This window comes from Paraburkholderia solisilvae, from assembly GCF_902859875.1.
Taxonomy (GTDB): Bacteria; Pseudomonadota; Gammaproteobacteria; order Burkholderiales; family Burkholderiaceae; genus Paraburkholderia; species Paraburkholderia solisilvae.
Window position 1 is genome coordinate 1 of sequence record NZ_CADIKF010000018.1, and the last position, 115,343, is coordinate 115,343.

A 115,343-nucleotide genomic window follows, 5' to 3' on the forward strand; every position below is an offset into this window, starting at 1 on the left:
GGGACCGCGGCGGCGCGGCAACGCGCGACGCACGCCATCGGCGACCAGCGGCGCCAGCCCGCGCGGCATCGCGACGATCACCACGACAAATGCGATGCCGATCAGCAGCATCCAGATATACGGCAGGTCTCCGCTCAGATAGGCGCTGCCCGTGTCGATCAGCAGTGCGCCGACAATCGGCCCGATCAGCGAGCCGCGCCCGCCGAGCGCGACCCAGATCACGAGTTCGGTGCCGAAAACAAAGCCCGCGTACTCGGGGGCGACGACCATCTGCACACAGGCGAAGAGAAAACCGGCGAACGCGGCAACCAGCGCACACGTATCCATCAAGCGCGCCTTGTAGCGCGACACGTCGATGCCGAGATACTCGCAGCGTGACTCATTCTCGCGGATCGCCACCAGCAGCCGGCCCGCGTCGCTATGCACGAACATCCAGGCAACCACCGCCAGCACCGTCAGGAACGCGCCGGCGATAATGAACCACGCTTCGAGCGGCAAATCGATACTGTCGAAGCCGGACAGTCCGCTGCTCGAGCCGGTAAACTCGCCGCCCGAATAGATCACCTGCACGAGCACGATCGGCAACACCAGCGTGACGACCGATGCGTAAAGCGGCGATGCGCCGTGATAGAACGCCAGCCAGCCGATCGCGCGCGACACGAGCCACGCGCCAAGCAGCCCTGCGGCAAGCGCGCCGGCCGCATGGAGTGGCGTGTAACCCGCGTGCACGAACACCAGCCCGGCCGCGTATGCGCCGATGCCGAAGAATGCCGATTGCCCGAACGTCAGGATGCCTGTGTAACCCCATAGCAGATCGACGGTCAGTGCAAGCGCCGCATAGAGAAACGAACGGACCAGATTGTTGACGAGAAAGGTAGGCAGCACCGCGCTGCCCACCGCAATCACCGCCAGCGCGGCAACGCCCGCCAGCAGCGGCATGCGCCACGGCGACGACGCCGATACGCGCAATGGCAAGGTCGAGACAGGATCAGCCACGTGCAAAGCCCTCCGGCCGGATACGCAATAGCAAGGCGGCGAGCACCGCGATGGTCAGTCCGCCGAGCACCGGATTGACGAACGTGCTGACGAGCACCTGCGCGCCGCCCAGCACCGCGCTCGCAATCGCGAGATTGACCAGCGATGCGCCCGCCACCAGCACCAGCATGAACGCGCCGACCACCCATGCCACCCCCATGTTCGGGTCGACGCTCGCAAGCGGCGTGATCAGGCAGCCGGCGAGCGAAGCGAGCGCCGCGCCCGTGCAGAATGTGATGAAGCGCACGCGCGTGCTGCTGATGCCGAGGCCGCGCGCCAGCGCTTCGTTCATGATCACCGCGCGCGTTTGCAAACCGAGACGCGTGCCGTTCAGCAGCCACCCGAGCGTGAGCGCGATCAGCAGCGCAACACCGACGAGGATCAGCCGGTACGCCGAATAGTGCGCACCCGGCAATGCAATCGCACCGGTGAGCGGGCTCTCGACCATCTGTACGCCGCGTCCGAAAAGCAGCGTGATCAACTGACCGACGATGATGCCGAGTCCCCACGTCGCGAGAATCGCATCGAGCGGACGCGCATAGAGCGGACGCACGATGAAGCGCTCGACAGCCATGCCAAGCACAAAGCCGATCGCCAGTGAAAACGGGATGCTCCACCACCAGCCGAGCCCCGCCTGCGTGACGATCACGCTCGCATATCCGCCCGTCGTCAGAAAGGCGCCGTGCGAGAAGTTGATGATCTTCATCACGCCGAACACGAGCAGCAATCCTGTCGACACGATAAACAGGATCGCCGCCGTCGTGACGATGTCGAGGCCCAGATTCAGCATCGCGTCTGCCTCGCTGCGCTTACTTGAGCGACGGGCACTGCGCGCCCGGATCGACATTCTTGAATGACTCGATCACCTTCACCGAGCCGTCCGCCTGCACCTGGCCGAGATACATCGTGAGCGGCGTGTGGCGCTGCTTGTCCATGCGGATCGTGCCGCGCGGACCGTCGAACGATACTTGCGCGAGCGCCGGAATGACCTTTGCGGTATCGACGCTGCCGGCCTTTTCGACTGCGGCCTTGTACAGGTAGATCGCCTCGTATTCCGGCACCGACAGGTCGTTCGGCGTCTTCAGGTCCGCGCCGAAGCGCTTTTGCATGGCCGCGAGGAATTGATGATTGGCAGGCGTGTCGATATTCGTCACGTACGAGCCGGAAATATAGATCCCTTCCGCATCCGTACCCATGCTTTTCGCGGTGCCTTCGTCGACCGCGAGATTGCCGTACGGCAGCTTCACGCCCGCGGCGCGCAGCTGCTTGGTCAGCGTGACGTTCGGCGCGCCGCCGGCCGTCGACGTGATGATCGCGTCGGGTTTCGCCGCCTGCAGCTTGCTGATGATCGGCGTCCAGTCGGAGCCGTCCATCGGCAGGTATTCGTTGCCGAGCACCTTGCCGCCCTTCTTCTCGATGTAGCTCTTCGTGAAGTCGAGCATGCCGCGGCCGAATGCATAGTCGCTGCCGATCAGGAAGAACGTCTTCGCGTGCTTCTGCGTCATGAAGTAATCGACGATCGGCGCGACCTGCTGGTCGGGCACCCACGCATCGACGTACATGTAGCGGTTGCACGACCGGCCTTCATAGAACGACGTGTAGATGAACGGCACCTTGCCGCGCGACACGATAGGCAGCCCCGCATTGCGCGCGGCGCTGGTTTCCATCGAAATCAGCGCATTGTCTTTCTTGTCGAAGATCAGCGAGTCGAACGCCTTTTGTGCGCCTGCGGCGCCGCTGCCGTCGTCGGCTACATCCAGACTCACCTGGCGCCCGAGAATGCCGCCTTTCGCGTTGATCTCGTCGACTGCGAGTTGCGCGGATTGCACGACCGACGGGGCGACGACGCTATTCGCGCCGCTCAGACCCACCGGCACGCCGATCCTGATCGGGTCGGCGGCGTACGCCGCTGTCTGTCCGATTGCGATCGATGCGAGCCACGCGGCTGCGACCGCGACGGTAGAGATGCGTTTCATTGTTGTATTGCTCCTTGGATTGACTTGTTTCGATCAAAACGATCCGCCGCGAAACCCGCCGCGGCGATTCGGAACCGCACGCCGCGCGTCAGCACGCCGTCGCCCACGAGGCAGGTCCCGCTCCCGCTCGCCAAACTCGCTGCCGGGCTCGCGACAATCTTCACGTTGACGTGAAAGAGAAAGCCGCAAACGCAAAAAGCCCGAAACCGGACGAACCGGTTTCGGGCTTTTGAGCCGGTGCCGCACGAAACGCCTTTGTCCCGAACGATGTAAATCAGGTTCGCCGATTCGCTACGCATTGAATCGACGAAAACCCAAGAGCAATTGGTATGCCAACGATCGGCATCAGCACCCATTGTCGAGTGCCGCATCGCGCGCTGACGCATGCCGCATATTGCTCACCGGCGCCATGCCCCGCGCAGCAGCAGCATCCATACACACGTCGCGCGCCGCATGCGCCTCCCCCGCGCCGCACGGGGACTGTGCACACGTGCACCATCGGTGCGCGACGCGCACGCGCGGCGCATTTCCGTTGACACTGGCGACAAACGACGAGCCGGGTCACGCCGCCTTCCATCAGGATCGACGTGCTGGATTCGCGCTCGGGCGTTGCGGCCGCGGTGGAGATTGCGCGCCGGCGCGACGCCAATCGTGAGCTGAGCAGCCGACCCTTCAGCGCTGTGGGAAGAAAATGTCCGACCTGTCTGGTTGTGTGCCGCCGCGCGTCACGAAGCGAACGTCAGGCTCGGCCAGACCATCTCGAGTTCGATGGCGATCGATTTCGCGAGACCGTCGAGATCGGGAAACAGCGACGCGTTCGTAATGTTCATTCGATATAGCCAGCGCATCGCATCGCTGCGCAGGCCGGGCGGCAGGATGATCTTGCGCAATAGTTCGGCTTCGCTTTCGTAGTCGTCGAGAATCTCGTGCAGCGGCCGGTCGATCACGCCCGGTACGACAAACGTGCCCGACTGCGCGATCAGGCGCCCATCCATTTCGGAGGGTTCGCCGAACCAGATCACCTCGTTTTCGTTGCTGAGAAAGTACTTCTCCAGATTGCCCTTCACGCGCGGGTCGAGCTCATCGCGTGTGAGCGTCGGCGACGTTTTCGGGCGCGCGCTGTTGCGCCATAGCGCCGGCGTATTCAACGCGAAAATCGCGGCATCGGTGGTGGTTCGCTCGAGCGCGAAAAAGGCCGCGACGAACGGCGATTTCGTGAAATCGAGCAGACGCGTCGGCGCGCCGTGGTGCTGCATCAGGCTCAGACAACGCAAGTCGTCATTGAGCAGTTCGGGATTTGCAAGGTAGTTGTGAGCCTTGCGCCGAAAGATGCGAATCGCGCGCGCTTCGCGCGCCTGCCATTCCGCGCGGTCCGCAACATGCGCAAGCAGATAGCGCGACAGCGAGCTTTGCAGATGCCAGCGTGCGTCCTGCTGTCCGCGAAATGCCCAGCCGTCGAGTGCCGAACATAGGTCTACGAATGCGCCCCAGCTCGAAATGACCGTCGTTTCCATCGCGCCGTGTGCCTCCCTGAAAATCGATAAACGATTGCAGGCCGACCTATTTAGCCCGCTTCGGCGCGAGTATAGAAGCCATTTATTTCTTTCGTGCGTAACGTGTCGACACGTGCATGATGGGTTAGCCAGGCTTCGCGCGCAAAAAAAAGCGGGTGGACGCGCGGCTATCGCGCATCTCACCCGCTTTTTCGTCTGCCCGCCCGAATGTGCAAACCCGATGAATGCCAAACGGGCTTAGAACAGCAGCACCGAACGCAGTTCGATACTGCGCCTCGGCGCGGCATCCGCAGGCGATGTCGGATCGTCGAATGCGGAATGCGCGGTCACTCGCGCGACATCGTCGCCGGCCGAGTCGTAAATTTTCAGCAGCAGCACTTCGTCGGGTGTCATCTGCGGAAAATAGTACCAGCGGTGCTGTGGATTAAATGCGAACGTATAGACTTCGCCGCCGCCGTCCTCGCGAACCAGGTCCGTCGGCACGAGGTCGTTCGGCGCAATGCTGCGCGCATCGCACATCCCTAGCGGCGATGATTCGACCGGCGCACCGATCGGGCGCCACAGGTTCACGATGGCCGTGCGCCCGTTGACCCACTCGTCCAGTTCGTCAGCCGGCGCATGCTGGCGAACGCGGCGCGGCCCCGACACCAGCGTCTGGTCGTTGTGAATCACCTTTACCGGCGCATGGACGCCGCTTGCGCGCGCGTCATCGCCATCGCGCAACGTGTGATCGAAAATAACCACACGCCGCGCGCCGGTCAGGCGCTTGAGCAACTGCTCCGACTCGCGGTAGTAGACGGATTCGATCGCGATCGGGTCCGAGAAATCGTCGAGCGCACTCTTATGCGCGTGCAACTCGAAGCCGTTGCGGTCGAGAGACAGCCCGCCCGGCGGCGCCGCGACCCGTGCGTTGACGATCGGCACGCGGTGCATGTTGAAGGTGCCGGTTTGAGCCGGAACGCCGGGCGGCGGTTCGTACGAATAACGCAGCGGCCTTTCACCGGTCGGGACCAGGTAGTTCAGTTCGGCCTCGACCATCACGGGTTGATCGATGACGATATCGCTCATGGTTGGACTCCGTACGTCATGAAACAGGTGCCGTATGCGATGCGGCGCTGCGCGCTGCCTTTCGTGACGCCGAACCGGCACGCGCGCACTCGCCAGCGGTCATTCCGGCGGGAACTGGGCGACGAGATGAAACATCTCGTAGGTGTATCCGAGATTGAAGTAGCCGGCGCGAGCATACGCGGCGATCCGTTCCTGGCGTTCAGGGTCGGTACGGCGGTTCCAATCGTCGAGCGCCGCGCGTTCGGCTCGAGTATCCGCGGCCTGGGATGCGGCAGTGGGTGGTGCGCTATCGCCGCTTGCGCGATGCTCGAGCGGGTCAAGAGCGGCGCGGCTGCGAAAGACCAAACGGAGAAACGATGCAAGACCCGGCATGACAACCCTCCGTCTTCTGGGCACCCTGGTTCAATCTAGCGAGCACGGTATGCGAGTGCAAAGAAGCATTTCTGCAATGCTTCGCACACGCGACTGGTGCGTGCCCTTATCCGCATCTTCGATATGTTTATGCGGATACGCTAGTTAAACTTCGACGCGCAGGCGGGAGAGGTCATTCCATTCTTGCCGAAATACGCAAGCTGCTGCATGGCTGGCGAATGCTCTTCGTTAGGCATCCGTTTGACCGCAGGCTAATAGAATTTAACCAGGATGTCGGAAGCTATGCGCGCTCTTATGTTGTGCGCGCAAGCCCCTTTAATTACTGTTGAGATTTGGTGTACATCGTGCATGCGGAGAACGTCGGACTTCGCATGGTTTGGCGGGAAAAGTGAAGGGTATTCGCAAGCGCAAAACCGGCGTTTGTATGGCGCTTGCGTTCCGCGAGCTATGCCACAGCCTGAAGCAAGCCGTCCCGCACCAGACCGGCAAGCGACTTGCGATCGACCTTCCCGACCGCCGTTTCAGGCAATGCCTCCACGAAATAGACTTCGTGCGGCACATAAATGCGGGACAGTCTGCGGCGTACCGAATCGAGTATGTCCTGCGCCTGAAGCGTCGAATCAGCTCCGGCCACGACCACTGCGACCGGCACCTCGCCGAGATCGTGATCCGGCTTGCCGACCACGCAACACGCCCGAACATGCGTTTCGCTGACAATCACGTTCTCGATCAGCAACGGCGACAGATTCTCGCCGCCGCGAATGATCACATCCTTGATGCGGCCGGTGACCGACAGATAGCCGCCTTCGTCGAAGCGGCCGAGATCGCCGGTGCGAAGCCAGCCGTCGCTCACCGTGCGCGCGGTGGCGTCCGCCGCGCCCAGGTAGCCCGTCATCACGCTGCGCCCGGCGATGCAGATCTCCCCTTCAATACCGGGCTCGTCTGTCATCGTGCCGTCGACCTGCCGCAACTGGACCGACTGGCCGCGCAGCACCGTGCCGACCGACCCGATCCGGCGCGCGTGAGGCGGATTCATCGTGCTGGTGCAGGTCGCTTCCGATAGTCCGTACGACACCACCAGCGGACATCCGAGTTTCGCCTCGATTTCGCGGTGCAGCGCTTCGGTGATCGGCGCGGACCCGCAGCGCGCCATGCGTAGCGATGCCAGCGCTGCAGGGTTGAACGACTGCGACAGCATCCGCGAATACATCGTCGGTACGCCGGTGACGATGGTCGGCCGATGCCGCTCGATCAGCGCCGGCATGTCCTCGGCGCGAAAACGCTCCGCAAAGATGATGGTTGCGCCTGCAAGCAATGGCGCAAACAACTGGTTGTTCACACCGTTCGTATGGTAGATCGGCATCACATGCAGCAGGCGGTCCTGCTGTGAAAGCCCCGTGTGTTCAATGACGCCGAGCGCATTGTTCAGCAAAGCGCGCTGCGTCAGTTCGACCGCTTTGGGGCGGCCGGTGCTCCCCGATGTAAAGAGCAGCAACGCGGGCGTTTGCGCGTCCACCTTGTGCGCTTGCGGCGCAGCGTCGGCGGCGACGCGCGAATTCAACTGCGTGGAATCGATCGCGCGTATGTTGTTGCCATTCTCGAGTCTGAGCGCCCGCACCAGTTCGTGATGAGCGTGATCGAACACCAGGCCCTTCGCGCCAACCAGCGACAGACGTTCGTCAATCTCTTCGGCCGGCAGTTTGGGTTCGAGCACGCAAGGACACAATCCGCACCGGATCGCGGCAAGCAACACGATGACCGTATCGAGCGAGCGTCCCATTGCAATCGCAAGCACGTCGCTTTGCCCTAAGCCTTGCGCAAGAAGATTCGCGGCCACCTTCGCCGTTTCATCCGCCAATTGCCGATACGTCAGCGACCGGCTGCCGTCGTGCAGCGCGGTCTGTGCTTCGACGTGCGGTTCGTACCAGTGCGTGGTCAACGCCTGCGCGAGGCTTGCGACGCCATCTGACAGATCGGAATGCATCGGCATGGTGATTTACCTCAAGCGAATCGCGGCATCATGTTCGAACTGCCCGTGCGGATCGAGCGCGCGCAACGCTTCACGTTCGCGCTGGGTCGGCGGCTGCGTCGGCTCGGCGCCGCTCGCGTCGAATTCGAAACCGGTTCGCTCGCGTACTTCGTCGAGACTCGACTCCGGGTGCCAGGACCGCAGCGCGAGACGGTTGTCCCGTTTCACGAAAACCGCAATCGGCGTGGCTACGCCGTGCATGCCACCCCAGGACGTGACGAAATCCAGCTTCTGCACCAGCGTGCGGCGCGAATGCTCAGTGCGCCACGTGCACGCGCGTCGCGCAGTCGGCAGCATGACGGCGCCGCCGCCGCCACCGGGCAAGCGCACTTTCGGATGATCCCATTCCCCAATGCATGAATTGTTCGCGCAACCGCTGCCATCGAGTTGTGCCGCGCCGAGAAAGGTCAGATCCATCCGGCCGCGGGCGCACAGGTCGTAAAAATCTTCGTTCGCGAAGATCGATGCGGAACCTTCGGCAAGCAGCGGATCCGAGCTCGACAGGGGAATCGACGACGGCGTCGGATTCACGCCGCCGGCGACATTGATATAGACGAAGTCCCAGTCGTATGCGCGCTTGGCCATCAGGCATGCGAGCATCGGCAAGGTCGAATTCACCCCGCTGAAGGTGATCTCGTTCGGCCGGATAAAGCGCGCGAGGTTGGTGACGATATACGAAAAGCCGGACCACTGTTCATGCATGTTGCGCGCTCCTTTCTTCCGGCGCGTTGGCGAGATGCGCTTCGAGCACGCCTGCGTCGGGCGAGAGATAGGCCTCCACCGCCGCATAATCGACTGCATAGTTCGGCCAGCACGACCCCGGCCACGCCCCTTTCGGAACGACCGCGTACGCCTCGACCATGAAGTATGGAATCACGGTCAACTCAGGTTGAATCGCGAAATCGTCGTCGGAGATTTCTTCTGCGACGACCAGCACGCTTTTCGAAGCACGACTGATAATGCGGTCCCAGTGATACGTTCCCGCGATACGCACATTGCCCTGTCGGTCGACGCTGCTCGCATGGATTACCGCGAAGTCCGGCGCGATCGCCGGAATGACCCACGTCGCCACGCCGCTGCCATACGGGTCTTCAATGCATTTCCAGTTGTTGACGCGCGTGAGGTCGCTGCCATGCAGTCCGGCGCATGGCTGGAACGGCACGCCAAACGCCGCCGCGCGCAGCCCGGCCGTCAAGCTCGCGCACGCGTGCTCTTCCAGTTTTAGCGCGCCGCTTTCAACCGCCTTCCGGTAGTACGGCGCGAGGCCGAAATTGCCCTCCATCGCCACGATGCCGCAACGCGCGCGCGACGCGACGCCGGCGCGGCACAAAAGGTCGATGTCGTATCCGGGTGACTGCTTGATGACTTCAATACCGCGCTTCTTCTGCCGGATCAGTTCCCGCACAAATGCGAATGGGCCGCGATGCAGGAAGCTGCCGCCGAGGCCGAGCGACGCCCCATCCGGCACGCGCGCGACGAGGTCTGAAAGGGACACGCGTTTGTCGATGTCCGGGAAGCCGGATTTCATGACGTCTCCTTTTGCGGATGCTGACTCCGCGTGCTGGCCGCAGGGTTGCGATACGCATCGATGCGGTGCTTCAGGCCCGGTTCGGCCGCTGAGCGAACCAGTGCCGCGAGGTCCGCGTCCGCATGGTGTTCACGCAATGCGTCGCTCAGTAGCGCGCGGCTTGCGGCCGGCAATGACGTGGCGCGCGCAACGGCATCTGCAATCACGTGGTCGCGCTGCTCGAGCGGCGCCACGCGTTCGATAAAGCAGTTTCCGAATGCGCGATGCACATCGAAGGTTTCGGACGTTTCGAGAATGCGCTTTGCTTCGTGCTGCCCGACAATGCGCGCAAAACGGCCGGTACCCAGCACCAGACCGAATTGCAGGCCCGGCATTCTGAAAGTCGTGCCGGGCGCGGCCACACGCAGGTTGCACGCGGCAATCAGATCCACGCCCGCACCGAAATTCTTGCCGTGCGCGAATGCGACTGTCAACGCGGGCGACGCGGCGACGCGTTGCAACAGCGTCTCGACGCGTACGAACCGCAACAGCAGGTCTCCTTCGCTGAAGCGCTCGACGTCGCTCATATCGAATCCCGCGCTAAAGCAGCGCCCCTCGCCTTGCAGGATCACGACCGGCACGTTTGCCGCCGCAATTTCGTCGAAGACGGTGATCAGTTGCTCGACGAGTTCGGCGGACAACGCGTTGAGCTTTTCCGGCCGGTTCAGCGTAACGGACCAGTATTCACGGTGCTTTTCTATCGCGAGAAGACTCATGCCTCCACCTCGCTTGCCGCGCCGGCCAGCAACTGCTGGTTGTGCTCGCCCAGCGCGGGCGGACGCATGCGGATCGGCGGCGTTTGACCGCAAAAGCGCACGGGCGAACCGAACGTTCGCGTTTGCACGCCGTTCGGCAGTTCGAGCGGTTGCACCCATGTCATATGCGCAACCTGCTCATCGGCCAATACCTGCGAGTAGGTATTGATCGGTGCACACGGCACGCCTGCCGCACGGAAGCGCGCAATCCATGTTTCAGCATCCGCGGATGCGAAGATCGCTTCCAGGATGTCGCGCAATTCAACCTGGTGCTTCGCCCGCAGTGTCGGTGTGACGAACTTGTCGTCGGTCTCGAGGTCCGCGCGTTCGACCACCCTGCAGACCGAACGCCACAATGCGTTATTGCCCGCCGCCATGCCGAACCACGTGTCGCGCGCCTTGAACGCCTGATAGGGCGCGTTGCGCGGATGCGCGGAACCGAGCTTGACCGGGTCACGGCCCGTTCCGAAGTATTCCGAAGTTTGCAGCGCGGCAATCGCGAGCGTCGCGCCCAGCATCGGCACGTCGATGTGGGTGCCGACGCCGGTGCTCGCGACACCGCGAAGCGCCGACGCCACCGAAAACGCCGCATACAGTCCGGCCGAAAAATCCGCGAGCGGCACGCCGCATTTCACGGGTGCGCCATCCGGTTCGCCGGTGATGCTCATGATGCCGCTCATGGCCTGCACGGTGAGATCGAAGCCGCCTTCCTGCGCGCGCGGTCCGGTCTGGCCGTACGCGGAAATCGAGCAATAGATGATGCGCGGAACCAGCTCGCGAATCGCGTCATAACCGAGTCCCAGCCGGTCCATCACGCCGGGCCGGTTGTTTTCGATCAGTACGTCGGCGGTGCGGATCAGCGCTCTTGCTTGCTCGATGTCCGCCGCATCTTTCAGGTTCAATGTGACGGAGCGTTTGTTGCGATTCAATGACGCGAAATTTTCGCTGTAGCCCTCGGACATCGGCGGCCACGTGCGCAGCGTGTCCCCGCCCTCCGGATGCTCGATCTTGATGACGTCCGCGCCCATATCGGCAAGCAGCATGCCGCAATACGGCCCTGCCGCGACGTTGCAGAACTCGATAACCCGGATTCCGTGAAGTGGCAATTCCATTTCAATCCTCGCTGATTCGCTCATTCTTCGTGCCGCTCGTTCGGCACCCCTGTTCGTGCAATCACTCGTGGCTCTCGCGGTATGACGCGCCGTTCGCCGCGCCAGGGAATTCCCCTGGATGCCGTGTCGCTGCTTGACCTCATTGTGCAGTGGTGCGAGCATCAAGTAAACCAAAATTTGAGAATGACTTCCTGAATTTTAGGAATTATTAGATGACCTTCGGAGACAGGAATGGCAATGCAACCGGCAACTGATGCACGAGCAGGGACCGTATTTCGCGTGGTAAGCGGAAATTTTCTCGAGATGTACGACTTCATGGTCTACGGCTTTTATGCATCGTCCATCGCGAAGGCCATGTTTCCGGGGGACAACGAATTCATCTCGCTGCTGCTGTCGCTGGCGACGTTCGGTGTGGGATTTCTCATGCGTCCGCTCGGCGCGATCGTGCTGGGCTCGTATATGGACAAGCATGGGCGGCGAGCGGGTTTGATCGTTACGCTCACGTTGATGTCGATCGGCGTGCTGCTGATCGCCGTGACGCCCGGTTATGCGTCGATCGGCGTACTGGCTCCGGTGCTGGTGATAGCCGGGCGGCTGCTGCAAGGATTCTCGGCGGGCGCCGAATCAGGTGGCGTTTCCGTGTATCTGTCGGAGATTGCGCCGCCTGGACGACGCGGGTTCTATGTGTCGTGGCAATCGGCGAGTCAGCAGATCTCCGTGCTGATCGCGGCCATTCTGGGTGTCGTGCTGCGCTTCACGCTCAGCGGCGAGCAGATGGATGCCTGGGGATGGCGCATTCCGTTTCTATTCGGCTGCTCGATCATTCCGGTGTTGTTCTGGATTCGCCGTTCGGTTGAAGAATCACATGTGTTCAAGGCTCAAAAGCCTCAATCGGTCGGCGACATCTTCCGCTCGCTTGCGAGCAACTGGAAGGTCATTGCGTGGTCGACGATGCTTGTCACGCTGACCAGCATCATGTTTTATCTGATCACCGCTTATACGCCGACGTATGGACGCGCGGTGCTAGGGCTCAAGCCGATCGATACGTTCTGGGTGACGATTGGCGTCGCGACGACGACATTCATCATGATTCCGCTGATGGCCGCGCTGTCCGATAAGGTGGGCCGCAAACCGATGCTGGCGGGCGCGTCGCTGATCATTGCGATCGTGTCGTATCCGGCGATGAGCTGGCTCGTGAGCGCACCTTCGTTCGGCGCGCTGCTCGCGGTCGAAGTGGGATTCGCGGTGCTGTATGCGACGTACCAGGCGTCGCTCGTGGTGACGCTGACCGAGATCATTCCATCGAATGTGCGCGGCACCGGCTTTTCACTCGCGTATAGCCTGTCGCAAGCCATTTTCGGTGGTTTCACGCCGGCCATCTGCACGCTGCTGATCCACACTACCGGCAACAAGGCGGTGCCCGGCGCGTGGCTTTCCGTGGGAGCGGTGCTCGCGCTCGTGGCGACGCTGGCCGTCGTACGTGAAGACAAAAGCGGCGTGAGAAAGATGTCGACGGTGACGTCATGAAGCGGATTTCGCCGCTGCGTCGCTTGCATTGCCCGTTCAAAAGCACATGATAGACTTCCTATTATTTAGGAAGTAAAGATGGACAAAACACTACTGAAAGGTCTTGTGGTTCTCGAGGCGGTGACCGACCTCGAGCACCAGCCCAAGACCATCGAAGAGCTCGCCAGACGCGTCGGATTGACGCGCAGTAACGCGCACCGCACCCTGCAAACGCTGATTCACGCCGGCTACGTGGAAAAAGATGAAGACGCCGGCGGCTATCGCGGCACGATCCGGCTGTTTGAATTAGGCGCGCGTCAGTTGGCCCAGCTGGACGTCCGCAAGGTTGCGTTGCCGCTGATGCGCGTGCTGGCTGAGCGGACCGAAGAGACAGTGCATCTGTCGGTGCTCGACGGGCTCGACGTCGTGTATGTCGAGAAGATCGATAGCGCGCAGCCGATTCGCGCCTACTCGATGGTGGGAGGGCGCGGGCCCGCGTATGCGGTCGCGACCGGAAAAGCGCTGCTTGCGTATCAGCATGAAGGCTATCTGGATGGCTACGCGAAGCAGTTGACGAAGCATACCGCCGCAACCGTGACCTCTTTGCCGGCGCTCAAGGACGAACTGCAAAAGGTGGTGCGAACCGGATATGCGATCAATAGCGGGGAATGGCGCGAAGGCGTCGGCGGCGTAGCTGCGACGGTGTTCAACGGGCTCGATCAGCCCATTGCGGCGGTGGGAATTTCGGGGCCGCTGGAGCGGCTTACCGCACGCAAGATGAAGGAGTTTGCGCCGGATGTGCAGGCGTGCGCGCTTAAGGTGTCGCGCGCGATGGGATATCGCGGGCAGGGGAAAGACCCGGTGAGTTGAGCGCGCACCGGGCTGGTCCGCAATGGGCGAACGTGCGGACGCATTGCCCGCGCCTGCACGTTCGGTTCAGCTCCTGTTCGTTGCGAAGCCCGCGGTTCTTATCAGCGAAGGTTGCGCGTGCATCGTTTGCCCCTTCGCAACCTGCGAGCTATACGCTCACTCACGCTCAATCACTCACCAATCGGTACCGACTTTCGGGGAACGCGGCCCGTAGAGCAGTCCGTCAGGCGGCCCTGCCTTCAGCAGACGATTCGCAGCAAGCGCTGCCACGTCGTGACTTTCATCGGTCAGGTTGTGTGCGACCTGCTTCACCGCCGCCGACACGAGCGCGACGACAATGCTGCCGCCCGCGTTGAAATTCGCGCCGATCTCCTTGCCGTTGGCGCTTGCCGACCCGACCCAGAGCACATTGCCCGTTCTCAGATCGACCATCTTCGCCGATGCGGAAACGACCGTTGTGCTGTCCACGACCTGATAAACGGAACCGTATTTGGTGATTCTCGGATAGATCGCGGCATCCACACCGAAATACTCGCGAAGCTTGTCCATCGACACCTGCTGAATATCATTGGGTGTCGTCAGGCCGTTTTGCCTGAAGGTTTCTTCCATCACGGCAACAGGCACGACGTAGTAGCCGGCTTCTGCAACGGGTAGCGTCATCTCCGAAAGCAGCCCATAGCTTGCGTTGACATCGTTCGTGTCGTTCACGGGCGGCAAGATCAGGATGCTTTTGGGCTGACTGTTCCTGAACGCGGTGTAATCGACATGTCGCGCCGGAGCGGCACAACCTGCGAGGAACACGGCGGCAAGCAAACCGCAGACGAGCGGAAAGAAAAAGTGACGGCGCATGATTGTGTCCTCGGGTTACTTATTTTTTGCCAGGAAATCCATATAGGCGGATGACTCAGGAAACGCGGCTTTTTCCGCGGCGAATTCCTGCATTGCCTTGTCGTCATGCCCCACCAGCGCGTACAGCATCCCGAGGTGCGCGTAAAAGCCGGGCGGAGGATGATTACCCTTTGCAGCGATTAGCTGAAGGGACTTCTCCATCGCGTCAATCTGATCCTGAGGCGATTTGACGGCCTTGAAGTAGTCGTAGACTTCCGGCTGATAACCGGTCCATTGGTACAACGGCGGAGTGGCCGTCTGGTTTGCACACCCGGCAAGCGCAACGATGCTGCCGAATGCAAGCAGCAGCGGACCCCGTAGCTTTGTCTTTTTCATTTTCGTATTAGATTAGTTATACAAAATTAAATCTGATTGCCTAAGCTCACCCCGACAATCGGCAGGCTAGCGCTTTAGAACTTTACAGTACCGGCGTCGACCTGTTCGAGCAGGTGCCGTACGGCCTCTCGCATCGCGAGTTCAAGCACTTTGCCATTGAGCGTGGAGTCGTAGCTGGCGGTTCCGCCAAAGCCAATGATCTCGCGATTCGACAGGCTGAACTCACCCGCACCCTGGCTCGACGCAACGACTTCGGACGTCGTGGTGTTCACCACGTTCAGGCTCACTTTCGCGTACGCAACCTGATTCTTGCCCCGCCCCAGGATACCGAACAGTTCCTGATCGCCGACTTCCTTGCGCCCGAACTCGGTCACGTCCCCCGTGATAACGAAGTCCGCGCCCTTGATCGCTTGCGTTTTGTTGGCGAACCCGGCTTCCTGATGGATTTCCGCGAGATTGTCGCGATCCAGAACATTGAAGCGCCCGGTTTGCTGAAGGGAGGTAACCAGAACCGTTTTCGCCTGGCTGCCCAACCGGTCGACACCATCGGAGAAGATGCCTCGCATATACGTCGAACGATTGTCGAACTTGCCAACCGAGACTTTGATGAGGCTTTGGGCGGAAGACGCTTGAACCGGAACAGGTGTGGGTACCGACAGCGCTTGCGATGATTCCGTTGCACAACCCGCGAGAGTAAATATGGCGACAACGGATGATGCGACTAACTTCGATCCAGTTTTCATTATCTGTTCTTTGCGTTTTTTAACAATTGTTGTCTTGACTGATCTACGACTTTTCCCGCGATGCGAGCGCTGTATGTTCGCGCTTTGCACCTGCACGAAAACCCCTTTTTCGATACGTCGTCATGATAAGTGAAAGATTGCGCGCCGCGCAAACGGTTGCGAGGATTTTGCAACAACGCGCATCGATTGAATGATTGGTTCTGGAAAGCTTGATTGTGTCGATATATGCCGCTTGCATTGCGCTCGGCCCATTTCTACGCAAGCCGATGGCGAAGACATGTCGATATACGCATCACCTTCGAAACATTTGGATAACTAATCGATTGAGCAGGATGTCTTCGTGGTTCGGATATATTTCACGCTGAATGGCGAAGGTCGCTCGAGCAACGGCCGGCTATTCCGCCAACGACTGTCGCAACCGATCGCACTCCGGACACGCAAGGCGAGTGCGTGTACTGGACCGGTTCCTGAGTGATGTGAAGAGCAAGCCAAGCGTATGGTTTGCGCGCGAGGACGAAAATCGCCGACTGGGCGCTTGCGATGCGGGGTCACGCGCAGGCGTGTGGCTTTGCTCGCCGATGTCATGAAACGGTGACTACTGTGTCGTGTTCGTCACTGTTACGGCATGAGCAGAAATGAAAATGAAGGCGTGGGAAAACTAGCCATGTCGCGTCAGGATGGGGAACTTACACGTGCCGTCACCAATCCCTCCAAGGGAGCTTGATGGTGACGCGCACACTATGGCAACGCGCGGCTGTTCCTCAAGGTGCGCGTGCTTCTCTACCACCTCGATAGTCTCCCATCCTCCCTGGATCCTTCAGCACCATCAACGTGCCACGCTTAACGTGCCAGTTCGCCTACGTATGGCGCCGGTGGTCGTAAATGAAAGACTTCCATTCCGGCCGGCCGGCGCTCCCGAAGTCCCGCGTATCGACCTGCGCCCACGCCCATCGTCACGCGTATCTACACGACCCAAGCAATCATGGTTGCGTCGTCGGTCACATGCCAGATCGGTCATGCACGCCAACCGGCGGCGGCCGAAAATGGCAGGCCCGGCACGAAAAGGTCACGGCCCGGCCGGGGAGGCAGACGCACGCTGCATCCTGGCGCTTTTGTCCGAACAACTCCCATTGACAGTCGCAACGTCGTCATGCAATCATACAAACATAATGGTCCATTCGCGAGATCTCACAGGAAACGGAATGTCATCATCGCCTCACGCTGGCCGTCACCAATCCACCGTTAGCACTGCCGCAGGAAGCGAGGCGCACAGTACGGACGCCAAGTTCGATGTCCTCCCGGGGGGCCGCGTTCCCGCCAAGGACTCAGTCCTGATGGGGCTGCAGAACATCTTCGTGATGACCGGCATCTTTGTGTTTCCAGGGATCATGGGCCAATCCTTCGACCTTCCGGTCGGAACGGTAGCCGACCTCTACAGCGGCACGTTCATCGGCTGCGGCCTGACAACAATCCTGATGGCCGGTTTCTTCGGCCGTGCGCCGCTCGTGGCCGGCCCTTATGCCGGTGTCTTCGCGGCGTTGCTGTCGTTCGGTCATATGCCTGGCAGCAGTCTCGGCGCCGCCTTCGGATCCCTCTGCGTCGCCTCGCTGATCTGGTGTGCGCTATCGGTGCCCATCCGCGGCAAGAGCGCGATCTCACTGCTCGCCCGCATCGTGCGCAGCCCCGAGGTCTCCGGCGTAATCGTGATGCTCGTGATGATGCAGATCGCCGATCTCGCGTTCCCGCACTGGCTTGGCAAAACCAAGGACCCGACCTTCCCGCTCATCAACATTGGCGCCGGGCTGGTGACCGCGCTTGTGCTGATGGTGCTGACAATTTCGAAAATTCGCATCCTGCGCCGCCTTGCGCTTCTGATCGCGCTGATTGCGGGGGCGGTGACCTTCGAATGCTTTCACGCGATCGATTTCGCGACGGTCGCCAACGCGCCCTGGCTGGTGTTGCCGCACCCGTTCGCCTTTGGCTTTTCGGTCAACGCCGAATATGTGCTGGTGTTTTTCCTCGTCATCGTCGCGATCAACATTCAGACGATGACGCTGATGAGTGTCGTTGGCGAATGGACCGGCGAAGCCATGCCGACCGCCCGCCTTTCCTGGGGTGTGTTCGGGACGATGCTGGGCTCGGCGCTCGGGAGTTGCATCGGCGCGGTCAGCAACTTGCCCTACCCGGCCAATGTGGCGCTGCTGCGATCGACGCGCGTCGCGTCACGGCAGGTGACGATGGCGACCGGCATCATCCTGGTCATCATGGGCTTTTTCACCAAGCTCGACTACCTCTTCGTCGTGCTGCCGGTGCCGATCCTGGCGGCCGCTGCGACCGTGCTGTTCGGCATGGTGTTCGTCCACGGCGTCGAGATGCTGGCCGAGGTCGAGTGGACCGAGCGGCAACTTGCGATCACAGGCTTCTCGCTGATGCTCGGCTTCGGCAGTCTGTTCGTCAGCCCCGAAGTGTTCAAGGCCTTCCCGCTCGTCGTGAGCCTGTTGCTCAAGCAACCGGTCATTGTCGGCGTCACCTCGCTCATTATCCTGTCCGCGCTGCTGCCTGGACGCAGCCGCGTGGTCGAAGCGCCGCCGCTCCCGGTTCCGCGCCAGAACTGAGCGCCCCCGGCGTGTGGTCCCGCCGGACATTGCGAAGGCGGAGTAGTACCGTTTTCGGCGCCTCGGCGCCGATCCTGTTTTAAATCCAAACTATGGGCCGCCATTCCGGCCAAGGAGAGTGTGATGGACAAACTTTCGCGCGCCGCAACTGCTGCCGGCGATCCGCAGGGCGCCCCGCGCGACTTGCAGGAGCATATCGCCCGACTGGAGGCCAAGGGTCTGCTCACTCGCATCGAGCGGCCGATCAACAAGGATACGGAACTGCACCCGCTCGCGCGCTGGCAGTTCCAGGGCGGGCTGGACGAAGATCAGCGCCGCGCTTTCCTGTTCACCAACGTGGTCGACGGCGAAGGCCATACCTATGACATTCCGGTGCTGATCGGCGGCCTCGCCGCATCGCCGGAGATCTACGCTACCGGCCTCGGTTTGCCGGTCGATCAGATCGGCAAGATCTGGATGGAAGCGATCGCCGAGCCGATCCCGCCGGTGATGGCGGAGCAGGCGCCCTGCCAGGAAGTGGTGATCACCGGCGACGCGCTGAAGCTCAAGGGCCTGTCGCGTCTGCCGGTGCCGGTCTCCACGCCAGGCTTCGATGCGGCGCCCTATCTCACCGCGACGCTCTGCGTGACCAAAGACCCGGAGAGCGGCGTCCAGAACATGGGCACCTACCGCGCCGCGCTGAAGGCCGAAGACCGGTTGGGCGTGCGCATGGCGAGCCGCCTGTCGGGCGCCGGCGGCTATCTCCATTGGGAGAAATATCGCGCCAAGGGCCAGCAGATGCCGTGCGCCATCGTGCTGGGCTGCGCGCCGGCCGTGCTGTTCACCGGGCCGCAGAAGCTGCAGATCGACCAGGACGAGATGGCCGTCGCCGGCGGCCTGATGCGCGCGCCGGTCGGGGTGGTGCGCTGCAAGACCATCGATCTCGTCGTCCCGGCCGACGCCGAGATCGTGATCGAAGGTCTGATCGACACGGACGCACTGGAGCCCGAAGGTCCGTTCGGCGAGAGCCACGGCCATATCGCGCTCGAAGACTACAACATGTCGATGCACGTCACCGCGATCACGATGAAGAAGAAGCCGGTCTTCGTCTCGATCATCAGCCAGGTGACGCCGAGCGAAAGCTCGGTGCTGAAGAAGGTGGCCTATGAGCCGCTGTTCCTCGAGCATCTGCAGAAGACGATGGGGGTGCGTGGCGTGAAGCGGGTCGTGATGCATGAACCGCTGACCAACCTGCGCAAGGTGATCTTCGTCCAGTTTGCGCGCGGCACGCCGCAGGCCGAGATCTGGCGCGGCATGCAGGGCGCCGCGACGCTCCAGGCGCAGTGCGGCAAGCTGGTTATCGCCGTCTCCGAGGATATCAACCCGGAAAATGCGGATGCGGTCTTCTGGTCGCTCGCCTACCGCTCCGACTTCACGCATGACGTGCACGTGACGCCTTATCGCACCAGCGGGCATGGTCCCAAGTCCGGCCGCGCGCCGCTCGAAAGCACGCTGCTGATCGACGCGACGCTGAAGCACGACATGCCGCCGCTGGCTCTGCCGGCGGAGCAGTACATGACCGCTGCGCGCAAGATCTGGGAAGAGCTGCAACTGCCCCACCTCACGCCGCAGCCGCCATGGCACGGCTACCATCTGGGCGACTGGGACGCGCGCTGGGACGAGTATGCAAAAGCGGCGACCTCCGGCGGCTGGCGCGAGACCGGCGAGCGCACTTTCGCCAACCGGCGCGGCGGCGTGAAGCCGGAAACGCCGGTACGCGAGGCGTCGGGCGGTCACGAGTGAGTGACCGTCTCCGGCGGCTAGCTCGGTGAAGCGAAACGTCCCAAGGCGGGTCGACAGACGCTCGCTTCATCAATGCGCAGGGCTTGCCCGGCGCGCATTGAAATTGTGGGTCGCTGCCGCGAACGCCTTGGGCGCCTGATCGAGCGACTGCGCGCGGCAGCGTGAATTCCGCTTCCTCAAAGCGCGATGGCCGGATAACCGGCCGTCGCGCTCGCTAATCAAACGTCGAGTCGGTGAGCGTCGATTCGCAGTCGCGCACACGACGCCCGATTCGGGCTTGGCTCTCTGTACCCTCCCTACTCTCCCGCCCTCGGCAACAGCTTGATGCTATCCGCCGCCGGCGGCTTCGGCAGCGACTCCAGATACGCATGGATGTCGCTTAGATCCGCGTCGCTCAGGATCTTTTCCGAGAACGGCGGCATGGCTCCGGAGGGCGCCCGCACATAGTAGGCAAATGCCTGATATGGCAGCAGATCGACGGCAATAGCCGGTCCCACTCCGCCCTGCCCGACCGTGCCGTGGCACAGGTAGCAGCCGTCTTTCAGAAAATGCTCGTGGCCGCGCTGAATGGCGCCGGACGTTTGCGCATGCGCCGGCGTCAGCAGCGCGCACGACGCGGTCACGGCGAGCGCCAGCGAAACAGTCCGCCTGAAAACGTTCATCGCGGTTCCCCTAACGCGGTTGCGTGACGACATCGAGCAGCGCCGGATGGCCGCTCTTGACGACAGCCAGTGCGCGATCAATTGCCGGACCCAGCGCGGCGGGATCGGTGACCGGTCCTTCCGCCCACACGCCCATGCCTTTCGCGACGGTAGCGAAATCGACGTAAGGCTTCTCGATCAGTGTGCCCATCCGCCAGGTCTCCGGGTTGCGATCGCGCCGTGTCGCCATCCGCTGGATATGCATGGTTTCCTGATGCCACGCGCGGTTGTTATGCATGATCGTCAGTAGCGGAATCTGGTGATGCGCGAGGGTCCATAACACCGAGGGCACCATCAGCAGATCGCCGTCCGGCTGAATGTTGACCGCAATACGGCCCGTGCCCTTGCACGCGAGCGCCGCACCGGCCGCAGCCGGAAAGCCATAACCAATGCCGTACCCGCCCGAGCCGCCCATGAACTGCTCGTACTCGGTGAAATCCCAGAGCCGTTGAGGCCAATAGCTTTCGAATTGCGGCTGTGAAACCAGCGACCATTTCTCGTGGCGGATGCGCGCCCAGATTTCCTGGCATAACCGCGCGGTGCTGATTGGAACGGCATCCCATCCGACCGCGGCAGCGTTTCGCGCCGTCTCGCGCATCTTCAGGTGCGCCGTCTGCATGGCCTCTTTGCGCGCGTCGAAACCGCCCGGTCGTCCTACGCGGCGAATCGCTTCGATCAGTGGGGGTACGGTCGCCTGCGCGTCCCCGCCGATCGGCAGGTCAGCCGCGAGATAGCGCTGTATGTCGCCATAGCTCGACTTTGAATACAGATAGGCGTCACTGATGCTGATCACCTTGGCGTCCGGCTTGATCAGCCGCTTCGCCGGGCGCCCGGGCGTATCGGAGACCGTATTCGTCAGGCCCCACAGGTCGCCCACTTCGAGCGCCAGGATGACGTCGGCCTCGTCGATCAGAGACCTGTGCCGCGCCGTGTGATTCAGGTAATGCGCGGTCGGAAAATTCATCCGGCCGTACAGATCGATGACCGGTGCGTTCAACGACTCGGCGAGCTGCGTCAGTTGCACCACACCGTCCTGTGAATGCACGGCGCGGTCGACCACGATGACAGGATTCTGCGCGGCGACCAGCCATTGGGCCGCCTGTGCCAGCGCGGCCGCATCGCCCACAGGAGGTGCCACGTCGACCCGTTTGGGGATGCGCAGTTGCTGCGCGGTGTCGATCGGGTTCTCCTGCAGTTCGCCATCGGTGACGATCAGCACCGGCTCGCGCGGCGCAGTCGTCGCCACCATTCGCGCGCGCATGAAGCTTTCCGCGTAGTGTTGCAGCGACGCCGGCGCGTCGTCCCATTTGACGAAGTCGCGCACGATCGAACCTTCATCGACGGCGGTGTGGATCCAGTCGACCCCGGGCAAACGCTTCGCGGCATCCGCCGTATTGCCCGCCAGCACGATCACCGGCACACGGTCGCACCACGCGTTGTAAATCGCCATCGACGCATGCTGCAGACCGACCACGCCGTGGACCATGCTCGCCATCGGTTTGCCCGCCATCTTGGCGTAGCCGTGCGCCATCCCTACCGCCCCTTCCTCGTGGCAGCAGACGATGATTTCCGGCGCCTTGTTGCCGCCATAATTGATGATCGATTCCTGCAGGCCGCGCAGTGCCGAGGAGGTCATCATCGACACATATTCGATGCCGGCGCTGCGCATCACATCGACCATGAAGTCCGAGCCCGGATTGCGCACGTGCCCTTTCGGCACATCGTCGGCAAGCGTACTCATGGTTTCAGCGGCGATCGTTCTCGACGACGGCTCGATCGGCGCCGCAGCCGCCGGTTGCTTGCCCTCGCCCGCTGCGCCGGCGATCGTAGCGGCGTGCGTCGTCCCCGCTACGCCGGCCGCGCCGGCGGCCAATGCGCCTTTGAGAAAACCTCGCCGACTGGGACCGCCCGCTCGTGTGTTTTTTCTATCCACCGTTTTCACCTTTTGTGTCGAAACGATTCGGATCACGCGCGCGCCGCGCACATGCGGCGCGGGTCCCGAGGTTTAGAAGAGGTGATTCATGCCGAACGATATGCCGGTCTGACTGGCATGGGTGGATGGGTTCAGAGTGATGTTGGTGATCTCACCGCCCCTGTACTTCGTATAGTCGAAGTCCGCGTACAGAAGGGTTTTCTTCGAGAGGGCGTAAGTGACACCCACGATAGAAACGTCCTTTCTGCCGTGGACCCCGGCTGTAATATTTTTGTTGTCGTAATAGGCGCCGATGACCTGGATGAACGGCGTGATCTGATAACGCAGGCCGCCCCACAGGTATTGGTTTTTGGTCGAGCCGGTGACGGCGGTCGCCGTGTTCTGCAAGTTGAGCGACCAACCGCCGAGCGCGGTCACCGGCCCTAGCGTATAAGCGCCGCCCGCGGTGTATTCGTTGTCGCCCAAGAACGGACCCGTACCCGCAACAATCTGTTTTGACTTGTGCGTGTAACCGAAACCGAATTTCACCGTATGCGTCCGATAGTTGAATCCGACTGCACGGGTCGAACCGTCGTCGACACTGCCGGCAACGCCGCCTAAAGCATATTCGGCGCGAAATACCGTCGGGCCGAAGGCGCCCGTATAGTTGATCGCGTTCGGATCGCGGCCGGAGGAATTGCCGTTGGTCACCCCCGACGCTTCGGTAATGCTCAAAAATTTGAAGTCGAACGGTTCGAAATCCTTAATCAGATAATGCTGCATCGCGAACATACGGCCAAGGTCGACCCGGCCGAATGGGCCTTCCAGACCGACCGTCGACCGTCGCTGGAACAGGGTGTTGTTGGTGTTGTCGAGCGTGCCCTGAGAAAGTACGAAACCCGCTTCCAGGTTGAACACCGCCTTCAGACCGCCGCCCAGGTCTTCAACGCCTCTGAAGCCCCATCGGTTCTGGTCGTAAACGCCGTTCGACGCCATCGTCAGCGCCGCGCCGCCGGCCGGGGTGCCATTCACCACATTGCGCAAGCCGCCGTCCAGCGAGCCGTACATCGTCACGCTGCTTTGCGCATGCGCCGCACCGGTACACAGGCCCAGTAGCGCCAGCACGGACACCTTGCTCATCGAGACCTTGCGGACCGTTGCCGGAAAATCTCCATTTACCTTATTCTTCAACCTCTCCTCCGTATCGCTTCGTTTTTCTCCAACTTGAATCGCTTTTCATATGGATTACTAAACGAAAGCCTGTTAAGCCCTCTGATTGAGTGTTACTTATCGTCGTTGTAGAACCCGTTCCAATCCTTGATCCACTTCCGGACCTGCGCGCTGCTCGCGCTGTTTCTGGTCCGTGATGTACTACTTGCTTTCGACCGCACGTTGCGGCATTGCCTCGTTACGCTCGTCCCTGTCGCGCCCGTCGCAACACCGACCCGCGGCCATGCTGGCCGCGGCGGCGGCAGGCCGCGTTCCTCCCAGGCCTTCGCGCTCTGGTCGCTACCGACCTCGAACACGCACGCGGTTTCCGCTGGCCGGCTCGGGTTGAATCACGGGGCGGCCGCACTTTCGTACTCAAAGCGGTTCCTAAGACCAGGATGGATGCCAGTCTTTCGGCGCGCACTCGCACGAGTTGGCGGACCGTCATGAATAGCACGAGCGGCGCCACGAGCAAGCGAGGTGAGAGGATGGAATACGGCATGCGCCGGTGGAGGGCTTCGAGCGTCCAGATCAGCGTGAGATAGCCGAGCGGCGCGCCGATCATCATCAGGATGAAGGCGTATCTAACCGTGGTATCCGTGCCGTGATGTGCTGCCGCCGCTGACGACAGTTGATGGATACGGTTGGGCAGGAAGGTAAGCCCACTGCGGCAAGCGAGCATCGCCGCCGACGCGACAACTACGCCGACAATCGTCTTGCGGCGCAGGCTCGGCTCGAAGATGCTTGCGAAGAAGGTATGCGATGCGGGCTTCGCGGCGACGCCATCGCGCACTTTGAGCCAGCGCCGCGGTGCGGAAATAATGCGGCGCGCGAGTATCGTCGCCAGTTCCGGTACGGTGCCGAGGTCCGAGGAAGCGAACATCCAGCGGAGGAACGCAGAAATGAGCGCGAGCCATTGGCAGCGCGACAGGCGGAAAGCTGGCGCGCCCGCCGTTGTCGTTGCCACTGCGCTCATGTCCTGCGATTTGCCCATGCTGCCGTCTCCTTGTCCCTTTCTTTTCCTTTCGATCAGACGCTTTCCATCGACTCGCGTGTTGGCACGCTAACATCCGTCGGCGCGAGTATATGGCGTAATACAATGATATTGCAATACGTATGATGCGCATCATATCGCCAAATGGCCGACAAGTGTTACATGCCGGATGCATATGATGCGGACAGGAAAGCAGAGCGGCTCCCGATAGTCGGGACGGGATGCCGGCCGTCTCGAGCGCCAAGCGGCCTCTGGAAGCGTTTTGGGTGGGTAGCCTGGTTGAGGGCGCCGGCAGGGCTGGAGCAGTCGAAGCTACAGGGGTGTATTGGCCCCGAACGTGCGCCGCTCATCGACGCAGCGGCGCCTGCCGGAAGGCGCCGTCCGGCAGATCAGCGGGATCCGGCGTCAGTGAATATCCGCGAGCACATCGACCGCGAGTTTCTCTGCCTGCTCGACATGGCGTTTGCACGCGTTCGCGGCTTCGGTCGCGTCATTGCGCATGACCGCGTCGACGATCGCCGAAATTTCGGCATAGCTCTGTTCGAGCCGCCCGGTGTGGGACAGCGTCGTCGCACGCAGCATCATCACTCGCGTGTGGATGAGCCGCAGCATCTCCGTCAGCACCGGATTACCCGCCCCGCTCAGGATCACATCGTAGAACTGCGCCTTCTGCCGCAGGAACCGCAGGGTCACCTCCTCCACCTTCATGTTCCTGATGGCCGCCAGTTCCTTCAGCGCCTGGACGAGCGCCACACGCTGATCCGGTGTCGCGCGTTCGGTGAATTGCCGCCCTGCCAGCGCTTCGAGCACCGCGCGCACTTCATACAGCCCCTTCGCTTCGTCCCTGGTGATGACCGCAACAATGGGCCCCTTGTGCGGAATGATCTGCACGAGGCCTTCGGCGACCAACTGACTCAATGCCTCGCGGACCAATGTCCGGCTCACACCCAGCATTTCGCACAATTCGCGTTCGATCAGCCGGTCGCCCGGCTTGAACGTCAGATCAGTGATGGACAGACGCAGCCCCTCGATTACCTGCTGACGCAATGTCGCAGCCGGCCGGACAACTTGTCGGTTCGTATTCATTCCTTCCTTGTTCACTATCTGGATGGCCCTCGTCGGCGAATTATTATCATACAATCATATGAAGAGCGCGTAGACTGTTATGAATATTGTAATAAACCATACAATCCTACAACCCTCTCCGTCACATGGCATCCGAGGAGGATTTCCATGCAAGACGTCACATAATCTGAGCGCAGGGCATCGGGGCAAGATCCGCAAGCAAGGACGTACTAGTGCGTCAGATACTCAGAGCGATGAAACCCCGCATGTCTTCGACTCTCCGTAACGACGAACCAGCGGGAGGCTCTTCTCGACACGATGACCGTTGCATTCCAACGGTCGATTAGGATAACAAAACGTGTGCCGGCCGACCACTGAGATGGCGTTTGTGTGTCGCAAGATTCGAGGTGTCGAGGGCGTACGCATGCAGAGGTCAGCGTGACTGGGCTTCGACGTCCTCGCCAACCCGACCTTCGCGTGGCCGATCGTCTCACCTCGATGCCGATGCTCGCGACAGGGTTACCGCAACAACCGACCTACGAAGCGTCGTCACTGCGGCCGCTGCCATACATGACCATCTGCCCGTCTGCGCCGAGCATGTAGCAATGCCGCAAAGCAGGTGCAGGCCGCTCGCTTCGACAACAAAGAATAAGCTGTCGCAACGAATCGAAATAACGCATAACTCGCCGGGAGATACAGGCTATCGAACGCCCGTTTAAGGAAGTTGGGCGCACGCGCTGCCGAGAAGGGCCTTCAGATGGGTGCAAGCATAAGGCGTCGTTCACGACGTTTTATGCTTAACGGCACAGGGGATATGGATAGCGCTAAAGGCGCTTGGTGGGCCGGGTCGGATTCGAACCGACGACGGGATTTCTCCGGCGGATTATGAGTCCGCTGCCTGCAACCAGCACGGCGTCCGGCCCAAGAAGAAAAAGACCCGGTCGCAAGGCCGGGCCTGATCGCTGATTGGCCGACATACTACACGAAATCGGGGCTTCCGGGACTGCTTCGCGTACCGCACGAAACAACCCTGAAGCCCCGCATGAAGGCATCGGCCGACCGCCTGTTCCGCGATCGATCTACGCGATACGTCAGTTCCCTTCCAGGAACGACTTCAGCTTGTCGGAACGGCTCGGGTGACGCAGCTTGCGCAACGCCTTCGCCTCGATCTGGCGAATCCGCTCGCGCGTGACGTCGAACTGCTTGCCCACTTCCTCGAGCGTATGGTCCGTGCTCATCTCGATACCAAAACGCATGCGCAGCACCTTGGCCTCGCGCGGCGTCAGCGAATCGAGCACGTCCTTCACGACGTCGCGCATGCTTGCGTGCAGCGCGGCGTCGGCCGGTGCGACCGTGTTCGTGTCTTCGATGAAGTCGCCCAGATGCGAATCGTCGTCGTCGCCGATCGGCGTTTCCATCGAGATCGGTTCCTTCGCGATCTTCATGATCTTGCGAATCTTGTCTTCCGGCATTTCCATCTTCTCGGCCAGCGTTGCCGGATCCGGCTCGAGACCGGTTTCCTGCAAAATCTGACGCGAGATACGGTTCATCTTGTTGATCGTTTCGATCATGTGAACCGGAATGCGGATCGTGCGCGCCTGGTCCGCGATCGAACGAGTAATTGCCTGGCGAATCCACCACGTGGCGTACGTCGAGAACTTGTAGCCGCGGCGATATTCGAACTTGTCCACCGCCTTCATCAGGCCGATGTTGCCTTCCTGAATCAGATCGAGGAACTGCAGACCGCGGTTCGTGTACTTCTTCGCAATCGAGATCACGAGACGCAGGTTCGCTTCGGTCATCTCGCGCTTGGCCTGACGCGCCTTCAGTTCGCCGGCCGCCATCTGGCGGTTGGTTTCCTTCAGGTCCTTCAGCGGCAGCACGACGCGCGCCTGCAGATCCAGCAGACGCTGTTGCTGTTCGCGAATCGCCGGGATGTTACGCGTGAGGATCGCGCTGTACGAGTGGCCTTCAGCGACAATCTTGTCCGCCCATTCGAGGTCCGTTTCATTGCTCGGGAAACGCGCGATGAACTCGGCGCGCGGCATGCCACACTTGTCGACCACCGTGTGCAGAATCTGACGCTCGACCTGACGCACTTCATCCACTTGCGCACGCAACGTGTCGCACAGACGCTCGACCGTGCGCGCGGTGAAGCGGATGGTCATCAGCTCGTTCTGGATGGTTTCCTGCGCCTTCAGGTACGACTTCGACTTGTAGCCTTCCTTCTCGAACGCGCGGCGCATCTTGTCGAACCACTCGCTGATGAGCGCGAATTTTTCGAGCGACATGCGCTTCAACGCCTCGAGCTGCGCGGCATTCGCCGTCGCCTGCGCGGCGCCGTCGTCGTCTTCTTCCTCTTCTTCCTCGTCCTCTTCGACTTCCTCGTCTTCGCTCTCGATCGCCTCAGCTTCCTGTTCCGAGAAGCCGTCCGCGTCTTGCGCGTTTTCGTCGATCAGACCGTCGACCAGCTCGTCGATGCGAATCTCTTCATTCGCGACGCGCTCAGCCATCGCGAGAATGTCCGCGATCGTGGTCGGACATGCGGAGATTGCCATCACCATGTGCTTCAGGCCGTCTTCGATGCGCTTCGCGATTTCGATTTCGCCTTCACGCGTGAGCAGCTCGACCGTGCCCATCTCGCGCATGTACATCCGCACCGGGTCGGTCGTGCGGCCGAATTCGGAGTCGACCGTTGACAGCGCAACTTCCGCTTCCTCTTCGACTTCGTCATCGGACGACGCGGCCGGCGCGTTGTCGTTCAGCAGCAGCGTCTCGGCATCCGGCGCCTGCTCGTAGACCGCGACGCCCATATCGTTGAACGTGCTGATGATGCCTTCGATCGCCTCGGTCTCGGCAAAATTGTCCGGCAGATGGTCGTTGATTTCGGCGTAAGTCAGGAAGCCGCGCTCCTTGCCGAGCTTGATCAGCGCGCGCAGCTTCGAGCGGCGCTCCTCGAGCTCTTCCGCGGTGCCCGGCTGCGTGGACGCAAACGCGTCCTTCAGCAGCGCTTTTTCCTTCGCGCGGCGGTCGCGTGCCTTGGCCTTTTCGCCTTTGCCCTGAACGGGAGTTGCAACTTCTTCGCTCTGGGTTGCGTCGTCATCGACGGATACTTCGTTCAGCTTTTTCGTCATGGAGTTCGCCGTACCGGCTGTAGTCTCGACTCGCGGCTGGTGGACAACAGCCGGTTGAACCGTGGATACTGGAGATTCGCGCACTGCCGCATCGTCCTGCGCGGCAGCCGCGTCCCTTGCGCCTTCCTTTGCGCTACGGGCATTCGGCCGCTTCGTAACCGTTGTGACAGCTTTCGCCGCCTGCACCGGGGCCGCTCGCGCGGCGGAAACGGTCGAGGCCCGCTTCCGGGCTGGTGTGGCACGCTCGGCAGACGTTTTTGTTGCGGAAGATGCGGACCTGGCCTGTGTGACCTTCGTGGTCGGCTGCTCGGAGCCTTTGCCTGCCGCTTTCTTTCCGCCTGTAGTCTTTACCATTGCAATCGCCTTTCGCCTTTGCCTGGAAATAGAACCGCTGAAAACCTTTTATTATAGCACCTGCGTTTCAGCCCTTCCGTTGTCACTTCCTGTTCACAGCCCGAGCTGCCGCTTCATGTCGGCGCACTTTTGACTCAGGCTGTTGAATTCCGCCAGTTCTTCCGGCGTATGTCTGGATTGACGAGCCAACTGATCAAGGCGTTCACGGGACGCGTCGTAACGCATCTTGAGGATCGCCGCTTTCAGCTCCTCGCCGGCGAGCCGCTCATGCTCGCGGCGCTCTTCGGCGACGGTCGCGTCGTCCGGGTTCTTCAGCAACAAATCCCGAACGTTTTCATCATAGTCCAGAATTTCGCGAAAGATTTCCTCGAAGGTTGGGGCGTTCGCACCATTGCGCAATAGATCGGAGAGCAACTGAAATTCGGCTGTCTCACCCAACGCGCGGGCATGCGTCGTCACTTCCTCGAACAGCTCCGCATGACGGGTTACCGCAAGCAAATCCCGCTCAGCGTCGTCGTCCAGCATCGCCACGATGCGCGGGTACATCACGAGGTTGCGCAGCGCCCGTTGCTCGATACCGGTTACGCTGCGCCGGTCCTTGCGGGCGGGAGCCGCGCGCGCCGCGGCCGCGATCCGCGCGTCGACCTCGCACAGCGCGGCCACTTCGTCGAACGGCACGTTCAGACGGTCCGCGAACATGTGCATGATCTGTGCACGCAGCGCATTCGCCGGCAGCGCCTGCAACAGCGGTTTCGCATCGAACAGCGCGCGTGCGCGGCCTTCGGGCTGATCCAGTTCCTTGCCGGCCAGCACCTCGTTCAGCATGAACTGGGACAGCGGCATCGCCCGCTCGACCTGCTCCGCAAACGCGTCGGCGCCGAACTCGCGCACATAGCTGTCCGGATCGTGCTCGGTCGGCAGAAACAGAAAGCGGATTGTCCGGTTATCCGCCGCATGCGGCAGACAGGCATCCAGCGCGCGCCGCGCCGCGCGTCGACCGGCGGCATCGCCATCGAAGCTAAAAATGACCGTGTCCGTCTGGCGCAGTAATTTCTGCACATGAACCGGCGTGCAGGCGGTGCCGAGCGTCGCAACCGCGTTCTGAAACCCCAGTTGGGCCAGCGCGACGACGTCCATATACCCTTCCACCACCAGCACGTATTTGTGTTCCCGAATCGCGAGGCGCGCTTCAAAAAGTCCGTAAAGCTCGCTGCCCTTGCTAAATAGCGGCGTTTCGGGCGAATTCAAATACTTGGGCTCGCCACCGTCCAGCACGCGCCCGCCGAAGCCGATCACCTGCCCTTTGACATTGCGGATCGGGAACATCACGCGCTCGCGAAACCGGTCGTAACGGCGGTTCTGACCCTGCGCGTCAGACTTTTCGCTGACGATGACCAGCCCGGCGTCGACCAGCGCCTCGTCCCGATAATTGGGAAACGCCGTCTCGAGGTTCTGCCAGCCATCCGGCGCATAACCCAGGCCAAAGCGCGCCGCGACTTCGCCGGTCAGCCCGCGCTTCTTCAGGTATTGGACCGCGTTCGGCGCGCCGCGCAACTGCTTGCGGTAAAAATCGCAAGCAGTTTGCATCACGTCGGACAGCGCGGTCGTGACCGCCTTCGACGCGCTCGGCGCATAACCGTCGCCGCCGTTTCCCGGCATGCCGCCGCCGCTGCGTATCGCCGACGGCTCGTGCGGCACGGTGAGGCCCACCGATTGCGCAAGCTCGTTGACAGCTTCAGGAAAGGTCAATCCTGCATGCTCGATCAGAAAACCAATGGCGGTGCCATGCGCACCACAGCCGAAACAATGATAGAACTGCTTAGTCGGACTAACCGTAAACGAAGGGCTTTTCTCGTTGTGAAACGGGCACAGCCCCATGAAGTTCGCGCCGCCCTTCTTCAACTGCACGAACCGGCCGACCACGTCGACGATATCGACGCGGTTGAGCAGATCCTGCAGGAATGCATGCGGAATCACGGTAGCAGCGTTGCCTTCAAACGGACCGGATACGTGGGCCGTGCGTTCTGAACAGCATAGGACGCGCGGACAGAAACGGACACAAGCAACGCGTCAGGGCCAACGTCCGGGCTGCGACGTCATTCCCGCGCGGCTGTGCCCGCGGGAACCCTCTACTTCGAAAGCGCCGCCTTGACCTTGGCCGACACGGCCGTCATATCGGCCCGGCCGGCAAGTTTAGGCTTGAGCACGCCCATCACCTTGCCCATGTCCTGCGGGCCGGCGGCGCCCGTCTGCGCGACCGCGGCCTGCACTTCGGCGGCGATGTCGTCATCGGACAACTGCGCCGGCATATAGGCGGCCAGCACATCCAGTTCGCCCTTTTCCTTTGCGACCAGATCGGCGCGCGCCGCGGCTTCGAACTGGCTGATTGAGTCTTTACGCTGCTTGATCATCTTGTCGATGACCGCCGTGACGCCAGCGTCATCGAGCTCGATGCGTTCGTCGACTTCACGCTGCTTGATTGCCGCGAGCAGCAACCGGATCGTTCCGAGGCGTTCCGTTTCGCGCGCGCGCATCGCGGCTTTCATGTCGTCGTTGATCCGAACCTTAAGACTCATCGTTCACCTGCCATACGTTGTTAAGGCGTTTCGGGGATTAATAGGCGCACACCAGGGCGTCCTGCATAACACAAAAACCCGCCTGAAGCGGGTTTCTCGAGCGGGTTCGCGCCAATTCGCGATCCATGCAACCCGCGGCGACGCGCCCATCGATATGCGTCCCAATATGCACGCGGCCGGTACGGCCAGGGTGCGCGCGGCCGCTGCCGCTTGGGTCGAAGCGCTGCGTGTGACCCTGGTGGCAAGCCGCGCCAAACCGCCGGAGGAAACGCAAAATACGCGGCGTTAAAGTGAGCGCCGCGATGAGTATCAGTAGAACTTCAGTAGAACTTTTTCGGCAGCATCTGGCTGCGCAGGCGCTTGAAATGCCGTTTGACGGCCGCCGCTTTCTTGCGCTTGCGCTCAGACGTCGGCTTCTCGTAAAACTCACGCGCACGAAGCTCAGTCAAGAGACCGTTCTTCTCGATCGTGCGCTTGAAGCGGCGCATTGCGACTTCAAAGGGCTCGTTTTCTTTTACGCGAATGGTCGTCATCTTTCAATAACGGTTTTGGGCAAAGGGATCGAAGTATAGCAGACGTTCTGCATAAAAGCACGAACGAGTCAAGCCCCCTGGACAAATTCTGCGGCCGCCTGCCCCGCCGCCACGCCGGAAGCCCATGCCCACTGGAAGTTGTAGCCGCCGAGCCAACCGGTCACGTCGACCGCCTCGCCAATGAAGTACAGGCCCGGCACGCGCGCGCTCATCATCGTGGCTGACGACAGCTCGCGCGTATCGATGCCGCCGCGCGTCACCTCGGCCTTCCGGTAGCCTTCGGTGCCGTTCGGCACGAGCGTCCAGCGCGACAGCGCGTCGCCGATCTTGCGCAGCGTCTTGTCCGGCAGGTCGGCGATGCGTGCGTCCGGCGGCACACCATGCGTATCGAGCCAGACGTGCGCGAGCCGCACCGGCACCCACTCGGCAAGCAGATTCGCGATCTGGCGCTTGCTGCCCGCTTTCGCTTCGAGCAACGCGCCGGCGGCGTCGCGTTCGGCGAGCAGATTGATGTGAACCGGCTCGCCCGGTTGCCAGTAACTTGAAATCTGCAGCACGGCCGGTCCCGACAGCCCACGATGGGTCAGCAGCAGGTCTTCGATAAATTCACCGCCCGACTTCTTCGCGCCCGTCGCGAGATGGACCTCGAGCGACACGCCCGACAGCGCCGAAAACGGCGCCCAGTCGGCGGCCGCGAACGTCAGCGGGACGAGCGCCGGACGCGTGTCGATAAGTTTGTGGCCGAACTGCTTCGCGAGCCGGTAAGCGAAATCGGTCGCACCGATCTTCGGAATCGACAGCCCGCCGGTCGCGATGACCAGTGCGCGCGCCGTCATTCGCCCCGATCGCGTGCCCAGGGCGAAGCTGCCGTCCGACGCCCGGCTCACCTCTTCGACAACGACCGGCCGGCGCCACGCGACCTGGCCCGCATCGCATTCGCTCTTCAGCACGTCGATCACGGCATCGCTCGACTGATCGCAGAAGAGTTGCCCCTTGTGCTTCTCGTGCCACGTGACGCGATAGCGCTTGAGCAGCGCCATGAAATCGCGCGGCGTGTAGCGCGCGAGCGCCGACCTGCAAAAATGCGGATTCGCCGACAGATAGTTCGCCGGCCCCGCATAAAGATTCGTGAAGTTGCAGCGGCCGCCACCCGAGATGCGGATTTTTTCCGCGAGCCGCGGCGCATGGTCGATCAGCACGACGCGCCGCCCAAGCTGGCCGGCCACCGCCGCGCACATCATGCCGGCCGCGCCCGCGCCAATTACCGCGATATCGAAAGATTCCATGGCGCGCATTGTAACCGCGGCGGTCATGCGGGCCGGCCGGCTGGGGGCCGCACTGCTATACTTTGAGGCTAAGTCTCTGACAGCACGCCAGCCGCGGCGCGTGGCGCGAACCCTGCCAGGCCTGCCGCAACCCCGGCGCCACGTCCCACGCCCGCCCGACCCGCCCGACCTCCGAACCATGCTTGTTCTCGGCATAGAAAGCTCCTGCGATGAAACCGGCCTCGCGCTCTACGACACCGAGCGCGGCCTGCTCGCGCACGCGCTGCATTCGCAGATCGCGATGCATCGCGAGTACGGCGGCGTCGTGCCGGAGCTTGCGTCGCGCGATCACATCCGGCGCGCGCTGCCATTGCTCGAGGAAGTGCTCGAACACTCCGGCGCCGCGCAGCCCGACATCGACGCGATCGCGTACACGCAAGGCCCCGGCCTCGCAGGCGCGCTGCTGGTCGGCGCGAGCATCGCCAACGGTCTCGCGATGGCCTGGGGCAAGCCGACCATCGGCATTCACCACCTCGAAGGGCATCTGTTGTCGCCGCTGCTGGTCGATGCGCCGCCGCCCTTTCCGTTTGTCGCGCTGCTCGTTTCCGGCGGCCATACGCAGTTGATGCGCGTGACCGACGTCGGCGTCTACGAAACCCTCGGCGAAACACTCGACGATGCAGCAGGCGAAGCGTTTGACAAGACTGCCAAACTTCTGGGCCTCGGCTATCCGGGCGGCCCGGAAGTGTCGCGGCTCGCCGAGTTCGGCACGCCGGGAGCCGTCGTGTTGCCGCGTCCGATGCTGCATTCGGGCGACCTCGATTTCAGCTTTAGCGGCCTGAAAACGGCCGTCCTGACGCAAGTGAAGAAACTCGGCACAAACGTCTGCGAGCAGAGCAAGGCCGACCTTGCGCGCGGCTTCGTCGATGCGGCTGTCGAGGTGCTCGCCGCGAAATCGCTGGCCGCGTTGAAACGCACGAAATTGAAGCGGCTGGTGGTGGCGGGCGGCGTCGGGGCGAACCGGCAATTGCGCGATGCGTTGTCGGCGGCCGCGAAAAAACGCGGCTTCGATGTGCATTACCCGGACCTGTCGCTGTGCACCGACAACGGCGCAATGATCGCGCTGGCGGGCGCATTGAGGCTGCAACGCTGGCCGGAGCAGGCTGACGCGGACTATGCGTTCACGGTCAAACCGCGCTGGGACCTTGCGTCACTTGCGCGCTAACCGAAGCAGCGCATCGCGCGACGTACACCCGCCGCACGCGCCCACGCACCCATGCCGCAAAACGCAAACGGCCGCTTTCAGGCGGCCGTTTGCGCATCTATCATCCGGCGAGACCGGCGAATCCGGCGAAAGCTGCGCTGAAAGCTGCCGCCAAGGTTGCGTCAACAACTATCGCGCCGCACGCTTGTCGCTTTCGATCAACGCGTACGCGCTGTGATTGTGGATCGACTCGAAGTTTTCCGCTTCGAGCACGTAAGCGACGATCCGCTCGTCCGCATTCAGACGCTGCGCGACGTCGCGCACGAGATCTTCGACAAACTTCGGGTTGTCGTAAGCGCGCTCCGTGACGAACTTCTCGTCCGGCCGCTTCAGCAAACCCCACAGTTCGCATGACGCCTCTTCTTCGGCGATTCGGATCAGCTCTTCTATGGCGACATCGCCGGCCAGTTCCGCGTTGATCGTCACGTGCGAGCGCTGGTTGTGCGCGCCGTACTGCGAGATCTTCTTCGAGCACGGGCACAGGCTGGTCACCGGCACCAGCACTTTCAGGAAGATGCGTGCGACGCCGTCACGCAGATCGCCGGCGAGCGTCACCTCGTAATCCAGCAGGCTCTGCACGCCCGACACAGGCGCGGTCTTGTTCACGAAATACGGAAACGACACTTCGATGCGGCCCGCGCGCGCTTCGAGCTTCTCGAGCATAGCAGCCAGCATCGTGCGCATCGCGGCCAGGTCGAGCGCCTCGCTCCGCTCTTCGAGCAGCGCCACGAAACGGGACATATGCGTGCCCTTCTGCTGCGCCGGCAGATGAACATCGAAGTTCCATACGCCGACGGTCGGCTGCACGGCGCCGTCTTGCGTGCGAACCGTCAACGGATGACGCACCCCCTTGACGCCTACCCGCTGAATCGGAATCTGCCGGGTGTCGACCGTGCTTTGCACGTCGGGCATCACAAAAGCGGGGTTCATCTGGTTCATCTTCTTGTCCTCACGGGCATGCGCGAACGCATGCGTGCAAATGGCAACCGCCGGCCTCAAGCCGGCGGTTCAGGATGAGCTCCACAGCCCATCGCTCGAATTGGGAATGGCCGCGACAGCGGCGGCGAGCCCGCGTGTCAGGCGACGCGCTTCACTGACTTCCCGGCCGATGCCGTGCTGACCTGGTCGATGAACCGTTCGCGGATCGACTTCGCGATGCCCGCGGCGTCCAGACCACATTCGGCGAGCAGCTTGGCCGGATCCCCGTGATCGATGAAGCGATCGGGAAGGCCCAATTGTAGTACGGGCTTGATAACCCCACTCGCCAGCAGGGCTTCGACGCATGCGGAGCCCGCGCCGCCCATCACGCAACCCTCTTCGACCGTGACGAGCGCATCGTGCGTTTCCGCCAGTTCGCGGATCAGGTCCGCATCGACCGGCTTCACGAAGCGCATGTTGGCGACCGTCGCATCGAGTTGCTCGGCGGCGGCCAGCGACGGTGCGACCATCGTGCCGAACGCGAGAATCGCGATGCGCTTGCCCGCCGGCTGCGCGGTTTCGCGGCGGATCTCGCCCTTGCCGAGCGGCAGCGCGGCCATCTGCTTGACCGTCGCGACGCCCGTGCCGGCGCCGCGCGGATAGCGCACCGCCGTCGGGTTCGGTTGCTGGAGCGCGGTGTACAGCATCTGGCGGCATTCGTTTTCGTCGGAGGCCGCCATCACCGTCATGTTCGGCACGCAGCGCAGGAACGCGAGGTCGTAGGCGCCCGCGTGCGTCGCGCCGTCCGCGCCGACGAGGCCCGCGCGGTCGATTGCGAACACGACCGGCAGGTTCTGCAACGCGACGTCGTGAATCAGCTGGTCGTACGCGCGCTGCAGGAAGGTCGAATAGATCGCGACGACCGGCTTCATGCCTTCGGCCGCGAGGCCGCCCGCGAACGTCGCCGCGTGCTGTTCGGCGATGCCGACGTCGTAGTAGCGGTCCGGGAAGCGCTTCTCGAACTCGACCATGCCGGAGCCTTCGCGCATCGCCGGCGTGATGCCGACCACGCGTGCATCGAGCTCGGCCGCATCGCACAGCCACTCGCCGAACACTTGCGTATAGGTCTTCTTGCCCGGCGCCGTCGACGGCTTGATGCCTTCGGCCGGATTGAATTTGCCCGGCCCGTGGTACAGCACCGGATCGGCCTCGGCGAGCTTGTAGCCCTGGCCTTTCTTCGTCACCACGTGCAGGAACTGCGGGCCGCGCAATTCCCTGATGTTCTGCAGCGTCGGAATCAGCGAATCGAGATCGTGACCGTCGATCGGGCCGATGTAGTTGAAGCCGAACTCTTCGAAGAGCGTCGCCGGCACGATCATGCCCTTCGCGTGCTCTTCGAGCTTGCGCGCGAGATCGAGCATCGGCGGGGCGACGCGCAGCACGCGTTCGACGCCCGCGCGTGCGGCCGCATAGAAGCGCCCCGACATCAGCCGCGCGAGGTGGCGGTTCAACGCGCCGACCGGCGGCGAGATCGACATGTCGTTGTCGTTCAGGATGACGAGCAGCGGCACGTCATCGGCCACGCCGGCGTTGTTCATCGCTTCGAACGCCATACCGGCCGTCATCGCGCCATCGCCGATCACGGCGATCGCAAAGCGGTCTTCGTGTTGCAGCTTGCTCGCGATCGCCATGCCGAGCGCAGCCGAAATCGACGTGCTCGAGTGCGCGGTGCCGAACGTGTCGTACTCGGACTCGGAGCGGCGCGGGAAACCCGAGATGCCACCCAGCTGACGCAGCGTGTGCATCTGCTCGCGGCGGCCGGTCAGGATCTTGTGCGGGTAGGTCTGGTGACCGACGTCCCAGACGATGCGGTCGCGCGGCGTGTCGAACACATAGTGCAGCGCGATCGTCAGTTCGACGGTACCGAGGTTGGACGACAGATGGCCGCCCGTCTGCGACACGCTGTCGAGCACGAAGGCGCGCAGCTCGTCGGCGAGCGGTTTCAACTGGCGGAGATCGAGCCGGCGCAACGCGGCCGGGTCGTCAATGGTTTTCAGCAAGTCGTACATCGTCGTTCCATTGTAGGAAAACTTACGCGCCCGCACTTCATTCGCGCCTACCCCTTCTGGTCTCTAGCGTGGCGGCGGGCTTTCGCGTTGATTCTTCGCTTCTTCAGCTGACCCGGTTCACGACCAGGTCGGCAAGCTCGGCAAGACGCTGTGCGCGCGTGCCGAAAGGTTCGAGCGCCGCGTGTGCGTCGCTGCGCAACTGCACGGCGAGCGCACGCGATGCGTCGAGCCCGATAATCGAGACATAAGTTGGTTTGTCGTCCTTCGCGTCCTTGCCCGCCGTCTTGCCGAGCGTGGCCGAATCGGAGGTCGCGTCGAGAATGTCGTCGACTACCTGAAACGCGAGGCCCACCGCCGCCGCATATGCGTCGAGCGCACGCAGCGTCTGCGCATCCGGCGTCTCGCCGGCCAGTGCGCCCATGCGCACCGACGCCCGCAATAGCGCGCCGGTTTTCATCCGGTGCATCGTTTCGAGCTCTTCACGCGTAAGCTTTTTGCCGACGCTCGCGAGGTCGATCGCCTGGCCGCCCGCCATCCCGATCGAGCCGATCGCAAGCGCCAGTTCGCGCGTGAGCGCCGCCTGCTGCGCGGGAGCCAGCGCCGCGCCTTCGGTCAGCGCGACAAACGCCTGCGACTGCAGCGCATCGCCGACCAGCAACGCCATCGCGTCGTCGTACTTGACGTGCACGGTCGGCTTGCCGCGGCGCAGATCGTCGTCGTCCATGCACGGCATATCGTCGTGCACGAGGGAATACACGTGAACCATTTCCAGCGCAGCCGCCGCGGCCTCGAGAGATTCGGCGCGCGCACCGGTCAGTTCGCCTGCGGCATGACACAGCAATGGACGGACCCGCTTGCCGCCGCCCAGCACCGCGTAGCGCATGGCCTCATGCAGACGCGCGGGGGCGATGGATTCGGGCGGCAGGTAATGCTCGAGCGCCTTTTCCACACGCTCGAGCACCGAGCGCATCCATTGTTCAAAATTCATAGATCGTCTTCTCCGCTGTCAGCGGCGGTTGTGGGGAGCGGTTTCAACGTTTCTCCATCGAGCACGCGAACCTGCTGTTCAACTTTTTCTAGCTGCTGCTGGCAGAACGCCACGAGGGCAGCGCCGCGCCGGTACGCGGCAAGCGATTCCTCAAGGCTCAGACTGCCGCCCTCCATCCGCCCGACAAGCCCTTCGAGCTCCGCGAGCGCCGCCTCGTACGTGTCCGGCAGCGGCGCGGCGGCGGCTTCCTCGGGGGACGTATCAGCGTTCTGGGTCGATGCGGTCTTCGCCATGAATCCGTCGCAAAATTAAAACAAGTCGAACATTCTACGGCAAAAGTGACATTTCCGAGCCCGCGTCCGGCCGCCGGCCCGTTGCGCAAAGGGCACACGGCATGCGAAAGATCGTGCCGAAGCACGACCTCGTCCCTCAAAAAACTCTAGCGCCGGTGGGATGAAAACGCGAACTTCCCACACAATTTTGACCCAAATCAGGTACTTAATGGCCCCTTGAAGGGGGAAACGGGTATAATCGCGGGCTCCCTAAATCGAATCTTCGATGGTTGGGTTGTTCACTGCTTTCACGTCTTCATCGGGAGTGGGAATGTCCAATCTGAGCAATGCATTGCAGCTGCGTGCCATTCATAGTCAGCTGCCAGTCACGGCTTACTTTGACGAAGCGCTTCTTACGCGCGAAATCGAAACCCTTTTCAGGAAAGGTCCTCGCTACGTCGGGCATGAGTTGATGGTGCCCGAAGCGGGAAACTATTTTGCCCTGCCGAGCGAGAGCGAGGGTCGGGTACTCGTGCGCGATCAGCAATCGCAAATCGAGCTGCTGTCGAACGTGTGCCGGCACCGCCAGGCAATCATGCTGAACGGCCGCGGCAGCACGGAGAATATCGTCTGTCCGCTGCATCGCTGGACGTACGATCTGAACGGCCAACTGCTCGGCGCACCGCATTTCGCGGACAACCCGTGTCTCAATCTCGGCGCCACACCGCTGCAGAACTGGCGCGGGCTGCTGTTCGAAGCACAGGGCCGCGATGTCGCGAAAGATCTCGCGCGCCTCGGGCCGAAGGAACACTTCGACTTTACGGACTACATGTTCGATCACGTCGAAGTCCACGAGTGCAACTACAACTGGAAGACCTTCATCGAGGTCTATCTGGAGGACTATCACGTTGCGCCGTTCCATCCGGGCCTCGGCAGCTTCGTGAACTGCGACGACCTCACGTGGGAATTCGGCGACTGGTACAGCGTGCAAACGGTCGGCGTTCATAACGGCCTCGCGCGCGCAGGCAGCCCGACGTACGCGAAGTGGCACGATGAAGTGCTGCGCTTTCGCGACGGCAAACCGCCTGAATTCGGCGCGATCTGGATGGTGTACTACCCGGGCATCATGATCGAGTGGTATCCGCATGTGCTCGTCGTCTCGTGGCTGATTCCGCGCGGGCCGCAGAAGACCACGAACGTCGTCGAGTTCTATTACCCTGAAGAAATTGCGCTGTTCGAGCGGGACTTCATCGAAGCCGAGCGTGCCGCCTATATGGAAACCGCGCGCGAAGACGACGAAATCGCCGAGCGCATGGATGCCGGCCGTCGTGCGCTGATGGAACGCGGCGAATCTCAGGTCGGTCCTTATCAGAGCCCGATGGAAGACGGCATGCAGCACTTCCACGAGTTCCTGCGCCGCGAACTGGGCGCGATCTGATCGCGAGCGGGCAATACGGCGCGTTGCCGCTTCTCAGGCGACACAAAGACGGGTGCGGAGCTTTCGGCTTCGACCCGTCTTTTTTTGTTTAGACTAGGAACATCGTCCGGCAACGCCCGGCCTCGCTCGTCTGAGGAGCCGTCATGTCACAGAATCTCTCGCCCCACACCCACTACACGACGCTGATCTCCGCCGCGAATCTCGCCGAGCGGCTCGCGTCGGCGCCGGCTAGCGTGTTCGTCGTCGATTGCCGCTTCGATCTGATCGATACCGACGCGGGCGCGAAGGCCTATGCGGCCGGCCACCTGCCGCATGCGCACTATCTGCATCTCGATCGCGATCTGTCGGGCACGAAGACCGGCACGAACGGGCGGCATCCGTTGCCCGATCGTCAACGCCTCGTCGATACGCTCGCCGCGCTCGGGTTGAAGCAAGGCCAGCAGGTCGTCGCCTACGACGCTCAAGGCGGTATGTATGCCGCGCGTTTGTGGTGGCTCTTGCGCTGGCTGGGTCACGATTCGGTCGCGTTGCTCGATGGTGGGGTGCAGGCATGGGAAGCGGCCGGTCAGGCGCTGACACAGGACGTGCTGCCGCAAGCCACGCGCGGCGACTTCAAGGCGGGCAAGCCGCTCGTGGCGACCGTCGACGTGCATGCGATCGAGCAGAACCTGAACACGCATGAGCGCACCTTGCTCGATGCGCGCGCGGCCGATCGCTATCGCGGCGAGAACGAGACGCTCGATCGCGTCGGCGGACATATTCCGGGGGCGCTGAACCGCTTCTTCAAGGACAACCTCACCGCCGACAGCCGCTTCAAGTCCGCGCACACATTACGTGACGAATTCGGCGCGGTGATGCCAGGCGTTGCTCCAGATCGCGTCGTGCTGCAATGCGGTTCCGGTGTCACCGCCTGTCACAACGCGCTCGCGATGGAGATTGCCGGCTTGCATGGTGCGGTGCTGTATCCGGGCTCGTGGAGCGAATGGAGCGCGGACCCGGCCCGGCCGGTTGCGACCGGCGCGAAGCCTTAAGCGTCGATCGAAACACACTGGCAATTGCATCAATTGCATCAATTGCAGCAATTGCAAAGGCACGCGGCCGTGGTCGTCGGCGCCCCGGCGTCATCGCCGACGGCGCACAAGCAGATCTCGCCATCCCACCGGCCGACTTGCCGACCGACATCGGTCGTTGGCGAGCTCAGGTTGCGTTGCGCCTGAGTTGCACCTGAGTCTCGCCGCGTCGCTGCGCCATCGCGATCCCACCCAATCGTTTCGTCAGGATCAAACGCCGTGCTGCTTGAACCATGCGAGCGTGCGGCGCCAGCCGTCCTCCGCATCGGCCTTCCGGTAGCTCGGCCGATAGTCCGCGAAGAACGCGTGGCCCGCGTCGTCATACACAACGAATTGTGAGCCGCGCGCCTGTTGCGGACCCTGCGCGATCAGCGCTTTCATCTTCTCAAGCGTATCTTGCGGAATGCTTTGGTCCTGCCGGCCGTACAGGCCGAGCACCGGCACCTTCAGGTCGCCGGCGTGATCGACCGGGTTCGACGGCTGCAACGGTGTCGGCGTGCCGACGACGCGTCCATAAAACGCGACCGCCGCTTTCAGACGCGGATTGTGTTCCGCATAAAGCCATGCGATCCGCCCGCCCCAGCAGAAGCCGGTGAGTCCGACGCGGTTCAGATCGCCGTTGTGTTCGCCGGCCCATGCGAATGTCGCGTCCAGATCCTGCAGCACCTGCTCGTCCGGCACCTTGCTGACCAGTTGCTCGTTGAGCTGCTGCATGCTCGTATAAGCGGACGCGTCGCCTTGCCGTACGTACAGGTTGGGCGCGATTGCCAGATATCCCGCCTTCGCGAAACGCCGGCACACGTCGGCGATATGTTCGTGCACGCCGAAAATCTCATGCACGACGATGATCACCGGCAGATGCGTTTTGCCCTTCGGCTGCGCGCGGTACGCGGGCACGAGCGTGTCGCCTGAATGAATGCCGACTTCGCCCGCTTCGAGGCCTTCGCTGTCGGTATGAATGGTTTGCGCGGAGACCGGCAGCACCGAGGCCGCGAAGCCGGTGCCGATGGCGGCCTTGATGAACGTACGGCGATCGAAAGGGACGTGCGGAATCAGACTGTCGATTTCAGGCTTCAGCATGCTGCGCTCCTCGATAAGCGGCAAGGTTGAACGGCCCATGATGAACAGCGGGAAACAGCGGGCGGCCGGAAAGGCAACAGGATACGCCAGCGGCGCAGCCTGTTGCAGCAGCGCGGGTGGCGGTGTCGACGATGTGTCGATGTGGCGTGGGTCGACTGGCTAGCTGTGGGTCGGCGCGGCGGGCTCGTCGTGCGCCGTGCGCCGTGTGTCGCTCGCCGCTCAGTGCAACTTCACACGAGGCGATGTCGTGCGATGCAGCCAGTGCGCGAACGTATCGAGCACCATTCGCGCATAACCGTGCAATGCCGCGATATGCAGCCGATACAACGACATATACATGAAGCGCGCGAACAGCCCTTCGATCAGCATATTGCCGCCGATCAATCCGCCCATCAGGTTGCCGACTGCACTGAAATGGCCGAGCGACACCAGCGAGCCGAAATCGCGATACGTGAATTCCGGCAGCGGCCGGCCCGCGAGCCGGTCCGCGATCGACTTCAGCAGGAAGCTCGCCTGCTGGTGCGCGGCCTGCGCGCGCGGCGGCACATTGCGTTCATTGCCGGGCCACGCGCACGCGGCGCAATCGCCGAGCGCGAAGATGTTGTCGTCGATTTCCGTTTGCAGCGTGCGGCGCACGCACAGCTGCCCCAGCCGGTTGACCGGCAAGCCGTCGAGGTCGCTCAGCACGGCCGGCGCCTTGATGCCCGCTGCCCAGACCGTCAGATCGGCGCGCACGCTCTTGCCGCTTGCGGTGCGCACGACACCGGGCGCAACTTCAGCGACCGTTTCGCCGACCATCACCTGCACGCCGAGCTTGGTCAGCAACTCCGTGGTCGCGGTCGATACGCGCTCCTGCAGCGCAGGCAAAATGCGCGGCCCGGCTTCGATCAATACGATGCCGACGTCGTGGCGCGGATCGAGCTTGTGCAGCCCGTAAGCAGATAACACGTGTGCGGTGTTGCGCAGTTCCGCGGACAACTCGACGCCGGTCGCGCCGCCGCCGACGATCACCACCTGAATGCGCGGCCCGCTGATTGTATTGGGCGCGCTGATCGACGCTGCGCTGGCCGCTTCTGGAACCGCCGCGGCCGGCGTTGCGCTCGTCGCTTCGGCAACCGCCGCGCCGGCCGGTGCATCGACCGACTCAACCCGCTCGACCACCGTATGTTCAGTCCGATATTCAGCCCGCACACAGGCCGCGATCAGCCGTTTGCGAAAGCGCTCCGCCTGAGGAACCGTATCGAGTGCAATCGAATTTTCAGGCGCGCCTGGCACGCCGAAAAAATGGGTCGTGCTGCCGATCGCAATCACCAGTGTGTCGTATTCGAGTTCGCGTTGCGGCAGCAACTCGGCGCCGTCATCGTCGGCGACAGGACCCAGCGTAATGCGTCTTGCCGAACGGTCGAGCTTTGTCAGCTCGCCCTGCTGAAAATCGAAGCCATGCCAGCGCGCCTGCGCCGCATACGGCAGTTCCTGCGTGAACGGGTCGAGGCTGCCCGCCGCCACTTCATGCAGCAACGGTTTCCAGACATGGGTCGGATAACGGTCGACCAGCGTGATCTGGACGTCCGCTTCACCCGCATTCTTGCGCCGGCCATAACGGTCACCCACACGCGTAGCGAGCTCCAGCCCGCCGGCTCCTCCACCCACGACGACGATACGATGCATCGAGACTCTCCGGTTTCTGATCCATAAATTTTTGAACGTCGCAGCGGCGCAAACCGAGGGCCTGGTGGCTGTGTACCCGGTTGAATATCGCAAGTCGCGGTGCGATCTGGATGCCGCGCGGTAGGGTGCGATCGCGATGCGTTCTGCGACGCGATGCGATGCGCACCGCGGCTTGAACACGCGTTCAGTACGCGCGCGAAGGCGCTCTCCTTGCACCCCAGCGCGTCGTGCGTCTCCCTCGCACCATCAACCGTCAGTGCGCCTCTTCCCAGTTCGCGCCCGCGCCGACTTCCGCAACCAGCGGCACCTTCAGCGATGCCACGCCGCACATCAGTTCCGGCAACCGCTCGCGGACTCCGGACAGTTCTTCGTCGGGCACTTCGAGTATCAGTTCGTCATGTACCTGCATGATCATGCGCGTGCCGATGCCGGATTCGTCGATCCACTTCTGCACAGCGATCATCGACAGCTTGATCAGATCGGCCGCGGTGCCCTGCATCGGCGCATTGATCGCCGCGCGTTCAGCCGCTTGCCGGCGCGGCCCATTGCCGCCGTTGATTTCGGGCAGCCACAGCCGGCGCCCGAACACCGTTTCGACATAGCCCTTCTGCTTCGCGCTTGCGCGCGTATCGTCCATATAGCGCGCGACACCCGGATAGCGCGCGAAATAGCGGTCGATATAGAGCTTCGCCGCATCGCGCGTGATACCGAGGTTCGACGCCAGGCCGAACGAACTCATGCCGTAAATCAGCCCGAAGTTGATCACCTTCGCGATGCGCCGCTGGTCCGAGCTGACCTCGATCGGCGTCACGCCGAACACTTCAGCCGCGGTCGCGCGGTGGATGTCTTCCCCCTGCGCGAACGAACGCCGCAACGCCTCGTCATCGGAAATGTGCGCCATGATGCGCAGTTCGATCTGCGAATAATCCGCGGACACGAGCTTGTGTCCAGGCGGTGCGATAAACGCTTCGCGGATGCGCCGGCCTTCGCCGGTGCGCACCGGAATGTTCTGCAGGTTCGGATCGTTCGACGCGAGCCGGCCGGTCACCGCGACCGCCTGCGCGTAGTTCGTATGCACGCGCCCGGTGCGCGCATTGACCATGCGCGGCAGCTTGTCCGTGTACGTCGACTTCAGTTTCGACAAGCCGCGATGTTCGAGCAGCAGCTTCGGCAGCGGATAATCTTCGGCGAGCTTCTGCAGCACTTCTTCGTCGGTGGACGGCGCGCCGCTCGGCGTCTTCTTGATCACCGGCAATTGCAGCTTCTCGAAGAAAATCTGTCCGATCTGCTTCGGCGAGCCCAGATTGAACTCGCCGCCCGCCAGTTCGTACGCCCCTTTTTCGAGCTCGACGAGACGCACCGCGATCTCGTTGCTCTGTTGCTGCAGCTTCGCCGCATCGATCAGCACGCCATTGCGCTCCATCTTGCGCAACACGCGCGCGGTCGGAAGCTCGATGTCGCGATAGACGAACTCGAGTCCGGCTTCCGCCTTCACTTGCGGGTAGAGCGCGTGATGCAACTGCAACGTGATGTCGGCATCTTCGGCCGCATAGGCTGCCGCCTGCTCGAGCGCGACTTCGTCGAAACCGATCTGTTGCGCGCCCTTGCCCGCGACGTCTTCGTATTTGATTGTCTTCAGGCCGAGATGACGCAACGCGAGGCTGTCCATGTCGTGCGAACGATGCGACTCGAGCACGTACGACTGCAGCAGCGTGTCATGCTCGACACCGTCCATTGCGATGCCGTAATTCGCCAGCACCTGTTCATCGTATTTCAGATGCTGGCCGACCTTTTTCCGGGCCGCACTCTCGAGCCAGGGTTTGAGCTTCGCCAGCACTTCGTCGCGCGGCAGTTGCAGCGGCGCGTCCGGGCCGCGATGCGCGACCGGGATGTACGCCGCGCGACCCGGCTCGACCGAGATCGACAGCCCGACCAGTTCCGCGGTCATCGGATCCAGCGATGTCGTTTCGGTATCGAACGCGGTCAATTCGGCGGCGTCGATTTTCGCGAGCCACGGGTCGAACTGTTCCCACGTCTGCACCGTGTCGTAATGGCGTTCGCCCGCGAAGACCGGCGCGGGCGTCTCGCCGGCGCCCGGACCTTCGATCGCTTCCTGCGTCTCGACTTCGCGCAGCCAGGTCTTGAAACCATGCCGCGTGAAGACGTCACGCAGTTCGTCGCGCGCTTCTTCGCGCGACGCGAGCGACGCTTCGATCGACTCGATATGTGCGGTCAGATCGCACCCGACATCGACGGTGACGAGCTTCCTCGCCAGCGGCAGAAAGTCGAGCGCACGGCGCAGATTGTCTCCTACCGCACCTTTGATTTCGTCCGCATGTGCGACGATGCCATCAAGCGTTTCGAACTGCGTGAGCCATTTGACCGCCGTCTTCGGTCCGCACTTCTCGACGCCGGGCACGTTGTCGACGGTATCGCCGATCAACGACAGGTAATCGACGATCCGCTCGGGCGGCACGCCGAACTTGGCGAGCACGCCGTCGCGATCGAGCGTCTCGTTCGTCATCGTATTGATGAGGGTGACATGGTCCGACACGAGCTGCGCGAGGTCTTTGTCGCCGGTGGAGACGATCACGTTCATGCCGTGCCGTTCGGCCTCGCGCGCGAGCGTGCCGATCACATCGTCGGCTTCGACGCGGTCGATCATCAGCAAGGGCCAGCCGAGCGCGCGCACGGCGACGTGAATCGGTTCGATCTGCCGGCTGAGGTCCTCCGGCATCGATGGGCGGTTCGCCTTGTATTGCGGATACCAGTCGTCGCGAAACGTCTTACCCTTCGCGTCGAACACGCACGCGCTATACTCTGCGGTGACTTCCTTGCGCATACGGCGCAGCATGTTGATGATGCCGTACAGCGCGCCCGTCGGCGCACCGTCCGGGCCGCGCAAATCAGGCATCGCATGATAGGCCCGATACAGATAACTCGAACCGTCGACCAATAGCAGGGTCTTACCTTCCAGTGCTGTTCCCGGCCCAGACTTTGCATCGGCAACCGGTTTGGCTTGCGGGTCGGTTTCCAGCCCAGCTTCCAGATCTCGTTCTTCAGGCATTATGACCAAGAGAAAAGTGATTCCGAGTCTGCGTTCACTCGCAGATCAAGAGCGCGCAACGGCCAAGAAGGCACGCGCATCGTGGCAGATGTTCACGATTATGGCAGAGTTTATCGAGGCGACCGAGTACCTGTCGGAGATCCGGCCGGCCGTCAGCATCTACGGTTCGGCGCGCCTGAAACCGAACTCGCCGTACTACAAACTCGCTACGCAAATCGCACGCAAACTATCCGACGCGGGCTTCGCGGTCATTTCCGGCGGCGGCCCCGGCATTATGGAAGCGGCCAATAAAGGCGCGCATGCGGGCAAGGCGCCGTCGGTGGGTCTCAACATCGAATTGCCGCATGAGCAATCGGGTAACCAGTGGCAGGACATCTCGCTGCGCTTCCGCCATTTCTTCACGCGCAAGGTGACGTTCGTGAAAAATTCGGACGCGGTGATCGTGATGCCGGGCGGCTTCGGCACGCTCGACGAACTCGCCGAAGTGCTCACGCTGATCCAGACGAAGAAGTCGCGCCACGTGCCGATCATCATGGTCGGCAGCGAGTTCTGGAAGGGGCTGCTCGGCTGGTTCCAGGACGCGCTGGTGCCGATGGGCCTGATCAATCCCGAAGACATGAACCTGATGCAGGTGATCGACGACCCCGACCAGGTGCTCGAAGCCGTGCTGGCGTTCTATGAAGAACGCGAGGAAACGGAAACGCATCCGGTGAAGTCCGACGAAGACCGGATGTTCTATCTGTGAGGTGAAGGCGCGGTGTGCGCTACTGCGCATCGGTGCGCGTCGACTGCGCTTCGAGCCATCGGCAAAACTGCGTGACGAGCGGCGCATCCGCCACCTCGCGCCGCGCCACCCACCAGTAGCCGCGCATATGAATGCGCGGCCCTTCCAGCGGCATCACGAGACGCCCGGACGCGAGTTCGTCGCCGAGCAGCGGCAGCGGGCCGAGCGCCACGCCGAGGCCATCGACGGCCGCCTGCAACGCCAGATAGAAGTGATCGAACGACTGCTTCTTGCGGCACTTCGCCTTCGCGCCCGCGGCCGTCAGCCATTGGCGCCACGCGTCCGGACGCGTATCCGAATGCAGCAGCACGTGACGCGCAAGGTCGTCGGCTACGCGAATCGGTGAACGCTGCAACAACGCCGGACTGCAGACCGGCAACTCGCTCTCGTCGAGAAAATGGCCGCTCACGCAGTTCGGCCAATGCGCGGGACCGCGCCGTACCGCAACGTCAAAACCATCGATCGATTCGACCGGCGCATTCGAGGTGGCGAGACGCAACTCGACGTTGGGCGCGATGCGCTGGAACTGGCTCAAGCGCGGCAGCAGCCATTTCATCGCGAAGGTCGGCAACGCATTGACGCGCAGCACATGCACGACGCCCGTATCGCGCAACTGCTCGGTGGCCGTTGCAATGTTGTCGAACGCGGCCTGTACCTGCGCAAGATAGCGGCGGCCGCTGTCGGTGAGCCGCACGCGCTTGCCGATGCGGTCGAACACCTGCACGCCGACCCATGCCTCGAACGCCGCCACCTGACGGCTGATTGCACCGTGCGTCACATGCAACTCGTCGGCGGCGGCGCTGAAACTGTTGTGGCGCGCAGCGGCTTCGAACGCGCGCAACGCGGGGAACGGTGGTAGCTTGCGGCTCATGACGGCAATTATGCTTGTGAGCCTGAGTCACAAGCAAGTGCCTTAAAAATCGCTTTGCGCCGTTCGCGAACAGCGCTACTCTCCGTAGCCTGTACTGGACGCGACCGCACCATGAATCAACACTCCTCCTCTTCCGCACCGGCGCCCGGGTCACGGGAAGCGTCGACGCCGCCGGCCCCGCCGGCGCAGGCCCAGCGCCGTCCAGCGTCGCGACTACCGCGGGCCCCGTACCCACTGCCGCCGACATCTTCAAAGGATTCCTCGGGTTGGGCCTCACGTCGTTCGGCGGCGCGCTGCCGCTCGCGCGGCGCACGATCGTCGAACGGCATCGATGGCTCAGCGGCGCGGAATTCACCGATCTGCTCGGCCTGTGCCAGTTTCTGCCGGGCGGCAACGTGATCAACCTGGCGGTGGCGATCGGCATGCGTTTTCAGGGATGGCGCGGCGCACTGGCGGGTCTGCTCGGACTGATCGCCGGGCCGTCGCTTATCGTGATCGGACTCGGCGTGCTTTACGAGCACACGCAGAACGACCCGCACGTGCAGCATCTGTTCGCGGGCCTCGCGGCCGCCGCTTCGGGCCTGCTGATCGCAATGGCCGCGAAAATCCTGATGCCGCTGCGGCGCAATCCCGCGGCGGCGGGCATTGCGGCGCTCGGCTTTGTCGCGATCGCGGTGCTGCGCTTTCCTCTGCTGCCCACCATGCTGGTGCTGACGCCGGTCAGCATCGCGCTCGCGGCGCATACGGCCGCGCGGTCCGCCGATGCACGCGGAGCCGAACGATGATCGTCACGCTCGTCGCGCTCGTGCTGATCTTCAGCCAGCTCTCGCTGCTCGCCTTCGGCGGCGGCAATACGATTCTGCCGGAGATGCAACGGCAGGTCGTCGACGTGCATCACTGGATGCCGGCCAGCGAGTTCAGCGCGCTGTTCGCGCTCGCGCAGGCCGCGCCGGGGCCGAACATGATGGTCGTCACGCTGATCGGCTGGCATGTGGCCGGCTGGGCGGGGGTGATCGTGACGTCGCTCGCGAAGTTCGGGCCGTCGTCGCTGGTGACGGCGCTGGCGCTGCATGCGTGGGAGCGCTTCAAGGACCGGCCGTGGCGCAGCATCGCGCAGAAGGGGCTCGTGCCGGTTACCGCGGGGCTCGTTGCAGCCAGCGCGTGGCTGATTGCGCGCGCATCGGATACGTCGTGGCTCGCGTGGAATATCACCGGGGTATGCGCGGCGCTTGCGTTCACGACGCGGATTCATCCGCTGTGGCTGCTGGCGGCGGGCAGTGTGATCGGGTTGGTGGGGCTGGGGTTTTTGCCTGCTTAAGCGGGATGTACTGAGCGGGACGTCCCGAACTGCGCGCACCGCGCTGCGGCGGTCACAATGAACCGTCGCAGCGCCGCATCCGTGACTGCCGCTATTGAAACGCCACTTCCGCAAAACTACGCAACTTCCGGCTATGCAGCCGATGCAACCCATCGGCCCGCAACAACTCCATCGCCGCAACGCCGATCTGCAGATGCTGGTCGACCTGCGCGCGATAGAACTGATCAGCCATCCCAGGCAACTTCAGTTCGCCGTGCAGCGGCTTGTCGGACACGCACAGCAGTGTGCCGTACGGCACGCGAAAGCGGAAACCGTTCGCCGCGATCGTCGCGCTCTCCATGTCCAGCGCGATCGCGCGGCTTTGCGACAGCCGTTGCACCGGCTCGCGATGATCGCGCAACTCCCAGTTGCGGTTATCCACGCTCGCGACCGTCCCCGTGCGCATCACGCGCTTGAGCTCCGCGCCGTCGAGCCTGGTCACCTGCGCGACCGCGCGCTCGAGCGCGACCTGCACTTCGGCGAGCGCCGGAATCGGCACCCAGAGCGGTAGATCGTCGTCGAGCACGTGATCTTCACGCACATACCCGTGCGCCAGCACATAGTCGCCAAGCCGTTGCGTATTGCGCAAGCCGGCGCAGTGGCCCAGCATGATCCACGCATGCGGGCGCAGCACCGCGATATGGTCGGTGATCGTCTTCGCATTCGATGGGCCGACGCCGATATTCACCATCGTGATCCCGCCGCCGTCGGCGCGCTTCAGGTGATACGCGGGCATCTGCGGCAGCCGCGGCGGCGGCGTGCCCTCGCTCTGCTGCTCGCCGAGATTCTCGTTGTACGTGATCACGTCGCCCGGCTCGACGAACGATGTGTACTCGCTGCGATACGCGCGCAGTTCCGCATCGTCGGTATGCGCCATCATCGTGCGGCCGAGCTTCACGAACTCGTCGATATAGAACTGGTAGTTCGTGTACAGCACGTAGTTCTGGAAGTGCGTCGGCGCGGTCGCCGTATAGTGCTTCAGCCGATGCAGCGAGAAATCGACGCGCGCCGCGGTAAAGAGCGCAAGCGGATGCGGTTCGCCCGGCATCGGCTCATACGTGCCGTTGACGATGCGATCGTCGAGCAGCGCGAGGTCCGGCGTATCGAACACGTCGCGCATCATGAAAAGACGGTCGCGGTCCAGATCGCCCTCGAGGTGGATGCCCTCGGCAAACGCGAAGTGGATGGGAATGGCCTGATCCGATACGCCGACTTCGATTGCCACATGATGGTTCTTCGCCAGCAACCGCAATTGTTCGCGATAGTAATTCCCGAACAGATCCGGACGTGTCACGGTGGTTTCGAATACGCCCGGGCCCGCGACGAAACCGTACGAGCGGCGCGAGTCGATCTGCGTGTTGACTTCGGTGCGCACGCGTACGAACGGATAGCACGCGCGCACGCGGCGCTCGAATTTTTCGTTGCGCCGATAGCGCGCAAACGCATCGCGCAGGAACGACGTATTCGCTTCGTAGATAGCGGAAAGATGCGTGACAGCCGCGGTGGCATCGTCGAACGCCTCGGTCCTGTATGCGCTGGCCGGCGTCTCCACCAGGCGCTGGTTGGTCTCATAGTTCATATGCGCGTGCCTCGGTTGATGGGATGACATTACCACGGAACCCGCTCCTTCTGACCACCCGCCGCGCCGCGTGTGCGCGCCCGGCCACGCGCGGGGCACGATCCGCGAAAGCGGCGCAAAATAAGGCGTTGACGGCCGTCGGCCGAACCGGATTTGTTAGAATCGCGTCACCCTTTCGGAGAATCCTCATGAAGCCGCTCCTTCCCGCCGCCGTCGCGCTGGCCTTTGCCGTGTCAGGCGCCGCGCTCGCCGCGCAGCCCGCGGCCGACCAGCAGGCGCCCGCGCTGCAGCCAGCCCCGACGGCCACGATGTCCGCCAACGAGCGGGCCGGCCTGCCGGACCTGGACGCGATCAACCGTCCGGCGGCGGAAGTCAGCTCGAAGGTCGAGATCAACGTGCCGCGCACGCCGAGCTTCTATGAACGCAGCCCCAACGGCACCGAGATCACCGAATATCGCGACCGCGGCAAGCCTGTCGAGATCGATGTGCGTTCGAACTTCGGCACGCGCTATCAGATGAGCGTGCCGACCGACACGTCGCCGCAAGTGCACGACAGCGCGCGCCCGACCACGCGCTTGCCGTCCGTGCACCTGAACTACTGAACGAACGATGCATGTAAAGCTGCGCCCAGCGCCGGTTCACCCGCACTGTTGAACCGTGCCGGATGAGCCGCGCTGATGAACCGCGCTGTTGAACCGGCCGGCCGGGCGCACGGCCACGCATGATCCGCGTCCCCACGCGCGCGCACGTATCCAGTTTGTAATCCCCGATTCGCCCACTGGCGGCCCGACGGCGCCAGCCGACCAACCCGACCGATGTTTTCCGCATGGCCGTCTTCACCGCTGTCACCGAAGCCCAACTCGCACAATGGCTGCGTCACTACGATCTCGGCGAGGTCGTCGAATTTCGCGGCATCACGTCCGGCATTGAAAACAGTAATTTCTTTCTCACCACGACCCGTGGTGAATACGTCCTTACGATCTTCGAAAAGCTGACCGACCGTCAGTTGCCGTTCTATCTGGATCTGATGCGGCACCTCGCCGCGCATCGCGTGCCGGTGCCGGACCCGGTGCCGCGCGACGACGGCGCGCTGTTCGGCCTGTTGCACGGCAAGCCGGCGGCAATCGTCACGAAGCTCGAAGGCGCGCCGCAACTTGTGCCCGGCGTCGAGCATTGCGTCGAGGTCGGGCAGATGCTCGCGCGCATGCACCTTGCGGGCCGCGACTTCGCGCAGCATCAGCCGAATCTGCGCAGCCTGCCGTGGTGGCAGGAAACGGTGCCGGCGCTGCTGCCGTACGTCGACGACGCGCAGCGCGCGCTGCTGACCGATGAGCTCGCGCATCAACACGCGTTCTTCTCATCCGCCGACTATGCGGCGATGCCCGGCGGCCCGTGCCACTGCGACCTGTTCCGCGACAACGCGCTGTTCGCGCATGCGGCGCCGGACACCGGTCATGAGGTACGCCTCGGCGGCTTCTTCGATTTCTATTTCGCCGGCTGCGACAAATGGCTCTTCGACGTCGCGGTCACCGTCAACGACTGGTGCGTCGACCTGCCGACCGGCCGCCTCGACGACGCGCGCGCCGACGCGTTGCTGCGCGCGTACCAGACCGTCCGCCCGTTCACCCCCGAGGAGAATCGCCACTGGAGCGATATGCTGCGTGCGGGCGCGTACCGCTTCTGGGTGTCGCGCCTGTATGATTTCCATATGCCGCGCGCGGCCGAGCTGCTGACACCGCACGACCCTGGTCATTTCGAGCGCATTCTTCGCGAACGCCTGCAAGGCGTCGCACTCCCTGGCATTCATACCTCATGCAACTGATCGAAGTTCCCGCGAAGTCCGGCTATGTATGGTTCCGGCAGGGCATCTGGCTGTTCCGCAAGAACCCGCTCGCCTTCCTGACGCTGTTCTTCGCGTACCTGCTCGGGATGACGCTGATCTCGCTGATCCCGGTGATCGGCGGTGTGCTGCCGCTCGTGCTGATTCCCGGCGTCGCGGTCGGCTTTATGGCCGCCTGCCGCGACACGATTGCCGGCAAGCCGGTATTTCCGACCATCCTCGTCGATGGCTTTCGCTCGTATGGCTCGGCGGTCTCGCGGCGTCTGCTGCTGTTGGGCGCCCTGTATATCGTGGCGATGGCGCTCGTGCTGGCGGGCTCCGCACTCGCCGACGGCGGCGTGCTGCTGCGCCTGATGCTGAGCGGCGAAGGCATGCAGCAGGACACGCTCGCGAACAGCAACCTGCCGCTCGCCGTTCTCACGGCGCTCGCGTTCTACGTGCCGGTCTCGATGCTGTTCTGGTTCTCGCCGGTGCTATCTGCGTGGCACGATGTGCCGCCGGTCAAGGCGATGTTCTTCAGCATCGTCAGTTGCTGGCGCAACCGTGGCGCGTTCGTCGTGTACGGCGCGCTCTGGTTCGCGGTCGAGATCACCGTGTCGCTCGGCCTGTCGGCGCTGTTGCAGGCAATCGGCGCCGGCGACCTCGCGCTGATCGTGCTGATGCCCGCATCGATCATCGTGATGACGATGCTCTACTGCTCGTTCTACGCGACTTATCGCGGCTGCTTCGGCATCCAGGCACCCGAGCAACCCGCCGCGCCGCCGCCCGTGGTCTGATCCGCGCGCCGGTCTACTCATCGCATCCCCTTCCAATCCGCCGACGTTTGCCGCCGCCCGCGTCCACGGCCGGCGCCGCGGTTCGGCTCGCCGGCGTCAGGCAATTGCGGCACAATGATTTGCACGCAATCGGTTCGCGCGCTCCTGCAGGTTCCACATCGAGACGCAATCATGACCCAGCGCACCGTCTTACCGCTCACGCTCGACGCGCAGTTGTGCTTTGCACTTTATTCGACGTCGCTTGCGATGACGAAAACCTATAAACCGTTGCTCGACAAGCTCGGCCTCACCTATCCGCAATATCTCGCGATGCTCGTGCTGTGGGAAAGCGACGATATGGCGGTCAAGGACATCGCGGCGCGGCTGAACCTCGATTCAGCGACCATCACGCCGCTGCTCAAGCGCCTCGAAGCGCAAGGTTACGTCGAGCGGATGCGCGGCGTCGATGACGAGCGGCTCGTGTACGTGCGCCTGACGAAAGCCGGTGCGTCGCTCAAACGCGCGGCGCGTGACGTTCCCACGGAAATCTCTTGCGCGACGCGGCAACCGCATGAATTCCTCGTACGCCTGCGCGAAGACCTGATGCGCTTGCGCGGTACGCTCAACGAACAGCTTGAACGCGGTTGAGCGTTGTGGCTTGCAGCCCTCGGCGGTTGAGCCAGCGCGTGTGTCGCCCGACCCGTTCGCCATTTCGTTTGTACACGGCGTGTTTGTACACGGCGGGTTTCTACGCCGCCCGCTCGTAGCATGTCAGGTCGGCGACGATCGCTATGCCACCCGGCATCTTCAAGCAACGTGCGTGTAACAGTGCTGCAGGCATCGGCGCCGGCGCCGCCGCATGGCGCCCGCCCGTGCTTCGGCGCACGAGCGGGCGCTGTTTTTGCGTCCATCCGATGTGACGCAAAAGACAGGCGCTGCGTCGACGCCACGCTGACTGCAGCGAAGCGCCGCTCATGAACGTTCGTCGACCGATCCCATCGTCCTCACCCGAGCCCAATCGCCATGACCGAAGCGCGACAACTCGATACCTCGTACGACCACGGCCTGATGTGGTTTCGCCGGGACTTGCGCAGCGGCGACAATGCCGCGCTCTATTACGCGCTCAAGCACTGCCGGCGCGTCTGGTGCGTGTTCATATTCGATACGACGATCCTGCAACCGCTGATCGATCGCGCGCGCGAGCAGCAACCGAAGGCTATGCCGCAGGACCGGCGCATCGATTTCATCCTGGTGTCGCTGTCCGAACTGGACCGTTCACTGCGCGACGGCGGCGGCGGACTGATCGTCGCGCATGGCGCTCCACACGACCTGATCCCGCATCTCGCGGAGCATCTGAAAGTCGACGCGGTCTTCACGAACCACGACTACGAGCCATCGGCGATCGCGCGCGATGAGGCCGTTGCCGAACGGCTGCGAAACGCGCGGCGCGAATTGGTCACGTTCAAGGATCAGGCCATATTCGAGCGCAACGAATTGCTGACGGGCCAGCGCAAGCCGTTCACGGTCTTTACGCCGTACCGCAACGCTTGGCTCAAGCAGCTGACACCGTTCGACCTCAAGCCCTATCCGGTCGAACGTTACGCGGCGAGTCTCGCGAAGCCGCCCGCGGAACTGGACCACGGCCTGCCGTCGCTCGAACAGTTGGGCTTCGCGCGCAGCAATCTGGCCGATCTGAAGTTGCCGCCCGGCATGAGCGGCGCGCAGCATCTGCTCGAAGACTTTCTGACGCGCATCGACAGCTACGCGGAGCGTCGCGACTACCCGGCGGCCGCCGGGCCGAGCCATCTGTCCGTGCATCTGCGCTTCGGCACGGTATCGGTTCGCACGCTGGCGCGGCCCGCGTACGAGCGATCGCTGCAACCTGATGGGAAGGGCGCGGCAACCTGGCTGGGAGAGCTGATCTGGCGTGACTTCTTCTTCATGATCCTCGCGCACCATCCGCACCTCGCCAGCGGCGCACCGTTCAAGGCGGAATTCGACGCGCTGCGCTGGGAGCGCGGCCGTGAGGCCGATGCCGCCTTTGCCGCATGGCGCGAAGGACGCACCGGCTACCCGCTGGTGGATGCCGCGATGCTGCAAATCAATGCGACCGGTTATATGCACAACCGTCTGCGCATGGTGGTGGCAAGTTTTCTGGTGAAGGATCTGGGCCTCGACTGGCGCCTCGGCGAACGCTACTTCGCCGATCTGCTGAACGACTTCGACTTCTCGGCCAACAACGGCAACTGGCAATGGGCGGCATCGACCGGATGCGATGCGCAGCCGTGGTTCCGGATTTTCAATCCGGTCACGCAATCGGAGAAATTCGACCCGCAGGGGCGTTTCATCAAACGCTACCTGCCGCAGCTGGAAAAGGTGCCGCCGAAATGGATCCACGCGCCGTGGCTCGCGAACGACGCAGAGCTAGCGCAATGGGGTGTGATGCTGGGAGAAAACTATCCGCGGCCGATTGTGGATCACGCTCAGGCGCGGCAATCGACGCTAGCGCGCTTCGGGATACTTCGGCCTGACAGGCGCGAGGCGAGACGTTAGTCCAACGCGGCGGCAGATACGAGCGTGCGCCGGGAACGGACAGGAGAGCCGGCTGGGGCAAGGTCGCGCGCCACGGCGGCAGCGCGCGGCGCTCGACTGGCGGCGCATCACGCCAAAGCGTGCTGCCACCGCCAGACGCTAAACCACGCTTATTGCTGGCTCATCCACGCCGGTTGACGGCGCTGCGCTTCACGGTCGATCTTGCGCATGCGGAATTCGAGATCGTACAGATCGGTCGCTTCCGCGAGGTAAGCGTCGTTACGCTCTCTGGAGATTTCGTCGGAAGACTTGGTCAGGAACAGGAAAAGGCGGCTCAGCAGGTACATGGTTCAACCCCTAAAAGTATGGAGTTAAGGGATAACCCTTAGTTGTTGCTCCGCATTATAGGGAAAACCCTAGGACAACACCAGCTTTTCTTTAACAACCACAGAAACCGGGTTACAGCCGGAATGCCGCCTTGCCCACGGTCTCAGGTGCCGGGCTGCGGCGCTGATATCTGAAAAACTCCCACACCAGGCTGCTCGCATCCGGCCCGCTCGACGAATGAAACGGCACCGCGTCGTCACCGCCGCTCCACGCGTGGCCCAGTCCCTGCACGCGGCACAGGCGCACGACACGCCGCCCGCCGCGCACGTAGTCTCGTGTCAACGCAGCCGCCTTGCGCTCTTCTTTCACTTCGCCGGCTTTGCGCGCGCCGCTTGCGTCGATCAGACCGTTGAGCCGCAAAAACTGCGTCGTCAGTTGATCGGCGTTGACCGGCGCGACGACGTGATCGCCCTCGCCTTGCATGATGATCGCCGGCATGCCGGGGTAGACATCCATGTCGGCGGCGCGATCGACCAGCGCGACCGGATCCTGGCGCGCGCCGCGCCGCATCACGTCCATCGCGGAGATGCCCGAGTGCGCCTCGCCGAACGCCGGCCCGGAATGCAACGCCACCGCTGCGAAGCGCTCCGGATAGCGGAGCGCGAGCAGCGACGCGAGGCCCGCGCCGGCCGACAATCCCGCGACATAAACGCGTTCTGCATCGAAGCCGTGCTCGGCGACGAGCGCGTCGACAAGCGATACGACCGCGCGCACTTCCGCGCCGCCCGCGCTATCCGAATCGTCATACCAGTGCCAGCAGCGGTGTGCATGCACGTGCTTCGACTGCTCCGGGTAGACGACCGCAAAGCCGAAACGGTCGGCGAGCAGATTCATGCGCGTGCCTTCGGCAAATTCGTCGATAGTCTGCTTGCAGCCGTGCAGCATCACCACCAGCGGCGCGCCGAGCTGCGGCTTGCCGGTGGGCAGGTAAAGGCCGTACTGCAGGTGATTCACAAGCCGGCCCGGGGCGGCCGGCGCCGAGTGAAACGAGCGCGTCCACGAACCGCTCGCCCAGGCGGCCGCGCGCGGCCGCACGCGCGACTCGCGCAGGCCGGGATGCTGCGCATCGCGCGTCGCCGCGGTTTTGCGAATCTTGACCGGCGGCCGCGTCGACGTCGCCCGCAGCGGCCGCGCGGACGTGCGCTTCGACGTGGCGCGTGCATGCTCTTTCTGGATGGCGATCAACCGTTTCAGGCCGCCGAGCCATATTTTTGTCAGACTTTTTGCCATGAATTACCTCGCAAAAAGGATCGGTGTATGCCTAAACAAGGGCTCTTGTGCGTTGCACAATAACATCAATCCCGCTGCGATGCTGTCGGCCGGAAACGCGCCCGGCCCGTTTACAGGAATACGACCAGTGGGCGAGGAGTTCAGGCTACACGCGCCATATAACATGTGAGCGTCCTGGCGCGGCGTCGTACATACCTGACGATCTGGCGTTTTTATACTTATAAAATACGCGTTCGCCACGAGCCTGCTGCCCATTCAGCCCGGCCTGCCGCCCCGGTTCGTATCCCGCTCATCCGACATCTGTTGTTTTTTGCCATGCCCGACCTGCCGCTCCATTTCTGGTACGTGACCAGCAGCCTCGGCGGCGCCAGCGTGACGCTGCCGCTGACGCTCGCGATCGCGCTCTGGCTGGCGGTCGGTTACTCGTCGCGCGTCGCGCTCGGCTGGCTGGCGTTGATCGCCGGTGCCGCATCGGTCGTGATCGTGACCAAACTCGCGTTCCTTGGCTGGGGCATCGGCGTGCCCGACTGGGATTTCACCGGACTGAGCGGCCACGCGATGATGTCGACCGCGATCTATCCGGTCGCGTGTTTCCTGGTTCTGTTGCCCGCACAGTCGAGAGCCCGTATCGCGGGCATCGCCGCAGGGTTGGGGGTCGGCATTGCGATCAGCTTTTCACGCGTGGTGGTCGAAGCGCATTCGCCGTCGGAAGCCATCGCCGGCTGCCTGATGGGCGCGGCGACCGCGTTGCTGTTCGTCCGCCTCGCGTGGCATACCGCGCCAGGCCGCCACCCGCTATCGGCGTTGCCGGTCATGATGAGCCTCGTGGTGCTGATCGCCGCGTTCCACACCGTCCATATCCCGACGCACCGCTGGGTCGAGCATATCGCGCTGAAGGTGTCCGGCCACACGCGGCCGTTCGTGCGCGCGCGCTGGAAGGCCGCACACGAACACAGCAGTCATGTGATCCGCGCGCCGCTGTCGCGCACGCATTCATTTGCCCCACCGCGCACGATGTCCGTCTGAATCGACTCGCCGCTCGAGCACGTCACCCGCCCTTGTGGCGCGCCGCTGAAGCGCAAGATTGCCGATCGTTATATCCGTGAATATATTACGATAGCGTTTCATTTCGCTTTCCCAATCTCTATCCGACACCGACCTCCATGACCCTGCTCCCCCGCCTCTTCAGGCACGCGCTCGTCGCCGCCGCCGTCGCGTTCGCCTTCAGCGCGCAAGCTCGCGCAGACGATCTGATCGTGTCCGCCGCCGCCAGTCTGACCAACGCGTTCAAGGCGGTCGGCGAAGCGTTCGAGAAGCAGCATCCGGGCACGAAGGTGCTGTTCAATTTCGGCGCGTCCGACGTGCTGATGCAGCAGATCGCGAACGGCGCGCCGGCCGACGTGTTCGCTTCCGCGGACCAGAAGGCGATGGACAAGGCGGCCGCGGAGAAGGTGATCGTGTCCGCGACGCGCAAGGATTTCGCGGCGAACTCGCTGGTGCTGATCGTGCCGTCCGACAGCCGCTTCGCGCCGGCAACGCTCAACGAGCTGAGCGCGGCGAGCGTCAAGCGCGTCGCATACGGCGACCCGGCCTCGGTGCCGGTCGGCCGCTATACGGAAGGCGCGCTGAAAGCGGCGGGCGTCTGGGATGCGGTCAGCGCGAAAGGTGTGCTCGCAACCAATGTGCGGCAGAGCCTCGATTACGTGTCGCGCGGCGAAGTCGACGCGGGCTTCGTGTTCGGCACCGACGCGGCCATCATGCCGGAGCGCGTGAAGATCGCGTTGACAGTGCCGACCCAAACGCCGATCACGTATCCGATCGCGCAGGTCGAAGGCAGCCATCATGCGGCGGATGCGCAGGCGTTTATCAACTTCGTACTGTCGCCGGCGGGTCAAGCGGTGCTGGCGAAATACGGATTCAAGCCCGCGACCGCGCAGTGAGCGCGAGCCGCGCCGCGCATGAACCTCGCGTAGTCGCGCGCCGCGACGCGTCGAGCCTCGAACCGCCTCTGGAATGATATGGAACACGCGTGGATCCCGTTGCTGCTGTCGCTGAAAGTCGCGGGCTGGGCAACCGTGCTCGACTTCATCTTCGGCGTCGCCACCGGCCTCGCGCTCGCGCGCTGGCGCTCGGGTGCGCGCGACGTCGTCGATTCGCTGCTGACGCTGCCGCTCGTGATGCCGCCGACCGTGCTCGGCTACTACCTGCTGGTGCTGCTCGGCCGGCGCGGCGTGCTGGGCGCGTGGCTCGACCGGCTCGGCATCCAGCTGGTATTCACGTGGCAAGGGGCGGTCATCGCATCGATGGTGGTCGCATTTCCGCTGGTGCTGAAGTCGGCGCGCGCGGCGTTCGAATCGGTCGACCCGCAACTGGAACGCGCGGCGCGCACGCTCGGCGTGAGCGAGGCCGCGATCTTCTTTCGCGTGACCTTGCCGCTCGCGATGCGCGGCATTCTTGCCGGCACGCTACTCGCCTTCGCGCGCGCGCTCGGCGAGTTCGGCGCGACGCTGATGATTGCCGGCAATCTGCCGGGGCGCACGCAGACGCTATCGGTGGCCGTCTACGCGGCAGTCCAGGCCGGCGACGACCGCACCGCGAACGTCCTCGTGCTGGTCACGTCCGTGACCTGCGTCGCGATCCTGCTGCTCGCCGGCCGCCTCGTGCCGCAACATTCGCTGATGACGTCCCGCTGATATGCCGCTTTCCGTCGACATCCGCAAAACGCTGACGAGCGCGGAGCGCCGCTTCACGCTGAACGTGTCGTTCACCACGACGTCGCAGCGCGTCGTGCTGTTCGGCCCGTCCGGCGCGGGCAAGAGTCTGACGCTGCAGGCCATCGCGGGTTTGCTGCGCCCCGACGATGGCGCCATCGTGCTGAACGGCGATACGCTCTTCGACAGCGCGCGCGGCATCGATGCGACGCCGCAAACGCGCAAGCTCGCGTATCTGTTTCAGGATTACGCGCTGTTTCCGCACCTGAACGTGCGTCAGAACATCGCGTTCGGACTGCATGGCGGCTGGCTGAATCCGCGGCGGCGCATCGCGCATGCGGAACTCGATTACTGGCTCGATGCGCTCGACTTGCGCGGCGTCGCGGGCAATCACCCGGCACAGCTGTCGGGCGGACAGAAGCAGCGCGTCGCGCTCGCCCGCGCACTGGTGGCAAAGCCGCGGCTGCTGCTGCTCGACGAGCCGTTCTCGGCGCTCGATGGCCCGCTGCGCGAACGCATGCGCCGCGAATTATCGGACCTGCAGGCGCGCCTCGACATCCCGACGCTGCTGATCACGCACGATCCCGACGATGTCGCTTCGTTCGGCGATCAGGTGGTGCAGATTTATGACGGCGGCGTGCGCGAGCAGTTGCCGTTTCCCGGCTATCTGCGCAGCGCAATCTGACCGCTGAGCGCGACGCGAAGCGCACGCACGCACGCTATGCCAACGCGCCGCCGCGCGACCGCATCGATGCAGCGCATGACGTTCGCGCAATCCAGTCCGCGCTCACTGCGTCACGCCAAGAATCACGCTCGACGACTTGAACGCCGCGACCACCGGCTGTCCGTCGGCAAGACCCAGCCTGTCGACGCTCTCGTTGGTGATGACCGCCGTCACCACCGTGGTCGCATCGAGCGCGACCGACACTTCCGCGTTTACCGCACCGCGCGTCACCGCGGACACCGTGCCGCGCAACTGATTGCGCGCGGACAGTTGCATCGGCGCGCCGCCGTCGTCGACAAGCAGAATTACCCACGATGCCTTGACGAGCGCGAACGCTTCAACGCCTTCCGCCAGCCCGAGCGTCTCGGTACTTTCATGCGTCAGCACGGAAACGATCTGCTGGCCGCCCGGCAGCGCAAGCGCAACCTCGTCGTTTACCGTGCCGCGCTGCACGGACACCACCTTGCCGTACAACTGATTGCGCGCGCTCGTTTTCATGCCGATCCGGCCGATCAACGCCCAATCGCCGGCAAAGTTTTCGATCGCCGCGCTCGCGCGTTCGAGAAACTTGCCGTGCTCGCGATCGACCGCGCGAAACGTGTCGATCAACGCCAACGCGCGCGGCGTCAGCGTCGTGCCGCCGCCGCCCTTGCCGCCAGTCGAACGCACGACGAGCGGTTCACCCGCGAGGTTATTCATTGTGTCGACCGCATCCCATGCGGCCTTGTAGCTCATGCCGACCGCTTTCGCCGCGCCGGTGATCGAGCCGGTTGCGTGGATCGCGGCGAGCAGCGCGATGCGCGACGCGCCACCAAGCGTCTGCTCGCCCGATTTGAACCACAGCGAACCGGCAAGCCCGAGCGGCTCGCGGTCCGGCTGGTCTGCGGATGAGGTCATGGTTGTCTATGCAACGAGATTGAAGATTGACGGATTATAGCGGCGCTTGCCCGATGTTCAGCCCGCACCGCCGCTCACGATCTTCGGCTTGCGCAGCTCGGCAAGCAAGCGCTCGCCCTCCTTCGCGGTAAGACGCTTCAGTGCTTCGCACCAGCCGCGCGCAAAGCCGACCTGATATGGCGCGACATCGAGTTGCTCGAGAAAACGCAGCGCAACGGCCGCGTCGTTGCCGTCGCCGAGCACGCTCTGGATACGCGACAAGGTCTTCGCGACCTCGCGACGCGTCTTGTGCGACACGATCGGCTCGAAAAATTCGAGCGTATAGCGCAGCCTCTTCGCGTGAATGCGCACCCGATGACGCTTCGCTTCGTCGAGCGCGGTCAGCTTCGTGTCGCGCGTCACGCGCTTATAGTGCTTCGCGACGCGCTTTTTCACGTAGCCGCGCAACGAGCGGCCGCGCACCGCCTCGGGCGTGCCGCGCACCGCGAGATCGCTGATCCATTCGAGCCATGCCAGCACGAGCTCCGCATAAGCGGACGAGCGCAACGCCTGCTGAACCTGCGCGCGCGCGCCAAGACGCCGCGCGTCGGCCGCGGCGCGCGTCGCCTGCCACGCTGCCGCGTCGACATCCGCTTGCGCAAGCGCGGGTAGCGTCGAATCGGTGAAGACGTCCCAGTCGCGCGCTTCGCCGAGCAGATCGCTCAGCCATTTGAGGCGCGGCTCGACGCGCGCGGTCCATGCAGCGTCGGTCCATGCGGGAAAGATCCTGGTCGCGGTCTTCAGGCGGCGCTGCGCGACACGCAACTGGTGAATGAGCTCGACATCCGGCGTATCGCGCACCGCTGCTTCATTGCCGAACCATTGAACCGCGATGTTGCGTTCGATCGCAAGCAGCGCCCGATGCGGCGTCCGTACACCGTCGAAATCGACCGGTTGCGCGCGCACCGGCGCGTTGTCGCGCGGCACGTCGAGACGGCACGCACGATCGAGTGCGTCACAAAGCACCGGAAAAGCCGGCAACGCGCGCACGAGTTCGTTCGCGGTCTCGAAGAGCGCGGCCAGCGCGGTTTCGGTGGTCGGGACGATTGGCGCGGGCGAAGCGTCCGCGCCCGCCGCTTGTGCCGCGGAGCCGGAGATCAAATCCACCGCGGCGTCCACTGCCCGGTCGGCCGCCGCGTAGTCGTTGCCGTCGTCCTCGTCGTCGGGCCAATGCGTAGTGACGCGCAGTTCGCGCAGCGTCAGCGCCGGATCGGTGTCCGCGCGGATGCAGCGCGCCGTATCCAGCGTGACATCGACTGCCACGCCGCGCGCGCTCTGGCGCCGCCATTGCATCCGGCGACGGCTTTCGAGCGTCGCGACCGTCGTCAGTTCGTCCGCGTCGGCGAGCACCTGCGTGAGCGCATCAGGCGCATCGTCGAACGCTGCTTCGAGCGGCACGTCGGGCGCAAGCGCGACATCGCAGACTACGCTGCGAACCGTCACGCCCGGTGCGGGCGATTCCTCGTGCGATGCGATCGCTCGCCGGCCGCGCTCCGACGTTTCAGTTATCACGCGCCAGCCGGCGCGGCTCAGCTTGCGCCGGCTGTCGAAGCCGCACAGCGTGCGCGGCGTCGCGTCATCGCCGACGCGCTCGCAGCCCGGCAGCGTATCGAGCGCTTCCGCAAGCGCGGTATCGATGTGCTCGGGCAACTGCCCGCGTTGGTCGAGCCACGCGAGAACGGTGGGCTCTGGAAGATCCAGCACGATTTCCAGCACACGAAGCATGAAGTCTCCAGGCGCGGCGACGATGAGGGCAGCCGCCCTCGATGCGTCACCGATGGTACACGCGCGGCAGCGGGACCGTCACGCCGCGCTGCAGGTGCATTCTGACAAACAGCGTACGTCGGGCATAGAATGAATTTAGTCGATCGAAGCAGTGAGCGTGACATACATCAAATGCATCGCGCACAACGCCTAACCCAATTCGAAAAAGGAGACGACACCCATGCAAATCGACCTTTCCGGCAAAACCGCAGTGGTGAGCGGATCGACAACGGGCATCGGCCTCGCGATCGCGACCGGTCTTGCCGCGTCCGGCGCCGCGACAGTCGTCAACGGCCGCAATCCGCATGCCGTCGACCAGGCGCTCGAAACCATCCGCGCCAATGTGTCCGGCGCGAATGTGCGCGGCGTCATCGCGGACCTCGGCAGCCGCGCCGGCTGCGATGCATTCCTGAAGGCGGTGCCGGGTGCGGACATTCTGGTCAACAACCTCGGCATCTACGGCCCGAGCGATATCTTCGCGACCGGCGACGACGAATGGGAGCACTACTTCCAGGTCAACGTGATGTCCGGCGTGCGCATGACCCGCGCGTACCTGAGAGGCATGATGGAGCGCCGCTGGGGGCGCGTCGTGTTCGTTTCATCGGAGTCGGGGCTGAACATTCCGGCGGACATGCTCGCCTACGGCTTCACGAAGACGGCACAGCTGTCGATTGCACGCGGCATTGCGAAATTCGCGGCGAAAAGCGGCGTCACGGTGAATTCGGTGCTGCCCGGCCCGACGCTGACCAACGGCGTGCGCGACATGCTGCAAGCAACCGCGGACAAAGAACACAAGTCGATCGAGCAGGCCGCCGACGAGTTCGTCGAAACCAGCCGCGCCACGTCGATCATCCGTCGCGTGGCGATGCCGGAAGAAGTCGCGAATATGGTCGTGTACATCTGTTCGCCACAGGCATCGGCGACTACCGGCGCGGCGCTGCGCGTCGACGGCGGCATCATCGACACGATCGCGTGACGGCGCCGTCACGGCGGCAGGCCACCGCTACGACATCGCGTATTGCGCGAGCCCGTTGCCGAACGACCAGTCCTCCTTCCGCACCTCGACGAGATTGACAAACACGTCCTCATGCCGCACGCCGGGGTCCGCGGCGAGCGAGTCGGCGATCTGCCGGTACAGCGCCTTCTTCTGCTGCTGCGTGCGCGTGTTGGACACCGTGATCTGGATCAGCACGAAGTCGTCGCTGCGGGCGACGCCAGGATAGCGGCGATTGAAGATGAAGTTCACCGGATCGAGCTCGGTGATCGTCATGAAGCTGTCGTCCTCCGGCACGTTGAACGTGTCGACCAGCGCCCGCTGGATGCCCTGCGCCAGCGCCTCGCGATAGGCGGCCGGCTTGCCGGCGCGCAGCCTGGTCGAAGTCGGCGCGCGGCTTGCCTTGCCGCCGTTGCCGGAGTCGACCGTGGCGCTGTATTCGCGCATACGCGACCCGCACTCGCTCGAAACCTTGCGGCTCATCACCGGCGAACTCGCCATGCCGCAATAGAGAACGATCGTCCTTGCATAAATCCACATATAGACTAAGATTGGTATAAAGTTCATTTGAGGACTTTACCAAGGCTTACCCATGTCTTCAGCCGCTCATCTTTCCGGCGCCGCCCGACCGTCGCGGCGCAACCCCTCCGAACCGTCGCTTGCGAGCATGTCGGCGGCGGGTTTGCGCGCGTTCTTCAATATCGCCCGCGACTGGGACCTGAGCACCGACGAGCAGATCGTGCTGCTCGGCTCGCCTGGCCGCTCGACGTTCTTCAAATGGAAGGCTGAGCCGCAAACCGCACGGCTCGCGCGCGATACGCTCGAGCGGCTGTCGCTGCTGCTCGGCATCTACAAGTCGCTGCAAATCCTGCTGCCGCAACCGGCCGCCGCGGATGCCTGGATCAAACGCCCGAACAGCGCGCCGCCGTTCGGCGGCGGCCGCGCGCTGGACCGGCTGCTCGCCGGCAACATCAGCGATCTGGTCGCGGTGCGCCAGTATCTCGATGCAATGCGAGGCGGCTGGGCGTGACGGAATTGCAATGGCAGGAACGCTGGCCCGCGTCGCCGCTCGCCTGGTTACCCGCATATCGCGTCGTGCCGACGCGCTTTCCGGCGGTGAACCTGTTCGACCGGGTCGCGTCGCCTGACGATTTCGACGCGCTCTACGCACTCGAGGCGATGACCAACGACCGGTTGCGCACCGAAGTCGGCGAGCTCGATCTCGTGCCGCGCGACGAGCGCCGCTTCGGTCCCGGCTGGGGGCCGATCATGGCGGCATTCACGCATCTGAATCCGCTCGGCAGCCGGTTCTCGGACGGGACGTACGGCGTGTTTTATTGCGCGGCGTCGCGCGCGACCGCGATCGCGGAAACGCGCTATCACGCCACGCTATTTCTGGCGGCCACTCAGGAGCCGCCGCTGCGTCAACAGATGCGGCTCTACACGGTGCTGGCTGAAGGCGATGTCGTGGATTTGCGCGGCGGCACGCCAGGCGCAGGCGCGGCCAGCGCCGGCCGTGATACCGCGCGTGATGCGGGCGGGAAGCACGCGCCAGATGCGCCCGGCGCGCCCGCGCGCTTCGATCCGGCCGTGCTATCACCAAGCGACTACAGCGCCGGGCAGGCGCTCGGTCGCGCCGCGCGCGCGGCGGGTGCGCCCGGCATCGTGTACCCGTCGGTGCGTGACGCCGGCGGCGAATGTCTCGCCGCATTCCGCACGAGGCTGTTGCGCGATTGCCATCACGCGGCGTACCTCGAATACAACTGGAATGGCAGCACGATCGACGTGGTGTTCGAACTGAACCAGATCGGCTAACGCGACGCGGCGAGCACATGCACGTGACAAGCCCATGCGCTCGACTGACTGTCGCCGCAGCGCCTGACCGAACCGCTCGCGCCAGCAGATTGCGACACACCCCGCGCGACCGCCGCCCATCGTGCGATGTGCCGGCGGCGCGACACCCATCCGTCACCCGTCTGTCACCCATCAAGGCAACGCAAACGCCGCCGCCCCTTCGGCTCGCGCAACTTCGACACTCACCGATGCGTGCTGCCCGGTGCGCGCTTCGACGATCGACAACCTGCCGCCCGGGCCGAATGCGCCGGTGTCGATAAACATTTGCGCACCGACTTCCACCACGTCGCGCACCGGCGTGTGCCCGCAATAAGTGCGCGACAGGCCGCGCACGCGCGCCGAATCGTAGTTGCCCAATGCGAGGTCGCGTCCCCATAAAAGACGCTGGCGAACCGGGTTCGAAAAGTCGCCGCGATCGAGATCCGCGTCGCTGCCGAAAAACTCGGCATGCAGAATATTGAAGCGTTCGCTCCCGCTTCCCACCACGCGCACGAGCGGCAGCAAGCGCAGCCGCTGCGCGTAATCGCGCAATCTTTCGTCGGACAAGGCTTCGCCCCACTGTCCGCCGATGTCGTACCACCACTTGCGCCGCAAGCGCCCTTCGGCGACGCCGCACAACGTGTCTTCATGATTGCCGAGCACCGCGTAGAACCACGGTTTGTCGAGCAGCGCGAGCGCCTCCTCCGATTGCATCCCGCGGTCGACCAGATCACCGACGGAAAACAGACGATCGCGCGCGGGGTCGAACACGATCTCGCGCAACAGATAGCGCAACGCGTCGACGCAACCGTGCAGGTCGCCGATGACAAAATCCCGGCCGACCCGGTTCGCCGGGTGATGTTGAACGGTAGTGACCAGAGTGTGCTCCATCTCACGATGTTAATGCGATAACAGGCGCCTGTATGCGCGCTGTCTCTCGTTCGAGCAACTTTGACTGTACATCGCGCGCGCGAGTTGCATCGCACCTCGCAATGCGAGGGCACACCGTGCCGGCTTTCTTTAACCTGGTCTCACGCCGGTTACGGTTGCAGTGCGCGCAATTGCGCAACTTGCGCTGCTGTCAGCGACGAGTGAGGATTCCCGAATTGCGTCATCACGTAACGGGCAAGCGCTGCAATCTGATCGTCAGTCAGTTGACTGCTGAATGACGGCATCAGCACCTCCGCCTGCTGTGTCTTACGGCTGACACCATGCAGGATCACCATCGCCAGATTGGCCGGATCGGCCGCGCCGGCAACGCTGTTGTGAATCAATGACGGGTATCCGCCCGGCGCGCCTGCGCCGATACCTTCGCCGGTCCATCCGTGGCACGACGCGCAGTTCGCAATAAACAGTTGCGCACCGTTGACGCCTGTCGTCGCCATGCCGCGCAGCGCCGTGACGTCCGCGGCCGGCGCGCCGTGCGAGTCGCGCGCCGCGCTCATATCGCCGCCCACACCGCCACGCACCGGCGGCAGCGCGCGCAGATAACCGGCGATCGAGCGCAGGTCTTCGCCGGACAGATATTGCGTGCTGTCTTCCACTACCTGCGCCATCGGCCCCGCCGCACTCGCACGTCGCGGCGCGACACCGGTCGCAAGGTAGGCGACGAGGTCGGCGGCGCTCCAGTCGCCGATTCCGCTGATCTTGTCCGGTGTGATGTTGAACGCGTGCCAGCCCGCCTGCCGCGCGCCCGAGAAACGATCGTGCGCGTTCAGACCTTGCATGACGTTGCGCGGCGTGTGGCACTCGCCGCAATGCGCGAGCCCTTCGACCAGATACGCACCGCGATTCCATTCGGCGCTCTGTTTCGGATCGGGCACATAGCGTCCCTCATCGAAGTTGAACAGATTCCAGATGACCATCAGCCAGCGTTGATTGAACGGAAACGTCAACTCGTTGGCAGGCGGCGTGTAGTGAACCGGTGTGACCGTATTCAGGTACGCGCGAATCGCCAGTACATCGCGATCCAATACCTTCGTGTACGACGGATACGGAAACACCGGATAAAGCCGCTCGCCCGCTTTGCCGATGCCTTCATGCATCGCGCGCAGGAAGTCCGCATCGCCCCATTGACCGATACCGGTGTCGGGGTCGGGCGTGATATTCGGCGTATAGATGGTGCCAATCGGCGTGCCGATCGCGACGCCGCCGGCAAATGGCCGGCTTTTGTCGGATGTGTGACAGGTGATGCAGCCGCCCGCGCGCGCGAGGTACTCGCCGCGCTTCACGAGCTCCACACTGTCCGCGCCGTTCGCCGCTTCAGGACCGCGCGCGACCGCCGCGGCGAGCGGCGATTCGTCGCCGTGCGCGCTGCTCGTGCCGTGCGCTTCGAGCCACGCGATATACAGCGCGAACAACGAGAACGCGGCGGCCAGCGTCGCGATGCTGACCACCCGGCGCCGCTGCGCATGGCGCCGGAACTGCCGCTGTCGTGCGATCCGTTGTTCACGCAAAAGATTGCCCGCACCAGCCGGCCGCCCGTGTGACGTCGAATCCGTCATTGTCGAAAAGTCTCCGTGGGCGGTTTCAGATTTCCCGCTTCAGCTTGTCGGCCAGCTTCAGCGACATCGCGGCAATCGTCAGCGTGCAATTCACCGCGCCGGCGCTCGGCATCACGCTGCCGCCCGCAATAAACAGATTCGCATGATCGTGCGCGCGGCAATCCGCATCGACCACGGAATCGGCGGCATCGCGGCCCATGATGGTCGTGCCCATCAGGTGAGGGTTCGGTGCGAAGGTATCGTCGAAAGCGACTTCGGTGCCGCCGAACAGCACGGCAATCTGCGCATACTGCGCGTGCGTATCTGCTGCGCTCTGCTTCACGTAGTCACCGATCGAGTAATAGATTTCCGGGCGCGCGATGCCGAGCGCGTCCTTGTGTTCCGCCGACGGCACAATCCGGTTTTGCGGATCGGGCAAGGTCTCGTGATAGCTGCTGATCGTCACGAGCCGCGCGGCGCGGTCGCGAATCTGGCGGTCGATCTCGGCGCCCGTCAAACCGCTCGCGAGCAGCGCCGAGGTAATGGCGAGTGTCGGCGTCGCATTCGACACCTGTAGTTTTTTCGCCGCATATTGCGCGCGGAACGCACCGTCACGGAAATTGACCACCGACGTCATTTCCATCGGCCCACGTCCAGGCCAGAGCGATTCGTTCGCGAGAAACGTGACACCGGTGCCCGGATGGCCCATCAGATTGCGGCCGACCTGATCGGACCGGTTGCCGATGCCGCGCGGAAAAGCGTCGGATGTCGAGATCAGCATCAGCTTCGGCGTTTCGATGCCGTTCGCCGCGAGCACGAACAGCTTGCCGGTCACGCGCGTGCTGTTGCCGTTCGGATCCTTGTAATGCACCGCGGTGATCAGCCCTTTGTTATCGGCCTCGATTCGATAGACGACTGCTTGCGCACGCAGCACCGCGCCCGCCTGCTCCGCTTTTTCCACATGCACGATACCGTTGTACATCGCGGCGATCGGGCAGATCGGCATACAGCTGTTGTTGCCGCAGCAGGTCGGCCGTCCGTCGTAGACCCGGCTGTTGCGCGCGACCGGCTCGGGCACGACCTGAAAGCCGTTCGCGTTGAGCACGTCGCTAAAACGCTGGTCCATATATGAAAGCGGCAGCGCACGCATCGGATACGGCCTCGAGCGCGGCGAACCGAGGTCGACGGACGCATCCGGGCCGGACACGCCGAGCGCGTCTTCCGCCGCGCCGTACCACGGCTCGAGCACCTCGTACGGATACGGCCAGTCGCGGCCGACGCCGTAGCGTGTTTTCAACCGGAAGTCCTGCGGCAACAGCCGCCATGCCGACGCGGCCCAATGCCACGTGGTGCCGCCGACCAGACGCAGATACTGCGCATCGTACGGGGCGTCGCCCTTCTGGATCAGATACGGGTTCGCCGGCGCGGACTGCGGATGCGGCGCATACGGCGTGGACGGATAAGGCGCCGAAAAATCGGCTTTGGCGGGCGAGTTACGGAAGTTCTCGACAATCTGCCAGCGCGGCAGACGCGGCCCGGCCTCGAGCAGCAGCACCGACGCGCCGGCCAGCGCCAGTTGATGCGCAATCAGGCTGCCCGCCACGCCCGAGCCGACCACCACGATGTCGGCGGACTCACGCATTGGTCGGTTTCTGCGCCCAGTACAATGGCACGTCGCGGCAATATGACGGGACCGTCAGCACGTCCTTCACCGGATCGAACATCAGCGCGTTTTCATAGGCGATCACCTGCACCCGCGGCGGGTCGCCCACGAGGCCGAGGTACCATGCACGCACAATCGCGCTCGCGGTTTTCGCCAGTGCGGGCATGTCGGGCTGCAATGCGGCGATCACGGTATCGGACGGCACGCCGCCGTGCGTCTGCAACCAGCTGTTGAGCGTTGCGACGTTCTGGGCGAACAGGTTGTCCGCCTGGCTGTCCATTTTTGACAGCGCCGCATACACGCGCTTCGCGAGCACCGGGTCGAGATTCGTGCGGCCGGTCAGCTTCCGCGATAGCGCGAGAAAGGCGTCGAGGCCGGCGCTGGGCGGCGGCGCGTCCGCATACGCGGGTGACACCGCGCCGGCTCCGCTCAAGCCGCTGAGCGCGGCGCCTGCCGCGAGCGCGGCAGCGGATGCGCCAACGCCGGCGAGCCATACGCGCCGGCTCGCGGACCGCACGCTGTGCGCCGCACGCGGCGGCGGCACACGCGTGTGCCGCGTATTGGCATCTGACATGGGGCCTCCAGATCGTGTTCGTGTTCCGGCCCGCGTCGCGCAACGTCCGACCTGGACTGCGCGTGGACGCTCGGGCCGTCTGCCCCAATACCTGCAATGCGTGGTCTATGCGCCGCTTTCGTGCGGTCTCCGATTTTGCCGCCGTCACGTGAGCGCTTCGCCTGAAAGGCTCCCGCAAGCGGAGTGCGTGAAACTGTGCCGGAAAATATAACGTCCGCGCGGCCGTTCGACAATCGGCCGCGAAGCGCGTCGCACGAACCCAACCCAATCACACGACGCGCCCCGCAACCACGAACTCCACCCACCACCCACCCGCCATGATGAATCTCTACCCGCAAGTCCTCCGCAACCGGCCGCGCATGGTGGCCGGCGCCGTCGCCGGCCTGCTGATCGCGCTGCTGCTCCTGCCATCGCCGGTCCGGCCGACGGTGCGCGCGCTGATCGGCTGGGACGCGGCCGTCTGGATCTATCTCGTGCTGATCTGGCTTCACATGGCGCGCGCGGACCACGATCAGGTCCGCGATCTCGCGGTGCGCGAGGACGAAAACGCGGTCTTCGTGCTGTTCATCATCTGCCTCGCGACGGTGGCGAGCATCGGCGCCATCGTGCTCGAACTCGCGACCGCGAAAGGCAGCGGCGGCGCGAACGTGGCGCCCGGCCTGTCGCATTATGTGCTGACCGGGCTCACGCTGATCGGCGCGTGGTTCCTGATTCCGACAATCTTCACGCTACATTACGCGCGTCTTTACTTCAGCGGCACGACCAAAGAAACCGCGCTGCACTTCCCGGATCACAAGCTCGATCCGAACTACTGGGACTTCCTCTATTTCTCGTTTACGATCGCCGTCGCGTCGCAGACGTCCGATGTCGAACTGAGATCGCGCCCGATTCGCCGCGCGGCGCTCGCCCAATCGGTTTTGTCGTTCTATTTCAACGTCGCGGTGCTCGGCCTGTGCATCAATATGGCGGCCGGCCTGCTCGGATCGTAAGCAAGGCGCGCAGGTCGCCGACGCACGTCTGCCTCGCGCCTGTCTTCGTCACGCATGCCGCCCTCACGCATGTCGCGCATGATGTAAGAGTCGGCCACCGGCTCTCCCGATTTACACGCCGGCGGCCTCCCCGCCGCCGCCGCCGCGCGTCCCATCCTGTACCGAAGCCGGCGCGGCTGCCGCGCCAGTCACGCTTCCCTTCGTGCGACACGCACCGCATCGCCCGATTGGCATACCGCTTGCTCCCCACTCGCGTGCCCTTGTCATCGGGTCCGACGTGGTCAGGATCCCTCGTTTTTCGGATGCCCGGGTCCGGCGTCGCGTCTGCGAGAAACGCCGCACCGTGCTCCGCTGCAAGCGGCGTTGCGAATCCGCCAGGCGGCCTGTCGATCCATGCACTAAATTGTGACGAGTAGTCAGTCGGACGAGACATAGTGACAATGGGAAGTAGCAGTGCCCGCCATGCCAGGCACAGGCGCCGTCGCTCTGGCATCGCGCGGCATCCGGCTCTGACAGCCTAATGAGCGGCCGTGATCGCGCGCACCGTGCATCCACGCCGCGGCAGGACGAATCTGGAAACGATCGATGGATGCTCCCCACGCGTATGCGCCGCGGATCTACTTTGTTCATTCCCTGCTGGTCGGACCTGTCGACGCATGGTCCGCGCAATTCGAGCACGCAGCCGCGCTCGGCTTCGACCATGTGCTGATCGGCGCGCTGTTCCGGCCGGGCGCGGCCGGCCACACGCAGATCGTCAGCGATCACGCACAGCTGCATCCGGTATTCGGCGCGAGCGACAACGCGGCCGACGTGCTGCACGACCTCACCGAAACCGCGAGCCAGTACGGTCTCACGCTGCTGGTCGATCTGGTGATCGACCGCGTCGCGGCCGACGGCGCGCTGTTCAATGCGCATCGCGACTGGTTTCATCCGTTCGAGCCCGAGGAAGCGCGGCTCGATCCGCGTCACGCCCGACACGAAGACAACGTTGCGTACGCGAACTACGGCGGCGCTGCCGCGACCGAACTGATCGACTGGTGGGCGCAGGTGCTGCATGCGCTTGCCGAAGCCGGCATCGGCGGGTTCCGCTTCGATTCGCCGCACCGCGTGCCGGCGTCCGCGTGGCGGCGCCTGCGCGCCGCGGTGCGCGCGCAGCATCCGCCGGTGCAGTTTCTGGCGGCGACGCCGGGCCTCGAGCGCGCCGATGTGATGAGCCTCGAAAGCGCCGGCTTCGATAGCGTGTTTTCGTCGTCGCGCTGGTGGGACTTCCGCTCCCCATGGATGCTCGACGAACATGAAACGCTGCTGCGCATCGGCGCGCCGATCGCGTTTCCGGAGGCGCCGTACGGCACGCGTCTCGTGCACGACGTTGCCGATACGCACGACGCGACGATCGTCGAGCGCGTCTACCGGCGCGGGCTCGCCGCGGCCGCCGCGATCGGCACCGGCTGGCTGATGCCGATGGGCTTCGAATACGGCGTCGCGGAACCGATGTCGTATCTGCACGGCGATCCGCGCGCATTCGCCGAGCAGTGCCGCGCGCGGCGCTTCGATCTGAGCGAGCGCGTCAAGTACGCGAACGCGTTGCAACGCGACACCTGGACGCTGCGCACCGCCGGCGAGCTGCGCATGCTGAGCGGCCCGAATGCGCCGCTCGCGGTGCTGCTGCGCGGCGACCAGCGCGACCTGCGCGACGCGAACGAAGCGGTGCTGGCAGCCTTCAACCCGGAGTTGAGCGTACCCGTGTATGGCGAACCCGCGCGCTTCCTCGACGGCGTGCCCGGCAGCTTCACGCGCTTCGCGCCGCTCGGCGGCGTCGGGCGTATCGAGCCCGCCCCGCTCAAGGCCTTTGCACTCGCGCCCGCCGGCTTCAAGCTGCTTGGCGCGGTGCCCGACAAGAAGGTGCAGCTCGCGCCGCCGGCCGACAAGCGCACCAGCAAGACGTCCGCACACAAGACCGTGCTCGATGCGATTGCCGCGCCACGCGTCGCGATCGAAAGCGTGACGCCGTCGGTCGATCACGGGCAATTTCCGGCGAAGCGCGTGGTCGGCGAACGCGTGCCGGTCAGCGCCGCGATCTTCGCGGAAGGACACGACAAGATCGCCGCCGCCGTGGTCTGGCGCGCCGCGGACGAAACCGCGTGGCACGAAGCTGCGATGACGCCCGTACAACCGGCCGGCAACGACTTGTGGGAGGCGCGCATTCCGCTCGAACGCGTCGGCCGTCATGAATTCACGGTGATCGCGTGGCGCGACGACTTCGCGTCGCTCGTCGATCATCTGCAGAAGAAGCTGAATGCGGACCAGCCGGTCGATCTCGAGCTCGATGAAGCGAAACACCTGTTCGCGCTGGTGCTTGCCGAAATCGAAACGGCCGGTGACGGCGCGGACCCGAAGCCGCTCGAAGCGGTCGTCAAGACATTCACCAAGGCCGATACCGCGGAGCGCCTGCGCATCGTGCTCGCGCCGTCGACCGCGCAGGCGGTCGCGGCCGCGCGCCATCGGCCGTCGCTGTCGCGCGACCGCACGGTCTACCGGATCGACGCCGAGCGCACGGCCGCGCGCTTCGCGAGCTGGTACGAGATCTTCCCGCGTTCGATGAGCGACGACGCGCACCGCCACGGCACCTTCGACGACGTGATCGGCAAACTGCCGCGCATCCGCGAGATGGGCTTCGACGTGCTGTACTTTCCGCCGATCCACCCGATCGGCAAGGCGAACCGCAAGGGCCGCAACAACACGCTGACGGCCAACGAGGACGACGTCGGCAGCCCTTACGCGATCGGCAGCGAAGCCGGCGGCCATACCGGCGTGCATCCGCAGCTCGGCACGCTCGACGACTTCCGCCGCATGCTCGCCGCCGCGCACGAGCACGGCCTCGAGATCGCGCTCGACTTCGCGATTCAATGCTCGCCCGATCACCCGTGGCTGAAGGAACACCCGACGTGGTTCGCATGGCGTCCGGACGGCACGCTGCGCTATGCGGAAAACCCGCCGAAGAAGTACCAGGATATCGTGAACCCCGACTTCTATGCGCGCGATGCGAAGCCGGATTTGTGGATCGCGCTGCGCGACGTGATCCTGTTCTGGGTCAACGCCGGCGTACGCATATTCCGCGTCGACAATCCGCATACGAAGCCGCTGCCGTTCTGGGAATGGATGATCGCCGATGTGCGCGCGCGCCACCCGGATGTGATCTTTCTGTCGGAAGCGTTCACGCGGCCGCGCGTGATGGCGCGCCTTGCGAAGGTCGGCTTCTCGCAGTCGTATACGTACTTCACGTGGCGCGAGTCGAAGCGCGACTTCACCGAATATCTGACCGAACTCACGCAGACAAATCTGCGCGAATACTTCCGGCCGAATTTCTTCGTCAACACGCCGGACATCAATCCGCGCCATCTGCAATGGTCGGGCCGCGCGGGCTTCGTGATCCGCGCGGCGCTGGCGGCCACGCTGTCCGGTTTGTGGGGCGTGTATAGCGGCTTCGAGCTATGCGAAGCGGCCGCGTTGCCGAACAGCGAGGAATATCTCGATTCGGAAAAGTATCAGCTACGTGCATGGGACTGGAACCGGCCCGGCAATATCGTCGGCGAGATCAGCGCATTGAACCGGATTCGCCGCGCGAACCCGGCCCTGCATACGCATCTCGGCCTCACGTTCCTGCCCGCGCACAACGACCACATCCTGTTCTTCGAGAAGGCGACCGACGCGCGCGACAACGTGATCGTCGTCGCGATCAATCTCGATCCGTTCAACGAACAGGGCGCGGATATCGAACTCTCGTGGACGACGTTCAATCGCTGGCAGTTGCATGACCACGCGACGCTCGACGTAGTCGACCAGATGAACGGCGAGCGCTTTCAATGGCACGGCCGCTGGCATCACGTGCGGCTCGACCCGAACACGCGGCCTTTCGCGATCTGGCGCATCGAGCCCGCGGGCGGCCTGCCGCGCGAAGCGATACCGGATACCGAACCAGCGACAGCCGGCAACGGACTTGCCGACCCACTCTCAGAATGAAGGTGCGACATGAAGCGTGACGATCCTTCCGATAACGCCGTCCAGGCGACCATCGCCGACCCGACCGTCGAAGAGCCGGTCACGGAGCGGCCCGCCCGGCGACGCAAGATGTCGATGCTGTCGGACGATCCGCTGTGGTACAAGGACGCGATCATCTACCAGGTTCACATCAAGTCTTTCTTCGATGGGAATAACGACGGCATCGGCGATTTCCCCGGCCTGCTCGCCAAGCTCGACTACATCGCGGAGCTCGGCGTCGATGCGATCTGGCTGCTGCCGTTCTATCCGTCGCCACGCCGCGACGACGGCTACGACATCGCCGACTATCGCAACGTGCATCCGGACTACGGCACGCTCGGCGACGTGAAGCGCTTTATCCAGGAAGCACACGCGCGCGGCATCCGCGTGATCACCGAGCTCGTGATCAACCATACGTCGGACCAACACCCGTGGTTTCAGCGCGCGCGGCGCGCGAAGCCCGGTTCGAACCATCGCAACTACTACGTGTGGTCCGATACGGACCAGAAGTACACCGGCACGCGCATCATCTTTATCGACACCGAGCCGTCGAACTGGACGCACGACCCGGTCGCGGGCGCGTACTACTGGCACCGCTTCTATTCGCACCAGCCGGATCTGAACTTCGACAACCCCGCGGTGCTGCGCGAAGTGCTGCAGGTGATGCGTTTCTGGCTCGATATGGGCATCGACGGGCTGCGGCTCGATGCGGTGCCGTACCTCGTCGAGCGCGAAGGCACGAACAACGAGAACTTGCCGGAAACGCACGCAATCCTGAAGAAGATTCGCGCGACCATCGACGCCGAGTACCCGAACCGGATGCTGCTCGCCGAAGCGAACCAGTGGCCGGAAGACGTGCAGGAATATTTCGGCAACGAGGACGAATGCCATATGGCATTCCACTTCCCGCTGATGCCGCGCATCTATATGGCGATTGCGAGCGAGGACCGCTTTCCGATCACCGACATCATGAAGCAAACGCCGGATCTCGCGCCGTTATGCCAGTGGGCGATCTTCCTGCGCAACCACGATGAACTGACGCTCGAGATGGTGACCGACTCCGAGCGCGATTATCTGTGGAACACCTACGCGAGCGATCGGCGCGCGCGTCTGAACCTCGGCATTCGCCGGCGCCTCGCGCCGCTGATGGAACGCGACCGCCGCCGTATCGAGCTGATCAATTCGCTGCTGCTGTCGATGCCGGGCACACCGGTCATCTACTACGGCGACGAGCTCGGCATGGGCGACAACATCCACCTCGGCGACCGCGACGGCGTGCGCACGCCGATGCAATGGTCGTCGGACCGCAACGGCGGCTTCTCGCGCGCGGACCCCGAACAGCTCGTGCTGCCGCCGGTCATGGGCTCGCTCTACGGCTTCGACGCGGTAAACGTCGAAGCGCAAAGCCGCGACCCGCATTCGCTGCTGAACTGGACGCGCCGCATGCTCGCCACGCGCCGCTCGAAGCATGCGTTCGGCCGCGGCACGATCCGTTTCCTGAAGCCGAGCAACCGCAAGATTCTCGCGTACCTGCGCGAAATGCCGAATGAGCCGGCCATTCTCTGCGTCGCGAATCTGTCGCGCGCGCCGCAGGCGGTCGAACTCGATCTGTCCGAATTCGCGGGCACGGTGCCGGTCGAGATGACGTCCGATTCGGTGTTCCCGGCGATCGGCCAACTGAGCTATCTGCTGACCTTCCCGCCGTATGGCTTCCTGTGGTTCCTGCTGTGCTCGAGCAACCAGCGGCCGACCTGGAGCCAGGCGCCATCCGAAGCGCTGCCCGATTTCGTCACGATCGTGATCCGCGAAGGACAGGCGGGGCCGACGCCCGAAAACGTGCGGCTGCTCGAATCCGAAGTGCTGCCGTCGTGGCTCGTGCGGCGGCGCTGGTTCGCGTCGAAGGATCAGAAGCTGAACGCGGTGCGCCTCGCCGCGCTGACGACGATTCCGGAAGCCGGCTTCGCATTCACCGAAATCGAAGCGGATGTCGGCCACCACACCGAACGTTACGTGCTGCCGCTTGCGATTACCTGGGGCGCCGACACGACCACGCCGCTATTCATGCAGCTCGCGCTCGCGCGCGTGCGGCGCGCGCGCAATATCGGCCACCTGACCGACGCGTTCGCGCTGCCGCAATTCGCGTACGGCATTCTGCGCAAGCTGCGCGAGCGCGCGGTGGTGCCGACCGTGCAGAAGAGCGAGATCCACTTTATTCCGACCGGGCGCTTTGCCGAACTCGAACTCGGCGACGCGCCCGAGATACGCTGGCTCGCGGCCGAGCAGAGCAACAGCTCGCTCGTGATAGCCGACACGATCGTGCTGAAGCTGGTGCGGCGCCTGATGAACGGCGTGCATCCGGAAGCGGAAATGACCCGCTATCTGACGCAGTGCGGCTATGCGAACACCGCGCCGCTGTACGGCGAAGTCGTGCGCGTCGATCCGCAGGGCATCCCGCACACGCTGTCTATTCTGCAAGGCTTCGTCGACAACCAGGGCGATGCGTGGAACTGGGCGCTCGATTATCTGCGCCGCACGATCGACGAGCTCGCGCTCGCGACCGACGGCGAGCCGACCCAGGATCGCATCAACGAAGAGGAAGCCTTCGACGGATACGCGTCGTTTATCGGTGTGATCGGCAAACGGCTCGGCGAGCTGCATGTGGTGCTGGCGGCGCCGTCGGACGATGCCGCGTTCGCGCCGGAACACGCGAGCGCCGAACAGGTGCGCGCGTGGATCGACGGCACGCAAGCGATGCTGGCAGGCGCGCTCGAGCTGCTCGACAAGAGCGTCGACCGTATGTCCGACGACACCTTGCTGCTCGCACGCAGCATTCTCGACCGGCGCGAACGGCTCGTCGAAGCCGTCGCCAATCTCGTGCAGCCCGGCGCGAGCGCGTTGTGCACGCGCATCCACGGCGATTTCCATCTGGGCCAGGTATTGGTCGCGCAAGGCGACGCGTTCCTGATCGACTTCGAAGGCGAGCCCGCGCGCGAGCTCGAGGAACGTCGCGCGAAGTCGAGCCCGTTGCGCGACGTCGCGGGGCTGCTGCGCTCGCTGTCGTATGCGAGCGCCGCTGCGCAATCGACCACCGAGGCCGCGCCGCAAGCCACCGCCGATCGCAAGCGCGCTTACTTCGACCGCTTCCGCACGCATGCAGCCGAAGCGTTCCTCGCCGAGTACCGCGCGGCGACCGAACAGGCGCCGCAGCCGCTCGTCGCGCCCGCCGATGAACAGGCGCTGCTCGATCTGTTCCTGATCGAAAAGGCCGCGTACGAGATCCGCTACGAAGCGGCAAACCGGCCGTCATGGCTCGGCCTGCCGGTGCGCGGACTGGCCGCGCTCACGAGCCGCCTGCTCGGCGACACGGGCACGCCACCCGGCGGGCTCATACACCACCCAACCCCGGACGGCACGCTGCCGCCGAACGCCGCAGAGGGCGATTATGAGTGAGCAAAGCAACGTCCATCATGCAGCCGAACATGCGATGGCGGGATTGCATCCGCTCGATCTCGATGCGCTCGTCGATGCGCGCCATCCGGATCCGTTCTCGCAACTCGGCATGCAACACACCGACGCCGGCCCGGTCGTGCGCGCGATGCTGCCGAACGCGGCGCGCGTCAGCGTGGTCGCGCGCGACAACGCGCGCCTGCTCGGCGAACTGCAACTGATACATCCCGGCGGCCTGTTTGCCGGGCCGGTGAACGAAGCGGTTCCGTACCGGTTGCGCATCGACTGGCACGGCCCGGTGCAGGAGATCGAAGACCCCTACTCGTTCGGCCCGGTGCTCGGCGACGAACCGTTGCAGCGCGTCGCCTGGGGCGACCCGTATGCGGTGCTCGAATGCCTCGGCTCGCGGCCCATCGTGTTCGACGGCGTGCCGGGCGTGCGCTTCGCGGTGTGGGCGCCGAATGCGCGGCGCGTGTCCGTCGTCGGCGACTTCAACGCGTGGGACGGGCGCCGCCATCCGATGCGCTTGCGCCATCAGGCGGGCGTCTGGGAACTGTTCGTACCGCAAATTGGCGCCGGCACACGCTACAAGTACGAAATGCTCACGCGCGACGGGCATCCGCTGCCGCTCAAAGCCGACCCGTGCGCGATGCAGACCGAACGGCCGCCGGCCACCGCGTCGGTTGTCGCGCACGTCGACGAGATCGAACGGTTCCCGTGGACCGATCGCGAATGGATGGAGTCGCGCGGCAACCAGCAAACGCCTCGCGCACCGGTTTCGATCTACGAAGTGCATGCGGAGTCGTGGTTGCGCATTGCCGAAGAAGGACATCGCGGCCTCGACTGGTCCGAACTCGCGGACCGGCTGATTCCTTACGCGAAGGAAATGGGCTTCACGCATATCGAGTTCATGCCGATTGCCGAGCATCCGTTCGGCGGTTCGTGGGGCTACCAGCCGCTCGCGCAGTTCGCGCCGTCCGCGCGCTTCGGCGCACCCGAGCAGTTCGCCGGCTTCGTGAACCGCGCGCATGAGGCGGGACTCGGCGTGATTCTGGACTGGGTGCCCGCGCATTTTCCGAACGATGCGCACGGCCTCGTGCAATTCGACGGCACGCCGCTCTACGAGCACGCGGACCCGCGCGAAGGCTATCACCAGGACTGGAACACGATGATCTACAACCTCGGCCGCAACGAGGTCAGCGCGTTCCTCGTCGCGTCGGCGCTCGCGTGGCTGATGCGCTATCACGTCGATGCATTGCGCGTCGACGCGGTCGCCTCGATGCTGTATCGCGACTATTCGCGCGCGGCCGGCGAATGGGTGCCGAATATCTACGGCGGCCGCGAGAATCTCGAGGCGATCGCGTTCCTGAAACGGCTGAATCACGAAGTTCAGCATATGCCGGGCGTGCATGGCGTGATCACCATCGCCGAGGAATCGACCGCGTGGCCGGGCGTGACCGCGCCGGTCGACAGCGGCGGCCTCGGCTTCCAGTTCAAGTGGAACATGGGCTGGATGCACGACACGCTGCACTACATGCAGGAAGACCCGGTGCATCGCCGCTGGCATCACCACAACATGACGTTCGGCATGGTGTACGCGTATTCGGAGCGCTTCGTGCTGCCGCTTTCGCACGACGAAGTGGTGCACGGCAAGGGGTCGCTGATCGGCAAGATGCCGGGCGACCGCTGGCAGCGCTTCGCAAACCTGCGCGCGTACTTCGGCTTTATGTGGACGCATCCGGGCAAGAAGCTGATGTTCATGGGTGGCGAGTTCGGGCAGTTCGCCGAGTTCGATCACGACGGTTCGCCGCACTGGCATCTGCTCGACGACGAGATGCATCACGGCGTGCAGAAACTCGTGCGCGACCTGAACCGCATGTACCGCAGCGAGCCCGCGCTGTATCAGATGGACAGCGAGCCTGGCGGCTTCGAGTGGATCATCGGCGACGACGCGGAAAACAGCGTGTACGCGTACCGGCGCATGGACGGCGCGGGCAAGGAAATCGTCGCGGTCTGCAATCTCACGCCGGTGCCGCGCCAGCACTATCGCGTCGGCATGTCGCGCCACGGCCGCTGGAGCGAGATTCTGAATACCGATGCCGCGCTGTACGGCGGATCGAACCTGGGCAACGGAGGATTGATCCATACCGAGGACGTGCCGAGCCACGGCCGGCCGCAATCGGCGTCGCTGATCCTGCCGCCGCTAGCGACAATCGTGCTGCGCGCCGATTGACGTAGCCGGCCCGGCTGAACGGCGCGGCGGTGCGGCGCGGCAAGTGGCGCCATGAGCGGCCCATCGCGCGATACGCCGCGATGTGCGCCGGGCGCCAGATGGACCGGATTGCGGCGTACGTCGAATTGCGCGTTTTATCGCACATTTCAGCGCGCGTTGTACCGTTGAACTGCCGGCGCTGCGCGGCCGTGCAGGTGATGCCCCGCATACGCACAAGCCAGAACAAGGAACGGGAACCATGTCGCATGTATTGCCCGACCGGCTGCTGCCGGGCTCGTGTTATCCGCTTGGAGCGAGCTGGGATGGCCTCGGCGTGAACTTCGCCGTCTTTTCCGCCAACGCGCAACGCATCGAGTTGTGCCTGTTCGAGCCGAGCGGGCGCAAGGAGCTGAAACGCTACGCACTGCCGGAATGCACCGACGAGGTCTGGCACGGGTATCTGCCGCATGCGCATCCGGGCACCGTCTACGCGTTTCGCGCGCACGGGCCGTATCAACCGCAGCACGGCCATCGCTTCAATCCGCACAAGCTGCTGCTCGACCCGTATGCGCGCAAGCTGACCGGCCAGTTCCGCTGGTCCGACGCGCTCTTCAGTTACCGCATGCATTCGAACCGGCTCGACCTGTCGATCGACCGGCGCGACTCGGCGCCGGCGATGCCGAAGTGCGTGGTGGTCGACGAAGCGTTCGACTGGTCGCACGACAAGCGGCCCAATGTGCCGTGGGGCGACACGGTGATCTACGAAACGCACGTGCGCGGCGCGTCGATGCTGCGCAACGATCTGCGCCCGCCCGAGCGCGGCACGTTTTCGGCGCTGGCTTCCCCGGAATTCATCGACCATCTGCTGAAGCTCGGCGTGACCGCCGTCGAGCTGCTGCCGGTGCATGCGTTCCTGAACGACCGTTTTCTCGTCGAGCGCGGCTTGCGCAACTACTGGGGCTATAACACCGCGGCGTTCTTCGCGCCGGAGCCGTCGTATCTGACCTCGCACCGGCTCGACGAGATGCGCATCGCGGTGCGCCAACTGCATGCGGCGGGAATCGAGGTGATTCTCGACGTCGTCTACAACCATACGTGCGAAGGCAACGAGACCGGCCCGACCGTATCGTGGCGCGGTCTCGACAACGCGAGCTATTACCGCCTCGTGCCCGGCGACGAACGCCACCACATCAACGACACCGGCTGCGGCAATACGGTGAACCTCACGCATCCGCGCGTGCTGCAGATGGTGATGGATTCGCTGCGCTACTGGTCGACCGCGTTCAATATCGACGGCTTCCGTTTCGACCTCGGCGTGACGCTCGGACGCGAGCCGTCGGGCTTCGATCCGGGCTCGGGTTTTTTCGACGCGATCCGCCAGGACCCGGTGCTGTCGCAGCGCAAACTGATTTCCGAACCGTGGGATATCGGGCCGGGCGGCTATCAGCTCGGCAATCATCCGCCCGGCTTCGGCGAATGGAACGACCGTTTCCGCGATTGCGTGCGGCGCTTCTGGCGCGGCGATGCCGGCCTGCGCCCCGATCTCGCCGCGCGTCTCACGGGCTCCGCGGACCTGTTCAACCGGCGCTTTCGCAAGCCGACCGCGTCGATCAATTTCGTCGCGTCGCATGACGGCTTCACGCTTGCCGATCTGGTGTCGTACGAGCGCAAGCACAACGAAATCAACGGTGAAAACAACAACGACGGGCATAACGAAAACTACAGCTCGAACTGGGGCGTCGAGGGTCCGGTCAGCGCGTTGACGAATGGCCAGCATGCGCATGGTGATGCCGGCGGTGAGCAGGTGCACGGCGAACCGATGAACGGGGAAACCGGCGGCGAGCACAGAACAGACGAGCAGGCGGCCGGCGAACACGCATCCGGCGAACAGCTGGTCAGCGAACGGGCCGCAAGCGATGCGGCCGCCGCGGCTGCCGCCATCGAAGAAACACGCGCGCGTGTCGCACGTTCGATGATCGGCACGCTTTTTATCGCACTCGGCACGCCGATGCTGCTCGCGGGCGACGAAGCGTGCCGCACGCAACAGGGCGACAACAACGCGTACTGCCAGGACAACGCAATCTCGTGGATCGACTGGGAGCTGGCCGACTCGCCGCAAGGCCGGCGGATGACCGCGTTCGTCACACGGATGATCGCGTTGCGCAAGCGGCATCCGTTGTTGCGCGAGACGCGCTTTCTGGTCGGCGACCGCGAGGTGCTGCCGGGACTTCATGACGTCGGCTGGTTCGACGAACGCGGCGAGCCGCTGTCGATCGACGCATGGCAGGACCCCGAAGGTCGCGCGTTTACGCTGCGGCGCGCGGGAACAGGACGCTCCGGCGAAACGGAAGTATTGTTGATGATGTTGAACGCGTCAGCCGACACGTTGCGATTCACACCGCCGCCGCCGCATCTGGAATGGCACGTGCTAGTCAACTCGGCGGACCCGGATGCGGCGCCGCGTCCGCTCGCCGCATCCGATCTGGAAGTGGCCGCGCATGCGTTGGTCGTGCTCGCGGCGCAGCCGGCCGGCGATGCGGATTGGCAGGCCGACTGGACGCCGGGTGAATCGCACGGCGCACGTCTGTTGACCGCGCGGTCGCCCAAGCCGGGCTGATCGCGCAAGACGAGCGCGGGCTTCACGCGATAAACAAAGCGGCACAGCGCATGCGTGGACTCTGTATGGACTATGCGGGCTGTGCGGTGCGGGTGAATGCGGGCGGGCATGGGCGAAGGCCGGCGGCGAAGACGACGACGCAGCGGCAACAGTGGCGGCGGCAGTCAGACGCGCCGCATGACGAAAGGTGACGATCATGCACGACAGAGCAATCGACCCCCACGCGCATCAACACGCGCACTGCCTGCCATTCGGCGCGCAGGTGCTCGGCGCGCGCGGCGCGAAACCGCGCACGCGCTTCCGGCTGTGGGCGCCGTCGTGCAAAAAGATCGAACTGGTGATTGAAGGCGGCGCGTGCGACGGCGTGCATCAGATGACCCATGCCGGCGGCGGCTGGTTCGATCTCGAGACCGAATGCGGTCCCGGCACGCTGTACCGCTATCGGCTCGACGGCGAGCTGACGGTGCCCGACCCCGCGTCGCGCTTTCAGCCGCAGGACGTGCACGGGCCGAGCGAAGTGATCGATCCGCGCGCGTATCACTGGCAGCACACGCACTGGCATGGCAGGCCGTGGGAAGAAGCGGTGCTGTACGAACTGCATGTCGGTGCGCTCGGCGGCTATGCGGGCGTGATGAAACGGCTTCCGGCGCTCGTCGAACTGGGCGTCACCGCGATCGAACTGATGCCGCTCAACGATTTCCCCGGCAAACGCAACTGGGGCTACGACGGCGTGCTGCCGTTCGCGCCCGATTCCGCGTACGGCCGCCCCGACGATCTCAAAGCGCTGATCGATACCGCGCACGGTCTCGGTCTGATGGTGCTGCTCGATGTGGTCTACAACCATTTCGGCCCGGACGGCAATTACCTGCATCAGTATGCCAAGCCGTTCTTCCTCGAAGACTCGCACACGCCGTGGGGCCCGGCGATCGACTTCGACCGGATGGAAGTGCGCGAATTCTTCTGCGACAACACGCTGTACTGGCTCAACGAATTTCGCTTCGACGGGCTGCGCTTCGATGCCGTGCATGCAATCCGCAACGACGAGTGGCTGCGCGAAGTCGCCGACCATATTCGCGCGAAAGTGCAGCACGGGCGGCATGTGCATCTGGTGCTCGAAAACGAGCGCAACACCGCGAATCTGCTCGACACGCATTTCAACGCGCAATGGAACGACGATGCGCACAATGCGCTGCACGTGCTGCTGACCGGCGAAACCGAGGGCTACTACCACGCGTATGCGCAACAGCCGATCCGCCTGCTTGCGCGCGTGCTGTCGAGCGGTTTTGCGTACCAGGGCGAGCCGTCGCCGATTCACGACGGCGCACCGCGCGGCGAAGCGAGCGGCCATCTGCCGCCTACTTCGTTTGTGATGTTTCTGCAGAACCACGATCAGATCGGCAATCGCGCGATGGGCGAACGGCTGCGCTCGCTCTGTCCGGACGATGCGTTGCGCGCCGCGACCGGCCTGTTGTTGCTCTCACCGCAGATTCCGCTGCTATTCATGGACGAAGAGTACGGCTCCGAGCAACCATTCCTGTTTTTCACCGACTACACGGGCGAGCTCGCCGATGCGGTGCGCGAAGGCCGTCGCCGGGAATTCGCGCGCTTTTCCGCGTTCGCCGACGAGCAGCGCCGTGCGCAGATTTCCGACCCGAACGATCCGCGCACGCTTGCATCGTCGTCGCCGCGCGGTGACGGCGATGCGTCGCCTGACCGGCTCGAATGGATGCACTTCTACAAGTCCGCGCTCGCGGTGCGCGCGAAACTGCTGATGCCGCGTCTGAAGCATGCGAAGCCGCTCGGCTCGGCCGTGCTCACCGCGCACGACGGCAGCGAAGCGAACGCGTTGGCCGCGCGCTGGAAGCTCACGGACGGCGAGACCTTGTCGATCGTGCTGAATCTCGCGGAACACGCGGTGCCGCTGGCCGACCGGCCGCCGGGCAAGGTGATCTTCGAAACGCCGCCTCGCGCGCGCGATCGTCTCGATGCGGGCGAATTGCCCGGACATGCGTTTGTTGCGTGGCTCACCGGCGATGTGTGCGAATACGCAACCGGCCACGATGCGCGTCAGCGCACGCATCAGGAGTGACGCGCGTGAATGCTGCCCGCCGCCCCAGCGAATCGATTGCGAGCCTCGCGACACGCGCCGGCTTCGAAGTCGAATGGCAAAACGCGCATCAGGTCATGCAGCGCGTACCCGATACCACGCTCACCGCGCTGCTCGAACGAATGGGCCTGTTGTGCTCCAGCGCCGCACAGGTTCGCCAGAGCGCGAGCGCGCTCGAGGCGGAACTGTCCGGCCGCAAGCTGCCGCCGCTGATGACCGCCGAATGCGGGCGCGGCATCGCGCTGCCCGCCGCGGCGATCAAGTCCGGCAGCCGCTACCGGATCGAACTCGAAAGCGGTGCGTTGATCGATGGACGCTTCACGGCGCCGAAAGGCGAAGCCGCATTGCTCGCGCCGATCGATGAAGCCGGTTATCACACGCTCGTCATCAACGAGCATCGGATGACGCTCGCCGTCGCGCCCACGCGCTGTTATACGGTCGCCGACGCGTGGCGCACGATGCAGGCAACCAATGCGAACCGGAATGACGCGAAGCCGACGCCGCCGCTTTGGGGCATCGCCGCGCAGATTTACGGACTGCGCCGCGCCGGCGATGGCGGGATCGGCGACTACACCGCGCTTGCGACTCTCGCGATCGAAAGCGCGAAACGCGGTGCGCATGCGCTGGCGGTGAGCCCGACGCATGCGATGTTCAGCGCGCTGCCGGAGCGTTTCAGCCCATATGCGCCGTCGTCGCGTTTGTGTTTGAACGTCGCGCATATCGATCCGGCCGCCGTGTTCGGCGCGCAAGCCGCGCGTGATGCAATCGAAGCCGCGCAAGCCGGCCCGGCCTGGCAGCAGCTCGAAACACTGCCGCTGATCGACTGGCCCGCCGCGACGCCGCTCAGGCTGAAAGTGCTGCGTGTGCTGTTCGAGCATTTCTGCGAGCACGACCGCGCGCAGGATTTGCCGCGCGCACTGGAATTTCACGGCTTCTGTACGCGCGGCGGCCGCGCGCTCGAAGATCATGCGCGCTTCGAGGCGCTGCACGCCTATCAGCTTGCGCAACCGGACGGCGAAGGCTACTGGCGCAAATGGCCCGAGCCGTTGCGCGATCCGCGCAGCGCTGAAGTCGAGGCATTCGCGAACGAGCATCGGCATGAAGTGGAATTTCACCTGTTCCTGCAATGGCTCGCGGCCAAAGGGCTATCGCATGCGCAGCACGCGGCGCGCGACGCGGGCATGGCGGTCGGCCTGATCGCGGACCTCGCGGTCGGTTGCGACAGCGCGGGCAGTCATGCATGGTCGTATCGCGACGATATGCTGCACGGCGTGTCGGTCGGTGCGCCGCCGGATCTGTTCAATCAGGCGGGCCAGGCGTGGGGACTCACCACCTTCTCGCCGCGCGCGATGCGCAATCAGGGCTTCGCGGCGTTTATCGACATGCTGCGCACGGTGTTCGCCCACGCGGGCGGCGTGCGCATCGATCATATCCTCGGCTTGCGCCGCCTGTGGCTCGTGCCCGAAGGCGAACGCGCGAAAAACGGCGCGTATTTGCGCTATCCGCTCGACGACCTGCTGCGGCTGATCGCGCTCGAATCGTGGCGGCATCGCGCGATCGTGATCGGCGAAGACCTCGGCACCGTGCCGCCCGGCTTTCGCGAGCGGCTCGCCGATCATGGCCTGTCCGGCATCCGTGTGTTGTGGTTCGAGCGCATGCCTGAAGAAGACGGCTTTCTGCCGCCGTCCGCGTGGGACCGCAATGCGGCCGCGACCACCACCACGCACGATCTGCCGACCGTGGCCGGCTGGTGGGAAGGCGAAGACATCATGTGGCGCAACCGGATCGGCCAGACGATGCCGCGCAGCGACGGCTGCGACCCGGTCGAAGCCGCGCAGGCGGAACGCGCGGCGGACCGCGAAGCGCTGTGGCGCGCGTTCCAGCAGGCGGGCGTCGCCGCACACGGTGTCGCGGCGCCGCCGCCCGATCAGGCGCCGGTCGACGAAGCGCTCGCGTTTGTCGCCGCAACACCGTCGCCGCTCGTCACTTATCCGCTCGAAGATCTGCTGGCGCTCGAAGAGCAACCGAATCTGCCGGGCTCGATCGACGAGCATCCGAACTGGCGTCGCCGCGTGATGCAACCCGTCGACGCACTGTTTGAGGATGCAACCTTCTGCGATCGCCTGCGCGCAGTCGATCAGGCGCGCGCGGCCGCAGCGGGGCCGCCCGCTCCGACTGGCGCCTCCGCTACCGGCGCCGCCGCTTCTTCCGGATCTTCCGCTTCCTCGTTGCCGAATACGCCATGACTGTCCCGCGCTCCACGCTCAGGCTCCAGTTCCATCGGGGCTTCACCTTCGACGATGCGCTCGCGCATATCGAATACTTCGCCGCGCTCGGCATCAGCCATCTGTATGCGTCGCCGGTGACCACCGCGGCGCCGGGCTCGATGCACGGCTACGATACGGTCGACTACACGCAGGTCAGCGCCGAATGCGGCGGCGAAGCGGCGTTGAAAAAGCTCGCTGACAAGCTGCACGAGCGCGGCATGGGATTGATCGTCGACGTGGTGCCGAACCATATGGGCGTCGCCGGTTCCGGTGCGCACAATGCGTGGTGGCGCGACATTCTCGAGTGGGGGCGGCATAGCGCGTACGCGCGCCATTTCGACGTCGATTGGCATTCGCCGGACCCTGCACTGCGCGGCAAGGTGCTGCTGCCGTGTCTTGGCGCGCCGTACGGCGACGAGCTCGCCGCGGGCCGCATCGCGCTGCGCTTCGACGCGGACACCGGCCGCTTCAACATCGGGTATGGCGACCACCTGTGCCCGGTATGCCCGGTCGACTACGCGACGCTGTTGCAGACGGCCGAGCGCGCCGACCTCACTGCGCTGGCCGAGCGCTTTCGCGGCCTGACCACGCAGCCCGCGGATCAACCGCGTGCCGCGCAGGCGTGCGACGCGCTGCGCGACTTTGCGAAGCAGCACGGCCGCGCGCCGATCGAGTTCGTGCTGCAAACGCATGCGCCCGAAGACCCGGTCACGCGCGATCATCTGCATCGGCTGCTCGAGCGTCAGCATTTCCGCCTCGCATGGTGGCGCACCGCAGCCGACGAAGTGAACTGGCGGCGCTTCTTCGATATCAGCACGCTCGCGGCGGTACGCGTCGAGCGGCCCGAGGTGTTCGACGCGGTACATGCGCTGGTGTTTCGTCTGTACGCGGACGGGGTGATCGACGGCGTGCGGATCGATCATATCGACGGCCTCGCCGAGCCGCGCGAATATTGCCAGCGTCTGCGGCAACGGCTGTCGGAATTGCGTGAAGGCGCGCCGTATATCGTCGTCGAAAAGATTCTGGCGCGCGGCGAGGCGCTGCGCGACGACTGGCCAGTGGACGGCACGACCGGCTATGACTTTATGAACGACGTCGGCGCGCTGCTGCACGATCCGCGCGGCGCGCAACCGCTTGCCGCGGCGTGGGCCGCGATCAGCGGGCGCAGCGCGGCATTTGCCGACGAAGCGCTGGCCGCGCGCCGCAAGATGCTGACCGAGAACCTGGCGGCCGAACTGGACCGCGCGGCGCGTGCCGTGCATCGCATTGCACGCGATCACCTTGCCACGCGCGACTTCACTTACACGTCGATCCGGCGTGTCGTCGGCGAGCTTGCCGCGCATTTTCCGGTCTACCGGATCTATCCGCAGAACGGCCTGCGCAGCGCGGCCGACAATGTGTTCTTCGAGCGGGCGCTGGACGGCGCGCGGCAGACGCTGTCGAGCGCGGATCGTCGCGTGCTCGAACAGGTCGATGCATGGCTCGGCAGCGGCGCCGACGAACCCGCGAGCCTGCGCGAGCCGGCCAGCCTGCGCGGCGGCGTAACGCCACCGCAAGGCGCGGCGGTGGGAGCGTTCAATCATGCCGCAGCGGCGCGCCGCACTGTGCAGACGTTGTTCTCGCAACTGACGGCGCCGGTTGCGGCAAAGTCGATCGAAGATACCGCGTGTTATCGCTATGGACGGCTGCTGTCGCGCAATGAAGTCGGCGCGGACCCGGGAGAGTTCGCGTTATCGGTCGCGCAGTTTCATGCAGGCAATCTCGAACGCGCGCGACGTTTTCCGCATGCGATGCTGGTCACCGCGACACACGATCACAAGCGCGGCGAAGACGTGCGCGCGCGGCTCGCGGTGCTCAGCGAAATTGCGGACGAGTGGAGCGCGACGTTGCGTGCGTGGTCCACGTTGAATACACCGCTGCGGCGCGCGCCCGACGGCGATACGATCGTCGACGCGCTTACCGAAGACTGGGCGCCCGGCCCTGCTGCGGAAGCGATGCTGTACCAGACGCTGGTCGGTTGCTGGCCGCCGGATCTGACGGCCGACGACGAAGCCGGCATCGCGGCGCTTGCCGAGCGCGTCGCGCAATGGCAATTGAAGGCGCTGCGTGAAGCGAAGCTGCGCACCAACTGGTTCGCGCCGGATGAAGCGTATGAAAACGCGTGCCGTGCGTTTCTGCTCGACATCCTCGCGCCGCAGCGGCGCGACGGGTTTCTGCGCGAACTGTGCGCGTTCGTCGCGCGAATCGGCCGCGCAGGCGCGGTCAACAGCATGCAGCAGACCATTTTGCGGCTCGCGTCGCCGGGTGTGCCGGATCTCTATCAGGGCACCGAACTATGGGACTTCAGCCTCGTCGATCCGGATAACCGGCGGCCGGTCGACTTCGCGCGGCGCGCCGCGCTGCTCGCGGAAAAGCCACCATCCGGGTTTCTCGCCAGCTGGCGCGATGGACGTGTGAAGCTCGCGATCGTGCAGCGCATGCTGGCGCTGCGTGCGCATCTGCCCGAGTTGCTGAGTCATGGCACGTACTTGCCGCTCGGGGTGCAAGGCGCGCACGCGGAGCGGGTCATCGCATTTGCCCGGCGGCATGGCAATGCATGGGCGGTGGTGATTGCGACGCGTCTTGCTGTGCCGTTGCTTGGAAGCGCAGCCGCTCCTGCCAACGTCGACGCCGATGCCGAGGCCAACGCGGGCGATCACGCGCAAAGCGATTTACCGCTCGTCGAGCCGGCCCGCTGGGAAGACACCGCCGTGCGGATGCCGGAAGAACTGGTTGCGCGCGCAATGTTCGATTGGGTCAGCCCGGCCGCGCCGAAGGTGGAAGACGACGGCCTGCTGTACCTGCGCGACGCGCTGACGTCGATGCCCATCGCCGTGCTGGTCGAGGATGGTGTGCCGCGCGCGTGATTTGCATCTGTGCGTGTGGACGCGCGAGGCGCCAAGCGGCATGCGATTACCTGCTGTACCTGCCCGATGCGTTGACGTCGATGCTCATCGCCCGTGCTGGCCGAAGTTGGTGTGACGCGCGCGTGGATTCGCATCTGTGCGTGTGGACACGCCGCCCGTCATGCGCCACGCGCCGCGCTGCATGCGCCGGCGCATACCCGCGCGCGGTGAAGTTCAATGCGCCGCAGCGCCCGCGCTTCACCCCCCTTCGTCGTCGAACTCCTTCGGATAGACGCGCACGAGCACAATGCGCGGCCCGCTCATCTTCTTCACTACGATGTCGAAACGCTCGAACTCGACGCGCTGCCCTTCGGCCGGCAAATCGCGCAGCGCCTGGATGACCAGACCGCCGACCGACTCCGCGCGGCCTTCGTCGATATCGATGCCGAGCGCCCGCTCGAGCGACACCACCGGCAAGCTGCCTTTGCCCATCAAGGTGCCGTCGTCGAGGCGCGTCCAGTCCTGATCGCCCTGGCGGAATTCGTCATGAATCTGGCCGACCAGTGCGCCGAGCAGGTTGTCGAGCGTCAGGAAGCCGCTCGGCTTCGCGTGCTTGTGCCCCACCAGCGCCAGATGCGGCGCGCCCTTGCGAAAGCGGCGAAACAGTTCGAGCGCGGGCATATCGGGCTTCACGTATTGCACGGGGCGCACGTACTTCGACAGATCGTCGAGCGAGCGGCCCGCATGCCGCGCCAGCAGCAGATCCTTCAGGTGAATCGTGCCGGCGACGCGTTCGCCCGTCGCGTCTTCGAAGAGCGGGTAGCGGCTGAAGCGATGCCGCGCGACGATCTGCATATTGTCGCGCCATGACAGATCGCGCCGCAGGCTGACCAGCTCGTGCGCGGGCCGCATCAGGTCGGACACGGTCATGCGCGAAAAATCCAGCGAGTGCGCGATCGTGTTCCATTCGTCCGGGCTATACGTGCGGCCCGGCAGTTCGATTTCATCGGAGATGCTCGTGCGGCGCGCGCGCAAGATCAGCTTCAGCTCTTCGTTCGAATAGTGCGTATCGCCGCCGTGATCCGCCGAGAGGCCCGCGATGCGCAGCACCGCATTCGCGCTCGTGTTCAGCACCCAGATCGCCGGGTACATCGCCCAATAGAACGCGTAGAGCGGCAACGCGACCCACAATGAAATTTTCTCGGCCTGGCGGATCGCCAGCGACTTCGGCGCAAGCTCGCCGACCACGATATGCAGAAACGAAATGCACGAAAACGCGAAGAACAGCGAGATGCCGTGAATCAGCCGTTCGGACTCGATGCTGAGCAGCCTGAACACCGGCGTCAGTAAATCAGCGAATGCCGGCTCGCCGATCCAGCCGAGCCCGAGCGACGCGAGCGTGATGCCGAGCTGACACGCGGACAGATACGCGTCGAGCCGGCGATGCACGGTCGCGAGCAGCCTGCCGCGTACGCCATGCTTTTGCGCGAGCGTCTGCACGCGCGTTTGCCGCAGCTTCACGAGGCCGAACTCGGCCGCCACGAAAAAACCATTGAGGGCGACGAGCAGCAATGCACCGATAAGGGCGACAACCTGGATCAAAGCGACGGGCTCCGGCGACAAAAGTCGTCAGTATAGAGCGTGACCGGCTGGTAAAAGGGGTTCGTGGAGGCACCCGGTCTCGCGCGATGCGCGGGTCGTGGCGCATGCGTTGAGTGCGCGGGTGGCCTTGAACGGCCCGCCGCCGTGTGACCCGCGCGACCCGCGTGACCCGCAAGGAGATGGGCGTCCGGAGGACGCGCACGAATACACCGCGCGCGCGTCGCGCAAAAATCAGCCGCGTGTTCTGCTTGCAGGGACGCTGTGGCGAATAAGTGTGCGCGCGCAACTATCGAAGGCGCAGGCTCGCCGTTCATCCCGCATTCAACGGTATGCGCAGCGACAGCTTCACCGGCTGCCCGTCGACAAGCTCGCCCTGTTCGAACGCGCCTTCATGCGCCTCGGCCACGCGTTTGCACAGCGCGAGCACCCACGCGATGCGCCCCGACTCGCGTGGCTCGCACGCCTGCCTGCGCGCGAACATTTCGAGCAGATGCGGCAGCGATGCGTCTTCGAGCGCGTCGGGCGCCGCGGTGAACGTCGCGACCGCGTGCCACATCGACGTGTCCGCGCGCGTCTCCAGCACCACCGTCGAATGTTGCGCGCTCGCTTCGGTCGCGAATGTCAGCATCAGCCACAACGCCGCCGCCACGCGCTCGCGGTCGCCGTCCAGTTGCTCCGCGGCGAGCGGCGTCTCCAGCATGAGCCTCACGCCGCGCTGCTGCGCGAGCATGTCGCGCACGTCGATCACGGTCGTATCGACGAGTGGCCGCAGTTCAAAGCGCTCGCGATCGAGCGCGAGGTTTTTGGTCTCGGCGCGCGTCGTATCGACGATCGATTCGAGCAATTGCACCTGCTGCTCGACGCCGCTGCGAATGCCGGCGAGCGCGCGCTGCGCGGTCGCATCGGCGCCATCGACCTTGCGCTCGAGCACGTAGGCCCAGCTATGGATCGCGTTCAGCGGGCTGCGTAGATCATGAGAAACAAGCGACAGCACGTGATCGCGCATGAAAAGCGCGGTCTGCGCACATAAGCGAGCGGCGCGTTCCGATGCAGCGTTGCCGGGTACGCCCGGCTCTTCGCTGCTGCCTGCTGGGGAATGCGTGGTCACGATCGACATCCTTATAAGCGGTTCGTGGTTCGAATGGCTAGCCAACATTATAGGCAAGGCCCTCGCGCAAGAACGCACGACACGCCTGGTTCGCGGCGTACACACAACGCGCCTACAATACCGGTTTCGATCGACCCTCAATGGAGCAACTTATGCCGACCGTGACCACCGAATCCGGCCTGAAATACGAAGATCTGACCGAAGGCACCGGCGCTGAAGCGCACGCGGGCCAAACGGTCAGCGTTCACTACACCGGCTGGCTCACCGACGGCCAGAAATTCGACTCGAGCAAGGACCGCAACGACCCGTTCGCGTTCGTGCTCGGCGGCGGGATGGTGATCAAGGGCTGGGACGAAGGCGTGCAAGGAATGAAGGTGGGCGGCGTGCGCCGTCTGACGATTCCGCCTCAGCTCGGCTACGGCCCGCGCGGCGCGGGCGGCGTGATTCCGCCGAATGCGACGCTCGTGTTCGAAGTCGAACTGCTCGAGGCCTGAGCGTCACAGGCACGCAGTTCATGGCCAGCCGTCCTGTCACCGTCGCGTCGCCGAGCGTTTCGTTGCGGCGCTTCAGCCCGACCGAGGCGTCGGACCTGCACGACTTCCATCAGATCGTGCTCGGCCTCGACGGCTCGATGGTGATGGCGGTCGACGGCATCGAGCGCGAGATCGACCGGCGCTCCGCATGGCTGGTCCCGGCCGGCGCGCGGCACGATTATGCGGGCATCGGCGAAAACCGCCAGCTCGTGCTCGACTTGCCGGTCGCGTCGCTTGCGGTGCCCGCGCGGCTCTTCGATCGCGCGAAAACCTTCGATATCGACAGCGGATTGATGCGGCTGGTCGGCCAGGTTGCCCTGTGCGCGTCAGGCGATGCGCACGCGGACGATGGCGCGGCAGCGCTGCGCCGCTTCAATTGGGGTGCGGCCGCGCAACTGTGTGCGGCGCTCGTGCAAGGCGCCGGCAGCGCGGCGACGGGCGCGGCGGATGCGCAGGCGGCCACGGGCCTCGACTTTGCGCGTATCGACCGCTGGTTGCGCGCGCATCTTTCCGAGCCGTTGCGTATCGGCGATCTCGCCGCGCATTGCGGCTTCGGATTGCGGCGGTTTCATCAGCTTTTTATTGAGGCGTTCGGCGAGACGCCGCATCGTTATCTGCAGCGTCTGAGGCTCGATACGTCGATGACGCTGCTCGTCGATCCGCGGCGTTCGCTGTCGGATGTCGCGCTCGATGTCGGGTTTGGCGATCAGAGCGCGTATACGCATGCGTTTACGCGCCGCTTCGGGATTGCGCCTGGGCAGTGGCGCGCGTTGCGTCACTGAGTGCGGTTTCGCTGGTTTTCCTGCGGTTTGTTGCGCTGCTTAGTTGCTCTGCTTTGTCTTCACTGCCCACGTTGATGCGAACCGCGATGTTCGTTCGTGCGCGTGGTGCGGCGGTGGCTTCGACTGCTTCTCTGGCTTTGTCGCTTCTTTGGCTTTGTCGCTTCTTTGGCTTTGTCGCTTCTTTGGCTTTGTCGCTTCTTTGGCTTCGTCGCTTCTTTGGCTTCGTCGCTTCTTTGGCTTCGTCGCTTCTTTGGCTTCGTCGCTTCTTTGGCTTTGTCGCTTCTTTGGCTTTGTCGCTTCTTTGGCTTCGTCGCTTCTTTGGCTTTGTCGCTTGTGGCCTGGCGCCGCGTTGCACGACGCCAGGCCATCACATCACGCGTTCAGCCGCGCTTCAAACGCCCGCGTTCAGGCCGCGCTCGAGATCCGTGCGAATATCGGCCGCATCCTCCAGACCGACCGCAAGACGAATCAGCCCTTCGGTAATGCCTGCCGCGGCGCGCGCTTCCGGCGTGATGCGGCTGTGCGTCGTGGTCGCAGGATGCGTGATCGTCGTGCGCGTATCGCCAAGATTGGCGGTGATCGAGCAGATCTTCGCGTTGTCGATCACGCGCCATGCGCTCGCGCGCTGCGCGTCCGGCGTATCGCCCTTCAGATCGAATGACAGGATCGCGCCGCCCGCCTTCTGCTGACGCTTCGCAATCGCGTATTGCGGATGCGATTCGAGGCCCGGATAGAACACGCGCTTCACCGCCGGATGCATTTCGAGCCAGCGCGCAATCGCCATGGCGTTCGCCGACTGACGCTCGACGCGCAGCGATAGCGTTTCCATTCCCTTCAGTAGCACCCATGCGTTGAACGCGGATAGCGTCGGACCGGCGCTGCGCACGAACGGAAACACCTTTTCCATGATGAACTGCTTCGAGCCGACCAGCGCGCCGCCCAGCACGCGGCCCTGGCCGTCGAGAAACTTCGTCGCGGAATGCATCACGACGTCGGCGCCCAGTTTCAGCGGCTGCTGCAGCGCCGGGCTGCAGAAGCAGTTATCGACGACGAACAGCGCGTTCGCCGCCTTCGCGATCTTGCCGATCGCTTCGATATCGGCGACTTCGGTCAGCGGGTTCGACGGCGTTTCGAGGAAAAACATTTTCGTTTCCGGACGCACCGCGTTTTTCCATGCGTCGAGATCGGTCGGATCGACGAAGGTCGTCGTAATGCCGAACTTGCTGAAGATCTGCGAGAACATGCCGAGCGTCGAACCGAACAGGCTCTGCGAGCTGACGAGGTGATCGCCCGCCTGCATCGCCGACATCACCACCGAGAGAATCGCGCTCATTCCCGATGCGGTCGCCATGCACGCCTCACCGCCTTCGAGCGCCGCGAGCCGGTCCTGGAACATCGTCACAGTCGGGTTCGTGAAGCGCGAGTACGTGTATGAGTCTTCCGAATTCTTGAAGCGCTCGGCCGCTTCGGCGGCATTCGCAAACACGAAGCTCGAGGTCAGGAACAGCGCTTCCGAATGCTCGCCAAAGTCGCTGCGCAGCGTGCCCGAACGTACCGCGAGGGTGTCGAAATTGAAGTTGTCGTCCATGTTCGTTCTGTTTCCGTTGATTCACGCCGGCTGCCGTTTGCGTTCCGTTTGCATTCTTCCGGCAGCGGCAACAAAAAGCCCGCTTTGCGTCGGCATAAGCGGGCTGTATGTGCGGGAAGCTTCGAGCGTAGGCGGCGCTTTCGCTGACGCCGTTCACTTTAGCTGTTTCGGGTGGCCCGATCAGGCCGCCCCGCGTCCGCAAGCTGAACTCAAATCGACGCAAGCTCGGATTCTAACACCTCGTCATTCGACCGACAGCTGCAAGTGCAGCTGCGAGCGCGTGGTGCCGCCGTCCATCGCGTCACTCGCTGCATCACGGTCCGATTGCGCGGACGGCGCGAGGCGCGCGAGCTCGACGCCGTCGAGGTATTCGCTGGTCACATCGCCGGTGATGTAGTTGCCGTCGAAGCACGATGCCTCGAATTCCTTCAGCGCCGGATTGATGTCGCGCACCGCGCTCTTCAGCGCGTCGACGTCCTGGTACACCAGATAATCCGCGCCGATCATGCGCGCAACTTCGTCGTCGGAGCGGCCGTGCGCGACCAGTTCGCCGCGCGTCGGCATATCGATGCCGTACACGTTCGGGTACTTCACCGGCGGCGCCGCCGACGCGAAGATCACCTTGTTCGCGCCCGCATTGCGCGCCATCTGCACGATTTCGTGCGACGTCGTGCCGCGCACGATCGAATCGTCGACGATCAGCACGTTCTTGCCCTTGAACTCGATGCCCATCGCGTTCAGCTTCTGGCGCACCGACTTCTTGCGTACCGCCTGGCCCGGCATGATGAACGTGCGGCCCACATAGCGGTTCTTGAAGAAGCCTTCGCGATACTCGACGCCGAGCTTCGCCGCCACCTGCATCGCGGCCGGGCGGGACGAATCGGGAATCGGCATCACGACATCGATCTTCATATCCGCCGGCAGCACACGTTTGATCTTCTCGGCCAGATAGTCGCCCATGCGCAGACGCGCGTTGTAAACCGGCACGCCGTCGAGCACCGAATCCGGACGCGCGAGATACACGAGTTCGAAAATGCACGGGTTCAGCGTCGCGTTCGTCGCGCACTGCTGCGCGTGGAAATTGCCTTCGACGTCGATAAAGATCGCCTCGCCCGGTTGCACGTCACGCACGAATTCGAAGCCGATGCCTTCGAGCGCGACCGACTCCGACGCGAGCATCCATTCGGTGCCGTGGTCGGTTTCGAGCTTGCCGATGCACAGCGGACGGATGCCGAACGGATCGCGGAAACCGACGAGGCCGTAGTCCGCGATCAGCGAGACGATCGCGTACGAGCCGCGCACCCGCCGATGCACGCCCGACACGGCCTTGAACAGCGCCGGCGGGTCGAGCTGCAGACCGGAGCTCGCGAGCTGCAATTCGTGCGCGAACACGTTGAGCAGCACTTCGGTATCGGAATTCGTATTGATGTGGCGGCGATCGACGCGGAACATCTCGTCTTTCAACTGCGGCCAGTTGGTCAGGTTGCCGTTGTGCGCGAGGATGATGCCGAACGGCGCGTTCACGTAGAACGGCTGCGCTTCCTCCTCGCTCGACGCGGAACCCGCCGTCGGGTAGCGCACCTGGCCGATGCCGATCGTGCCGGGCAGACTGCGCATGTTGCGCGTGCGGAACACGTCGCGCACCATGCCGTTCGCCTTGTGCATATGGAAGTTGCTGCCGTCCGCCGTTGCGATGCCGGCAGCGTCCTGACCGCGGTGCTGCAGGAGCAGCAGGCTGTCATAGATTAGCTGGTTGACCGGGGATTGGGAAACTACGCCTACGATGCCGCACATGGCATGTCCTTCAAAGGTACGAAATTCGTTACGGCGGCCGGCTCGCGCCTGCCATTGCCGCGCTTCGCGAAACCGGTTGGACCCGATCGCCGCTCGCCGGCTCTGATCCGCTATACGCGGACGTACGCGGCAATCGCGTCGGGAAGCAACGGCTTCAACTCACGCACGCCCTGCTCCGCATACGGCCGCAGCAACGCATTGCGCCAGAATTCCTGCTGGGGCAGTTCGGTCAAGCCCGCGAGAGCGACCAGAATCAGCACCAGAATGACCCCGCGCAGGAGGCCGAACATCAATCCGAGCGAGCGATCGATACCGCTCAACCCCGACACCTGCACCAGCCGGCTGAGCAAGGCGTTGGCCACGCCCGCCACCAGCATCACGCCGATCACGATGAGCGCAAACGCGAGCAGCCACTGGGTCAACGCGCCGCCTGGCCAATGCTCCGGCATGTACGGTACGACGAAGCTGACAAAGCGACAGGCAATCAGAAATGCCGCGATCCAGCCGATCAACCCGAAAATCTCGGACAGAAAGCCGCGCCACGTGCCGCGCAGCGCCGACAGCGCAATCACCGCCATAACAGCGTAGTCGAACGCAGTGAACATCACCGGCTTATTGGGCCGAACCGTTGTTCGCGCCCGACGTCAAGCCGACTTCGCGAACCTTCGCGATGGCCGCCGACGCCGCGGCGCGGTCCGCGAACGGACCTGCGCGCAATAGCGTGTGCACCGAGCCGTCGGCCTGTTTCCGGCGCTCGGTATATGCGGGTACGCCCGCTGCTTTCAACCTGGCGGCCCAGTTGCGGGCGCTCGCGTCATCGGGGAACGAACCCAGTTGCACCGCGAAGCGGCTGCCCGGAGGCGCCGCCGGCGTGCCGGAATCGGTCTGCGCCGCGGTTGCGCTTTGCGTGGTGTTTTGGGTCGTGCTTTGTCTTGCGTTCGCGGCGGTTTCGGCCGCCGACGATCTGGCGGGTGTGCTCGCCGCCGCGGCGGTCTGGCCAGACTTCGCGGCCGGTTTAGCCGCCGTGGGCGCGGTGTTCGCTGCCGTGACTGGCGCTTGTTGCCATTTGCCAGAAGCTTGTGTTTGAGCCTGCGCTTGTGCTGTTGCCGCGTCTTGCGTCGCCGTGTGGCCGGACGAACCGGCTGCGGCAGTCGCCCGCGCTGACGAGGCCGACAGACTCGACGCGCCCTGCACGCCTGCCGTCGCGCCGGTGCCGGTTTCCGCCGGCACGGCCGGATTGTCAGGCGCGACGCCCGCCTGGGTGTCTTGCGGATCCTGCGTGCGCGCCCGCGACACGGGGCGGCTCGGAATATCGATTGAAATATCGTCGGTGACGGGTTTCGGGTGCGAATCGAGCACCATCGGCAGAATGACGACTGCCGCGACGACCAGCGCAATTGCGCCGACGAGGCGTCGGCGCGCCCGCTGCTTTTCCGGCAAGGTGGGATCGAGCAGCATCGCATCCGCGTCGCCGGCCCGTTCGGCACGCCGGGTCCGTCTTTCGACGCGCTCGCTACGATCGACCCCGCTTGAGCCCCGTTTAGAACTGGTAGGTGCGCCGCGCCGATTGGACGCGTCGTCTTTTTTGCCGAACGAGAAAATTCCCATGGATGCCTTGGTTCGAGGCTGCCCGCGTTCAGTGTTGCTGCGATTTCCGATAGGCCATCACACCCGCAACGGTAAAGAAACTGCCGAAGACCACGATTCTATCATTGCCGGACGCCCGTTTTAGCGCATCCTGAAAAGCTTCCGAGGGTGAAGCAAAGCGGGTGATGCTGCTGTCCGGACCGTCGCCGATACCGGCATCGTGCAGCGTGCGCTCCAGTTCCACCGCCGAGGCGCCGCGCGGCGTCGGCAGGTCGGTCACGCACCAGTGGTCGACTTCATCCTTCAGATGAGCGACCACGCTGGCGATGTCTTTATCTCGCATGGACCCGAACACCACGTAAGTGTACGGAAAATAGCCCATATTGCCGAGATTTTGCGCGAGTACGGCCGCAGCGTGCGGGTTGTGGCCGACGTCGAGCACAATGGACGGCTTGCCGGGCAACACTTGGAAGCGGCCGGGCAACTCGACGTTCGCAAGGCCGAGACGGATGTCCTGCGCGGAGACCGGCAGCCGGTCGCGCAGCGCTTCGAGCCCTGCGAGCGCCGCCGATGTGTTGATCAGCTGGTTCGCACCGCGTAGCGCCGGATACGCGAGCGCCGAGCGCCGCAGCGTGCGGCCCACGTAATTCCACTGCTGACGCTCGCTGCCCGCCTGCCCTTCGTAGCGGAAATCCCGCCCGAACAACCATAGATCCGCGCCGATCGTCTGCGCATGATCGATCAACGTCTGCGGCGGCAGCGGGTCGGCGCAAATCGCCGGCTTGCCCGCGCGGAAAATGCCGGCCTTCTCGAACGCGATTTTCTCGCGCGTATCGCCGAGGTATTCGGTGTGATCGATGTCGATGCTCGTGATGATCGCGCAATCGGTATCGAGGATATTGACCGCGTCGAGGCGGCCGCCGAGGCCCACTTCCATGATCACCGCGTCGAGGCCGCGCGATGCGAACAGCTGCATGATCGCGAGCGTCGTGAACTCGAAGTAGGTGAGCGACGGCGGATCGGCGAGGCTCGTGCGCGCCTTTTCGACGGCTTCGAAGTGTGGAAGCAGTTCGGCGTCGCTGGCAAGCTGGCCGTTCACGCGCGCACGCTCGTTGAACGCCAGCAGATGCGGCGACGTGTGGCAGCCGACCGTATAGCCGGCGCGCAGCAGGATCGACTCGAGAATCGCGCAGGTCGACCCTTTACCGTTGGTGCCGCCGACGGTGATCACCGGGCACGCGAACGTCAACTGCAAGGCATCGCGGACCCGGCTGATCCGCTCGAGGCCCATATCGATGCCGACGGGATGCGCAGTTTCGAGATGCGTGAGCCACGCGTTGAGGGTGGGGAATGTGGTCATCGGATGAAACGGAAGTGCGGGTCGCAAATTATCCCGGAAACGACAACGCGCCGCTTGACTGCCGTCAGCGGCGCGTTGTTCTGTCGCGGCGGCGCAGCGCCGCTATCTGCTTGCTTGTGTGCACGCCGGGCGCAATCGCACGCATGCGTCGCCGTCTCCAGCACCAGCGCTATCGCGGTTATTCGCGCCGCGTCGCACAACCCAACGGCGGCGCCTTCGCGAAATCAGGCGACCGCGTCCGCCGGCTGGCGCGTCAGCAGCGCCATCAGTTGCGCGAGTTCTGCACGCAGCTTGCGGCGGTCGACGATCATGTCCACCGCGCCTTTCTGCAGCAGGAATTCGGCTCGCTGGAATCCTTCCGGCAGCTTCTCGCGCACCGTCTGTTCGATCACGCGCGGGCCGGCGAAGCCGATCAGCGCCTTCGGCTCCGCGATCACGACATCCCCCAGGAACGCGAAGCTCGCCGATACGCCGCCCATCGTCGGATCGGTCAGCACCGAGATAAACGGCAGCTTGGCCTCGGCGAGACGCGTCAGCATTGCGGTGGTTTTCGCCATCTGCATCAGCGACAGCAGGCTTTCCTGCATGCGCGCGCCGCCCGATGCGGTAAAGCAGATAAACGGCACATGCTGCTCGATCGCATTCTGCGCGCCGCGCGCGAAACGTTCGCCGACCACCGAGCCCATCGAGCCGCCCATAAACGAGAACTCGAAACACGCGACCACCACCGGCAACGTATGAATCGCGCCGCCCATCACGACCATCGCGTCGGTTTCGTCGGTTTCGTCGATCGCCTCTTTCAGGCGGTCCGGATACTTGCGGCTGTCCTTGAACTTGAGCGCGTCGACCGGCAGGATTTCCTGGCCGATCTCATAGCGACCTTCCGCATCGAGCAGCCCGTCGAGCCGCTCGCGCGCGCCGATCCGCATATGGTGGTCGCACTTCGGACAGACGTGCAGATTCGCCTCGACGTCGTTGCGATACAGCACGGCCTCGCACGACGGGCATTTGATCCACAGCCCTTCCGGAATGCCCTTGCGGCTTTTCGGATCGGTTTGCTTGATTTTCGGCGGCAGCAGTTTATCGAGCCAGCTCATATTGATTTTCTCCGGGTCTTCAGGACGCTTTATCGCACGATATGCGCATAAAGCGTTCCGATGACCGATTTCTACTGTTGGTCGGTGGCGTGATCAGGCGCCTGTGCGAGCGCCTGCGCCGATCGCGTCGATGGCCTGACGGATTTCCCTGATAAAGCGGGTCAGCGCTTCAGCGGCGGCGTCGGGGGCCGCGTCTTCGAGCAGATTGACGATCCGGCTGCCGATCACGACCGCATCCGAGATTTCCGCCACTGCACGCGCCGATTGCGCATCGCGAATGCCGAATCCGACTCCGACCGGCAGCGGCACCCGCGACTTGATGGCCGGGATTTTACCTGCAATATCAAGAACGTCCAGATGCGCCGCACCGGTCACACCTTTCAACGACACGTAATACACGTAGCCGCTCGCGATGCGGCCGACCGCGGCGATGCGCTCGTCGGTCGATGTCGGCGCGAGCAGGAAGATCGGATCGATGCCGGCCGCCTTCATTGTGTCGGCGAACGGTGCGCACTCTTCGGGCGGATAGTCGACTACCAGCACGCCGTCCACGCCGGCTTCTTTTGCGGCTTTGGCGAACGCGTCGGCGCCGATCCGCTCGATCGGGTTCGCGTAGCCCATCAGCACGATCGGCGTTTTGTCGTCGCGCTCGCGAAAGCGCTTCACGTCGGCCAGCACGTCGCGCAGCGTGACGCCCTTGGCGAGCGCGCGCTCCGACGAACGCTGGATGACGGGGCCGTCCGCCATCGGGTCGGAGAACGGCACGCCGAGTTCGATCACATCCGCACCGCCTGCGACGAGCGCATGCATGAATTCGACGGTGCGCGCCGGATCGGGATCGCCCGCGGTGATGAACGGGATCAGCCCTTTGCGCTTCTGTGCGGCCAATGCCGCAAATATCTGGTTAATTCGGGACATATTCAATTTTCTCGAAGTCGATTGACTGCGCTTTTGCCGGCGGCATGGCCAGCCTCGGGTTTGCGGTTGTTTCGGGCGGCTGGATCAGCTCAAACCGCCGCCACCGACGCAACCGATGCCGCCGCCAAACTGACGCGTTCTCGCGCTATCGCGCAGTAACTTTCGTTAATTTCATAGCCAACGAACTGGCGCTGCTGCCGCGCGCAGGCAACCGCGGTGGTGCCGCTCCCCATGAACGGATCGAGCACGCGGCCGCCCGGCGGGCAACTCGCGAGCACCATCCGCTCGACGATCTCCAACGGCTTTTGCGTCGGATGCGCGACCCGCTCGGCATGTTGCCGATGCAGGCGCGACACCGACCAGACGTCTTTGGGGTTGTAGCCCATCTCGAGCCACTTGCTGCCTTCGAACAACTTGCGCGAACGCGCCTTCTTCGTGACCGCATCGTACGGGATACGGACGGGATCGAGATCGAAGTAATAATCTTTCGACAGCGCGAAGAGACCGATGTTGTCGTGCACCGACGTGAAACGCCGCGTGGTGCCGCCCATGCTCGGCACGCGCCGGTCCCAGATGATCTCGTTGACCATCGTGAGCTTCGTCTTCAGAAAGCAGAAGATTTCCGGCGCGTACTGCCACGTGCAAAAGATATACAGCGAACCGGACGGCTTGAGCTTCGGAACAGCCAGTTCCAGCCACTCGCGCGTCCATGCGAGAAAATCGTCGCCCGAACGCATGTCCGAATCGTTGCCGTAGTCCTTGCCGAGCCCGTACGGCGGATCGGCGAGGATCAGGTCGATCGACTGGTCCGGCAGGTTCGCCGCATCGGTCAGGAAATCGCGGTTGCGAAGTTCGATCGTAGCCGGCGTCGGCAGCAGCTGCGCGGGGACGGCGGCCTGCATAACCGGGGAGCGCTCGTGCGCCACCCGCGGTTGCGCATCCGGCTGCGCCATAGGCACAGGAGCGGCCGGCGCCGCTTGCCCCGTCTCTGCCGCAGCCGTGTCGAGCGCCGGTTGCGATTCGTCGAACTCGTCGCGCATCACCGCGGCGCTCAGAACTTGATACCCGATCGCTCGGCGACCGTGTGCATGTCCTTGTCGCCGCGGCCCGACAGGTTGACCAGCAGGATCTTGTCCTTCGGCAGCGTCGGCGCGAGTTTGGTCGCATACGCAAGCGCGTGGCTCGATTCGAGCGCCGGGATGATGCCTTCGATCCGGCAGCAATCGTGGAACGCCTTCAGCGCTTCTTCGTCGGTGATGCTGACGTATTGCGCGCGGCCGCTATCTTTGAGCCACGCGTGCTCGGGGCCCACACCCGGGTAGTCGAGACCCGCCGAGATCGAATGCGTCTCGATGATCTGCCCGTTTTCGTCCTGCAGCAGATACGTGCGGTTACCGTGCAGCACGCCCGGCGTGCCGCCGGTCAGCGACGCGGCGTGACGCCCGGTGTCGATGCCGTCGCCGGCCGCTTCCACACCGATCAGTTGCACCGATTTGTCGTCAATATACGGGTAAAAGATGCCCATCGCGTTCGAACCACCGCCAATGCACGCGATTACCGAATCCGGCTGGCGGCCGGCGAGTTCGGGCATCTGCACCTTGCATTCGTCGCCGATCACGCGCTGGAAGTCGCGCACCATCATCGGATACGGGTGCGGGCCGGCCACCGTGCCGATGATGTAGAAGGTGTTTTCGACGTTGGTCACCCAGTCGCGCATTGCTTCGTTCAGCGCATCTTTCAGCGTGCGCGAGCCGGATTCGACCGGCACCACCGTCGCGCCAAGCAGCTTCATGCGGTACACGTTCGCGGCCTGACGATGGACATCTTCCACGCCCATATAAACCACGCATTCCATACCGAAGCGCGCCGCAATCGTCGCGGTCGCCACGCCGTGCTGGCCGGCGCCCGTTTCCGCGATCACACGCGGCTTGCCCATGCGTTTGGCGAGCAGCGCCTGGCCGATCACGTTGTTCACCTTGTGGGCGCCGGTATGGTTCAAGTCCTCGCGCTTCAGATAAATCTGCGCGCCGCCGAGCAGTTGGCTCCAGCGCTGCGCGTGATAAATCGGCGAAGGACGGCCGACGAAGTGCTTCAGTTCGCGCTGATATTCGGCGATGAAGTCTGCGTCTTTCTGGGATTTCTCGTATGCGATGCGCAGTTCTTCGAGCGCATGCATCAAGGTTTCGGCGACGAACACGCCGCCATATTGGCCGAAATGGCCTCGTTCATCAGGTAAATTGTACATATCGTCACTCGCTTCAGTATGCCGGGCCGGCGTTCATTGAACGCTTGCCGGGCCTGAATCATCCAGCGTCCGCTTGTCGAACCGCGTGTACGAACGCCGCCATTCGGGCGTGGTCCTTCACGCCCTTGGCGCCCACCACTTCGATGCCGCTCGAGACATCGACCGCGTACGGGCGCACGCGACGTATCGCTTCACCGACGTTTTGCGCGTTCAACCCACCACTCAAAACGGCCCGACGCGCGAGCTCTGCTGGAATAAGTGACCAATCGAAAACCTTCCCGCCGCCGCCATAGCCCTCGACATGGGTGTCGAATAACAGACCGCTGGCAGCCGAATAGTTGAGGGCCGATTTTACCAAATCGCCCGGTTGAGTATCAGGCCCTACCCGGAGTGCGCGCAACCATGGCAAACCCGCGACGCCGGCAAGCGACTCGCACTGGTCCGGCGTCTCGTCGCCATGGAATTGCAGCAACGAGAGCGGCACGTTGCAGACGACCTCGCGCAGCCAGTCCGGCGTCGCGTTGACGAACAGTCCGACCACCGAAAGAAACGGCGGTATGTTGCGCGTCAGTTCGACGGCTTGCGCGACGCTGAGGGAACGCGGGCTCGGCGGATAGAACACGAAGCCGATTGCGTCGGCGCCGAGTTCGACCGCGCATTCGATGTCCGACGGCTTCGACAGTCCGCACAGCTTGATCCGCGTGCGGTGCGGCGCGGTGCCCGGACAGGTCGAATCCGCGGTGTCGGCGTTGGTTGCGCCGGCATTCGCCGGCTGGCTCGAGGTTGCGTTCATGATGGCGGTGTGTCGTCGTTCCAGACGTGGCTCCACGGCACGCTGCCGACCGGCGCGGCCGGCACTGCGTATTCGTCCGGGTACCCTACCCGCGCCAGATACAGGCCGTCGGGCATGAAAGTCGGCGCCGCGCGGCTGCGTTCGCGGCTGGCCAGCACGTCCGCCAGCCAGTCGACAGGATACCGCCCCCGCCCGATTGCGATGAGGCAGCCCATCAGGTTGCGCACCATGTGATGCAGGAACGCGTTCGCGCGAAACCGCAGGTGAATGAAGTCGCCGTCGCGGCGCACGTCGATCTGAGACAGATGCTTGACCGGTGTCTTCGCCTGGCATTCCGACGAGCGGAATGCCGAAAAGTCATGCTCGCCGATCAGGCACGCGGCGGCGGCGCGCATCGCGTCGACGTCAAGCGGCGTATGGATCCAGCCGGCACGGCCCACGAACATCGGCGAGCGCACCGGATGCACATAGAGCACGTAGTAATACGTGCGCTCGAATGCCGAAAATCGCGCGTGGAATGTGTCCGGCATCGGCTTGGCCCATTGCACGGCGACCGTCGACGGCAGGAATGCATTGGTGCCGCGCACCCACGAGAATTCGGCGCGCTCGAGTTCGGTGTCGAAATGGACAACCTGGCCCAGCCCATGCACGCCGGTGTCCGTCCGGCCGGCGACCACCGTCTGCAGCGGCGTCTGCGCAAACTCGCGCAGCGCGCGCTCCAGTTCGTCCTGCACTGTCTTGCCATGCGGCTGCGACTGCCAGCCGTAAAATGCCGCGCCATCATACTGGACGCCCAGTGCAATACGCATCACGACAGCGGCGCGAGTGTCGACAGCATCGCGCGGGCTTCGTTGCTGGTTGCCGCGTCGTTGGATTCGATCACTTCGTTGATCAGTGTCCGCGCGCCGGCGACATCGCCGAGCTCGATATATTCGGCGGCCAGTTCGAGCTTGTTGCGTGCAATCCGCGCCAGTTCCTGCGGCGTGAACGTCGGCAGCGGCTGCGCGGGACTCGCCGGCAGTTCCAGGTCGAAGTCGAGCGCGAGCGGGCCGTATTTGGCGGCCCCCATGCCGGCGATTGCGCCATGACCGGCGGTGCCGGCCTCGATCTGCTCGCCGACGCGCGGCGACTCCGGCTCATGCGGCGGGACGGCCTGCTGCGCGGTAATCTCGGGCTCGACGACGGGTTGCGTCGTGAGCGACGCCGGCGGCGTAACCGGTTCGCCGGTTTCGCCGCGCGGCGGCAGCGACAGGTCGAGACTGTCGAACGCGTCGAGCGCGGCGCGTGGAAACTGCGGCAAGGTCGCGCGGTTTTCGTCCGGTTCCGTGCCGAGCAGTTCGTGGTCCGACGGCAGGGCCGACGGCGGCTGTGGCTCGTCGGGTTGCGGCTGCTGCGCTTCGTCGGCCGTGGGTTCGGTGGGCTCGACGGACTCGACGGGCGGCGATGGAACCTCGGGTTCGTCGGCGGGGGCGTCTGTTATCGAGTGTGCGGAGTCGATCCCGGCGTCAGCCAGCGTCGCGATGTCCGGTGGCAATTCCGGCGTCGCAGGCGTGGCCGATTCATGCGCAACAGCATCTGCTTCAGCGGCAGGCGGCTCTTCAGGCTCGCCATGTTCGCCGCGATCTGCAGGCGCGGCAAACGGCTCGCCTATGGGCACACGATCGCCGGCGTGGTGCTCATGTGAATCGAGATCGTGGCGCTCACGCGTCAATTCGGAAGATTCATCGCGTACCGCCGCGGCATCCAGCGCGGCAGCGGCCGCGAGGCCAGCCGCTGCCGCTGCGCCCGCGCCGCTACCCGCTGTCTGCGTGACGCCCTCCGTCGGCGCGTTCGTCGGCCGCTCCGATGCGTGGCGCAGTTGCGGCGCGACGTCATCGGCTGCGGACGGCACGCGCTCGGTCAACGACGGCACATCATCGGCGTCGTCGGCCGATATCTCATGCGATGTGGTGGATTCACCGGCCTTCGCCATCGCATCGTAAGCACTGGCGCCACGGCGCCCCGTATCGAGCGACACGGCAGGCGCCGGCTGCCCATCGTGCGCCGCGTCTTGCGCGGACGCCGCGAGCGTCGCGGTCGCCGATGCGTCACTCCGCTTGCGCCGACGCATCGCGAGCCCCGCAACCAGCGCGGCCAACGCGGCGCCGATCAGCGCGGCGAGACCGACGTATTCCTGCTTCGATAGCAAGGTCGGCGCAAACAACTGTTGGGGCGCCTGGGACGCCGCCGGCGCGACCGGCGAATGCGCGCGCGCCGCAGAGGGACCCGTGGCCGGCGATGCGCCAGGCTGTGAGGGCGACAGGCCATTTGACGCAGCGGCGCCACTGGCTGCCTGTGGCGTTCCGGCGGACCTGCCGATGCCGTGTTTCTGCAACTCCATCAGCACGCGATTTTTCAGCGCGAGCAGTTGTTGAAGGCTGGAAACCTGCGCGCGTGCCGGCGACGCAGGTTGCGGCGCACTGGCGGACGCGGCCTGCGCGCCGCTAGCACCCGCGGCGGGCTGGCTGCCCGGCGCCGACTGGATCGAACCCGACCATACGTTTCCATTGCTTGCCGCAGCGGCTTGCGAAGCGCTCGCGCCTGCGGCCTGCACGACCGGCGACGCGGCGGATACCGGCGTCGCCGCACTCGCGGATGCCGGCGTGGCCGCCGCGGCGGATGCGCTTGCGGCAGCTGGCGTGCTTGCCGCGTTCGCCGTTGTCGCTGCGCTTGCCGATGTGGCCGCTGCGACCGCGCTTGCCGATGTTGTCCCTGTTGCCGCTGCCGCTGTTGCCGCGCTTGCCGATGTGGCCGCCCCCGTGGCCGCCCCCGTTGCACTCACGCCGGCGGCGGCAGAACCGGCCTGCTCACGCGCTTCCTGCGCCGCGCTCGCGCCCGCCGTTGCCGCCGTTGCCGCCGAGGCTGCAGGCGCACGCGCGGCGTTGCCCGTCATCGTCGCCGCGCCTGCCGGTGCGGCAACCCCGGAAGCCGTGGCCGTGGCCGCAGCCGCCGTCGCAACCACGGCCGACGATGCAGCCGCCCCCGCCAGCGCCCCCGTCGCATCGAGCGCGGGCACGTTGAGCACCGCACCGATTTTCATCCGGCTGGGGTCGTTCTTCATGAACGCGCTGGGATTCGCATCGAAGATCGCGCGTGCGGCACGAGCCAGCACCGCGCGATCGTGCGATTGCGTGATCGCGATCGCGACGTCGTTCAGCGACTGTCCCGCTTGCACGGTGACCTGACTCGCCGCGACGGGCGCGCTCGCAACAGCAGGTGCGCTTGCCGCGGCGCGACTCGCGGCCGACGCCTGAGCGGCATACGTTTGCGCAGCGACCAGCAAAACGGCGGCCGTCACCGCACGGCATCGCGCGCCGTCAAACACGGCCGCGGCATGCAGAAATTGAAATCGAGCGATCATCGGAGCTCCGCGCGCGTCGTCGCGCAGCCCGGATGGCCGAAGCCTGTTTGCGCTGTTAGCGATGAACAAAGACAAGATGGTCGAACGCCCAATGAAAAAAGCGCCGCGAAAATCGCGACGCCTTTATGTTGCTGTAAGTGTTATACGCGTCTGAAGCGCGTAGTTTACTTTACTTGTCGAGCAGAATGCGAAGCATACGACGCAGCGGTTCGGCGGCGCCCCACAGCAGCTGATCGCCGACCGTGAACGCGGACAGATATTCGCCGCCCATCGCCAGCTTGCGCACACGGCCGACCGGCACCGTCAGCGTACCGGTCACGACCGCCGGCGACAGATCGCGCATCGACGCTTCGCGCTCGTTCGGCACCACCTTCACCCAGTTGTTACCCGACGCGAGAATGCTGTTCACCTCGTCGAGCGGCACGTCCTTCTTCAGCTTGATGGTGAGCGCCTGCGAGTGGCAGCGCATGGCGCCGATCCGCACGCACAGGCCGTCGACGGGCACCGAACCCGGCTCGCCCATAGCCGGCTTGCCGAGAATCTTGTTGGTTTCCGCGCCGCCCTTCCACTCTTCCTTCGACATGCCGTTGCCGAGATCCTTGTCGATCCACGGAATCAGCGAGCCGGCGAGCGGCACGCCGAAGTGCCGGGTCGGCATGCTGTCGCTGTTCATCGCCGACAGCACCTTGCGGTCGATATCGAGAATGGCCGATGCGGGATTCGCGAGATCGCCCTGCGCCGCACCGTGCAGCGTGCCCATCTGCTGCAGCAGTTCGCGCATATTCTGCGCTCCCGCGCCCGATGCGGCCTGGTACGTCATCGCGGTCATCCAGTCGATCAGGTTCTCGCGGAACAGGCCGCCCAACGCCATCAGCATCAGGCTCACCGTGCAGTTGCCGCCGATGAAGTTTTTCTGCCCTTTCACGAGCGCGTTCTTGATCACCTCGAGGTTGACCGGGTCGAGGATGATGACCGCGTCGTCCTTCATGCGCAGCGCCGACGCCGCGTCGATCCAGTAGCCGTTCCAGCCTGCCGCGCGCAGCTTCGGGAACACCTCGTTCGTATAGTCGCCGCCCTGGCAGGAGATGATCGCATCGCACTTCTTCAGGTCGTCGATGCTGTTCGCGTCTTTGAGCCGGGTCTCGTTTTTGGCGAACGACGGTGCATTGCCGCCCGCATTGCTGGTGCTGAAAAACACCGGTTCGATCAGATCGAAATCGCGCTCCTGCTGCATCCGTTGCATCAGGACGCTGCCGACCATGCCGCGCCAACCTACGAGACCTACGTTCATGACTTCATACCCTTGGAGTGGACGCTTCCCCGCAACTTTGCCCGGCGTGACCGCGCGGGGAAGACGGGCGGGCACGGCGGACGATCAGCTTTTCGTGATCGTTTTCGGGGTAATCGCTTTAATGAGCGCTTTAATGAGCGCTTCGATGGCAATGGCGAGTTCGGTCACACGGGCTGTTTCGCCGTGCTTGTTCGAGACCGACATGATTTGAGAAATCTGCGCCATCGCGTGAGTTTACACGAAAATCGTGATTTGGCGGGTTTCCGCCTGTTTCAGGCACGAACGATGCTCAAAAGGGCCTCATTCGTGCGATTCTTACGCTTTCATTCGCTACTGGTCTGCACGCGCGGGCGAGCGCCGGCCGAAGCGGCGCCGCCCGCCCGCGCTTCGCGTTACAGCGCAGCGACGACCGCGTCGCCCATCGCCGCAGTGCCGACCTGCTTGCAACCGGGCGTTACGATGTCGCCGGTGCGCAAGCCCTGCTCGAGCACCTTCTTCACCGCGTTTTCGATGCGCTCCGCCTGCTCCGCCTTGTTCAGCGAATAGCGCAGCATCATCGCGGCCGACAGGATGGTCGCGAGCGGGTTCGCGACGCCCTTGCCCGCGATATCCGGCGCCGAGCCGTGCGATGGCTCGTACAAGCCCTTGTTGTTCTTGTCGAGCGACGCCGACGGCAGCATGCCGATCGAGCCGGTCAGCATCGCAGCCTCGTCGGACAGAATGTCGCCGAACATATTGCCGGTGACGATCACGTCGAACGACTTCGGCGCCTTCACGAGCTGCATCGCCGCGTTGTCGACGTACATATGCGACAGCTCGACGTCCGCGTATTCCTTCGCGACGTCGATCATCACGTCCTTCCACAGCTGCGACGTTTCGAGCACGTTCGCCTTGTCGACCGAGCACAGCTTCTTGCCGCGCTTTTGCGCCGCCTGAAACGCGACATGCGCGATGCGGCGCACTTCGGGCTCCGAATAACGCATCGTGTCGAAGCCCTCCTTCGCACCGGCGAACGGGCCGTCCGGCGCCTCGCGCACGCCGCGCGGCGCGCCGAAGTAAATATCGCCATTCAGTTCGCGCACGATCAGGATGTCGAGGCCCGCGACGATTTCGGCTTTGAGCGACGACGCGCCCGTCAACTGCTCATAGCAGATCGCCGGACGGAAATTCGCGAACAGCTGCAGATGCTTGCGCAAGCCGAGAATGGCCTGCTCGGGGCGCAGCGCGCGCTCGAGCTTGTCGTACTTCCAGTCGCCGACCGCGCCGAACAGAATCGCATCGGCTTCTTTCGCGAGCTTGAGCGTCGCGTCGGGCAGCGGATGGCCGGCCGCTTCGTAGCCGGCGCCGCCGACCGGCGCTTCTTCAAGCTCGAACTTCTCGCCGAGCCTGTTCAGCACCTTCACGGCTTCCTTGACGATTTCCGGACCAATACCATCGCCGGGCAAGACAGCAATCTTCATGCGTGTTTCCTTATTCGTGTGTGGCGAGACGTATCACGCAGATTTTCGTCCCGCATGCAAAAAGCGGCAAAGCGAACCGCCCGCTCAGCCGACGATGCGGTGCCCAAGCCAAGGCTGCTTCGCCAGACGCTCCGCTTCGAACTGGCGAATCTTGTCCGCCTGACGCAGCGTGAGCCCGATGTCGTCGAAGCCGTTCAGCAGGCAGTACCGGCGGAACGCGTCCACCTCGAACTTGTACTCGGCGCTGCCGTCGGCTGTGCGGACCACCTGCGCGTCGAGGTCGATGGTCAGCTGGAAGCCGGTGAACGCGAAGGTCTCGTTGAACAGATGATCGACCTGCTGCTCGGTCAGCACGATCGGCAACAGGCCGTTCTTGAAGCAGTTGTTATAGAAGATGTCGGCGAAGCTCGGCGCGATCAGCGCGCGAAAGCCGTATTGCTGCAACGCCCACGGCGCATGCT

The 115,343-nt window shown here is 64.1% G+C and carries 94 protein-coding genes and 1 tRNA gene (1 of these 95 running past the window's edge); 32 read left to right on the top strand and 63 right to left on the bottom strand.

All coding sequences use genetic code 11. The features are described from left to right. From HV675_RS13030 to HV675_RS13085, 12 genes are all read right to left on the bottom strand, one after another. On the bottom strand, positions 1-996 hold a 996-nt coding region (locus HV675_RS13030; RefSeq protein WP_246270227.1), incomplete at its 3' end, for a branched-chain amino acid ABC transporter permease. Beyond that, positions 989-1,822, bottom strand: a complete 834-nt coding sequence (locus HV675_RS13035; RefSeq protein ID WP_217478120.1) for a branched-chain amino acid ABC transporter permease — start codon at positions 1,820-1,822, stop codon at positions 989-991. The genes HV675_RS13035 and HV675_RS13030, both read right to left, overlap by 8 nt. A gap of 22 nt (positions 1,823-1,844) precedes the next feature. Then, positions 1,845-3,011: a substrate-binding protein gene (locus tag HV675_RS13040; protein WP_175111334.1), complete on the bottom strand. Its 1,167-nt coding sequence runs from the start codon at positions 3,009-3,011 to the stop codon at positions 1,845-1,847. Beyond that, positions 3,008-3,397, bottom strand: coding sequence for a hypothetical protein (locus tag HV675_RS13045; protein WP_175111335.1), 390 nt, complete (start codon positions 3,395-3,397; stop codon positions 3,008-3,010). Before HV675_RS13045 ends, HV675_RS13040 begins: the two co-directional genes overlap by 4 nt. Positions 3,398-3,736: 339 nt before the next feature. Further along, positions 3,737-4,525, bottom strand: coding sequence for an FRG domain-containing protein (locus HV675_RS13050; RefSeq protein WP_175111336.1), 789 nt, complete (start codon positions 4,523-4,525; stop codon positions 3,737-3,739). A gap of 237 nt (positions 4,526-4,762) precedes the next feature. Beyond that, on the bottom strand, positions 4,763-5,593 hold the full coding sequence (locus HV675_RS13055) for a CmcJ/NvfI family oxidoreductase (protein ID WP_175111337.1): 831 nt from the start codon (positions 5,591-5,593) through the stop codon (positions 4,763-4,765). A gap of 99 nt (positions 5,594-5,692) precedes the next feature. Beyond that, the gene (locus HV675_RS13060) at positions 5,693-5,965 is read right to left on the bottom strand and encodes a hypothetical protein (RefSeq protein ID WP_175111338.1); all 273 of its coding nucleotides are present in this window, start codon (positions 5,963-5,965) and stop codon (positions 5,693-5,695) included. Positions 5,966-6,410: 445 nt separating this feature from the next. Beyond that, a complete protein-coding gene (locus HV675_RS13065; RefSeq protein WP_246270228.1) occupies positions 6,411-7,955 on the bottom strand; it encodes a class I adenylate-forming enzyme family protein in 1,545 nt (514 codons plus the stop codon). Positions 7,956-7,961: 6 nt separating this feature from the next. Continuing rightward, positions 7,962-8,696: a CoA-transferase subunit beta gene (locus HV675_RS13070; protein ID WP_175111339.1), complete on the bottom strand. Its 735-nt coding sequence runs from the start codon at positions 8,694-8,696 to the stop codon at positions 7,962-7,964. After that, entirely contained in the window at positions 8,689-9,522 is an 834-nt protein-coding gene (locus HV675_RS13075) for a CoA transferase subunit A (protein WP_175111340.1), read from the bottom strand. The genes HV675_RS13070 and HV675_RS13075 overlap by 8 nt, the downstream gene beginning before the upstream one ends. Further along, positions 9,519-10,277, bottom strand: coding sequence for an enoyl-CoA hydratase/isomerase family protein (locus HV675_RS13080; protein WP_175111341.1), 759 nt, complete (start codon positions 10,275-10,277; stop codon positions 9,519-9,521). Before HV675_RS13080 ends, HV675_RS13075 begins: the two co-directional genes overlap by 4 nt. After that, positions 10,274-11,428 (bottom strand): CaiB/BaiF CoA transferase family protein, encoded by a 1,155-nt coding sequence (locus HV675_RS13085; RefSeq protein WP_175111342.1) that lies wholly within the window; start codon positions 11,426-11,428, stop codon positions 10,274-10,276. The genes HV675_RS13080 and HV675_RS13085 overlap by 4 nt, the downstream gene beginning before the upstream one ends. A 231-nt stretch (positions 11,429-11,659) precedes the next feature. On the opposite strand from HV675_RS13085, the gene tcuC reads away from it, so the two are divergent. Next, on the top strand, positions 11,660-12,955 hold the full coding sequence (gene tcuC / locus HV675_RS13090) for an MFS transporter (protein ID WP_175111343.1): 1,296 nt from the start codon (positions 11,660-11,662) through the stop codon (positions 12,953-12,955). A gap of 78 nt (positions 12,956-13,033) precedes the next feature. Further along, positions 13,034-13,804 carry an IclR family transcriptional regulator gene (locus tag HV675_RS13095; protein ID WP_175111344.1) on the top strand — a complete coding sequence of 257 codons (771 nt, stop codon included), beginning with the start codon at positions 13,034-13,036 and terminating at the stop codon, positions 13,802-13,804. 174 nt (positions 13,805-13,978) lie between these two features. On the opposite strand, the gene HV675_RS13100 is transcribed toward HV675_RS13095, so the two are convergent. From HV675_RS13100 to HV675_RS13110, 3 genes are all read right to left on the bottom strand, one after another. After that, on the bottom strand, positions 13,979-14,653 hold the full coding sequence (locus HV675_RS13100; protein WP_175111345.1) for a DUF799 domain-containing protein: 675 nt from the start codon (positions 14,651-14,653) through the stop codon (positions 13,979-13,981). 15 nt (positions 14,654-14,668) lie between these two features. Beyond that, positions 14,669-15,028 carry a DUF4810 domain-containing protein gene (locus HV675_RS13105; protein WP_175111346.1) on the bottom strand — a complete coding sequence of 120 codons (360 nt, stop codon included), beginning with the start codon at positions 15,026-15,028 and terminating at the stop codon, positions 14,669-14,671. 74 nt (positions 15,029-15,102) lie between these two features. Beyond that, complete coding sequence (locus HV675_RS13110; protein ID WP_175111347.1) at positions 15,103-15,771, bottom strand: CsgG/HfaB family protein; 669 nt, start codon at positions 15,769-15,771, stop codon at positions 15,103-15,105. 1,334 nt (positions 15,772-17,105) lie between these two features. Between HV675_RS13110 and HV675_RS13115 the strand changes: the two genes are divergently transcribed. Together HV675_RS13115 and HV675_RS13120 are read left to right on the top strand one after the other, a co-directional pair. After that, on the top strand, positions 17,106-18,386 hold the full coding sequence (locus tag HV675_RS13115; RefSeq protein ID WP_175111348.1) for a solute carrier family 23 protein: 1,281 nt from the start codon (positions 17,106-17,108) through the stop codon (positions 18,384-18,386). Positions 18,387-18,509: 123 nt separating this feature from the next. Continuing rightward, positions 18,510-20,168 carry a UbiD family decarboxylase gene (locus HV675_RS13120; RefSeq protein WP_175111349.1) on the top strand — a complete coding sequence of 553 codons (1,659 nt, stop codon included), beginning with the start codon at positions 18,510-18,512 and terminating at the stop codon, positions 20,166-20,168. A gap of 296 nt (positions 20,169-20,464) precedes the next feature. Here HV675_RS13120 and HV675_RS13125 read toward each other — a convergent pair whose 3' ends face one another. The 11 genes from HV675_RS13125 to HV675_RS13175 all read right to left on the bottom strand — a co-directional run bounded on the left by HV675_RS13125 (position 20,465) and on the right by HV675_RS13175 (position 34,112). After that, the gene (locus HV675_RS13125) at positions 20,465-20,830 is read right to left on the bottom strand and encodes a c-type cytochrome (RefSeq protein ID WP_175111350.1); all 366 of its coding nucleotides are present in this window, start codon (positions 20,828-20,830) and stop codon (positions 20,465-20,467) included. A gap of 10 nt (positions 20,831-20,840) precedes the next feature. Beyond that, positions 20,841-22,802, bottom strand: a complete 1,962-nt coding sequence (locus tag HV675_RS13130) for a thiamine pyrophosphate-binding protein (protein ID WP_175111351.1) — start codon at positions 22,800-22,802, stop codon at positions 20,841-20,843. 72 nt (positions 22,803-22,874) lie between these two features. Then, positions 22,875-23,972: a porin gene (locus tag HV675_RS13135; protein WP_246270229.1), complete on the bottom strand. Its 1,098-nt coding sequence runs from the start codon at positions 23,970-23,972 to the stop codon at positions 22,875-22,877. Between the two features lie 217 nt (positions 23,973-24,189). Next, positions 24,190-24,984 carry an MFS transporter gene (locus HV675_RS13140; RefSeq protein ID WP_175111352.1) on the bottom strand — a complete coding sequence of 265 codons (795 nt, stop codon included), beginning with the start codon at positions 24,982-24,984 and terminating at the stop codon, positions 24,190-24,192. Positions 24,985-25,389: 405 nt separating this feature from the next. After that, positions 25,390-26,070 carry a GntR family transcriptional regulator gene (locus HV675_RS13145; RefSeq protein WP_175111353.1) on the bottom strand — a complete coding sequence of 227 codons (681 nt, stop codon included), beginning with the start codon at positions 26,068-26,070 and terminating at the stop codon, positions 25,390-25,392. 814 nt (positions 26,071-26,884) lie between these two features. Then, a tRNA-Ile gene (locus HV675_RS13150) sits at positions 26,885-26,972 on the bottom strand. Positions 26,973-27,140: 168 nt separating this feature from the next. Further along, on the bottom strand, positions 27,141-29,537 hold the full coding sequence (rpoD, locus tag HV675_RS13155) for an RNA polymerase sigma factor RpoD (protein WP_175111354.1): 2,397 nt from the start codon (positions 29,535-29,537) through the stop codon (positions 27,141-27,143). A 93-nt stretch (positions 29,538-29,630) separates the two neighbouring features. After that, complete coding sequence (gene dnaG / locus HV675_RS13160; protein ID WP_175111355.1) at positions 29,631-31,514, bottom strand: DNA primase; 1,884 nt, start codon at positions 31,512-31,514, stop codon at positions 29,631-29,633. Positions 31,515-31,666: 152 nt separating this feature from the next. Beyond that, positions 31,667-32,113 carry a GatB/YqeY domain-containing protein gene (locus HV675_RS13165; protein WP_175111356.1) on the bottom strand — a complete coding sequence of 149 codons (447 nt, stop codon included), beginning with the start codon at positions 32,111-32,113 and terminating at the stop codon, positions 31,667-31,669. A gap of 320 nt (positions 32,114-32,433) precedes the next feature. Beyond that, complete coding sequence (gene rpsU, locus HV675_RS13170) at positions 32,434-32,646, bottom strand: 30S ribosomal protein S21 (RefSeq protein WP_075159061.1); 213 nt, start codon at positions 32,644-32,646, stop codon at positions 32,434-32,436. A 68-nt stretch (positions 32,647-32,714) separates the two neighbouring features. Further along, on the bottom strand, positions 32,715-34,112 hold the full coding sequence (locus HV675_RS13175; RefSeq protein ID WP_377700610.1) for a BaiN/RdsA family NAD(P)/FAD-dependent oxidoreductase: 1,398 nt from the start codon (positions 34,110-34,112) through the stop codon (positions 32,715-32,717). Here HV675_RS13175 and tsaD point away from each other — a divergent pair. Further along, a complete protein-coding gene (gene tsaD, locus HV675_RS13180) occupies positions 34,111-35,136 on the top strand; it encodes a tRNA (adenosine(37)-N6)-threonylcarbamoyltransferase complex transferase subunit TsaD (RefSeq protein ID WP_175111358.1) in 1,026 nt (341 codons plus the stop codon). The genes HV675_RS13175 and tsaD overlap by 2 nt on opposite strands. A gap of 168 nt (positions 35,137-35,304) precedes the next feature. Here tsaD and folE2 read toward each other — a convergent pair whose 3' ends face one another. From folE2 to HV675_RS13200, 4 genes are all read right to left on the bottom strand, one after another. Beyond that, positions 35,305-36,114, bottom strand: coding sequence for a GTP cyclohydrolase FolE2 (gene folE2 / locus HV675_RS13185; protein ID WP_175111359.1), 810 nt, complete (start codon positions 36,112-36,114; stop codon positions 35,305-35,307). Positions 36,115-36,251: 137 nt separating this feature from the next. Then, positions 36,252-38,162, bottom strand: coding sequence for a 1-deoxy-D-xylulose-5-phosphate synthase (gene dxs / locus HV675_RS13190; protein ID WP_175111360.1), 1,911 nt, complete (start codon positions 38,160-38,162; stop codon positions 36,252-36,254). A 103-nt stretch (positions 38,163-38,265) separates the two neighbouring features. Continuing rightward, entirely contained in the window at positions 38,266-39,150 is an 885-nt protein-coding gene (locus HV675_RS13195) for a polyprenyl synthetase family protein (protein ID WP_175111361.1), read from the bottom strand. Next, positions 39,147-39,443 (bottom strand): exodeoxyribonuclease VII small subunit, encoded by a 297-nt coding sequence (locus HV675_RS13200; protein WP_175111362.1) that lies wholly within the window; start codon positions 39,441-39,443, stop codon positions 39,147-39,149. The genes HV675_RS13195 and HV675_RS13200 overlap by 4 nt, the downstream gene beginning before the upstream one ends. A 310-nt stretch (positions 39,444-39,753) precedes the next feature. On the opposite strand from HV675_RS13200, the gene HV675_RS13205 reads away from it, so the two are divergent. Both HV675_RS13205 and HV675_RS13210 read left to right on the top strand, forming a co-directional pair. Further along, positions 39,754-40,860 carry an aromatic ring-hydroxylating oxygenase subunit alpha gene (locus HV675_RS13205; RefSeq protein WP_175111363.1) on the top strand — a complete coding sequence of 369 codons (1,107 nt, stop codon included), beginning with the start codon at positions 39,754-39,756 and terminating at the stop codon, positions 40,858-40,860. A gap of 143 nt (positions 40,861-41,003) precedes the next feature. Further along, the gene (locus tag HV675_RS13210; RefSeq protein ID WP_175111364.1) at positions 41,004-41,891 is read left to right on the top strand and encodes a sulfurtransferase; all 888 of its coding nucleotides are present in this window, start codon (positions 41,004-41,006) and stop codon (positions 41,889-41,891) included. Between the two features lie 249 nt (positions 41,892-42,140). Here HV675_RS13210 and HV675_RS13215 read toward each other — a convergent pair whose 3' ends face one another. From HV675_RS13215 to polA, 3 genes are all read right to left on the bottom strand, one after another. Next, complete coding sequence (locus tag HV675_RS13215) at positions 42,141-43,010, bottom strand: dienelactone hydrolase family protein (protein WP_175111365.1); 870 nt, start codon at positions 43,008-43,010, stop codon at positions 42,141-42,143. 219 nt (positions 43,011-43,229) lie between these two features. Then, positions 43,230-44,678, bottom strand: coding sequence for an NAD(P)/FAD-dependent oxidoreductase (locus HV675_RS13220; RefSeq protein ID WP_175111366.1), 1,449 nt, complete (start codon positions 44,676-44,678; stop codon positions 43,230-43,232). 253 nt (positions 44,679-44,931) lie between these two features. Further along, positions 44,932-47,592 (bottom strand): DNA polymerase I, encoded by a 2,661-nt coding sequence (polA, locus tag HV675_RS13225; protein ID WP_377700609.1) that lies wholly within the window; start codon positions 47,590-47,592, stop codon positions 44,932-44,934. Positions 47,593-47,746: 154 nt separating this feature from the next. Here polA and HV675_RS13230 point away from each other — a divergent pair, with 154 nt between their 5' ends. Continuing rightward, the gene (locus HV675_RS13230) at positions 47,747-48,490 is read left to right on the top strand and encodes an LOG family protein (protein ID WP_175111368.1); all 744 of its coding nucleotides are present in this window, start codon (positions 47,747-47,749) and stop codon (positions 48,488-48,490) included. Between the two features lie 19 nt (positions 48,491-48,509). Here HV675_RS13230 and HV675_RS13235 read toward each other — a convergent pair whose 3' ends face one another. After that, positions 48,510-49,400, bottom strand: coding sequence for a transcriptional regulator GcvA (locus HV675_RS13235; protein WP_175111369.1), 891 nt, complete (start codon positions 49,398-49,400; stop codon positions 48,510-48,512). A gap of 245 nt (positions 49,401-49,645) precedes the next feature. On the opposite strand from HV675_RS13235, the gene HV675_RS13240 reads away from it, so the two are divergent. Both HV675_RS13240 and HV675_RS13245 read left to right on the top strand, forming a co-directional pair. After that, positions 49,646-50,185, top strand: a complete 540-nt coding sequence (locus HV675_RS13240) for a chromate transporter (protein WP_175111425.1) — start codon at positions 49,646-49,648, stop codon at positions 50,183-50,185. Further along, entirely contained in the window at positions 50,182-50,718 is a 537-nt protein-coding gene (locus tag HV675_RS13245; protein ID WP_175111370.1) for a chromate transporter, read from the top strand. The genes HV675_RS13240 and HV675_RS13245 overlap by 4 nt, the downstream gene beginning before the upstream one ends. 91 nt (positions 50,719-50,809) lie before the next feature. Here the strand turns inward: HV675_RS13245 and HV675_RS13250 are convergent, their stop codons facing one another. Next, the gene (locus tag HV675_RS13250; RefSeq protein WP_175111371.1) at positions 50,810-52,336 is read right to left on the bottom strand and encodes an AMP nucleosidase; all 1,527 of its coding nucleotides are present in this window, start codon (positions 52,334-52,336) and stop codon (positions 50,810-50,812) included. A gap of 188 nt (positions 52,337-52,524) precedes the next feature. Between HV675_RS13250 and HV675_RS13255 the strand changes: the two genes are divergently transcribed. From HV675_RS13255 to HV675_RS13275, 5 genes are all read left to right on the top strand, one after another. After that, positions 52,525-52,938, top strand: a complete 414-nt coding sequence (locus tag HV675_RS13255) for a hypothetical protein (RefSeq protein ID WP_175111372.1) — start codon at positions 52,525-52,527, stop codon at positions 52,936-52,938. Positions 52,939-53,162: 224 nt separating this feature from the next. Further along, the gene (locus HV675_RS13260; RefSeq protein ID WP_175111373.1) at positions 53,163-54,158 is read left to right on the top strand and encodes a homoserine kinase; all 996 of its coding nucleotides are present in this window, start codon (positions 53,163-53,165) and stop codon (positions 54,156-54,158) included. Next, positions 54,149-54,952, top strand: coding sequence for a BPSS1780 family membrane protein (locus HV675_RS13265; protein ID WP_175111374.1), 804 nt, complete (start codon positions 54,149-54,151; stop codon positions 54,950-54,952). Before HV675_RS13260 ends, HV675_RS13265 begins: the two co-directional genes overlap by 10 nt. A gap of 171 nt (positions 54,953-55,123) precedes the next feature. Then, positions 55,124-55,579: a MarR family winged helix-turn-helix transcriptional regulator gene (locus tag HV675_RS13270; protein WP_175111375.1), complete on the top strand. Its 456-nt coding sequence runs from the start codon at positions 55,124-55,126 to the stop codon at positions 55,577-55,579. A gap of 375 nt (positions 55,580-55,954) precedes the next feature. Then, on the top strand, positions 55,955-57,484 hold the full coding sequence (locus HV675_RS13275) for a cryptochrome/photolyase family protein (RefSeq protein WP_175111376.1): 1,530 nt from the start codon (positions 55,955-55,957) through the stop codon (positions 57,482-57,484). A gap of 149 nt (positions 57,485-57,633) precedes the next feature. On the opposite strand, the gene HV675_RS13280 is transcribed toward HV675_RS13275, so the two are convergent. Together HV675_RS13280 and HV675_RS13285 are read right to left on the bottom strand one after the other, a co-directional pair. Then, the gene (locus HV675_RS13280) at positions 57,634-57,810 is read right to left on the bottom strand and encodes a DUF3563 family protein (RefSeq protein WP_175111377.1); all 177 of its coding nucleotides are present in this window, start codon (positions 57,808-57,810) and stop codon (positions 57,634-57,636) included. A gap of 112 nt (positions 57,811-57,922) precedes the next feature. After that, on the bottom strand, positions 57,923-59,080 hold the full coding sequence (locus HV675_RS13285; protein ID WP_175111378.1) for an extracellular catalytic domain type 1 short-chain-length polyhydroxyalkanoate depolymerase: 1,158 nt from the start codon (positions 59,078-59,080) through the stop codon (positions 57,923-57,925). 315 nt (positions 59,081-59,395) lie between these two features. Between HV675_RS13285 and HV675_RS13290 the strand changes: the two genes are divergently transcribed. The 4 genes from HV675_RS13290 to HV675_RS13305 all read left to right on the top strand — a co-directional run bounded on the left by HV675_RS13290 (position 59,396) and on the right by HV675_RS13305 (position 62,476). Further along, on the top strand, positions 59,396-60,106 hold the full coding sequence (locus HV675_RS13290) for a phosphatase PAP2 family protein (RefSeq protein WP_175111379.1): 711 nt from the start codon (positions 59,396-59,398) through the stop codon (positions 60,104-60,106). Positions 60,107-60,243: 137 nt separating this feature from the next. Then, positions 60,244-61,020, top strand: coding sequence for a molybdate ABC transporter substrate-binding protein (modA, locus tag HV675_RS13295; RefSeq protein WP_175111380.1), 777 nt, complete (start codon positions 60,244-60,246; stop codon positions 61,018-61,020). Between the two features lie 78 nt (positions 61,021-61,098). Continuing rightward, positions 61,099-61,773, top strand: coding sequence for a molybdate ABC transporter permease subunit (gene modB, locus HV675_RS13300; RefSeq protein ID WP_175111381.1), 675 nt, complete (start codon positions 61,099-61,101; stop codon positions 61,771-61,773). A 1-nt stretch (position 61,774) separates the two neighbouring features. Continuing rightward, positions 61,775-62,476 carry an ATP-binding cassette domain-containing protein gene (locus HV675_RS13305; RefSeq protein ID WP_175111382.1) on the top strand — a complete coding sequence of 234 codons (702 nt, stop codon included), beginning with the start codon at positions 61,775-61,777 and terminating at the stop codon, positions 62,474-62,476. A gap of 102 nt (positions 62,477-62,578) precedes the next feature. Here the strand turns inward: HV675_RS13305 and HV675_RS13310 are convergent, their stop codons facing one another. After that, positions 62,579-63,412, bottom strand: coding sequence for a TOBE domain-containing protein (locus HV675_RS13310; protein WP_175111383.1), 834 nt, complete (start codon positions 63,410-63,412; stop codon positions 62,579-62,581). A gap of 57 nt (positions 63,413-63,469) precedes the next feature. Continuing rightward, positions 63,470-65,176, bottom strand: coding sequence for a CHAD domain-containing protein (locus tag HV675_RS13315; RefSeq protein ID WP_175111384.1), 1,707 nt, complete (start codon positions 65,174-65,176; stop codon positions 63,470-63,472). 220 nt (positions 65,177-65,396) lie between these two features. Here HV675_RS13315 and HV675_RS13320 point away from each other — a divergent pair, with 220 nt between their 5' ends. Continuing rightward, positions 65,397-66,191 carry an SDR family NAD(P)-dependent oxidoreductase gene (locus tag HV675_RS13320; protein ID WP_175111385.1) on the top strand — a complete coding sequence of 265 codons (795 nt, stop codon included), beginning with the start codon at positions 65,397-65,399 and terminating at the stop codon, positions 66,189-66,191. Positions 66,192-66,218: 27 nt separating this feature from the next. On the opposite strand, the gene HV675_RS13325 is transcribed toward HV675_RS13320, so the two are convergent. Continuing rightward, positions 66,219-66,656 (bottom strand): tautomerase family protein, encoded by a 438-nt coding sequence (locus tag HV675_RS13325; RefSeq protein WP_175111426.1) that lies wholly within the window; start codon positions 66,654-66,656, stop codon positions 66,219-66,221. A 220-nt stretch (positions 66,657-66,876) separates the two neighbouring features. Here HV675_RS13325 and HV675_RS13330 point away from each other — a divergent pair, with 220 nt between their 5' ends. Continuing rightward, complete coding sequence (locus HV675_RS13330) at positions 66,877-67,239, top strand: MbcA/ParS/Xre antitoxin family protein (protein WP_377700608.1); 363 nt, start codon at positions 66,877-66,879, stop codon at positions 67,237-67,239. Continuing rightward, the gene (locus HV675_RS13335; protein WP_175111387.1) at positions 67,236-68,024 is read left to right on the top strand and encodes an RES family NAD+ phosphorylase; all 789 of its coding nucleotides are present in this window, start codon (positions 67,236-67,238) and stop codon (positions 68,022-68,024) included. Before HV675_RS13330 ends, HV675_RS13335 begins: the two co-directional genes overlap by 4 nt. Before the next feature lie 171 nt (positions 68,025-68,195). Here HV675_RS13335 and HV675_RS13340 read toward each other — a convergent pair whose 3' ends face one another. The 4 genes from HV675_RS13340 to HV675_RS13355 all read right to left on the bottom strand — a co-directional run bounded on the left by HV675_RS13340 (position 68,196) and on the right by HV675_RS13355 (position 72,762). Beyond that, positions 68,196-68,933, bottom strand: coding sequence for a metallophosphoesterase (locus HV675_RS13340; RefSeq protein ID WP_175111388.1), 738 nt, complete (start codon positions 68,931-68,933; stop codon positions 68,196-68,198). A 149-nt stretch (positions 68,934-69,082) separates the two neighbouring features. After that, positions 69,083-70,546, bottom strand: a complete 1,464-nt coding sequence (locus HV675_RS13345) for a c-type cytochrome (RefSeq protein WP_175111389.1) — start codon at positions 70,544-70,546, stop codon at positions 69,083-69,085. 25 nt (positions 70,547-70,571) lie between these two features. Beyond that, positions 70,572-72,167, bottom strand: a complete 1,596-nt coding sequence (locus tag HV675_RS13350; RefSeq protein ID WP_175111390.1) for a GMC family oxidoreductase — start codon at positions 72,165-72,167, stop codon at positions 70,572-70,574. Then, complete coding sequence (locus HV675_RS13355; RefSeq protein WP_175111391.1) at positions 72,160-72,762, bottom strand: sugar dehydrogenase complex small subunit; 603 nt, start codon at positions 72,760-72,762, stop codon at positions 72,160-72,162. Before HV675_RS13355 ends, HV675_RS13350 begins: the two co-directional genes overlap by 8 nt. Before the next feature lie 320 nt (positions 72,763-73,082). On the opposite strand from HV675_RS13355, the gene HV675_RS13360 reads away from it, so the two are divergent. The 8 genes from HV675_RS13360 (at position 73,083) to treY (ending at position 93,345) form a co-directional block, all read left to right on the top strand. Beyond that, positions 73,083-73,751 (top strand): DUF1345 domain-containing protein, encoded by a 669-nt coding sequence (locus HV675_RS13360; RefSeq protein ID WP_175111427.1) that lies wholly within the window; start codon positions 73,083-73,085, stop codon positions 73,749-73,751. Positions 73,752-74,336: 585 nt separating this feature from the next. Beyond that, entirely contained in the window at positions 74,337-77,771 is a 3,435-nt protein-coding gene (locus HV675_RS13365; protein ID WP_175111392.1) for an alpha-1,4-glucan--maltose-1-phosphate maltosyltransferase, read from the top strand. Positions 77,772-77,780: 9 nt separating this feature from the next. Continuing rightward, the gene (gene treS, locus HV675_RS13370; RefSeq protein WP_175111393.1) at positions 77,781-81,239 is read left to right on the top strand and encodes a maltose alpha-D-glucosyltransferase; all 3,459 of its coding nucleotides are present in this window, start codon (positions 77,781-77,783) and stop codon (positions 81,237-81,239) included. Then, positions 81,232-83,469, top strand: a complete 2,238-nt coding sequence (glgB, locus tag HV675_RS13375) for a 1,4-alpha-glucan branching protein GlgB (protein ID WP_175111394.1) — start codon at positions 81,232-81,234, stop codon at positions 83,467-83,469. Before treS ends, glgB begins: the two co-directional genes overlap by 8 nt. A 238-nt stretch (positions 83,470-83,707) precedes the next feature. After that, positions 83,708-86,065 carry a glycogen debranching protein GlgX gene (gene glgX, locus HV675_RS32455; protein ID WP_246270235.1) on the top strand — a complete coding sequence of 786 codons (2,358 nt, stop codon included), beginning with the start codon at positions 83,708-83,710 and terminating at the stop codon, positions 86,063-86,065. A gap of 196 nt (positions 86,066-86,261) precedes the next feature. Then, a complete protein-coding gene (gene treZ, locus HV675_RS13390; protein WP_175111395.1) occupies positions 86,262-88,154 on the top strand; it encodes a malto-oligosyltrehalose trehalohydrolase in 1,893 nt (630 codons plus the stop codon). Positions 88,155-88,159: 5 nt separating this feature from the next. Then, entirely contained in the window at positions 88,160-90,418 is a 2,259-nt protein-coding gene (gene malQ, locus HV675_RS13395) for a 4-alpha-glucanotransferase (RefSeq protein ID WP_175111396.1), read from the top strand. Continuing rightward, positions 90,415-93,345 carry a malto-oligosyltrehalose synthase gene (gene treY, locus HV675_RS13400; RefSeq protein WP_175111397.1) on the top strand — a complete coding sequence of 977 codons (2,931 nt, stop codon included), beginning with the start codon at positions 90,415-90,417 and terminating at the stop codon, positions 93,343-93,345. The genes malQ and treY overlap by 4 nt, the downstream gene beginning before the upstream one ends. Before the next feature lie 237 nt (positions 93,346-93,582). Here the strand turns inward: treY and HV675_RS13405 are convergent, their stop codons facing one another. Continuing rightward, positions 93,583-94,926, bottom strand: coding sequence for a hemolysin family protein (locus HV675_RS13405; protein ID WP_175111398.1), 1,344 nt, complete (start codon positions 94,924-94,926; stop codon positions 93,583-93,585). 310 nt (positions 94,927-95,236) lie between these two features. Continuing rightward, positions 95,237-96,043 carry a sensor histidine kinase gene (locus tag HV675_RS13410; RefSeq protein ID WP_175111399.1) on the bottom strand — a complete coding sequence of 269 codons (807 nt, stop codon included), beginning with the start codon at positions 96,041-96,043 and terminating at the stop codon, positions 95,237-95,239. 143 nt (positions 96,044-96,186) lie between these two features. Here HV675_RS13410 and HV675_RS13415 point away from each other — a divergent pair, with 143 nt between their 5' ends. Continuing rightward, on the top strand, positions 96,187-96,528 hold the full coding sequence (locus HV675_RS13415) for an FKBP-type peptidyl-prolyl cis-trans isomerase (protein ID WP_175111400.1): 342 nt from the start codon (positions 96,187-96,189) through the stop codon (positions 96,526-96,528). Next, positions 96,525-97,349: a helix-turn-helix domain-containing protein gene (locus HV675_RS13420; protein ID WP_377700607.1), complete on the top strand. Its 825-nt coding sequence runs from the start codon at positions 96,525-96,527 to the stop codon at positions 97,347-97,349. Before HV675_RS13415 ends, HV675_RS13420 begins: the two co-directional genes overlap by 4 nt. Positions 97,350-97,408: 59 nt before the next feature. Here the strand turns inward: HV675_RS13420 and HV675_RS13425 are convergent, their stop codons facing one another. The 17 genes from HV675_RS13425 to leuD all read right to left on the bottom strand — a co-directional run. Next, positions 97,409-97,717, bottom strand: coding sequence for a hypothetical protein (locus HV675_RS13425; protein ID WP_175111402.1), 309 nt, complete (start codon positions 97,715-97,717; stop codon positions 97,409-97,411). Between the two features lie 23 nt (positions 97,718-97,740). After that, positions 97,741-98,937: an O-succinylhomoserine sulfhydrylase gene (locus HV675_RS13430; RefSeq protein ID WP_175111403.1), complete on the bottom strand. Its 1,197-nt coding sequence runs from the start codon at positions 98,935-98,937 to the stop codon at positions 97,741-97,743. Positions 98,938-99,180: 243 nt separating this feature from the next. Next, a complete protein-coding gene (purF, locus tag HV675_RS13435) occupies positions 99,181-100,731 on the bottom strand; it encodes an amidophosphoribosyltransferase (protein ID WP_175111404.1) in 1,551 nt (516 codons plus the stop codon). A gap of 110 nt (positions 100,732-100,841) precedes the next feature. Further along, positions 100,842-101,336: a CvpA family protein gene (locus HV675_RS13440; RefSeq protein ID WP_175111405.1), complete on the bottom strand. Its 495-nt coding sequence runs from the start codon at positions 101,334-101,336 to the stop codon at positions 100,842-100,844. Positions 101,337-101,343: 7 nt separating this feature from the next. Next, complete coding sequence (locus tag HV675_RS13445) at positions 101,344-102,339, bottom strand: SPOR domain-containing protein (protein ID WP_175111406.1); 996 nt, start codon at positions 102,337-102,339, stop codon at positions 101,344-101,346. Between the two features lie 28 nt (positions 102,340-102,367). After that, a complete protein-coding gene (gene folC / locus HV675_RS13450) occupies positions 102,368-103,678 on the bottom strand; it encodes a bifunctional tetrahydrofolate synthase/dihydrofolate synthase (RefSeq protein ID WP_175111407.1) in 1,311 nt (436 codons plus the stop codon). A 224-nt stretch (positions 103,679-103,902) separates the two neighbouring features. After that, complete coding sequence (accD, locus tag HV675_RS13455) at positions 103,903-104,775, bottom strand: acetyl-CoA carboxylase, carboxyltransferase subunit beta (RefSeq protein WP_175111408.1); 873 nt, start codon at positions 104,773-104,775, stop codon at positions 103,903-103,905. A 93-nt stretch (positions 104,776-104,868) separates the two neighbouring features. After that, on the bottom strand, positions 104,869-105,693 hold the full coding sequence (trpA, locus tag HV675_RS13460; protein WP_175111409.1) for a tryptophan synthase subunit alpha: 825 nt from the start codon (positions 105,691-105,693) through the stop codon (positions 104,869-104,871). An 89-nt stretch (positions 105,694-105,782) separates the two neighbouring features. Further along, entirely contained in the window at positions 105,783-106,733 is a 951-nt protein-coding gene (locus tag HV675_RS13465; protein WP_175111410.1) for a DNA-methyltransferase, read from the bottom strand. Between the two features lie 11 nt (positions 106,734-106,744). Further along, a complete protein-coding gene (trpB, locus tag HV675_RS13470; protein WP_175111411.1) occupies positions 106,745-107,938 on the bottom strand; it encodes a tryptophan synthase subunit beta in 1,194 nt (397 codons plus the stop codon). Positions 107,939-107,996: 58 nt separating this feature from the next. Beyond that, a complete protein-coding gene (locus HV675_RS13475; protein ID WP_175111412.1) occupies positions 107,997-108,731 on the bottom strand; it encodes a phosphoribosylanthranilate isomerase in 735 nt (244 codons plus the stop codon). Further along, positions 108,728-109,540, bottom strand: a complete 813-nt coding sequence (truA, locus tag HV675_RS13480; RefSeq protein WP_175111413.1) for a tRNA pseudouridine(38-40) synthase TruA — start codon at positions 109,538-109,540, stop codon at positions 108,728-108,730. The genes HV675_RS13475 and truA overlap by 4 nt, the downstream gene beginning before the upstream one ends. After that, positions 109,540-112,131, bottom strand: coding sequence for a FimV/HubP family polar landmark protein (locus HV675_RS13485; RefSeq protein ID WP_175111414.1), 2,592 nt, complete (start codon positions 112,129-112,131; stop codon positions 109,540-109,542). The genes truA and HV675_RS13485 overlap by 1 nt, the downstream gene beginning before the upstream one ends. A gap of 169 nt (positions 112,132-112,300) precedes the next feature. After that, a complete protein-coding gene (gene asd, locus HV675_RS13490) occupies positions 112,301-113,422 on the bottom strand; it encodes an aspartate-semialdehyde dehydrogenase (protein ID WP_175111415.1) in 1,122 nt (373 codons plus the stop codon). Positions 113,423-113,506: 84 nt separating this feature from the next. Next, a complete protein-coding gene (locus HV675_RS13495) occupies positions 113,507-113,647 on the bottom strand; it encodes a hypothetical protein (protein ID WP_175111416.1) in 141 nt (46 codons plus the stop codon). 167 nt (positions 113,648-113,814) lie between these two features. Beyond that, positions 113,815-114,882 carry a 3-isopropylmalate dehydrogenase gene (leuB, locus tag HV675_RS13500; protein WP_175111417.1) on the bottom strand — a complete coding sequence of 356 codons (1,068 nt, stop codon included), beginning with the start codon at positions 114,880-114,882 and terminating at the stop codon, positions 113,815-113,817. A gap of 84 nt (positions 114,883-114,966) precedes the next feature. Further along, positions 114,967-115,343: the 3' portion of a 3-isopropylmalate dehydratase small subunit gene (leuD, locus tag HV675_RS13505; protein ID WP_175111418.1), read on the bottom strand. It continues 277 nt past the right edge of the window; 377 of the gene's 654 nt are visible here — the last part of the coding sequence; its start codon lies off the right edge, out of view; the stop codon is at positions 114,967-114,969.

What these genes read in the sequence shown, in the direction of transcription:
- HV675_RS13040 (WP_175111334.1), bottom strand. Translation starts at nt 3,011, where the DNA reads ATGAAACGCATCTCTACCGTCGCGGTCGCAGCCGCGTGGCTCGCATCG.
- HV675_RS13045 (WP_175111335.1), bottom strand. Translation starts at nt 3,397, where the DNA reads ATGCGTCAGCGCGCGATGCGGCACTCGACAATGGGTGCTGATGCCGAT.
- HV675_RS13050 (WP_175111336.1), bottom strand. Translation starts at nt 4,525, where the DNA reads ATGGAAACGACGGTCATTTCGAGCTGGGGCGCATTCGTAGACCTATGT.
- HV675_RS13055 (WP_175111337.1), bottom strand. Translation starts at nt 5,593, where the DNA reads ATGAGCGATATCGTCATCGATCAACCCGTGATGGTCGAGGCCGAACTG.
- HV675_RS13060 (WP_175111338.1), bottom strand. Translation starts at nt 5,965, where the DNA reads ATGCCGGGTCTTGCATCGTTTCTCCGTTTGGTCTTTCGCAGCCGCGCC.
- HV675_RS13065 (WP_246270228.1), bottom strand. Translation starts at nt 7,955, where the DNA reads ATGCCGATGCATTCCGATCTGTCAGATGGCGTCGCAAGCCTCGCGCAG.
- HV675_RS13070 (WP_175111339.1), bottom strand. Translation starts at nt 8,696, where the DNA reads ATGCATGAACAGTGGTCCGGCTTTTCGTATATCGTCACCAACCTCGCG.
- HV675_RS13075 (WP_175111340.1), bottom strand. Translation starts at nt 9,522, where the DNA reads ATGAAATCCGGCTTCCCGGACATCGACAAACGCGTGTCCCTTTCAGAC.
- HV675_RS13080 (WP_175111341.1), bottom strand. Translation starts at nt 10,277, where the DNA reads ATGAGTCTTCTCGCGATAGAAAAGCACCGTGAATACTGGTCCGTTACG.
- HV675_RS13085 (WP_175111342.1), bottom strand. Translation starts at nt 11,428, where the DNA reads ATGGAATTGCCACTTCACGGAATCCGGGTTATCGAGTTCTGCAACGTC.
- tcuC (WP_175111343.1), top strand. Translation starts at nt 11,660, where the DNA reads ATGGCAATGCAACCGGCAACTGATGCACGAGCAGGGACCGTATTTCGC.
- HV675_RS13095 (WP_175111344.1), top strand. Translation starts at nt 13,034, where the DNA reads ATGGACAAAACACTACTGAAAGGTCTTGTGGTTCTCGAGGCGGTGACC.
- HV675_RS13100 (WP_175111345.1), bottom strand. Translation starts at nt 14,653, where the DNA reads ATGCGCCGTCACTTTTTCTTTCCGCTCGTCTGCGGTTTGCTTGCCGCC.
- HV675_RS13105 (WP_175111346.1), bottom strand. Translation starts at nt 15,028, where the DNA reads ATGAAAAAGACAAAGCTACGGGGTCCGCTGCTGCTTGCATTCGGCAGC.
- HV675_RS13110 (WP_175111347.1), bottom strand. Translation starts at nt 15,771, where the DNA reads ATGAAAACTGGATCGAAGTTAGTCGCATCATCCGTTGTCGCCATATTT.
- HV675_RS13115 (WP_175111348.1), top strand. Translation starts at nt 17,106, where the DNA reads ATGGGGCTGCAGAACATCTTCGTGATGACCGGCATCTTTGTGTTTCCA.
- HV675_RS13120 (WP_175111349.1), top strand. Translation starts at nt 18,510, where the DNA reads ATGGACAAACTTTCGCGCGCCGCAACTGCTGCCGGCGATCCGCAGGGC.
- HV675_RS13125 (WP_175111350.1), bottom strand. Translation starts at nt 20,830, where the DNA reads ATGAACGTTTTCAGGCGGACTGTTTCGCTGGCGCTCGCCGTGACCGCG.
- HV675_RS13140 (WP_175111352.1), bottom strand. Translation starts at nt 24,984, where the DNA reads ATGGGCAAATCGCAGGACATGAGCGCAGTGGCAACGACAACGGCGGGC.
- HV675_RS13145 (WP_175111353.1), bottom strand. Translation starts at nt 26,070, where the DNA reads ATGAATACGAACCGACAAGTTGTCCGGCCGGCTGCGACATTGCGTCAG.
- rpoD (WP_175111354.1), bottom strand. Translation starts at nt 29,537, where the DNA reads ATGGTAAAGACTACAGGCGGAAAGAAAGCGGCAGGCAAAGGCTCCGAG.
- HV675_RS13165 (WP_175111356.1), bottom strand. Translation starts at nt 32,113, where the DNA reads ATGAGTCTTAAGGTTCGGATCAACGACGACATGAAAGCCGCGATGCGC.
- rpsU (WP_075159061.1), bottom strand. Translation starts at nt 32,646, where the DNA reads ATGACGACCATTCGCGTAAAAGAAAACGAGCCCTTTGAAGTCGCAATG.
- tsaD (WP_175111358.1), top strand. Translation starts at nt 34,111, where the DNA reads ATGCTTGTTCTCGGCATAGAAAGCTCCTGCGATGAAACCGGCCTCGCG.
- HV675_RS13175 (WP_377700610.1), bottom strand. Translation starts at nt 34,112, where the DNA reads ATGGTTCGGAGGTCGGGCGGGTCGGGCGGGCGTGGGACGTGGCGCCGG.
- folE2 (WP_175111359.1), bottom strand. Translation starts at nt 36,114, where the DNA reads ATGAACCAGATGAACCCCGCTTTTGTGATGCCCGACGTGCAAAGCACG.
- dxs (WP_175111360.1), bottom strand. Translation starts at nt 38,162, where the DNA reads ATGTACGACTTGCTGAAAACCATTGACGACCCGGCCGCGTTGCGCCGG.
- HV675_RS13195 (WP_175111361.1), bottom strand. Translation starts at nt 39,150, where the DNA reads ATGAATTTTGAACAATGGATGCGCTCGGTGCTCGAGCGTGTGGAAAAG.
- HV675_RS13200 (WP_175111362.1), bottom strand. Translation starts at nt 39,443, where the DNA reads ATGGCGAAGACCGCATCGACCCAGAACGCTGATACGTCCCCCGAGGAA.
- HV675_RS13205 (WP_175111363.1), top strand. Translation starts at nt 39,754, where the DNA reads ATGTCCAATCTGAGCAATGCATTGCAGCTGCGTGCCATTCATAGTCAG.
- HV675_RS13210 (WP_175111364.1), top strand. Translation starts at nt 41,004, where the DNA reads ATGTCACAGAATCTCTCGCCCCACACCCACTACACGACGCTGATCTCC.
- HV675_RS13215 (WP_175111365.1), bottom strand. Translation starts at nt 43,010, where the DNA reads ATGCTGAAGCCTGAAATCGACAGTCTGATTCCGCACGTCCCTTTCGAT.
- HV675_RS13220 (WP_175111366.1), bottom strand. Translation starts at nt 44,678, where the DNA reads ATGCATCGTATCGTCGTCGTGGGTGGAGGAGCCGGCGGGCTGGAGCTC.
- polA (WP_377700609.1), bottom strand. Translation starts at nt 47,592, where the DNA reads ATGCCTGATTTGCGCGGCCCGGACGGTGCGCCGACGGGCGCGCTGTAC.
- HV675_RS13230 (WP_175111368.1), top strand. Translation starts at nt 47,747, where the DNA reads ATGACCAAGAGAAAAGTGATTCCGAGTCTGCGTTCACTCGCAGATCAA.
- HV675_RS13235 (WP_175111369.1), bottom strand. Translation starts at nt 49,400, where the DNA reads ATGAGCCGCAAGCTACCACCGTTCCCCGCGTTGCGCGCGTTCGAAGCC.
- HV675_RS13245 (WP_175111370.1), top strand. Translation starts at nt 50,182, where the DNA reads ATGATCGTCACGCTCGTCGCGCTCGTGCTGATCTTCAGCCAGCTCTCG.
- HV675_RS13250 (WP_175111371.1), bottom strand. Translation starts at nt 52,336, where the DNA reads ATGAACTATGAGACCAACCAGCGCCTGGTGGAGACGCCGGCCAGCGCA.
- HV675_RS13255 (WP_175111372.1), top strand. Translation starts at nt 52,525, where the DNA reads ATGAAGCCGCTCCTTCCCGCCGCCGTCGCGCTGGCCTTTGCCGTGTCA.
- HV675_RS13260 (WP_175111373.1), top strand. Translation starts at nt 53,163, where the DNA reads ATGGCCGTCTTCACCGCTGTCACCGAAGCCCAACTCGCACAATGGCTG.
- HV675_RS13265 (WP_175111374.1), top strand. Translation starts at nt 54,149, where the DNA reads ATGCAACTGATCGAAGTTCCCGCGAAGTCCGGCTATGTATGGTTCCGG.
- HV675_RS13270 (WP_175111375.1), top strand. Translation starts at nt 55,124, where the DNA reads ATGACCCAGCGCACCGTCTTACCGCTCACGCTCGACGCGCAGTTGTGC.
- HV675_RS13275 (WP_175111376.1), top strand. Translation starts at nt 55,955, where the DNA reads ATGACCGAAGCGCGACAACTCGATACCTCGTACGACCACGGCCTGATG.
- HV675_RS13280 (WP_175111377.1), bottom strand. Translation starts at nt 57,810, where the DNA reads ATGTACCTGCTGAGCCGCCTTTTCCTGTTCCTGACCAAGTCTTCCGAC.
- HV675_RS13285 (WP_175111378.1), bottom strand. Translation starts at nt 59,080, where the DNA reads ATGGCAAAAAGTCTGACAAAAATATGGCTCGGCGGCCTGAAACGGTTG.
- HV675_RS13290 (WP_175111379.1), top strand. Translation starts at nt 59,396, where the DNA reads ATGCCCGACCTGCCGCTCCATTTCTGGTACGTGACCAGCAGCCTCGGC.
- modA (WP_175111380.1), top strand. Translation starts at nt 60,244, where the DNA reads ATGACCCTGCTCCCCCGCCTCTTCAGGCACGCGCTCGTCGCCGCCGCC.
- modB (WP_175111381.1), top strand. Translation starts at nt 61,099, where the DNA reads ATGGAACACGCGTGGATCCCGTTGCTGCTGTCGCTGAAAGTCGCGGGC.
- HV675_RS13305 (WP_175111382.1), top strand. Translation starts at nt 61,775, where the DNA reads ATGCCGCTTTCCGTCGACATCCGCAAAACGCTGACGAGCGCGGAGCGC.
- HV675_RS13310 (WP_175111383.1), bottom strand. Translation starts at nt 63,412, where the DNA reads ATGACCTCATCCGCAGACCAGCCGGACCGCGAGCCGCTCGGGCTTGCC.
- HV675_RS13315 (WP_175111384.1), bottom strand. Translation starts at nt 65,176, where the DNA reads ATGCTTCGTGTGCTGGAAATCGTGCTGGATCTTCCAGAGCCCACCGTT.
- HV675_RS13320 (WP_175111385.1), top strand. Translation starts at nt 65,397, where the DNA reads ATGCAAATCGACCTTTCCGGCAAAACCGCAGTGGTGAGCGGATCGACA.
- HV675_RS13325 (WP_175111426.1), bottom strand. Translation starts at nt 66,656, where the DNA reads ATGCGCGAATACAGCGCCACGGTCGACTCCGGCAACGGCGGCAAGGCA.
- HV675_RS13330 (WP_377700608.1), top strand. Translation starts at nt 66,877, where the DNA reads ATGTCGGCGGCGGGTTTGCGCGCGTTCTTCAATATCGCCCGCGACTGG.
- HV675_RS13340 (WP_175111388.1), bottom strand. Translation starts at nt 68,933, where the DNA reads ATGGAGCACACTCTGGTCACTACCGTTCAACATCACCCGGCGAACCGG.
- HV675_RS13345 (WP_175111389.1), bottom strand. Translation starts at nt 70,546, where the DNA reads ATGACGGATTCGACGTCACACGGGCGGCCGGCTGGTGCGGGCAATCTT.
- HV675_RS13350 (WP_175111390.1), bottom strand. Translation starts at nt 72,167, where the DNA reads ATGCGTGAGTCCGCCGACATCGTGGTGGTCGGCTCGGGCGTGGCGGGC.
- HV675_RS13355 (WP_175111391.1), bottom strand. Translation starts at nt 72,762, where the DNA reads ATGTCAGATGCCAATACGCGGCACACGCGTGTGCCGCCGCCGCGTGCG.
- HV675_RS13360 (WP_175111427.1), top strand. Translation starts at nt 73,083, where the DNA reads ATGAATCTCTACCCGCAAGTCCTCCGCAACCGGCCGCGCATGGTGGCC.
- HV675_RS13365 (WP_175111392.1), top strand. Translation starts at nt 74,337, where the DNA reads ATGGATGCTCCCCACGCGTATGCGCCGCGGATCTACTTTGTTCATTCC.
- treS (WP_175111393.1), top strand. Translation starts at nt 77,781, where the DNA reads ATGAAGCGTGACGATCCTTCCGATAACGCCGTCCAGGCGACCATCGCC.
- glgB (WP_175111394.1), top strand. Translation starts at nt 81,232, where the DNA reads ATGAGTGAGCAAAGCAACGTCCATCATGCAGCCGAACATGCGATGGCG.
- glgX (WP_246270235.1), top strand. Translation starts at nt 83,708, where the DNA reads ATGTCGCATGTATTGCCCGACCGGCTGCTGCCGGGCTCGTGTTATCCG.
- treZ (WP_175111395.1), top strand. Translation starts at nt 86,262, where the DNA reads ATGCACGACAGAGCAATCGACCCCCACGCGCATCAACACGCGCACTGC.
- treY (WP_175111397.1), top strand. Translation starts at nt 90,415, where the DNA reads ATGACTGTCCCGCGCTCCACGCTCAGGCTCCAGTTCCATCGGGGCTTC.
- HV675_RS13410 (WP_175111399.1), bottom strand. Translation starts at nt 96,043, where the DNA reads ATGTCGATCGTGACCACGCATTCCCCAGCAGGCAGCAGCGAAGAGCCG.
- HV675_RS13415 (WP_175111400.1), top strand. Translation starts at nt 96,187, where the DNA reads ATGCCGACCGTGACCACCGAATCCGGCCTGAAATACGAAGATCTGACC.
- HV675_RS13425 (WP_175111402.1), bottom strand. Translation starts at nt 97,717, where the DNA reads ATGGCCTGGCGTCGTGCAACGCGGCGCCAGGCCACAAGCGACAAAGCC.
- HV675_RS13430 (WP_175111403.1), bottom strand. Translation starts at nt 98,937, where the DNA reads ATGGACGACAACTTCAATTTCGACACCCTCGCGGTACGTTCGGGCACG.
- purF (WP_175111404.1), bottom strand. Translation starts at nt 100,731, where the DNA reads ATGTGCGGCATCGTAGGCGTAGTTTCCCAATCCCCGGTCAACCAGCTA.
- HV675_RS13440 (WP_175111405.1), bottom strand. Translation starts at nt 101,336, where the DNA reads ATGTTCACTGCGTTCGACTACGCTGTTATGGCGGTGATTGCGCTGTCG.
- HV675_RS13445 (WP_175111406.1), bottom strand. Translation starts at nt 102,339, where the DNA reads ATGGGAATTTTCTCGTTCGGCAAAAAAGACGACGCGTCCAATCGGCGC.
- folC (WP_175111407.1), bottom strand. Translation starts at nt 103,678, where the DNA reads ATGACCACATTCCCCACCCTCAACGCGTGGCTCACGCATCTCGAAACT.
- accD (WP_175111408.1), bottom strand. Translation starts at nt 104,775, where the DNA reads ATGAGCTGGCTCGATAAACTGCTGCCGCCGAAAATCAAGCAAACCGAT.
- trpA (WP_175111409.1), bottom strand. Translation starts at nt 105,693, where the DNA reads ATGTCCCGAATTAACCAGATATTTGCGGCATTGGCCGCACAGAAGCGC.
- HV675_RS13465 (WP_175111410.1), bottom strand. Translation starts at nt 106,733, where the DNA reads ATGCGCGACGAGTTCGACGAATCGCAACCGGCGCTCGACACGGCTGCG.
- trpB (WP_175111411.1), bottom strand. Translation starts at nt 107,938, where the DNA reads ATGTACAATTTACCTGATGAACGAGGCCATTTCGGCCAATATGGCGGC.
- HV675_RS13475 (WP_175111412.1), bottom strand. Translation starts at nt 108,731, where the DNA reads ATGAACGCAACCTCGAGCCAGCCGGCGAATGCCGGCGCAACCAACGCC.
- truA (WP_175111413.1), bottom strand. Translation starts at nt 109,540, where the DNA reads ATGCGTATTGCACTGGGCGTCCAGTATGATGGCGCGGCATTTTACGGC.
- HV675_RS13485 (WP_175111414.1), bottom strand. Translation starts at nt 112,131, where the DNA reads ATGATCGCTCGATTTCAATTTCTGCATGCCGCGGCCGTGTTTGACGGC.
- asd (WP_175111415.1), bottom strand. Translation starts at nt 113,422, where the DNA reads ATGAACGTAGGTCTCGTAGGTTGGCGCGGCATGGTCGGCAGCGTCCTG.
- HV675_RS13495 (WP_175111416.1), bottom strand. Translation starts at nt 113,647, where the DNA reads ATGGCGCAGATTTCTCAAATCATGTCGGTCTCGAACAAGCACGGCGAA.
- leuB (WP_175111417.1), bottom strand. Translation starts at nt 114,882, where the DNA reads ATGAAGATTGCTGTCTTGCCCGGCGATGGTATTGGTCCGGAAATCGTC.